The organism is Rhodovastum atsumiense, assembly GCF_937425535.1.
GTDB classification, from domain to species: domain Bacteria; phylum Pseudomonadota; class Alphaproteobacteria; order Acetobacterales; family Acetobacteraceae; genus Rhodovastum; species Rhodovastum atsumiense.
Genome location: NZ_OW485601.1, coordinates 4,924,538 through 5,039,880, shown reverse-complemented (window position 1 = coordinate 5,039,880; position 115,343 = coordinate 4,924,538). Strand labels below are relative to the sequence as shown.

Below are 115,343 nucleotides of genomic sequence, written 5' to 3'. Positions count from 1 at the left end.
CGACGCCACCCGCGCGCAGTCGCTCAGCGCCGCCGAGATCGTGCCGCTGATCTTCCCCAGCCTCGCCGACGAACACCAGCTCGGCTTCGCCTTCGGCGAGATCATGGCGCATGTGAACCACATGCTGTCGCTGGGCGAGCTGACGGCCGAAACCGACGAGGAAGGCGAGGTCCGCTTCCGCGCCGCCGGCTGAGCGCCCGCGGCGCCGCTACGCCGCCGCGACCGGCCGGCAGGCCAGCGCGGCCGCGACCTCGGCGATGACCGACTCCCAGTCCCCCGGCCGCGGCTGGCGGTAGATGCGCAGGCCGGGATACCAGGGGCTGTCGCGCCGCCCGTCCAGCCAGCGCCAGCAGGCGTCGAAACGGTCCAGCAGCCATACCGGCCGGCCCAGCGCCCCCGCCAGATGGGCCACCGCCGTATCGACCGAGATGACGAGATCAAGCGTGGCGACCAGCGCGGCGGTGTCGGCGAAATCCTCCATCTCCGCCATCAGGTTGGTCAGCGGCAACGCCGCGGGCGCCGCCGGACCGGTCTTCTGCAGGCTGAGGAAGTGCCATCCGGGCACCGCCAGCACCGGCGCCAGCAACTCCGGCGACAACGAGCGGCGGGCATCGACCGCGCTCAGCTCGGGGATGTGCGAACGGGGATTCCCCGCCCAGACCAGCCCGATGCCCGGGCCGCGCGCCATCGCGGCGAGGCGCCGCCGCCAGGCCGCGACCCGCTCCGGGTCGGCGCGCAGATACGATGCCGGCGCGGGAATGGTCGCGAGCGTGGTGCCGAGCGCCCGCGGCAGGCTGAGCATCGGGCAGTGCAGGTCGAATGGCGGCAGCGCCTCGTCCTGCGCCAGCACCGCCTCGACGCCGTCCACGCTGCGCAACAGCCGCAGCAGTGGCTTCGGTGCCGTCACCACCACCCGCGCCCCGCGTGCCGCCGCGAGCGGCACATAGCGGCAGAACTGCAGCGTGTCGCCGAGGCCCTGCTCGGCCCAGACCAGCAGCGTCCGGCCTGCCGCCGATTCGCCGGTCCACTGCGGCCGCGCGCCGTGGTGGCGCTTCCCGGCCTCGGCCTGCAGCGGCGTCCGCCAGCGCCATTCGTATTCGCCCCACCCCTCCGCCAGTTCGCCCAGCGCCAGCAGCGCCAGCGCCAGGTGGAAATGCGCGTACACATGCTCCGGCCGCAGGCCGATGGCGGCACGGAAGCAGGACTCCGCCTCGCGCAGCCGCCGCAGCCGGAGCAGCGCCGTGCCCAGATTGCTGAGCATGTCCGGGTCGTCCGGCCGCAACGTCAGCGCCCGGCAGAAACTGGCCACCGCTTCGTCCAGCCGCCCCTGTTCCTTCAGCGCGCTGCCCAGGTTGCCGAGCGCCTCGGGAAAGTCAGGTCGCAGCGCGAGGGCACGGCCATGGCAGTCGATCCCCTCCTCCAGCCGGCCCTGCGCGACCAGCACGGCCCCGAGATTGGTCAACGCGCCCGGGAAATCCGGACGCAACGCCAGCGCCCGGCGGTAACTGGCGGCCGCCTCCTCCCGCCGTCCCAGCCCGGCCAGCGCAATGCCCAGGTTGTTGTGGGCTTCCGGGAAGTCCGACCGGGCCGCGATGGCCTGCCGGCAACAGGCAATTCCTTCCTCCGGCCGCCCCTGCTCATGCAACGCGGCCCCGAGGTTGGTCAGCGTCTCCGGATCGCCGGGTCGCAGCGCCAGCGCCCGGCGATAGCTGGCGATCGCCTCCTCCCGCCGTCCCAGCCCGGCCAGCGCGATGCCCAGGCCGGCCTGCGTTTCGGGATCGTCCGGCCGCAGCGCCAGTGCCCGGTGGAAGCACGCCACCGCCTCGTCCTGCCGGCGCTCGTGGCTGAGCACACGGCCCAGGTTGCAATGATAGACGGGCGCACGCGGATTGATGGCGATCGCGGCGCGGATCAGTTCGATGGCGCGGCCGGGCCGGCCGGTCTGCCCGGCAAGCAGCCCCAGCAGGTGCAGCGTGTCGGCATGGCGCGGCGCCACCGCCAGCACCAGGCCATAGCACCGTTCCGCTTCCTCCAGGCGTCCGGCCTGGTGATGCCGCAGCGCCTCGGCGAAGGCCGCCGGTCCGGCCGGGGCGGCGGGCCGCGCCATGGCCGCCCCTTTTCGTTGCATCCGGCTTCGTCGATCGTCCATGCCAGCGTACTTTTCGCCACCGTATTTCGCAAAGCTGGAAAGGCCGGTTCCAACGGCTCCATCCAGCCGGTTTCGCGTGGCCATACCAAAGAAAACAGCCGATTCCCGGCATGGCCGCAAATCGGTTCTAGCAAACGAACGGATCGGTCCAGTAGGGAAATCCGCCATGCATTTTCGCAATAAGGCGGGTTACGGAAGATGTGTTGCACGCGCGCCGCAAGGCGACGCGCGACCCGCCCTTCGCCGGTCCCGGTTCAGCCGTCGGCGCGAGGCACCCAGGGGATGCGGGCGACCTCGATGCCTTCCTCGGCCAGCGCCTCGGCATCGGACGGGCTCGCCTCGCCATAGATGCCGCGGCGGTCGCTCTCGCCCCGGTGCATGCGGCGCGCCTCATCGGCGAAGGCGGGGCCGACATAGTCGCAATTCTTCTCAACCTCGGCGCGCAGCCGCTGCAGCGTCGCCCGCACGTGGTCGGGGATGTGCCCGGCCGCCGTCATCTGCCCGGACGGGCCGGAGGCGGGGGCCGGCGGCTCCTTCGCGGACACCGGCGGCGGGGCCGGCGGCGGCTCGGTCCGGGCATTGCCCTTGCGCGGCAGCGACGGCGCCATCAGGGCCCGATCCACTTTCACGCTGCCGCAGACCGGACATTCCAGCAGGCCATGCTGCGCCTGCTTCTCGAACGACGCACTGTCCTTGAACCAGCCATCGAAGCCGTGGCCGTCGCTGCACTGCAGTTGATAGTGGATCATGTGATTACTTTGGTAAACGCGCCCTGACGTTGCATCGAGACGGTCCAGTTTGGCACTCCCTGCCAGGGATTGCCAATGGTCCGGATCCGAGTTGTCCCCAGCCGTGTCGGATCGGCATCACCTTGTGATCCGACCGAAGGCTCCGGCCCTGGAGTCCGTCAGGCCGCCAGCAGCGGATCCAGCTTGCCGGCCCGGTCGAGCGCCATCAGGTCGTCGCAGCCGCCGACATGCTGGCCGCCGATGAAGATCTGCGGCACCGTCGCCCGCCCGCCGGACCGGCGCACTGCTTCCTCGCGGGCCGGCGAGCCGCGCGGCGCGTCGATCTCGCGGAAGGCAACCCCCTTCTGCGTCAGCAACTGCATGGCCCGGGCGCAATAGGGGCATCCGGGCTGGGTATAGATCTCGATATCCGGCATTCTGGTCTCCTCAATCATCCCGCACATGGCCCTATCGCCGGCCTAACGCAACCGCGGGTCAGGCACGCGCGCGGCCACCAGCACATCCACCCCGGCGGCACCGGACGCCAGCAGCACCCGGGTGCAGGCGCCACAGGTCGCCCCGGACGTCAGCACGTCATCCACCAGCAGCACGCGCCGCCCGGCGATGCGGGACAGCCGGCGCTGCCGCACCGTGAAAACCCCTTCCACCACGGCCGCCCGCTCCGCCGCCCCGAGATCGCCGAGCGACGGGGTCGCATGGCGCCGCCGCAGCGCATCGAGGCAGGCCGGGACGCCGGACAGGCGTGACAGCGCGCGGGCCAGCAGCGCCGCCTGGTTGTAGCGACGAACCAGCAGCCGCCAGCGATGCAGCGGCACCGGCACGATTACCTCCGCCTCGCGCAGCAGCGCGCCGCCCGCCCGCGCCATCAGCGGCGCCAGCGCCGCCGCCGTCTCGGTGCGGTCGCCATGCTTGAAGGGCAGCAGCACGCGCCGGGCCAGGGCATCGTAGCGCAGCGCCGCACGGGCGCGGTCCCAGGGCGGCGGGTGGTCACGGCAGGCGGGGCAAAGCGACTCCGCCCCACCCTGCCCGGCATCGGTGAACGGCACGCCGCACCGCTGGCAGCAGGGGGCGCCGATCAGCCCGAGCTGGCGGAAGCAGTCCGGGCAGAACCCGCCGGAAACCAGGATGGGCGCGTCGCAGGTCAGGCAATGCGGCGGCAGCAGCAGGTCAAGCGTCGCCTGCCCCGCCCGGGCCAGCAGCGCCAGCACCCCGGACCGGCCCGCGTCGTCGTCGACCACCATGGTCAGAACGCCATCCGGTTCTGGCGCAGCCGCGCCGACAGGTCGATCGCCACCGCCAGCTTGCCGAAGCGGTCGATTCCCCGCGCCTCCAGCCGCTCGAACTGGCGCACCAGGATGGCCGCAGCGGTCAGCGAATCCGCCAGCGCGGTGTGCCGGCCGATCACCTCGAAGCCCATGCGCGCGCAGATGCCGTCGAGGGAATGGTCGTCCTCCTCGGGATCGAGCCAGGCCGAGATCAGCAGCGTGTCCAGCACCGGGTTGTCGAAGCGCAGGCCGCAGGCATCGGCGCCACGGCCGATCGCCATCATGTCGAAGGCGGCGTTGTGGGCGACCAGCACGGCATCGCCGGCGAAGCGGCGGAACTGCGGCAGCACCACCGCCAGCGGCGGCTTGTCCGCCACGTCCGCATCGGTCACGCCGTGGAACCGCACCGAGTCCGGCGGGATCGGCCGGCCGGGATTGACGATGCGCTCGAAGGTTTCCAAGGGCAGCACCCGCCCGTTGACCACGCGCACGGCGCCGATCGACACCACCTCGTCGCCCTTCGACAAGGCCAGCCCGGTGGTTTCGACATCGAACACGACATAGCTCAGCTCCCGCAGCCGCCGCTCGCGCAGGGCATCGGTCACCGCCGGCCGTCCGGCAAGGTCGAAATCGTAGAATTCCGGACGCATCGCCCGCGGACGGCGCGGCACGAGCCCCGGTTCGGCGGCCGAGGGCAGCGGGATGCGGATCAGCGCCTCGCCCGGCCCGGCCGGCTGGCTCCAGCAATCGGTGGCGTGCCGCTCCAGCACCGCCCGCGCGGTGGTGGCGGCGTCGCCGAAGGGAATGTCGAGCCAGGCTTCCAGCAGCCCGGCCGGGACCGGCGCGCCGGACCACACCAGATCGAGGCACACCCGCCCATGCTCGCGCGCCACCGCCGCGGTCAGGTAGTCGACGCCGCATTCCCGGGCCAGCAGGGCGGCGAGGTGTTCCAGCAGATCGGCCAGCGCGAGGCTGTCGGCCAACACCCAGTCCGGCAGCCCGGCCGGCACCACCCGGACCGGCGGCGCCGCCTGCGCCATGCGGCGGGCCAGCAGCGCGAACAGATCGGCGGTGCCGATCTCCGCCATCGGCCAGCTCCGCCCACCCAGCTCCTCCAGCGCCGTCGCCAGCGCCGCGTTCTGCTCGCTGAGCTGCAGGCTGTCCTCCAGCAGCACCCGCTCGAAGGCATGGCGCTGCCCGGCCTCCAGTTCCGGCACCTCGGCGAGCGTCTCGACCGCGGCGCGCAAGCTGGCCAGCAGGCCGTTCTGCCGTTCGAGCCCGGCCCGCAGCGTCCGCTCCAGCCGCGCCGCCCGGTCGATCTCCGCCCCGGTGTCGCTGAGCGTCAGCACGTAGCCGGTCGGGGCACCGGCGGCATCGGTGGTCAGCGCCATGCGCGCCTGCAGCAGCCGCGCCGCGCCCTGGGTGGCGCAGACGAAGCGCTCGGCCCGGCCCGCCTCCGGCCGCCGCTCCAGCCGTTCCAGGTGGTGGTCGAGCGGGGCGCGCGACAGCACCTCGGTGACCGGGCGGCCCAGGCCCAAAGACTGCGAGGCATCGACCAGCTCGGCCGCGACCTGATTATACAGCAACACCTGATGGTCGCGGGCACAGACAACCACGCCTTCGGAGAGGTCGAGGAGAATCGCCTCCAGCCGGCGCTTCTGCTCCTCGACGCGGGCGGTGGCGGCGGCCAGCGCCGCCTCGCGGGCCGCCTCGGCGGCAGCGAGCCGGGCCTGCAGCGCCGCCGTGGCCTCGCCCAGCCGCGCCGCCAAGCGGCCGGCGGACGGCGGGGCGTGCCGGGGATCGTCGCGGGCGGCGACCAGCAAAGCCCGCGCCAGCCGGTCGAGCGGGCGGCCGAGCCAGAGTTCCAGCGCCAGCCAGGCCAGCAGCACGCAACCGGCGGCGGCGGCGGCGACGGCTTCCGGCGGTGCGCCCCAGCGCCCCGCGAAGCCGGCGGCACCCGCGCAGCAGGCCAGCGGGATCAGGACACGCCGCAGCGAGGCGGCCACTCCGGCCGGATGGCGCGCCATCAGCCGGCGAGCAGGGCCTTCACCCGCTCCACCACCTCGCGGGTGGAGAAGGGCTTGGTGATGTAGGCATCGGCCCCCAGCGCCAGCCCCTTGGCGCGCTCCACCCCCTGCCCCTTGGCGGTGAGCATGATCACGCGGATGCCGGCCCAGGCGGGATGGGCGCGGATGGTCTGGCAGAGATCATAGCCGCTGCGGCGGGGCATCATCAGGTCGAGCAGGATCAGGTCCGGCGGCTCCTGGTCCAGCGCAGCGAGCACCTCGTCCCCGTCGCGCGCAACCCGCACGCGATAGCCGGCGCGCTTCATCAGGAATTCCAGCGACAGGACGATGTTCGGATCGTCGTCCGCGACCAGTACGGATGCGGCCAACGCCGTTTCCTCCCAGTTCCGTTGCGCCCCAGGCTAGCATCGCGGCCATCTTCATCAAACCCTCCGCGAGGGACCGTCGCCTGAAGGCGACGGAAAGACAGGGGGCTGCGCGACAGCGCGGAGCACTTGCGTCCACATCGGACACCTTCCATACTTGAAGATATGAAGTTGGTTGCCGCCGTGAAGCTCGTGCCGACGCCAGAACAGGCTGCATGCCTGTCAGAGACGTTGACGCGCTGCAATGCGGCATGCTCGTGGCTTGCCGCCCTGGGCTTCGCGACGAAAACCTTTCGGCAATACAATCTGCACAAGGCCGCCTATGCCGATCTGCGCAGCCGCTTCGACCTGACCGCGCAGGCCGCCGTGCGTTGCATCGCCAAGGTCGCCGATGCCTTCAAGGTCAACCGCGAGGTCGCGCCCACTTTCCGCCCCGACGCCGCGCAGCCCTACGACGATCGGATCATCCGGTTCGTCAAGGCTGGCGCCGCCGTCAGCATCTGGACCGTCCAGGGGCGCATGGTGATCCCCGTGGTGATGGGCGAGCACCAGCGGCGCCTGATGGTCTATCGCAAGGGCGAGGTCGACCTGTGCTGCGTGCGCGGAAAGTGGATGCTTGCCGCGACCTGCGACATCCCCGAGACGGATGACTTCCAGGCCGATGACTGGCTTGGCGTTGATCTTGGCATCGTTGCCCTGGCAACCGACAGCGATGGCAAGATTTACAGCGGCGCTGAGGTCGAGAAGGTGCGCCAGCACCTCGCGCGTCGTCGCAGGGGCCTGCAGACGTGCGGCACCAGGGCCGCGAAGCGACGACTGAAGAAATTGGCCGGGAAGCAGCGAAGATTCCAGGCACATACCAATCACTGCATCTCGAAGGCGCTTGTTGGAGACGCTGAACGCACCGGCCGCGGCATTGCCCTGGAAGACCTGAAGGGCATTCGCAGCCGGGTTACGGCTCGCGGCGACCAGCGAGCGAGGCTTGGCAACTGGGCGTTTGCCCAGCTTGGCGGCTTCGTCGTTTACAAGGCAGGATGCGCCGGAGTTCCGGTCTGTTTCGTTGATCCTCGCAACACGTCGCGCGCGTGCCGTGCCTGCGGGTGCATCGATAAACGGAACCGGCCCACCCAGGCCACCTTCAAGTGCGTCTCGTGCGGCCATGAAGCGGCTGCCGACCACAACGCGGCGCTCAACATCCGGCAACGGGTGTTGAGCGTCAGGGGCGATGTAGTGCGCCCTGAAGTGCTCGCAGCTTAACCCGCTGCAGGGCAAAGCCGCCTGCTTTAGCTGGTGGTACATTACATCACGTGGTTCTTTTGGAATCCGGCGCCGCCTCATCCCGTCCGGGCCGACGCGTGCTCCATCGCCGCGGCGGCGCGGCGCAAGGTGGGGTCGAAGGGGTTGACCCGGGCACTGATCTCGGCCGCCTCGCGCTTCAGCAGCATCGCCATCACCGCCCGGCGCTCCGGGGTCAGGCGGTCGGTGGTGGTGCCGACACTCAGCGCCGCCACCACGCGGCCGCCACGGTCGCGGATGGGAACCCCGACCCCGGCCATGCCCGGGATCAGCCCGGCCGCGCCCTCGGCATGGCCGTCCTGCTGCACGCGGGCCAACTCGGCGCGCAGGCTCGCCTCGTCGAAGCTGCCGTACTGCTGCATGCGGGGCAGGTTGTAGCGGATGATCTCGTCCTGCTCGGGGCCGGGCAGAAACGCCAGGATCGCCGCCGCGCCCTGGCCGATGCCCAGCGGCACCCGCCCGCCGATGTCGCCGGTAAAGGAGCGGATCGGCAAGGGGCCGGCGCTGCGGTCGATGCAGACCGCGTCATAGCCATTGTGGACCAGCAGAAACAGCGTCTCGCCGAGCGAGGCGGTCAGGCGCAGCAGCACCGGCCGGGCGATCTCCCGCAGGCCGAGCGGCGAGCCGGCGCGCGACGCCAGCACGAACAACTCGATGCCGAGCGTGTAGACCTTGCCGAGCGGATCGTAGTCCACCGCCCCCTCGGCGACGAGCGCGCGCAGCAGACGATGCGCGCTCGGCCGGGGCAGCCCGGCCGCGTCGGCGAGCGTGGACAGGCGCGCCCCGCCCGGCCCGGCCTGGGCCACCTGGCGCAGCAACGCGAAGGGACGGGCGAGTCCACCCGAGGTTTCGTTCATCATGACATACTTCCATGTGACGGACGCCTGTGGCGTCTCTTTTCTGAAAAATTCCGTCAAACGGAATTTTATCCAAATTTATGCCGCTGAATGAAAATCTCGCTTGTCTCCCCAGGAGGCGCAACAAATAGTTGAGCCCTCCGCCGCATCCATTCCCAAAGGGGGGATCAAAAGCATGGCGCGTTGGCGTGTGGGCGTCGATTCGGGTGGCACGTTCACCGATGTCTGCCTGTTCGATGCAGACGAAGGTCGCGTCGAGGTCTGGAAAGTGTCCTCCACGCCCGACGATCCCTCCCGCGGCATCGCCCAGGGCGTCGAGGAAGGCATGCGCCGCGTCGCCCCCGAGGCGGGCGAACTTCCGGCCGCGCCGGTCACCTATTTCGGCCACGGCACCACGGTCGCGACCAACGCGCTGATCCAGCACCGCGGCGTGCGCACCGGGCTGGTTACCACCGACGGCTTCCGCGACCTGCTGGAAATCGGCCGGCAGAAGCGCCCCGACCTGTATGACATGCAGGCCGACAAGCCGCCCACGCTGGTGGCACGCGACCTGCGCCTGGAAGTGCCGGAACGGGTGACCCACACCGGCACGGTGGAAACCCCGCTCGACGAGCCGCGCATGCGCGCGGCCGCACAGGCGCTGAAGGCAGCCGGGGTGAAGGCGATCGCCGTTTCCTTCCTGTACGGCTTCATCCGCCCCGAACACGAGCAACGCGCCGTCGAGATCCTGCGCGAGGAGATGCCCGACGTCTTCATCTGCGCCGGCCACGAGATCGCCCCCGAGTTCCGCGAGTTCGAGCGGCTCTCGACCGTGGTGCTGAACGCCTATCTCGGCCCGGTGATGCGCAGCTACATCGAGCGCCTGACGCCGCGGCTGCAGGCGCTGGGAATGAAGGCGACGCCGCACCTGACCCAGTCCAACGGCGGCGTCATCGGCTTCTCCACCGCCGCCGAGATGCCGGTGCGCACGGTGCTGTCCGGCCCCTCCACCGGCGTGGTCGGCGCGCAGGCGATCGGCCGGCTCGCCGGGTTCGAGGACCTGATCACCTTCGACATGGGCGGCACCTCGACCGACGTGGCGCTGCTGCAAGGCGGCGCCTGCAAGCTCACCGGCGAGGCGGTGGTGCACGGCTATCCGATCAAGGCGCCGATGCTCGACATCCACACCGTGGGCGCCGGCGGCGGCTCGATCGCCTATATCGATGCCGGCGGATTGCTGAAGGTGGGGCCGCGCAGTTGCGGCGCCGATCCCGGCCCGGTCTGCTACGATCGCGGCAACACCGAACCTGCCACCACCGACGCCAACGTGGTGCTGCAGACGCTCAATCCCGAATACCTGCTCGGCGGGCGCATGAAGGTGCGCCAGGATCTCGCGCGGGCGGCGATCGGGCGGCTGGCCGAGCGGCTGGGCCTGGGCGTGATGGAAACCGCGCAGGGGATTCTGTCGGTCGTCACCGCCAACATGGCGCGGGCGATCCGGGTGATCTCGATCCAGCGCGGCCATGATCCGCGCGACTACACGCTGATGGCCTTCGGCGGCGCCGGCCCGCTGCATGCGGCGCGGCTGGCGCGCGAGCTGGAGATGAAGCGGGTGCTGGTGCCACGCAATCCCGGCATCCTCTGCGCCATGGGGCTGCTGCTGACGGATCTGCGCGCCGACTTCGCCGCGACCCGCCTGCTGCCGGCCAGCGCCGAGGTGGTACCAGACGTGGCCGAAGCCTTCGCCGCCCTGGAAGCGCGCGCCGCCGCGTGGTTCGAGCACGAGGAGATCGCCCCCGAGGCGCGGCGCCTGACCCGCACCGCCGACATGCGCTATGCCGGCCAGAACTACGAGCTCGCGGTACCGCTGCCGGACGGCCCCGTCTCCGCCGACACCATCGCCGCGCTGCAGGCGGGCTTCGCCGAAGCGCATCGCCAGCGTTACGGCTTCGTCGCCGAGGGCGAACCGGTGCAACTGGTGACGCTGCGCCTGGAAGCGACCGGGCTGGTGCCCAAGGCGGAGCTGCACGCCTATCCGGACGCCGGGCCGGACGCCTCGGGCGCGATCACCGGCAAGCGGCAGGTGTGGTTCCCGGAAGCCGGCAACTTCGTGGCAACGCCGATCTACAGCCGCGACGACCTGCGCCCCGGCAACCGCTTCGCCGGTCCCGCCATCGTCGAGCAGATGGACACCACCACGGTGGTGCCGCCCGGCATGACCGCGCGGGTCGATGCCTATCTCAACCTGATCCTGGAGGTGCCGGCATGAGCCAGAGCCAGACCCTGCCGGGCGCGGCCGCCGCGCTCGATCCGATCACCGTCGAGGTGATCGGGGCGGCGCTGTCCTCGATCGTGGAAGAGACCGGGGAAGCGCTGATCCGCGCGTCCTATTCCACCAACATCAAGGAACGCCGCGACTGCTCGACGGCGCTGTTCGACGCCGCCGGGCGCACGCTGTGCCAGGCCGAGCACATCCCGATCCACCTGGGCAGCTTCATCGGCATCGTGCCGCACATCGCCCGGCTGCACCCGATCGAGGACATGCGGCCCGGCGACGTGTTCATCGGCAACGACGCCTATGCCGGCGGCGGCACCCACCTGCCCGACATCGTGCTGGCCGAGCCGATCTTCGTCGAAGGCAGGCTGGTCGCCTGGACGGTAAATCTCGCGCACCATTCCGACTTCGCCGATCGCGGCCATGCGCATATCTACCAGGAAGGACTGCGCATCCCGCCGGTGCGGCTGTATCGCGCCGGGGTGCTGCAGGAGGACGTGCAGGAGCTGATCCTGCTGAACTGCCAGGTGCCGCGCGAACGGCTGTCCGACCTGCGCGCGCAGATGGCGGCGAACCGGGTGGGCGTGCAGCGCTTCCGCGCGCTCTGCGCCAAGTACGGCACCGCCACCGTGCTCGCCGCCGGCGAGGCGCTGCTCGACTACGCCGAACGCAAGATGCGCGCCGGCATCGCCGCGATGCCCGACGGCACCTGGCGCTTCGAGGACGTGTTCGACAATACCGAGATCCCGCAAACGCTGCGGCTCGCGGTGGAGGTGACGGTCAAGGGCGACAGCATGTCGCTGCATTTCGACGCGCCCGACCAGGTACGTGCCGGTATCAACATGACCTACACGGCGCTGCTGGCCACCACCTACTACATCGTGAAATCAGTGGTCGATCCGACCATCCTGCCCAATGCCGGCCTGGCACGACCGCTGAGCGTCACCGCGCGCGAGGGCAGCGTGCTGAACTGCGTGCATCCGGCGGCGGTGAACGGCCGGGTGCAGACCTGCCAGCGCGTCTCCGACCTGATCCTCGGCGCGCTCGCCCAGGCGGTGCCGGAGCGGGTCACCGCCTGTTCCAACTCCACCTGCACCGTGGCCACCTTCATCGGCCAGCGCCCCGATGACGGCTCGCTGTGGGTCTACCTGGAGACGATGGGCGGCGGCGGCGGCGCGCGGGCCGGCAAGGACGGGCTCGACGGCATCCATGTCCACGTCACCAACACCTCCAACCTGCCGGTGGAAGCGCTGGAGCTGGAATATCCGCTGACGCTGCTGCGCTACGAGCTGGTGGCGGAGTCCGGCGGGGTCGGCCGCACCCGCGGCGGCATGGGGCTGCGGCGGGTGTACCGGGCCGATGCGGATTGCCTGGTGCGGGTCGATGCCTCGCGGCTGCGCTCGCAGAGCTGGGGCCTGTTCGGCGGCGGCCCCGGGGGGCATGGCGGCATCGAATGCGGCCCCGGCGTGGAATTCCACGATGACCGCGCCGCCCTGAAGGCCGGCCAGTGGTTCGCGGTGATCAGCCCCGGTGGCGGCGGCTACGGCCCGCCCGCCGAGCGCGCCCCGGAAGCAGTGGCGCGCGACCGCGCCGAGGGCGTGATCGGCGCCGACACCGCCCAAGCCACCTACGGCCTGACCGCCTGAGCCTTTGCCGCGCAACCGCATCGGGAGAGAGTTCCGCATGGCCATGTCCCTGCCCCGCCGCGCCGTCCTGGCCGGTGCCGCCGCGACCCTGCCTTTCCTGCGCGTGCCCGGCGCGCGCGCCCGCACGCCGGGGGTGCTGACCTTCGGCCTGTCCAGCTACCCGCCGACCATCCAGCCCTGGGCCAACAGCGGCACCGCCGCCGGCACCATCAAGCTGATGATCTATCGCGGCCTGCTCTCCTACGGCCCCGACGGCAACCTGCGTGCGGAACTGGCGGAATCCTGGACGCACGAAGGCGACAGCACCTGGGTGTTCAAGCTGCGCCCGGCCACCTTCCACAACGGCGAGAAGGTGACGTCCGCCGATGTGAAATGGACGCTCGAGCAGGTCGGCGGGGCGCAGTCGACCGCCTATTTCCGCGCCGAGATGCAAACGATCGAGCGCATCGAGACACCGGACGAGCGCACCGTGCGCATCGTCACCCGCACGCCGGTGGCGACCCTGCCGACCTGGATGGCGAGCTACCACATGCCGATCATCTCCCGCGCCTCGCCGCGCGGGCAGTTCATCGGCGCGGGGCCGTTCACGCTGACTGCGCAGGAACGCGGCGTCTCGCTCGACCTCACGGCCTTCCCCGGCTTCTACCGGCCGGGCCTGCCGAAGCTGAAGGGCGTGCGCGTCGTCACCTATGCCGACGAGAACCTGCGCGTCGCCGCCTTGCAATCCGGCGATGTCGACCTGATCGAGTACGTGCCCTGGCAGGCGATGGACGCGATCAGCGCCAATCCGGCGCTGCGGCTGGATACCATCGACGGGCCGTTCATGTTCCTGACCTTCAACGGCACCCGCCCGCCCTTCAACGACGCCCGCGTGCGCCGGGCGGTGGCGCACGCCATCCGTCGCGACGAACTGGTGAAGGCCGCCTTCTTCGGCCGCGGCGCGCCGCTCGCGCACCTGCCGATCCCGGCCAACAGCCCGTTCTACAATCCCGAGTTCAAGGATGCCTGGGCCTACGATCCCGACCTGTCGCGCCGGCTGCTGAAGGAAGCCGGCTACGGCGGCGGGATTTCCTGCGGCCTGCTCGCCACCGCGCAGTACAGCATGCACAAGGACACCGCCGAGGTGGTGCAGCAGCACCTGGCCGCGGTCGGCATCAATGCGCAGCTCAACCTGCCGGACTGGGCGACGCGCGTTGCCATCGGCAATCGCGGGCAGTACGACATCGCCGTCCAGGGCACCGCCGCCGACAGCAACGACGCCGACGGCATCGCCAGCTTCATCGATGGCAGCCTTTCGCCGGCCTATGTGCGCAGCTTCGGGCTGAAGACGCCGCGCGTCACCGAGCTGCTCGCCGCCGGCCGCGCCGAGTTCGACGAGGCGAAGCGGCGCGACATCTATCGCGAGATGGAGCGGGTGGCGATCGAGGACGTGCCGATCGCCAGCCTGACCTGGCGCAGCCAGGGCTACGCCATGCGCCGCGAGGTGACGGGCTTCACCAACCTGCCGGGGGCGCTGACCTTCTATTCCGGCCTGACCTTCGAGACGACCGCGGTGGGCTGACCCCATGCTGGCCTTCGCCGCCCGCCGCCTGCTGGTGTCGCTGGCCCTGGTCTGGGTGGTGGCGACGCTGGTGTTCCTGGTGATCCACCTGATCCCGGGCGATCCGGCCGAGCTGCTGCTGGCGCAGGGCGGCGTCGCGCCCGATCCGGGCATGGTCGCCGACCTGCGCCAGCGCCTGGGCCTCGACCAGCCGCTGCTCACGCAATACGCCGCCTATCTGGGCGGCGTGCTGCAGGGCGATTTCGGCACCTCGCTGATCGACGAGCACCCGGTGGCCGAGGAAATCGCGCTGCGGCTGCCGCGCACGCTGGAACTGGTGGGGATGGCCGGGCTGCTGGCCGTGCTCGGCGGGCTGCCGCTGGGCGTGCTGGCGGCGGTGCGGGCGGGCAGCGCGATCGACCGCGCACTGGCGGGGCTCGCGGCGTTGTCGTTGTCGCTGCCGGTCTTCGTGGTCGGCACGCTGGCGCTGCTGGTGCTGGCGCAGATGCTGCGGCTGGTGCCGGCGGGCGGCTACGTGCCCTTCGCCACCGATCCCTGGCGGCATCTCGGCCTGCTGCTGCTGCCGGCCGGCACGATCGCGGTCGGGCTCGGCGGGGTGGTGCTGCGCGTCACCCGCAGCGCGGTGCTGGAAGTGGTGCGGCGCGAGCATGTGCGGGCGGCGCAGGCGCGCGGGGTGGCGCCGGGGCGGATCCTGCGCCGGCATGTGCTGCGCAACGCGCTGACGCCGGTGGTCACGGTGCTGGCGCTGCACCTGGGGGGGCTGCTCGGCGGCACGGTGCTGGTGGAATACGTGTTCAACTGGCCGGGCCTGTCCGGCTACCTGGTGCGGGCGGTGGAAGCACGCGACTACCCCGAGGTGGTCGGCATCGTGCTGGTGATCTCGGCGCTGTTCGTGGCGCTGAATTTCGTGGTGGACCTGCTCTATGCGGTGATCGACCCGCGGGTGAGGGCCGGCTGATGCGTACTGCGTCCTGGTACCGCCTGGGATTGCCCGCCCTGCTGCTGGGGGTGGTGCTGCTGCTCGCCCTCGCTGCCCCGCTGCTGCCGCTGGCCGATCCGGTGCGCCAGGACGTGGCCGGACGGCTGGCCGGGCCTTCGGCGGCGCATTGGCTCGGCCAGGACGAGTACGGCCGCGACGTGCTGGCGCGCATCGTCTGGGGGGCGCGGGTCTCGCTGGGTGTGGCCTTCACCGTGGCGCTGATCGCAGGCGCGGCCGGCACGGCGCTGGGCGTGCTCGGCGGCTACTGGCGCGGCGCGGTGGAGCTGGCCACGGTGCGGCTGGCCGAGGTGGTGCTGTGCTTCCCGCCGATGCTGCTGGCGCTGCTGGTGGTGACGCTGCTCGGCCCCGGCGCGGGCACGCTGGCGGTGTCGCTGTCGGTGCTGTTCGCCCCCGGCTTCGCCCGCGTCGCCTATGCCGAAACGCTCTCGGTGCGCGCGCTGGATTACGTGACGGCGCAGCAATCGCTGGGCGCGCGGGCCGGGCGCATCCTGCTGCGCACGCTGCTGCCGAATATCCTGCCGCCGCTGATCGTGCAGGTGTCGCTGACCGTCGCCGCGGCGATGGTGCTGGAAAGCGGCCTGTCCTTCCTCGGCCTGGGGGTGACGCCGCCCTCGCCCTCCTGGGGGCTGATGATCCGCAGCGCCCGCGCCACCATGGAACAGGCGCCGGCCCTTCTGCTGTGGCCCTGCCTCGCGCTCGGCGGCACGGTGCTGCTGCTGAACCTGCTGTGCGACCGGCTGCGCGACCTGCTCGACCCGCGCGCCGCCGAGATCGGCCGGCCGGGCTTCCTGCGCCGCGTCGCCGCGCTGCCGCCGCGCGCCACCCAAGCCGCCCCGGCGGAGACGCCCTGCCTGCTGGAGCTGCGCGAGCTGACGCTGGAGATCGCCGGCCGCGCCGGGCGGGTACCGGTGGTGCGCAACCTCAGCCTGACGGTGGCGCCGGGCGAGACGCTGGCGCTGGTGGGCGAAAGCGGCTCGGGCAAGACGCTGACCAGCCTCGCGGTGATGGGGCTGCTGCCGCCGGCGGTGCGGGTGGCAGCGGGACAGATCCTCTACACCGGCCATGACGGCCGGACCGTGGACCTGCTGCGGCTGCCGGAACCGGAGCTGCGGCGCCTGCGCGGCCACGAGATCGCCATGGTGTTCCAGGATCCGGCCAGCAGCCTCAACCCGCTGCTGCGCGTCGGCACCCAGGTGGCCGAGGCGGTGCGCGGCACCGGCACGCAGGTGGTGGAGCTGCTGCGCGCGGTCGGCCTGCCCGATCCGGCGCGCCGCGCCCGCGCCTTCCCGCACGAGCTGTCCGGCGGGCAGCGCCAGCGGGTGATGATCGCCGCCGCCATCGCCAACCATCCGCGGCTGTTGCTGGCCGACGAGCCCACCACCGCGCTGGACGTCACCGTGCAGGCACAGATCCTGGACCTGCTGCAGGCGCTGCAGCAGGCCGAACGCGGACTCGGGCTGGTGTTCGTCACCCACAACCTCGCCGTAGTATCCGAGATCGCGCACCGCGTCGCGGTGATGTACGCGGGCGAGCTGGTGGAGGAAGGCCCGGTGGCGAAGGTGTTCGCCGCCCCGCGCCACCCCTATACCGCGGCGCTGATCGCCTCCACGCCGGAGGGCGATGCCGAGCGGCTCTCCGCCATTCCCGGCACGGTGCCGCTGGCCTGGGAGATGCCGCCGGGCTGCCGCTTCGCGCCACGCTGCGAGCATGCGCGCCCGAACTGCACGTCCACACCGCCGGTGCTGGAACATGCCGCGCCGGACCATCTCACGCGCTGCCTGCGCTGGAAGGAGCTGGCATGACTGCCGCCGTCCTCCGGCGCCCGCCACTGCTGGTGCGGGCCGAAGGTCTGAGCCGTGCCTTTGCCGCCCGCACGCTGTTCCGTCGCGCCGCGCCAGTGCTGGCGGTGCGCGAGGTCGAACTGGACCTGCTGCGCGGCGAGGCTCTGGGCGTGGTGGGGGAATCGGGTTGCGGCAAGAGCACGCTCGGCCGGCTGCTGCTGGGGCTGCTGCCGCCGACCGCGGGACAGGTGATGTTCGACGGCGAGGATCTTGCCGCCGTGCCGCCGGGGCGGCTGCGCCGGTTGCGGCGGCGGATGCAGATGGTGTTCCAGGACCCCTATGGCAGCCTGGATCCGCGCCGCCCGGTGGGGGCGCAGATCGCCGACGGCATGCTGATCCACCGCCTGGAGACGCCGGCCGGCGCCGTCGCGCGCACCGCCGCGCTGCTGCGCCAGGTCGGGCTGGATCCGCGGCATGCGGCGCGGCTGCCGCACGAGTTTTCCGGCGGGCAACGCCAGCGCATCGCCATCGCCCGGGCGCTGGCCACCGGCCCGGATTTCGTGGTGGCGGACGAGCCGGTCTCGGCGCTGGACGTTTCGATCCAGGCACAGATCGTCAACCTGCTGGCGGATCTGCGCAGCGAGCTCGGGCTGGCGCTGGTGTTCATCAGCCATGACCTGCACGTGGTGAAGCATCTCTGCGACCGGGTGATGGTGATGTATCTCGGGAGGGTGGTGGAGCAGGGTCCGGCAGCCTCGGTGTTCGCTGCCCCGGCGCATCCCTATTCCCAGGCCTTGCTGGCGGCCACGCCGTCGATGCACCGGCGTGGCACCCGCCCGCCGGCGCTGATGGGCGAGGTACCAAGCCCGGCCGCGCCGCCGAGTGGCTGTGGCTTCCGCACCCGCTGTCGCTGGGCCCGCCCGGACTGTGCCGCCGAGGTGCCGCCGCTGGCGCCGCATCCGCGCGAGCCCGGCCGCCTGGTGGCATGCTGGCGAGCCGAGGAAGTCGCAACATGAATGGGATCCAAGGGCTTTGCCCTTGGTGGAGGTCCAGGAGGCAAAGCCTCCTGGTGGGTGCGGGGCAACGCCCCGCCCGCGACGAGGAGTGATCGTGAAACTGCAACGCCTGCGCGATGCCGACCGGCCGCGCCTGACCCTGATTTTCGAAGGAACGCCCCTGACGGCCTGCCAGGGCGACACGCTGATGACGGCGTTGCTCGCCGGTGGCGCCGGTCACCTGCGCCGCAGCGAGTTCGACGCCGAGGGCAAGCGGGCCGGGTTTTGCCTGATGGGGGCCTGCCAGGATTGCTGGGTGGTGGTGGAAGGCCGTGGCCGGGTCCGGTCCTGTGCCACCCTGGCGGAAGACGGCATGGTGGTGCGGCGCGGATGAGGATTGCCGTGGTTGGCGCGGGCCCTGCCGGGGTGCGCGCGGTGGAACGGCTGGTGGCCGCGGGCCATCGTCCGATCTGGATCGACGAGGCCGCGGATGGCGGCGGGCGCATCTACCAGCGCCCGCCAGTGCCGTTCGGGCGTGATCCGCGCAAGCTGTACGGCTTCGAGGCGAAGCCGGCCGCGGCGGTGCATGCCGCCTTCGACCGGCTGGCACCGCTGGTGGACTGGCGGCCGGAGACGCTGGTCTGGCACATCCGGCCGGAAGCGCGCCGGCTGGCGACGATCTCGCGCGGCGTGGCGGGCGAGGTGGAGTACGACGCGGCGGTGCTTTGCACCGGGGCGATGGACCGGGTGATTCCGGTGCCGGGCTGGACCCGGCCAGGCGTCACCACGCTCGGGGGCGCGCAGATTGCGTTGAAGGCGCAGGGTTGCGCCATCGGGCGGAAGGTGGCGTTCCTCGGCACCGGCCCGCTGCTGTGGCTGGTCGCCTATCAGTATGCCAAGGCTGGGGCAGAGGTGGCAGCGGTGCTCGACACCACGCCCTTCGCCACCAAGCTCGCGGCGATGCCAGGGTTGTTGCGCGGGACCGCCACCTTCGCCAAGGGGCTTTACTACACCGGCTGGCTGCGCGCGCAGGGCATCCCGATCACCGAGGGCGTCACGCCGCTTCGTATCGATGGCGACGCGGACGGTGTCAGCGGTCTTGTCTGGCGCGACGCCGCCGGGCGCGAGCACCGCACCGACTGCGACGCGGTGGGCATCGGCTGGGGGCTGCGGCCGGAAGCGCAGCTCGCTGACCTTGCCGGCGTGCCGTTCCGGTTCGACGACTTGCAGCACAACTGGGTGCCGGAGCGTGACCTCGCCGGGCGCACCCCGGTCGCGGGGCATTACCTCGCCGGCGACGGCGCCGGCATCGGCGGTGCCGCGGTGGCGGAGCTGGCCGGGGCGCGGGCGGCGCTGGCGCTGCTGCAGGATGCCGGGGAAGCGGTGGACACGGCCGAAGCGGCGCGGCTCGACCGGGCGCTGCAAGGCCAGCAGGGCTTCCGCGCCGCGCTGGAGCGGGCCTTTCCCTTCCCGGCCGGGCTGGCGGCGGCGCTGCCCGACGACACCATCCTGTGCCGGTGCGAGGGGCTGACCGCGGGCGAGCTGCGCGCCGCCGGCAGCGAAAACCCGCACGGGCCGGCGCCGGAGATGAACCGGGCCAAGGCGTTCACGCGGGTCGGCATGGGCCGCTGCCAGGGCCGCGTCTGCGGCGCGGCCGCGGCGGAGATCCTGGCGGCGGCGCAGCAGCGCCCGGTGGCGGAGATCGGCCGGCTGCGTGGCCAGCCGCCGGTCAAGCCCTTCCCCATTCCCGCGCCGGCACCGGAGGCGAGATCGTGACGACGACAACATCCGAGGTGCTGGTGCTGGGCGGCGGCGGGGCCGGCTGCTCGGCGGCGCTGCACCTGGCGCAGCGCGGCGTGCGCGTGATGCTGCTGGAACGCGGCCTGGTCGGCGGCCAGGCCTCCGGCGTGAACTATGGCGGGGTGCGCCAGCAGGGCCGGCACCCGGCCGAGCTGCCGATCGCCCGGCGCTCCCACGAACTATGGAAGCGGCTGCCGGAACTGGTGCGCACCGACGCCGAGTTCACCGTCACCGGCCACCTGAAGCTGGCGCGCAACGCCGAGGAGGAAGCCGCGCTGGTCGCCTATCTCGATGTTGCCCGCGCCAACGACCTGGAACTGCGGCTGGTCGGGCGCAATGCCCTGCACCAGGAATACCCCTGGCTCGGCCCGAGCGTGGTCGCCGGCTCCTTCGCGCCGGAAGACGGCTCGGCCAATCCGCGGCTGCTGGCGCCGGCGCTGGCCCATGCCGCCCGCGCCGCCGGGGCGGACATCCGCGAGCACACGCGGGTGGTGGACCTCGCGCATGACAGCTCCGGCTTCACCCTGCGCAGCGAGGCCGACGAGAGCTTCCACGCGCCGGTGCTGCTGAACATGGCCGGGTTCTGGGGCGGCGCGGTGGCGGCGCGCTTCGGCGAGGCGGTGCCGATCCGGCCGCTGTCGCCGAACATGGCCGTCACCGAGCCGGTGCCCTATTTCATCACACCCAACCTGGGGGTGGTCGGCGGCAACATCTATCTGCGCCAGATCCCGCGCGGCAACGTGGTGCTGGGCGGCGGCCAGGGCGAGTGCGACCCCGACCGCCCCTGGTCGCGGCCACTGCCGGAAGTGACGCTGCGGGCGCTGGCACTGGCGGCGCAACTGGTGCCGGCCCTGGCCGGGGTGCAGGTGATCCGGAGCTGGAGCGGCATCGACGGGACCATGCCAGACGAGATCCCGGTGATCGGGCCGAGCCTGACCACCCCGGGTTTGTTCCATGCCTTCGGCTTCTCCGGCCATGGGTTCCAGCTTGGGCCGGCCATCGGCGCGATCATGACGGAACTGGTGCTGGACGGGCGCACCGACGTGCCACTGGCGCCGTTCCGGATCGACCGGTTCGGCACGGCGTGAGTTTCCGGGGCGTTGCCCCGGACCCTACCAGGAGGCTTCGCCTCCTGGACCTCCACCAAGGGCGTTGCCCTTGGAACCCTTTTCCTGCCGCGCAGCGCTATCGGGGTGCAGGGGCCTTGTGGCCCCTGCCGGGTCAAGGGCAGAGCCCTTGCCTTCCTTCCTGCGCCCCATCCACTTCTCGATCTCCACCGCGACGAACACGACGCAGGACGCGAGCCCGCACACCGCCCACTCCTCCGCCGTCAGCGGCGCGGTCCCGAACAGCGGATTGAGCGGCGGCAGCATGACCACCGCCACCTGCAGCAGGCAGGTCAGCGTCACCGCGCCGAGCAGCGGCCGGTTGCTGCGCAGCCCGAGGCGGAACAGTGACTCCCGCTCCGAGCGGATCGCCAGCACGTGGCCCATCTGCGACAGCGTCAGCACGGTGAAGACCATGGTCTGCCAGTGCGGATTTCCCTCCTGCACGCCCCAGGCCTGGATCGCCAGCACGACCGCCGCCATCAGCAGCCCGACCCAGATCACGTGCCGCCCCAGCCCCTGCGCGAACACGCTTTCCTCCGGCGGGCGCGGCCGGCGCTGCATGACCCCGGCCTCGGCCGGCTCGGCCGCGAGCGCGAGGCCGGGCAGCCCGTCGGTGACCAGGTTGATCCACAGGATCTGGATCGGCAGCAGCGGCACCGGCAGGCCGAGGAACGGGGCAAGGAAGATCGTCCAGATCTCCGCCGAGTTGCAGGTGACGGCGTAGCGCACGAACTTGCGGATGTTGTCGAAGATGCGCCGCCCCTCGCGCACCGCGCCAACGATGGTGGCGAAGTTGTCGTCGAGCAGCACCAGCCCGGCCGCCTCGCGGGCGACATCGGTGCCGCCGCGGCCCATGGCAACGCCGATCTCCGCGCGTGCCAGGGCGGGTGCGTCGTTCACCCCGTCGCCGGTCATCGCCACCACCTCGCCGCGCGCTTGCAGGGCGGCGACGATGCGGAGCTTCTGCGCCGGATCGACCCGCGCGAACACCCGTGTCCCGGCCAGCTGCGCCTGCAGCTCCGCGTCGGAGAGCATGGCAAGCTCGCGCCCGGTGAGGGCGTCTTCCTCCGCCGTGGCGATGCCGACCTGCCGGGCGAGGGTTAGCGCGGTCGCCGGATGGTCGCCGGTAATCATGATCGGGGTGATGCCGGCCGCCCGGCAGGTGGCGACGGCGGCCCGTGCCTCCGGCCGCGCCGGATCGAACAGCCCGACGAAGCCCAGCAGCGTCAGGTCGCGCTCCAGGGCTGCCTCGCTCTGCGGCAGCGGCACCGGGCAGCGCCGCCAGGCCAAAGCGAGCACGCGCAGCCCTTCCGAGGCCATGCGCTCCAGCGCCTGCGCCAGCACCGGCCGGTTGAGCGAGGCCTCCCCCCGCCCGGCCGCGATCGCGCGGCAGAGCGGCAGCACGCTTTCCGGCGCGCCCTTGACGTAGAGGTCGCAGCCCTCGCCGCCGCGATGCAGCGTGGCCATGCGCCGGCGCCCGGAATCGAAGGGGATCTCACCGAGGCGCGGGGCCGTCCGTTCCAGCGCCGCCTTGTCGACGCCGTGCGCCGCGGCCAGCCGCCACAGCGCGATCTCGGTGGGCTCGCCCCGGGGCTGGCCGGCGGCGTCTGGCACCACCTCGTTGCACAGCGCCAGCGCCGACAGCAGGCGCCGGCCCGCGGGATCGGTCACGTCCAGCGCCGCCACCGGCAGCTTTCCCTCCGCCGTCCACAAGGCGGTGGCCTGCATCTCGTTGCGAGTGAGCGTGCCGGTTTTGTCGGTGCCGATCACCGTCACCGAGCCCAGCGTCTCCACCGCCGAGAGGCGCCGGATCAGCGCGTTCTCCGCGGCCATGCGCCGGGCCCCGAGCGCCAGCAGCACCGTCACCACCGCCGGCAGCGCCTCCGGGATCGCCGCCACCGCCAGGCTGAGCGCGGTCAGCAGCATCAGCAGCGGCGGCTCGCCACGCGCGATCCCGAGACCGAGGATGATCGCGCAGAGCAGCAGCGCCGCCGCGGTGATCTGACGGCCGAACCGGGTCAGGCGCCGCTGCAGCGGCGTGCGCGTGGCCTCGACGGTGTCGAGCATGCCGGCGATCCCGCCCAGCGCGGTGGCCATGCCGGTCGCCACCACCACGCCGCGGCCGCGCCCGTCCAGCACCGCGGTGCCCTTGAACGCCATGTTGCGGCGATCGGCGAGCGGCAGGGCGGGATCGGGAATCGCCGCGGTGCCCTTCTCCACCGGCAGCGATTCGCCGGTCAGCGCCGCCTCGCCGAGTTGCAGCCCGTGCGCCTCGATCAGCCGCAGGTCGGCCGGCACGGCGCGGCCGGCTTCCAGCAGCACGATATCGCCCGGCACCAGGTCCTCGGCGGGGATGGTGGCGGCGGCGCCGTCGCGCAGCACCGCGGCGGTGCCAGCATCGAGCCGGCGCAGCGCCGCCAGCGCCCGTTCCGCCCGCAGCTCCTGCACCGCACCGATGGCACCGTTGAGCAGGATGATGGCGAGAATGACCAGCGTGTCCCCGGCGTCGCCGATGACACCCGACACCACCGCCGCCCCGATCAGCACCAGGATCATCAGGTCGGCGAACTGCCCGAGCACGATGCGGACGGCACCGCGCCGCCGCGCCGGGCGGATCGCGTTCGCCCCGCACTGCGCGCGCCGCTCCGCTACCTCAGGGGTGGAGAGCCCGCCGCATGCCTCGACGCCGAGTTGTTCGAGCACCGTGGCGGGGTCGAGCCCATGCCAGGGGGACGGATCGATGCGGCCGTGCGCCTCTGTCACCGGGACCTCCCGTCATGCCCGAGGAATCGATCGGGGACGGCATCTTCGGGACAGCCGGCGGGGTCGGCAAGCCGGCGGATTCCGCGGCGCAGCGCGGTCTCACCCGTGCCGTGGGCGGCGCCGCGCCAGCTTACGCGATGATGGAGAAACCCGGCCCCGCGCCCGTGCTCAGGCGGCGAGCGAGGCGCCGTCGCGGGGGGCAGCGGGCAGGTCGTGCAGCACCAGGCCACTGCCCCAGACGGTCCCCACCAGGTCGGGGGCACCGCGAGCGGCCAGCTTCTTGCGCAGCTTGCAGACGATCACGTCCAGGCTGCGCACCGCCGGACCGTCGACGGCGCCGTAAACCTGGTCGACGATGCTCGCCTTGGACAGCACCATGCCCTTGCGCAGGAACAGCGGCTCCAGGATCGCGTATTCCTTGGGCGTCAGCGTCAGCGCCTGCCCATGCACCACCAGTTCCATCCGCCCCAGCCGCAGCGTCGCCGCGCCGGCATGCAGGTCCGAACTGGCCTGGGCCGCGCTGCGCCGCAGCAGCGCGCGCAGCCGTGCGGTCAACTCCACCGCGCTGCAGCCCGGCGCGACCACGTCGTCCGCGCCCAGGTCAAGCAGCGTCGCCCGTCCCTTGCCGTCCATCTCGCCCAGCACCAGCACCGGCAGCATCATGTTGCCCCGTCGCAGCCGGCGCAGCAGCGGCGCCATGCAGGATCCGGCCAGCACGACGACATCATAGGCGTAGGCTTCGAGATAAGCCTGCACTTCCTCCGCCGGCACGCTGTCGCAGAAGATCCCCGTCGCCGCCTCCCGCGTCGCGAGCGCGCCGATCGAGGCCCCCGGTTCGATGGCAAGCAGAATCCGCATGGCCCCGCCTAAGCCCTGATCGGGCAATGGGCCCGCGCGCAGGCGCGAAGCCATTTTGGCCACGGAATGGCCTGGAATAGGTCTGTCAGTCCGGAGCAGTCATCCCGCAGGTCTCGCGATGTCATCTCGTGCCAGCGCCGATGAACCTTTTGGTTGGTGAACTCTGTGAGAATATCACGTTGTCGTTTCGATCGCCACGCCAAGCGCAGCGGTAACCCGATGCTCAAGGAAGATTGTACCCCCTCGGGAAGGAATGCCAATGTCTGATCACCGGTCCGGCCGCATCGTCGCATGGGCCGTCCTTCCCCCTGCCCTCGCACCGCGACCCGGACGATAATCACGCGCGAAGATGCAAGCCAGGACAAGGAAAGCGGATGCGTGATTCCGACCGTCTCGCCCGGTTGCGCACGGCTTTCGCCGCATTGCGGGAAGGCCGCTTCGCTGCGGCGCGCGAGGTGCTGGCGCCGCTGGCGGAAACCGGCGCGGAGGATGTCGAGACCGGGCTGCTGTACGGCCTCGCTTTGGCCGGGACCGACGCGCCCGAGGCGGCGGCTGCCCGGCTGGTCCGCATCGCGGCGCTGCGCCCCGGCCATGCCCATCCGCTGTCGGACCTGATCGGCCTGCTCACCGCGCAGGGACGCGCCGAGGCGGCGGAACCCTGCCTGCGCGCCGCCCTGGCGCTGACGCCGCACGATCCGCGCCTGCTCGGCATCGCCACGGGCTTCCTGCTCGAGGCCGGCCGGGCCGGGGAAGCCCTGGATTTGCTGCGCGGCGTGCCGGCCGGGCGCCTTAGCCCCAACCTGCTCGGGATCGCGCTGGCGGCGGTCGGCGACACCGCGGCCGCAGCCGCGCAATTCCACGCGGCGACGCGCGCCAATGCCCAGGACGCCGTCGCCTGGGCCAATCTCGGCAAGGCGCTGTCCTCGCTTGGCCGCGTGGAGGAAGCGCTCGCCGCCTTCGACACCGCGCTGCGGCTGCGCCCGGCGGATGTGCAGATCGGCATCAACCGCGCCCTGGCGCTGCTGCGCTTCGGCCGGTTCCGGGAAGGATGGGAGGCGTATGAATGGCGCCTGCGCCTGCCCGGCCATGCGACCCTGCCCCTGGCGCAGCGCCTGGAGGCGGCCGACCTGCAGGCGGGGCTTGCCGGAAAATCAGTGCTGCTGACGCACGAGGAAGGCTTCGGCGACACGCTGCAATTCGTCCGCTACGCCCGGAAGCTGGCCCACGCCGGCGCCGAGGTCAGCCTGCTGGTGCCGCCGGAGCTCGCACGGCTGGGCGGCGGCATCGCCGGCGTCACCCGTGTCGGCAGCGATCCGCGCGCCCTGCCCCGCTTTGACCGGCACTGCCCGATGCTGAGCCTGCCACGCGTGTTCGCCACCACGATCGAAACGATTCCGGCGGAAGGCCACTACATTACCGCGGCGGCGCCCGACCTCGCCCGCTGGGGCGCACACCTCGCCGCCTTGCCCGGGCTGCGGATCGGGCTGGCCTGGGCCGGCGGATCGCGGCCGACTGTGCCGGCGGCCCGGCTGATCGACCGGATGCGCAGCATTCCCCCCGCCATGCTGGCGCCCCTGGCCGGGCTGGCCGATGTCAGCCTGGTCAGCCTGCAGCTTCCCGCCACGGCGCAACCGGACCTGCCGGGGCTGTGCGACCCGATGCCGCAGGTGCGTGACTTCGCCGACACCGCCGCCATCATCGCCCATCTGGACCTGGTGGTCAGCGTCGATACCGCGGTCGCGCATCTTGCCGGCGCGATGGGCAAAAAGGTGTTCCTGCTGGATCGTTTCGATCCGTGCTGGCGCTGGCTGCGCGGACGCGAGGACAGCCCCTGGTATCCCACGCTGCGCATCTTCCGCCAGGCCCGGCCGCAGGACTGGGCAGACGTGATCGCCCGCATCGCCACGGCGATTCGCGGATTTTCCAGGCAGAATCTGGCGGAAACGCCACGCGCCTGACGCCGCCGCCCGGCCCGGGCCACGGAAACCGGCATTGGCGATTTAGGGTAGAATACCCGCTTGACAGCAAACCGGAAAGTGTCAGACTGCCATCTAATCGCTGATATATTAGCGATTAGATACTGAACGCAGCGGCCGGCAGAGGGGCCGCCGGCGGGCAGCATGAACCAGAAATCCAATGAGTGAGGAGAAGCGCAGATGAAGACAGTTCGCGGCATTTGCCCGGCGATGCTGACGGTGTGGGGCAAGGACGAGGCGTTCAACCCGAAGGGACAGGAAGCCTATATCCGCTGGCTGCTCGACAATGGCGTCGAGGCGCTCGCGGTGGCCGGCAGCACTGGCGAGATGACGGCGATGATGAACGAGGAGCAGGAAGCCGTCATCGACCATGCCGTGCGCTTCGTCGCCGGTCAGGTGCCGGTGCTGGCGAGCGTCGGCAAGTACAGCACGGTCGAGACCCTGCGCCTGGCGCGCAGCGCCGCGAAATCCGGCGCCGACGGACTGATGGTGATCCTGCCCTACTACTACAAGCCGTACAAGGAAGCGGCGATCCGGCACCTGAAGACCATCCGCAAGGAAGTCGGCCTGCCGATCTGCCTTTACAACAACCCGCATTTTGCCGGCTACGAGATGACGCCGCGCGACATCGTCAGCCTGTACCAGGACGACGTGGTGTTCTCGGTGAAGGCGGCGCATGGCGATGCCAACCGGGTCGCGGACCTGCGCACGCTGAGCGACATCACCATCTTCTACGGGCACGACTACGCGCCGCTCGCGGCCTATGCCTCGGGCGCGGATGGCTGGCTGTCGGGCCTGCCCGCGGCGTTCCCGAAGCAGTGCCGGGCCATGCAGGACGCGGTGCGCGACGAGAAGAACCTCGACAAGGGCCGGGCGCTCTGGAAGAAGTTCCAGCCCTTCATTGAGTTCTTCATGGATCCCGCGGTCAACGCGGAGATGCACTGGCTGGAGATGCTCAAGCACTGCGTCGCCTACCAGGGCGTCGATGTCGGCCGCCCGCGCAGCCCGCTCGTCGCCCTGCCCGAGCCGTTCAAGGCGCGCCTGAACCCGCTGATCGACACGCTGGTGTCCTGAGGATCGGGCCGGTCCGGGCGAGCTTCTCGCCCGGACCGGCCGGCGCGGGGCGGCGTCCCCACTTCATTTCATACGATAAAGGATCGCCGCGGATCGGACGCGGACCAAAAATGGAAACGTGTGGAGAAAACACATGTCAGGCGGCACTTCACGCAGCGGCTTGAACAAGCGCATCGTCGTGGCCAGCACGCTCGGCACCGTTGTCGAGTACTACGACTTCACGTTGTATGCGACGTCATCGGCCCTGGTTTTCAACAAGATCTTTTTCCCCTCGTTTGACCCCTTCGTCGGGCTGCTGGCGTCCTTCTCGACCTTCTTCGTCGGCTACTGCGCCCGCCCGCTCGGCGGCATCCTGTTCGGCCATTTCGGCGACCGGACCGGGCGCAAGACCATGCTGATGCTGACCATGCTCATCATGGGCCTGGGCACCTTCGCGATCGGGCTGATCCCCGACTACAACACGATCGGCATCGCCGCCCCGATCCTGCTGGTGGTGCTGCGCGCGTTGCAGGGCATCGGCATCGGCGGCGAATACGGCGGCGGCGTGCTGATGACGATCGAGCATTCCGCCGAGCGCTCGCGCGGCCTGGCCGGCAGCCTGGTGCATATCGGCGTGCCGGCCGGCTTCCTGTTGCCGATCTTCCTGCTCGGCCTGCTCTCCGGACTTTCGGAAGAGGCGTTCCTGAGCTGGGGCTGGCGCGTGCCCTTCCTGCTCAGCCTGCTGCTGGTCGCAGTCGGGCTCTATATCCGATCGAGCGTGGAAGAGAGCCCCGATTTCGAGGCACAGCGCCAGGCACAGATGGAGAAGAAGAAAACCGCCCTGCCGAGCTCCGAGGTGCTGCGCCATCACTGGCGCGAGGTGCTGCTGGCCATCGGCGCCAAGATCGCCGAGAGCGGCCTGTTCAACATCTACGCCGTGTTCCTGATCTCCTACGCGGTGACCCGGCTCGGCATGGCGCGCCAGCAGGCGCTGGACGTGGTGCTGATCGCCTGCCTGGTCGAATGCTTCACCCTGCCCTTCTTCGGCTGGCTGTCCGACCGCATCGGCCGTCCTTTGGTCTATGTCTCGGGGGCGATCTTCCAGGCGATGCTCGCCGTGGTGTTCTTCCAGATCGCCGACTGGAACGGCGTGCTTGGCCTGGGGCTGGCCGCGGCGGCCGGGATCGGGCTCGGGCATGGCAGCATGTATGGCGCCCAGGCCGCCTTCTTCGCCGGGTTGTTCCCCACCCGGATCCGCTACAGCGGCCTGTCGTTGATCCAGCAGGTCGGCCCCATCCTCGGCGGCGGGCTCTCGCCGCTGATCGGGGCGGCGCTGCTGGCGCGGGGCGGCGGCGATCCGACGCAGGTGACGGTGTACATGATCGGCATCGCCACCTTCTCCGCCGCATGCGCCATCGCGCTGGCGGTTCTCTCGACGCAGCGGGCCCGGGCGGTGGATCCCGCCACTGTCAGTGGCTGAACCCGGCGCCCCGACATCGCGCCGGCCACGCAGGTGCCGCCGCTGAGCAGCCGGCACCCGGGGGACCCATGCGGCGGCATGGGTCCCCTGCCCTCGCGAGGCCGCGAGGGCCGCGTCCGGTGGCCTGCCCGGCGGCTTGTCCCTATCCTGATTGCTCCGGAGATGAGAGCCATGGCAATAACCCGTTCCCCGCCCGTTCGCATCCCCTTCCTTCGGCGCCCCATCCTTCGGCGCGTGGCCAGAGAAGCCCCCTTATGACACAGGACGTTTTCGCCTCCGGGCCCGACATGATCGCACCCCGCCCGGATCCCGGCACCGCCCGGCCGGCCTTCGTGGGCGAGCTGATTTCCGACCAGCTCCACCGCATCCTCGTCGAGCGCATCGTCACCGGCGCGATGCGTCCGGGACAGCGCGTGGATCCGGGAGCCATCGCCGAGGAATTCGGCGTCTCGCGCGCGCCGGTGCGCGACGCGCTCAAGCGTCTCGAATTCGAGCAACTGGTGGAAACGAAGGCCCGCAGCGGCACCGCCGTCACCATCCCCAGCATCGCCGACGTGCGGGAAGTGTGCCAGTTGCGCAAGGGCATCGAATGGGTCGCGACCGGCCTGGCCACGCCGCTCATGTCCGAGGCGCAACTGCGCGAACTGCGCCACGAGATCGAGGCCGCCCAGAAGGCCGCGGACCGGGGCGAGTACGAACCGTTCTTCCAGAGCGACGCAAGGCTGCACAAGAGCATCGTCGCCGCCTCCGGCAACGAGCGGCTGATCGCCGTGCAGACCTCGTTCGAGCCGTATGTGAGCTGGCTGCGCGTGCTCGGGGCGACGGGGGTGCACCGGATCGCCGGCTCGACCGCGCATCACCTGCGCATCATCGATGCGATGCTCGCGCGCGACGCCGTCGCGGCGCAGGCGGCGGCCGCGCGTCATCTCGACGATGTCGAGAGATGTACGGTCGAGGATTTCGGCGAGGCCCTGGCCCGGTGCTCGCCGCGCGCCTGAGCGGCACCGCCGCGGCGATGGCGGACGATACCCCGGCCGCGGCGGCAATACAGCAAATCTGACATTATTATTTGGAACGACTCATTTTTTTCCATCGTTCCTGGCAAAGCATTACGTAAGTAGGTATTTTACCCAAGCTATTCGATGGCAAACCCAGGCATTTACTCTAAGGCACCCTTCATCCAGGGCGGTGTGACCGACGTGCCCCAGCTGGATACGAGCCTTGGTAGCGCTATCGTCACGGCGATGCGGATCGCGCGCGGCCGGCATGCCGGATTTGTCTCTCAGTGAAGATGAAAGAGTGCCGTTGATGTCGATCTGCGCAGAAGCCGCCTCACGCCCCCGGCCATCCGCCGCGCCCCTGTCCGCGGATGAACTGGAGCTGATGCATGCCTGGTGGCGCGCCGCCAACTACCTGTCAGTCGGCCAGATCTACCTGCTCGACAACCCGCTGTTGCGGCGCAAGCTGGAACGATCCGACATCAAGCCGCGCCTGCTCGGCCACTGGGGCACGACGCCGGGACTGAACTTCATCTACGTGCACCTGAACCGGGTGATCAAGGCGCTCGACCTCGACATGATCTACATCGCCGGGCCCGGCCATGGCGGCCCCGGCGTCGTCGCCAACACGTATCTTGAAGGTACCTACAGCGAAGTCTACCCGAACGTCTCCCAGGACGCGGACGGGATGCGGGCGCTGTTCAAGCAGTTCTCCTTCCCGCACGGCATCCCGAGCCATGTCGCGCCGGAAACCCCGGGCTCGATCCATGAAGGCGGCGAGCTGGGCTATTCGCTCTCGCATGCCTATGGCGCGGTGTTCGACAATCCCGACCTGATCGCCGCCTGCGTCGTCGGTGACGGCGAGGCGGAAACCGGGCCGCTTGCCACCGCGTGGCACGGCAACAAGTTCCTCGACCCGGTGACCGATGGCGCGGTGCTGCCGATCCTGCACCTGAACGGCTACAAGATCGCCAACCCGACCGTGCTCGCCCGCATCCCGCATGCGGAACTGGACAGCCTGCTGGTCGGCTGCGGCTACAAGCCCTATTACGTCGAGGGCAGCGATCCGGCGCAGATGCACCAGGCCATGGCCGCGGTGCTCGATACCGTGGTCGCCGAGATCCGCGCGATCCAGGCGGCGGCGCGCCAGGGCAAGGCAACGGAGCGCCCGGCCTGGCCGATGATCGTGCTGCGCTCACCCAAGGGCTGGACCGGGCCGGCCACGGTGGACGGGCTGCAGACCGAGGATTCCTGGCGCTCCCACCAGGTGCCCTTCGCCGACATGAGCGCGGCCAGCGGCCATGTGCAGTTGCTGGAATCCTGGCTGCAAAGTTATCGGCCTGAGGAGCTGTTCGACGACACCGGCCGGCTGCGCGCCGACATCGCCGCCCTTGCGCCCACGGGCCAGCGGCGCATGAGCGCCAATCCGCACGCCAATGGCGGCGTACTGATGCGCGACCTCAACCTGCCCGACTTCAGCAGCTTCGCCGTCGCTGTGCCCGCGCCGGGCGCGGCGACCGCCGAGGCCACGCGCGTGCTCGGCACCTATCTGCGCGAGGTGCTGCGCCGCAGTGAAACCGGCCGCAACTTCCGCATCTTCGGGCCGGATGAGACCGCCTCCAACCGGCTGAACGCGGTATTCGACGTCACCGCGCGCGCCTGGAACGCCGAGTACCTGCCGGCGGACGACCATCTCGCCCGCGGCGGGCGGGTGATGGAGATCCTCAGCGAGCATACCTGCCAGGGCTGGCTGGAAGGCTACCTGCTGACCGGGCGGCACGGGCTGTTCTCCTCCTACGAGGCGTTCATCCACATCGTCGATTCGATGTTCAACCAGCACGCCAAGTGGCTGAAGACCTGCCGCGAGATTGCGTGGCGCCGGCCGATCCCGTCGCTGAACTACCTGCTGACCTCGCATACCTGGCGCCAGGACCATAACGGCTTCAGCCACCAGGATCCCGGCTTCATCGACCACGTGGTCAACAAGAAAGCCGAGATCATCCGCGTCTTCCTGCCGCCCGATGCCAACACGCTGCTGCACGTCACCGACCAGTGCCTGCGCTCGCGCGACCGCATCAACGTCATCGTCGCCGGCAAGCAGCCCGCGCCGCAATGGCTGAGCATGGATGCGGCCATCCGCCACTGCAACGCCGGCATCGGCATCTGGGACTGGGCCAGCAACGACCAGGGCGGCGAGCCCGACGTGGTCATGGCCTGCGCCGGCGACGTGCCGACGCTGGAGACGCTGGCCGCGGTCGACTACCTGCGCCAGACCGTGCCCGACCTGAAACTGCGCGTGGTCAACGTCGTCGACCTGATGACGCTGCAGCCGCCCGAGGAACACCCGCACGGCCTGTCCGACCGCGCCTTCGACGCCATCTTCACCACCGACAAGCCGATCATCTTCGCCTATCACGGCTATCCGTGGCTGATCCACCGGCTGGCGTACCGGCGCACCAACCATCCCAACCTGCACGTGCGCGGCTACAAGGAAGAAGGGACGACCACCACGCCCTTCGACATGGTGGTGCGCAACGACCTCGACCGCTTCCACCTCGCCGGGGACGTGATCGACCGCGTGCCCGCGCTGCGCGCTTCCGCCGCCTATCTGCAGCAGGCGATCCGTGACAAGCTGACCGAGCACCGCCGTTACATCTCCGTGCATGGCGAGGACATGCCGGAGATCCGCGACTGGTGCTGGCGCGGGCCACACGCCGGCTGATCCGCCGGGTCCGGGGCGGCGGGCAGGTCCCCCCGCCCCGGCAACCAGGGAAAGGCTCCCATGGAACAGGACATCCGCCCCCACCGCACCACCGCCACGCAGGCGCCACTGGTCGTGTTCGGCAGCGTCAACATCGACATCGTCGCCTACACCGAACACCTGCCGCACCCCGGCGAGACGATCCACGCCGATCGCTCCGCCACCACGCTGGGCGGCAAGGGCGCCAACCAGGCCGCCGCCATCGCCCGGCTCGGCGGACGCGTGGTGCTGGCGGGCCGCACCGGCACCGACGCCTTCGCCACCCTGGCCCGCGACCGGCTTGCCGCCTTCGGGGTCGGGCTCGGGCATCTCGCCGCCGATCCCGACCGGGCCACCGGCCTCGCCCTGATCGGGGTAAGCCGGGACGGCCAGAACAGCATCACCGTGATCGGCGGCGCCAACCTGGGCATCGACACCGCCGACGCGGCGGCCCTGCAACCGGTGCTGGCCGCCGCCCCGGTGCTGCTGCTGCAACTGGAAATCCCGCTGCCGGCGGTACTGGCCGCCGCCGCCACGGCGCGGGAGGGTGGCGCCACGGTCATCCTCGACCCCGCCCCCGCGCCCGCCGGCGGGCTGCCCGAGGCGGCGTTCCAGGTCGCGCACATCCTGACGCCAAACGAAACCGAGACGGAACTGCTGGTGGGGATGCGGCCGACCGGCCCGGACGACGCCGCCCTCGCCGCCGGAAAGCTGCTCGACCGCGGCCTTGCCACCGCCATCATCAAGCTCGGCAGCCGGGGGGTCTACTACCGTAGCCGCACCGCAGCGGGCTTCGTGCCACCCTTCGCCGTCACCGCCATCGACAGCGTGGCCGCGGGCGACAGCTTCAACGCCGGCCTCGCGGTGGCGCTTGCGCGCGGCGACACCCTGGCCGAGGCGGTGCGCTTCGCCGCCGCCGGCGGGGCCCTGGCGACCACCCGCCCCGGCGCCTCCGAGGCGGCCCCCACCCTGGCCGAGGTCGAGAACCTGCTGCGCCGGCAGCCACCCGCCGCCTGATCAGGCGCGCAGCGGCACGGCTGGATCGAAGCCGCCGGGGGCCACGCCGTGCCAGACCACCGGCACCGCCCCCCCGGCCGGACGGCGCAGCCCCAGCGCCGCCACGAAGGCCCCCTCCACCACGGCTTGCTCGAACTGCCAGTCCGAGTCGCGCTCCGGCAGGTCCGGGGCGAAGGCGATCGCCGGGGGATGCACCCGAAACCAGAAGCTGGACAGGTCCTGGGTCAGCCCCTTGCCGGTCGCCTTGACGAAGGCTTCCTTCAGGGTCCACAGGCGAAAAAATCCCTCACCCTGCTCCGCCTCCGGTAGCGCTTCCAGCCACTCCGCCTCGGTCGCGGTGAAGAAGCGGCGCGCTACCTCAAGCGGCGCCCGCCGCGCCCGCGGCTCCAGGTCGAAGCCCAGCGCCAGCCCCGCCACCGGCGCCAGGGCGATGCCGACCAGCCCGGTCGTGTGTGACAGGTTGAACGAAACCGCCACCGGACGCCCCCCGATCCAGGCCGAGGGCTTGCCGTGCCGGTCGGCGAGGAAGGCGAAGGCGGACGGCGGCACACCGGCCGCCCCGGCCAGCGCCGCCCGCGCCAGCGCATGCGCGGCGATGTAGGTGACGCGCCCGGCCGGAAAGGCGAACCGGTCGGCACGGGCGCGCTCGGCGGCGTCCAGACTCGCCCGCCACGGCGCCACCGCCGCCTCGTCCAGCCCCGCGGTGGACATGGTCCAGACATGCACCCGCGGGGCGGCCTGCAGGACGTCCGGTTCGTTGCCGACATTGCCGTGTGCGCTCATCGGGCCAAGATTAGAACCATGCGATCCCAGCGAGAACAGGACCGCGGGTCCTGCCGGGGCGCGCGATGAGATTGTTGGCCATCAGCGACCTGCACCTCGCCGTCGCCTCCAACCGCGAGGCGCTGCGCGCGCTGCCCTCGTACCCCGCCGACTGGCTGCTGCTTGCCGGCGATGTCTGCGAAAAAAGCGACCTGTTCGAGGAGGCGCTGGCCTTCCTCGCCGGCCGCTTCGCCCGCGTCGTGTGGACCCCCGGCAACCACGAGTTGTGGCTGACCGAGCGCCCCGGCCCCGGCAGCAGCCCCGCCAAATACCAGGCCCTGGTGGCGGCAGCGCGGCGCTGCGGCGTCGCCACCCCCGAAGATCCCTACCTGCCCTGGCCCCCCACCGGCGAAGTGGTGGTGCCGCTGTTCACCGGCTTCGACTACAGCTTCCGCCCCGCCGACGTGTCCCGCGCCGGCGTGGTCCGCTGGGCCGCCGAACGCCATTGCGTCAGCGCCGACGAACACCTGATCCGCACCACGCCCTATGCCGGCATGGAGGAATGGTGCGCCACCCTGTGCGACGCCGCCGAAGCCCGCATGCGCAAGGAAATCCCCCCGGCCGCACGCACCATCCTGGTCGGGCACTACCCGCTGCGGCAGGAGCTGGTGCACATCCCTCGCATCCCACGCTTCACCCCCTGGTGCGGCACCATCCGCACCGCCGACTGGCACCGCCGCTTCCGCGCCCGCGGCGTGGTCAGCGGCCACCTGCACACCCGCCGCACCGACTGGCACGACGGCGTGCGGTTCGATGAAGTCTCGCTCGGCTACGCACGGCAATGGGACGCCAGCCGGGGCATGGCCGCATACCTCTGCGACGTGACGCCACGCCAAAACACGGCGGCCTGAAGCCCTTGGGGCGTTGCCCCAAACCCCACCAGGAGGCTTCGCCTCCTGGACCTCCACCAAGGGCCAAAGGCCCTTGGATCCCACTCATTCAACCCGCAGCACACGATGGCTGGTTACGAACGGCGCCAGCCGGCCCGGGTCCAGCTCGAACCCCAGCCCCGGCCCCTGCGGCACCGCAACCGCCCCATCCGCCCCCAACTCCGGGCGGCCAAGCAACGAAAGCAGCGGATTCGGGCCGACATCGTACTCCAGCATCGGCAACGCCACCGGGCCACCCCAGCGCCCGACCGGCAACGTCGCGGCCAGATGCAGCGCCGCATGGAAATTCACCAGGCTGCCCCAGACATGCGGCACCACCGCAAGCTGGTGCAGCTCCGCCAGCATCACCACCCGGCGCACCCCCTCGAACCCGCCACAGACCGCCAGATCGGGCTGCAGCACGTCCATGACCCCCTGACCCAGGAACGGGAGGAACGCCGCCGCCCCCTCGAAGGTCTCGCCGCCGGCAATCGCCGGTCGCACATGACCGGCAGCCAGGCGATAACCCGCGAGATCCCCCGGTGCGGCGGGCTCCTCGATCCAGCCGAGCTCCGCCGCCTCCATGCGCCGCGCCGCCTCGATCGCGGCGCGCGGCGTGTAGGACTGGTTGAAATCCACCATCAGCCCCCGCTCCGGCCCGAGCAAGGCCCGCACGGCCTGCGCCACCGCGCCGTCCTCCGCCGGCGCCAGACCGCAGCGCAGCTTGATGGCGCGGAACCCGGCCCGCAGATAGCCCTCGCACTCCCGCTGGTAATGCCGGTACGGGTGCCCGCCCGGCGCGAAGAACGGTCCACTGGCATAGGCCGGCACCCGCTCCCGCACCGCACCACCCAGCAGGGTGGCAACCGGCACGCCACGCTGGCGCGCCGCCAGATCGTGCAGCGCCATGTCCACCGCGGCGACCGCCATGCCGGTCAGCCCCTGGCCATGCGGCCCGCAGGCCGCGCCACAGGCCCGCCATAGCCGCCCCAGCGCCTGCGGATCCTGCCCCAGCACGCACGGCGCCAGATGCCGGGCGATCAGCGCCGCCACCGTCTCCGGCGCCGTCCAGCTCTCGCCCCAGCCGGCAGTCCCGGCCGCATCGGTCAGCCGCACCAGCAGCGTCTCGCGGCGGTCGAAGGTGACCAGGGCATTGCCGATCGGTTCCGCGAGCGGCGCCGTCAGATGGAACAGCTCGAGCGCGACCGTCTTCACGCTTCGATCTCCGTGGCGCGGGCAACAGCCGCCGGCCGGGCCAGCAACGGGCGCATGCTGCGGCCGAGCACCAGCAGCGCCACCGCCGTCACCGTCATCACCCCCGCCAGGAACAGCAGCGATCCCGCGAACCCGCCGGTGGCGTCGCGCACCCAGCCGATGATGGTGGGGCCGAAGAACCCGCCGGTGCTGCCGACCGAATTGATCAGCGCGATCCCCGCCGCCGCGGCCGTGCCGGTCAGCAGCGTGGTCGGGAAGATCCAGATGTTCGGCGAGGCGCCGCCGATCCCCGCCGCGCCGATGGTCAGTCCGATCAGCCCGACCACCGGCGAGGTCGAAACCGCCGCCAGCAGGAACCCGGCGGCGCTGACCAGGAACGGGCCGGCGGCATGCCACACGCGCTCGCCGCTGCGGTCGGCGCTGCGCCCGACCACGATCATGGCGACGGCCATGAAGGCGGCGGGAATCGCGGTCACGAAGGAGGATTGCAGGTTGCTCAACCCGAACGCCCTGACGAATTGCGGCATCCACACCGCAATGCCGGTGGTGCCGATCACCAGCCCCACCGCGATCAGGCACATCAGCAGCACCCGCGGCTCGGTCAGCGCGCGCCCCACGGAAAAGCGCCCCGCCGCTTCCTGCTCGGCCTGCTCCTGGCGCAGCCGGGCCACCAGCCACGCCCGCTCCGTCCCGGTCAGCAGGGTGCTGGTTTCCGGACGGTCCGGCAGCCGGACCAGCACCACCAGCCCCATGATCACCGCCGGCATGCCTTCCAGCAGGAACATCCACTGCCAGCCATGCAGCCCGGCCAGCCCGTCCGCGCCCCCGAGCAGCAGGCCCGAGATCGGCGCGCCGATCATCGAGGAGAGCGGGACGGCGATGTTGAAGGTGGCGAACATGCGGGCGCGGTAGGCACGCGGGAACCACAGCGTCATGTAGAAGATCATGCCGGGGAAGAACCCGGCCTCGGCCGCGCCGAGCAGCACCCGCACGACATAGAGGCTGGGCGCGTTCCACACGAAGGCGGTGGCCGCCGACAGCAGGCCCCAACTGATCAGGATGCGCGCGATCCACCGCCGCGCGCCGACCCGCGCCAGGATCAGGTTGCTCGGCACCTCGCAGAGCACATAGCCGAGAAAGAAGATGCCGGCGCCGAAGCCGAAGGCCGAGGCCGAAAGCCCCAGGTCCTGGTTCATGGTGAGGGCGGCGAAGCCGATGTTCACCCGATCGAGGAAGGCCGCGAAGTAGCAGACCATCAGGATCGGCAGGATGCGCCGCGCCACCTTGGCGACGACGTGGGGGGCCATGCCGTCGGGGGCGATGATGTCCGGCCGGGTTTCCATGCTGTTCCCTTCTCCCGTTCCGCCGCTGTTGAGAGTGCGGCGTTAGCTGTTGCCCTGGAACGGTCAGACATTTGACATTCAAAGACAAATTGGTTTTATCCGCGAACCGGTATTGGAAAAACTGATGACCCGGCTGACCCTCGCGCAGTTCGAGGCGTTCTATTGGACGGCGCATTTCGGCTCGGCGCAGCGGGCGGCCGACCATCTGCACATCGCCCAGCCGACGATCTCCTTGCGGCTGAAGGATCTGCGCGACGCGATGGGGGTCGAGCTGATCCAGCGCCACGGCAACGGGCTGCGGCTGACCCAGGAGGGACAGGCGCTGCTGCGGCAGGTAACGTCGATCCTCGAGGAGGTGCGCCGCATCCGGTCCGGCCGGGACGAGGCCGAGATCGCGGGGCCGATCCGTTTCGGCCTCGCCGAGGGGTTCGCGGCGACCTGCCTGCCGCCGCTGGTCGAGGCGCTGGGCCTGCGCTTCCCGGCGTTGCAGCCGGAATGGGTCGTGAACATCAACACCTTCCTCGAAGCCGCGCTGCTCAATGGCGGGCTCGACATGGCGGTGCTGGTGCATCCGCTGGGCGACGAGCGCCTGCGCCTGTTGCCGCTGGGCAGTCAGCCGACCAGTTGGGTGGTGCCGGCCGCCTGGGACCTTCCCGTCCCGTTGCGCCCACGGGATTTGTGGTCACGCCCGATCCTGTCGAATCCCCCACCGTCGGCGATGTATCGCCAGATCATGGGCTGGTTCGCGGCCGAAGGTGTGGAACCGGTGCGGATCAGTCGTTGTTCCAGCGTGGCGGTGATCGCCGAGCTGGTCGCCGGGGGCATCGGTGCCGGCGTGTTGCCGATCCCGATGGTCCGGCGCCATGTCGCCAGCGGCAGCATGCGCATGGTGACGGCTTCGCCCCCGGTGGAAAACGGACGTGTGTTCGTCGGCCACCATGTCGGTGCGACGGATCACCGCATTGCCGCGGTGATCCGTGTGCTCACCGGGGTGCTGGAGGAAATCGATTATTTCGCCAGGGGTGGCTGACGTCCGGATGGGTTCCAGGATGGCGGATTGCGCTGCGCTTATCCGCCCTACACCTGCTGTGCCGCGCAGCGCGAATGGGATCCAAGGGCCTTGTGGCCCTTGGCAGGTCCAGGGCGGAGCCCTGGCCTTCCTTCCCTCACGCGCCTCACCCGACGAGTGCTGCCGCGACCCATTGCGCCCAGATCAGGGCCGCCCGGTCCTCTCCTCGCCGGGCGATGATCTGCACCCCCAGCGGCGCCCCGCCGGGTCCGGTGCCGGCCGGCACGGTCACGCAGGGCACGTGCAACGAGGTCCAGATATAGTTGAACACCGGGTCCCCGGTCGCATCGAGCCCGACCGGCGCCTCGCCCGGCGCGGAAGGTGTCAGCAGCACGTCCACGCCTTCCATCGTCGCCGGGAAGGCGGCCTGCAGCCGGCCGAAGGTGGCGCGGGCCTCGTCGAGCTTCGCCGGCCCCTGGGCCGCGCCCCATTCGAGGCGTTCGCGCAGCCGGCCGCTGAGCAGGTCGCGCTGCTCCAGCATTTCCCAGCCCATGGAGCGGGCGGATTCGCCGTGCATGACCAGCGGATGCGCCTGTTCCAGCGCGCGGAAGGCGTCGGGCAGTTCGCGCGGGGTGACGTAGGCCCCGGCGCGCGCGAGGGTGGCGGCGGCGCGGTCGAACAGTGCCACCGTCTCCGCCGCTGCCTTCGGCCAGGAGGGCGAGCGGCACAGGCCGATGCGCGGCGGGCGATCGGGTCGGGTGTCGGGATCGCCGAGGTCGCGCCCGGTCAGCGCCCCGGCGAACAGCGCGCAGTCGGCGACCGAGCGGGCGATCACGCCGATGGTGTCGAGGCTGTCGGACATCACCTTCAGCCCCAGGCGCGGGATCATGCCGAAGCTGGGCTTGTAGCCGACCACGCCGCAGAAGGCGGCGGGGCGGATGATGCTGCCGGCGGTCTGGGTGGCGAAGGCGACCGGCGTCATGAAATCGGCAACGGCGGCGGCGCTGCCGGAGGACGAGCCGCCGGGCGTGCGCTTCGGGTCGAGCGGGTTGACGGTGGCGCCGGGGCGCATCATGGCGAATTCGGTGGTGACGGTCTTGCCGAGCACCACCGCGCCGGCCGCGCGCGCCCAGGCGACGGCGGCGGCATCGGCGTGCGGGCGATGGCCGTCCCAGATCGGCGAGCCGTACCCGGCCGGCATGCCGGCGACGTCGAGCACGTCCTTCACCGCCACCGGCAGGCCCTGCAACGGCCCGGACGGGGCCCGCGCCAGCGCCGCGCGCGCCGCCGCGGCGTCGACATGGGTGAAGGCGTGCACCGCCGGGTCGCGCGCGGCGATGCGCTCGAGGCAGGACTCCAACAGGTCCTCGGCGCGCAGCGTGCCGGCGCGGATGCGGCGCAGCGCCTCGGAGGCGGTCAGGCGATGGGGTGCGGGTGGCTTCGACTCAGACATCGAGGTCCCGCGTTGGATGCTCGGGCATGGGTCACTCCTGGAATGCGGCCGAAAAGGTGGCGCGATCCGGCGCCGCGGTCCATCCTGCGATCATGCAGGGAAACGCACACGCGCCGATCCGGGTGACTGCGACGGAAAACGGAACCGTGACCTATCTGGTGGACCTGGCGCCGGAAGCGCTGCCGCCGGTGCGGCTGCGCGACATCGCGGCGGCCTGGGACGCGGCGCGGGCAGCGGCCTCTGCGGGCGTGTGGGGCAACGCGCGCATGTTCCGGTTCCGCCGGGGCGACGGCAGCGCCACCGACCTTGCCCTGGCCGATCCCGATGCCTGTTGCTGGGCCGGGGCGATCGACGGGCTGCTCGGCATGCACACGAGCTACGGCCTGTCCGCCTGCCTGCGCCTGCTGGCGCTGGTGGAACTGCTCGCACGCGCGCGCTGGGCGGCCCCGCTGCTGCGGATGACGCGCGGCGGCGCCGAGCTTGACCGTGCCCTGCTGCACACCGCCGCGACCACGCCGCTGACCCGCGAGGCGCGCTTCGATGAAACCCCCTTTCGCGCACTGGTCCCGGCCCGGCTGGCCGGCCCCACCGAGTCGCGCCTTGCCTCAGGAGCCTGCGCATGACTGCCGCTTCGTCTGCCCCTTGGGGCCTTCTCTCCGCCACCGCGCTGCTGCTGGCGCTGGGCGGGTGCGGCCACCCGGTCGGCACCACCTCCAACCGCGCCGGCGTGTCGGCGCAGACCATGGCGGCCTGCCGGCAGCGCGCCGACCAGGTGTTCGAGCGGCAGAACCGCGGCGATATCTATCGCAGCGACATGTTCGCCGGCGGCCAGCGCGACGCGCCGTTCGGCTCGACCTCGCTGGTCGGATCGAACCCGAGCGCCGGGCTGTCGTCGCGTTTCGCGCGCGAGACCATGGTCGATGATTGCGTGAACGCGGTGGCCGGCAATATCGGCACCTCCCCCGAGGCGCCGCCTCCCGAGGAAATCGGCGCCGGCGGCACGACGGCCGCGGCGGGTTCGGCCTCCCTGCCGGTGCCGCCGCGCCCACCGCGGCGCTGAGCGCCCGGATCGTCGCCGCCCGGGATTGTTCCCGCCTTCTTGCACGACCTTGCCGGGGCATGGCTCCAACCCGGCTTTCCTTGCCTGCGTTGCACCGCAACACGATGGCGGGCGCTCCGCCGGGCACAGGGAAGGAACACCATGCCCCTCTTCGCGACCAAGACTCCGGCCCGGCCAGGCCGGGGCCCCCTGCTGGCCGGCGTCGCGGCGCTGGCCGCGCTCGCCGTGGCCAACCATTTCCTGACGCGCCGGGCGGAGCGGCGGCATCCTCCCGAGGGGGCGTTCGTCGAAGTCGACGGGGTCCGGCTGCACTACAGCGACCGCGGCACCGGCAGCCCGGTGGTGCTGATCCACGGCAATGCCGTGACCGGGGATGACTGGAACACCAGCGGGCTCGCCCAAAGGTTGCTGCCGCATCACCGGGTGATCATCTTCGACCGCCCCGGCTACGGCTACAGCGACCGCCCGCGCGGGCGGCTATGGACCGCAAGCGAGCAGGCCGACCTGATCCATGCGGCATTGCGCCGGCTCGGCGTCGTGCGGCCGGTGGTGGTAGGGCATTCGTGGGGCACGCTGCCGGCGGTCGCCCTCGCGGTGCGCCATCAGGCCGACGTCGCCGGACTGGTGCTGCTCTCCGGCTACTATTTCTGGACGCTGCGCCCCGACGTGCTGCTGGTGGCGGCCGGCGCCCTGCCGGTGATCGGCGACCTGCTGAGCCACACCCTTTCGCCGTTGCTGGGCTGGCTGCAGATGCCGCTGCTGAAATGGGCGATGTTCTCGCCGACCCCGGTGCCGTCGCGGTTCCAGGCCGAATACTCGTCCGCGATGACGCTGCGCCCATCACAGATCCGGGCGATGTCGATGGACGGCGTGCTGATGATCCCAGGCGCGATCGGCCTGCGCCGGCACTATCGCAACCTCGACCTGCCGGTGGCCATCCTCGCCGGCGTGGGCGACCGGGTGGTGTTCCGGCGCCGGGCCGAAGGATTGCAGCAGGAGATCCGGGGCAGCACGCTGCAGATCCTGCCGGAGGTGGGGCACATGGTGCATTACGCGGCCCCCGGAGAAGTGGCCCAGGCGATCGAGCGGGTCGCGGCGGCCGCGACCGTGCCGTCACCAGACCAGGATCGGGGCGGCGCCGGGCCGGCGCCGCGTGAGCTCGTCGACGCCTCCTAATGGTCAAAACCTGACGGACCGTGCCCCGTGCCAGAAGCCGCCATGGATGGGGAGCCGACCTCGGCAAGACTTATTGATCAAAGTGCTGTATCCCGTCGCCCTGAGGTCGAGCACCTCCTGGGCGTAGAGCACCAGGATCGTCAGGCCGCCAGCCGAAACCGCATTGATCGCCCCCAGCATAACGGCGAGCCGCAAGATCGCCGGGTTCTGCCGCATCCAACCGAAGCCCTCCCGCAGGGCAGGCCAGAACCGCTTGTGCGCGCCCGGCGTCCGAGCCGGCAGGGTGATGAACCAGATGAGGCCGATCGTCAGTGCCAGGGTGGCGGCGGTAAAGCCGAACGGCACGACGATCCCGGCCGCGATGAGAGCACCGGCCAGAGGTGGGCCGACGAACCCGCCGATGACCTGCTCGGCGCTCCAGATCTGACCATTCGCGCGTTCGAGGTCGTTGCGGCCGACAATCGACGGCAACAGCGTCTGAGCGGCGTTGCCGCGCACGACCGCCGCGGTGCCGAGCAGGAAGGTGATGGCGGTCAGCATGATCACCAACCCCGATCGATCGGGGCCGGAGGCCATCGCAGTGGGAAGGGACAGGGTCATCGCGACCAGGCAAAGGGCCAGCGCCAGCCGCACGCAATCGGCCCGGATGATCAGGAGACGGCGATCCGCGCGGTCGGTCAGGACGCCGGCAGGCAGGGCGAACAGGAACCACGGCAGGAACCTGGCCATCGCCACGGCCGAAATCATCAGAGGATCGCGCGTGAGCAGCGTCGCGAGCCAGGGCATGGCAACGGCCGCGACACCACCGCCGAGGTTGGTCACTGCACTGCCGGACAGGAGGAGGCGGTAGTTTCGGTTCGACCACAACAGGCCGTAGCTCATGGCCCCTTCCATGATCCGGTCGAACATCTCCGTCGCAGGCTATACAGCGGCCCAACCTCGTTCAAGCTGCAGCCCGCCAGGGGGCGGGTCCAGCCACTCGCAATGGCCAGGCAAGACCGACGGGACCCGCACCGCCGGTACGGGTCCCGTCCACATCACGGTGGTCAGTCCGCGACGGCGGCGCGCAGCTCCGCGCCATGCACCGCGCGGTGCCGCACCACCAGGATCGCCACGATGGTCATGGCGCAACAGGCCATCAGGAACATCACCACCAGGTTCGGGCTACCGCCGGCGGCGGCGACCAGGGCCGAGGCGATGAACGGCGTCGGGCCAGCGATCAGCAGGCCGTTCAGCTCGCGCACCAGTGCGATGCCGGAAAAGCGCGTACGCGTCGCGAACAGATTGGCGAGGAACGCCCCCTGCGCCCCGGCGAGGCCACTGAAGCCGATGCCATAGCCGATGGACATCGCCAGCACGACGATCGCCGGGTCGCGGGTGCCGAGCAGGTGGAACAGCGGAAAGGCGTACAGGAAGGTGAACGCCGCGCCGAAGATGTAGACCTTGGCATAACCCACGCGGTCCGAGATCAGGCCCATGAGTGGCGTCGCCCGCACCCCCACGAAGGATAGAGACGATGACCGCGAGCATCGCCGTCGCGCGCGGGATGCCGAGGGTGGTGGTCATGTAGCTGAGCGTGAAGGTGGCCATGATATTCTTCCGGCTGGCCAAGGAAGACCTGGCGCGCGTCTCCTTTCTCTCGGCCGACAAGGTCAGGGAGGCCCAGGTCGTGCGCGAAGCGCTGGAGATCACCGCGTTCGGCGAGGTGGCGCGGAAATGGGACGGCGACGACCCGCGGTTCCAGCGGGCGAACGCCGACATCCTCGCCTGCATCGCCGCCCAGAAGGAAGCCGGCTGATGTCGATCGTCGACGACATGCGCGTGCATCTCAAGCGGCTGCGCTATCTCGAACTGCAGGAAGCGCATCACGAGGCCGAGGCGATCGTGCATCACGAGGACATCCTCGCAGCGCTGCAGGCCAGGGACGTGCGCGGCACCACCAGCCGGCTGCGCGCCCACCTGAAGATGCTGGAGGAATTCCGTGAGCGGCTGTTCCGGGCCCACGGCGACGTCTTCGCCTGATCCCCCGGGGACGCGGGAGCGATCCCCCGTCCCTGCCCGTCCGCCCGCTCAGGCGGCCTGGCGACCCCCGCCGATGGCGACGATGACGCGGTCGATGCGGGCCAGCGATTCGGCGTCCTGGCGGAACAGCAGCGCCATGCCCCCCTCGCCGGCGCGCACCACGCGCGCGATGATCGGCCCGCCGGCGGCGGGGAATGCGAGGCTGACCTCGGCGCCGGGCGGCAACCGCCAGTCGCAGGCCAGGGCGATGCCGCTGCGGGAGATGTCATGCACCTCGACAGAGGCGGGGCCGCGGCCATTCGCCGAGAGCGTGGTGGTGGTGCCGTTGCCGGAGATGCGCTCGTAGCGGCGGCGGGTGCCGCTGTCGTCGCGCACCGCGGCGAGGAACTGGTCGACTTCCGAGCGCAGCCGGGCCGCTTCCTCGCCGATTCCCTGGGCCGCCTGCAGCACCTCGTGGCTGACCGCGCCGGCCTGGTCGGACACGCCGACCATCTTGCGCATCGCCGCGGACGCCTGGGTGCCGGCCGCCGAGACGGTCTGCAGGTTGGTGGCGATCGCGCGCGCGGTGGCGTTCTGCTGCTCGACGGCGGTGGCGATATGCGCCGAGATCTGGTCCAGCCGGCCGATGATCTGGGCGATGTCGGCCATCGCCGCCACCGATTCGCCGGTGGCCGCGCGCACCGCCCCGATCTGCCCGCCGATCTCCGAGGTGGCCCGGCCGGTCTGGCCCGCGAGCTTCTTCACCTCGCCCGCCACCACGGCGAAGCCCTTGCCGGCCTCGCCGGCGCGCGCCGCCTCGATCGTGGCGTTCAGCGCGAGCAGGTTGGTCTGGCCGGCGATGTCCTCGATCAGTTGCACCACGCCGCCGATGCGCGTGGTGGTGTCGGCCAGCCCCTGCATCTTGGCCTGGCTCGCATCCGCCCGCTGCACCGCCTCGCGCGCCACCTGGGAGGCGGTGGTAACCTGGCGCGAGATCTCGCCGACGCTGCTGGTCAGCTCGTCGATGGCGGCGGCCACCGAGGTCAGCTGCTGGGAGGTGTGCTCGGCGCCACGGGCGGTGGAGCTGGCTTCCTCGTGCACGCTGCCGGCGGCCTCCGCCATGGTCTGCGCGGCCTTGCGCATGCTGTCGGCCGAGGAGGCGAGCGAGGCCATCACCCCGGAAATCGAGGTGCCGAAATCCTCGGTGTAGCGGTCCATGGCGGCCTGGCGCCGCTCCTTGGCCGCGCGCTCGGCCTCCTGTTCGGCGGCGAGCCGGTCGGCCTGCAGCATGTTGTCCTTGAACACCTGCACCGCCCCGGCGATCGCGCCCATCTCGTCGCCGCGTCCGGTGCCGGGGATCGGCACGTCCATCTCCCGCCGGGCCAGCCGCCGCATCGCCTCGGTCAGCAGGCGCACCGGCCCGGCAATGCCGCGATCGATGAACAGCCCGATGCCCAGGCATAACAGCAGGGTCAGGCCCAGGGCGATCTCGATGCCCAGGCCGGCCGAATCACCGGTCGTGTCCGCGGTCGCGATGGCGCGGGCGCCATCGGTAACCTGGAAAGCGAGGTCGCCATCGATGGCACGGCGCAGCGCATCCATCGGTGCGACCATCTCGCCGAGCAGGGAGCGGCGGGCCTCCGCCGGATCACGGGTCGCGGTGAAACGGTCGGACAGGGTGGCATAGCGCGTCCAGGATGCCTCGATCTCCGTCCACAGGCGCTGCTCCTCGCCGCCGGAGACCAGGGGGGCATAGGTTCGCAGGGCCTCCGTCAGCTCGGCCCGCACCTTCGCGGTCATCTGCGTGCGGGCGGGCCGTTCGGCCGTATCGACCAGCAGTTCAAAGGACTGGTAAAAGCGCAGCCGCTCGATGAGCTGAGCGATGCGGCCGAGCGCGCGCGCGCTGGGCAGCGCGTTGGTCGCGAGCTCCCGGCTGACGGAATTGACCCGGCCGATGCCGTCAAGCGCGAGCCAGCCCTGGGCCGCGGCGCACAGCAGCACGGCGGTGAAGGCAATGATGACCTTGGTGCGAAGACCGAGGTGATGCAGGAAATACGACATGACAGGTCCGGCAACGTCGCTGTGGTTGAACAGGCAATCACTTGCAGGACGCAGTGCGTTGTGCTCCCGCCACGCAAACTGGCGCGGGGTTAGCTTTAATCTCCTTTAATTACAACTATAATTTGAGTATTTCACTATATATATTTAATATTTTTATCAATTTCGATTGGTTTATTTGGCAAAATACACCAGAGACCCCACCGGATGGTCTCTGATGGCGCCACAGAATATTTGAAGAAAAATAAATATATAATTACAATTTCACTTGTCAGAAGAAATGCAGACGCTGGCAGCCCCGACACGACCGCCCAATACGCCAGCCAATATACCAGGCTGGGATACTGCCCCCGCCTGATCCCGCCCCCAGGGTGCCCTGCCCCCGGCCTGCTTGCCGGGCGCGCGAGCGCGGCCTACCAAGCCGCGCTCACCGCAACCAGGGGAGGCCCCATGAGCAAGATCATCCGCACCGAGCCGAACGCGATCCTGGCGAAGGCCGTCGAGTATCACGGCTTCGTCTTCCTGCAGGGCTGCGTCGCCCGCGACCTTGAGAAAGACGTCCGCGGCCAGACCGAGGAAGTGCTGGCGCAGATCGACGAACTGCTGGAGACGCACGGCACCGACAAGACCCGGCTGCTGCAGGCCCAGATCTGGCTGAAGAACATCGGCGACCGGCAGGTGATGAACGAGGTCTGGTCGGCCTGGCTGCCCCGGGACGGCGCACCGGCGCGGGCCTGCGTACAGGCCGAAATGGCCGATCCGCGGTATCTGGTGGAGATCATGGTGACAGCCTGTAAATAGTCTTTAATCGTATCGATCCGCTTGCGTGTGGCACCTGCAGTTGCCAAACAGCCACACGCAAGCAACTCTTTTGCAACAGCGACTTCAAATGCTTGTTATTAGGAGAATATTCCTTATTTCGAAACTTATCCACAGGGGGGTTTCGGCAATCTGCACATGTGACGTTCACGACTGCCGCTAGCCGGTTGTCAAAGTTAGAAACATCGCGTTACCGCCATGCTCGTCAGTCAGGGTTCAGGAGGATTTGCAGCATGCGGCACGCGCCAGACACACTCCCCCGTACCCGGTTCGGGTTCGGTCGACAGTTGTTGCTGAGTACCGCCCTCGCCGCTTCGCTTGTCCTGCTCAGCCAGCCCGCCACCGCGCGCCCGGCGCAGAAGGCGCATGAGTCCACCGCGGCCAACCGGGGCAGCGCCCGCGTCGTGCCGGCCCGCAGCACCGCCACCAACGCCCAGAACCTGCACCGGGCGAAGTTCATCCGCCAGGCCGCCGCTGCCCCCGCGCCCCGCCGCAACGCCGGCTCCAAGCTGACCAAGACCGCCAAGGTCCGCTACGTCGCGGGCCCCGCCTCCATCGGCGGCGTCACCGCGCTGCAGTGCGTGCCCTATGCCCGCGCCGTCTCCGGCATCGCGATCACCGGCAATGCCGTGACCTGGTGGGACCAGGCGGCCGGCGTCTATGAACGCGGCCACCGCCCCGAGCCCGGCGCCGTCCTGAACTTCCGCGCCAACAGCAACATGCGGCTCGGCCATGTCGCGGTGGTCCGCCGGGTGGTGAACAACCGCCAGATCGAGATCGACCACGCCAACTGGACCTGGTCGGGCAAGGGCAACATCACCCGTGGCGTGCAGGTGATCGACGTCTCCGGCCGCAACGACTGGTCGGCGGTGCGGGTGGAACTCGGCCAGTCCTCCGGCAATTTCGGCGCGATCTACGCCACCTACGGCTTCATCTACGACCGCCCCGACCGCGGCATGATGGTGGCCAACACCCCCGCCCAGCAGGGCACCCGCCACGTGCGCTACGACGAGGTCGCCGAGGCCCCCGACCGCTCGCTGCGCTGAGACCCCCAGATCGTCTCCCTCGCCGCTGACATCGCCGCTGCGCCGGCCCAGGCCGGCGCCAGCCTTGGCCGCCAGGCCACGACGGGCGGCGCGTCAAGGCCGCGCGGCCAGCCATGACAGACCAGCCAATTTCACCGTATTCAATAATTAAAAAAGCAAAAATACTCAATCGAACGTACATCAACGTGAACATGTCGGCGTTGTAGATGCTTTCCTCCGGGTGCAACCTGAGCAAACCCGGCATGGAGATGAAGCATCGCCGCGCCGCATCGGTTGCCGATGCGCCTATTCTTCATCACGACGCCATGACCAAGCGGGGCGAACGTGAATCCGCGATGGCACCAAGACGAACCTGACCCTGCGCGCGTCATCGCCGAAGACGTACAAACGCAACTCTGCGGCAGAATCGCGGAGAGCGGGGAACAGCAGCGGGCCGGGGAACCGGCCCGGCCGCCCGCGACGGAGGCACCCGGCGCCATGGCCCGCGCCGTGGCGCACGAGTTCAACAACATCCTCTCGGTGATCATCACCTGCCTGGAGCTGCTGGAACTTGACAACCAGCCCGACGCCGTGCGGCGCGAGGTGCTGACCCAGGCCCGCGAGGCGGCCCTGCTCGGGGCCGGGCTGGTGCAGCGCCTGCAGGCCGGCTCCGCCCCGCCGCAGCGCGGAGAGCGGCCGACCACCGCCACGGTACTGGCATCGACCGGACAGCGGCTCAGGGGGGCGCTTGGAGAGCATATCCGGCTGGTCACCGAGATCGCCCCCGACCTCTGGCCGATCAGCGCCGACCGGGCGAAGCTGGAAACCTGCCTGCGCCATCTCGCCGCCAATGCCCGCGCGGCGATGCCGACGGGCGGCACCCTGCTGCTGACCGCCGACAACATTTCGGTCCGCGAGCCCGCGGCATCCCCGCCCGAGTGCCAGCCCCCCACGGGAGACTACGTCGCCATCGCCGTCACCGACACCGGGAGGGGCATGGGCGGCACGGTCATGGCGCAGGCCCTCGCACCATGTGGCGGGACCCGGCCCCCCGACCGCGACGGCGGGCTTGGCGTGGTGTTCGACTTCGTCCGGCAATCGGGCGGCCATGTCCGGGCGGAGACCATGCCCGGAGAAGGCACCACGATCGAGCTGCTGCTGCCACGCTGCCAGGAGCGGGCGTCGGCGGACGGGGCCGCCACGGCGAGATAGGGCCGCCGGCAGGGCCGCGCCCGGCGCGCAGATCGAGCGACGGCATCGCAAAAAGCCCAGTTTCCATAACGGGATTTTGCGTTGCTGCCGTCGCGGCGTCGACGGAACGTGCCCCCCGCGCGTTCCGATCGCACCGCTTCCGCCCGTCCGGGCTGATGACGGAGAGACCCATGGACCCGATGCCCACCGGGGGAACTCATGAGTCCGCCCCGCACATTTCTCCCCGCTCCCCCCATGCCATGCCCGCCTGCGCAGGCTGCGTGCCCCTCGTGCTGCTCGCCTGTTCGGCGCTGCTGCGTCCGGGAACGGCGCGCGCGGTGCCGAGCTTTGCCCAGCAGACCGGACAACCCTGCGCCACCTGCCATGTCGGCGCCTTCGGCCCGCAACTGACCCCGTTCGGGCGCGCGTTCAAGATCGGCGGCTACACGATGGCCGGCGGCACGGGACCGGGGTCCCGGCTGCCGCTGGCCGCCATGCTGCAGACCTCCTTCACCCATACAGGGCGCGCCCAGCCGGAGCCGCCCGAGCCACGCACCGGCCGCAACAACAATGCCGTGCTCGACCAGATCAGCCTGTTCTACGCGGGGCGGATCACCGACTGGTCCGGCGCCTTCGTCCAGGGCACCTATGACGGCATCGCCAGAAGCCTCGCCCTCGACAACACCGATATCCGGCCATTCACCACGGTGATCAGCCTCGGCGACACCGACCTGCGCGTCGGCACCACGGTCAACAATGGCCCGACCGTGCAGGACCCCTACAATTCCATCGCCTGGGGCTACCCGTTCTTCTCCTCGTCACTGGCGCCGACGCCGGCGGCGAAGACCCTGCTCGGCGGCGGCAACATGATCGGCAACGCGGTCGGCGTCACCGCCTATGGCTGGTACGGCGAGCATCTTTACGCCGAGTTCGGCGGCTACGGCACGTACGGCCCAAGCCTGCTGCGCGCGACCGGGACGACCTACGGCCCCGGCAGCACGGTCAACCTCGCCCCCTACGCGCGGCTGGCCTATGAGTGGGACTGGAACGGCCAGGCCGCGCATATCGGCGGGATGCTGCTGCACGCCAGCTTCAACCCGACCACAGGCAGCTACAGCACGGACGGCTCAGCGGGGCACGACAGCTACACCGACTGGGCCCTGGATGCCGGCTACCAGTTCATCGGCACCGGCGAGCACATCGTCTCCGCCTATGGCATCTTCATCGGCGAAAGCCAGGACCTCGCGGGCGCCACGGCAGCGGGCACGTCCAGCCAGCCGCACAACACCCTTTCGCAGGTCAACGCCAACCTGACCTACTACTACCGCAACACCTACGGGCTCACCGTGGGATGGCAGACCATCTGGGGCAAGGCCAATCCCGCCCTCTATGCGCCGGCCCCGGTCAGCGGCAGCGCCAACGGCAAGCCGAACAGCAACGCCTTCATCCTCGAAGCCGACTGGGTGCCGTTCGGCAAGGCCGATTCCTGGGGCGCGCCCTGGGTCAACATGAAGCTGGGGGTGCAGTACACGCTCTATACGCACTTCAACGGCGGCACCCGCAACTACGACGGCTCCGGGCGCAAGGCCGCCGACAACAACACCGTGTTCGCCTTCGCCTGGCTCGCCTTCTGAGCCGGCGCGCCGCGCCCTGCATCAGAAATCGATGGTCAACCGACCGGCGAAGACGAAGGCATTCTTCAGCCGGGCGTCGGCATTGGGGTGAATGAAGTACTGCACCGCCGGTTCAATGGTCACGCCGGGATGAACCGGCATGATGTAGTCCAGTTCGATCGCGTATTCATTGTGCTGCGGATGCGCAGCCCCATTGGCCAGAGGCAGGCCGAGCGCCTGCTGCTGCAGTTGCAGGTCGCCGAGCTGGTGGCTGACCCCCCACCAGCCAACGGTCAGCATCACCGCGTCGTTCGGCCGTGACCGCCAGAATCCCTTGTCGTACAGCCCGCCCCACGCCGTCCGCCAGGTGATCGAGTTGCCGCCGGTGCTGTTGCCGTAATGCCCCACCAGCGTCAGCCCGGTGTCCGGTCCGGGGCCGTGGCGCAGCAGCATCTGGTCAGCGACCACCCAGAACTGCCGCCGCCCACTGGTCACCGCCGGCGTCTGCCCTGCCAGCAGCAGCGGGCCTCCCGAGGCATTGCGGTAGAGGCTGTCGAAGTCGGAGCTGTCATAGGCGAAGCCGACCTTGTAGTGGCCGGGCAGCTTCTCCGCGCCGAACGCCGGCTCCCAGGCGAATTCCACGGGGACGATCACCCCGGTGGCGGTGCCGGTGTCCCAGGACCAGCCGGTGCGGCCGCCGCCGGGAAACGGCTTCGATTCGTAGGCACCGAGCTGGACATAGGTCTCGGCGGAGGACGTCACGCGCACGCGCCCGCCCCAGGTCGATTGCGGCCAGGAAGTGAACTGCGCGTTGTTGCTCAGGGCCCGCGGATTGCCGCATCCCTGCAGCCCGATCGGAAAGCAGCCGAACGGTGAGGCCGCGAAATCCAGGGCGACCGGCATGCGCCCGACCGCCACATCGATCCGGTCATCGAGCAGCTTCTGCCGGGCGTAGAACGCGACGAGATGCAGCCCCATGTTGAAGCCGGCGCCATAGATCTCGGCCGACTGCATGTAATTGTCGCGCATGGCGAAGCGGCTGAGGTTGTTGCCCTGGCGGTTGACGATGGCGAAATGCGTGCTGAAGCCCGTGACATCGGCGAGCTTCCCCCAGTCGATGTCGGCGCTGAAGGCGATCTGCCCGGCATAGCCCGCGCCGGTGCGCTCGCCGGTGACGTTGCCGCCGAATTCGCCGATATAGCCGAGCCGAAGATCGACGCCCCGGTCCAGCAGGCGGGTGCGCAGGCCGCCCAGGTCGCCGAGCAACCGCGTCTGGGCAAAGGGCGATGGCGCGGCCGGCCGCGTCTCCTCCGCCGGCCGGCTTGCGCCGGGGCCACCCGGCAACGCGCCCGGACCACCGGCGCCACCGCTGCCTTGCGCGCCGACCGGCGCAGGTGCGGCCAGCCCCAGCAGCGCGATCGCCACCCCCGCCGCCATGCGTCGCGGCCCTGCCGCCCATTGCCGGGTCATTGTTTCCTCCCTTTCTTGCCTGCCATCGGCTGCGTCCCGAGGAGGAGCGGGTTCGACCGCGCAACGCGGCGGCGGCATCACTCCTGCGAGATTCCCGTTGCCACGGAGCGGTTTGACACCATGACGATACCGTTATATTCCGAAAATATATAACGCTTGCACGAGGGACCAGGATGACACTGGGCAGACGCGTCATGCTCGCCGCGATGGGAGCGGCCTTGCTGGGTGCGGCCGTGCCTGCACGCGCCACCGGAAATCGGGTCGTCGTCATGACGGCCTACCCGGATCCGCTGGTGAGCCTGTTCGAAGCCGCGTTCATCCGGGCGCATCCGGACATCGCCGTGCAGATCGTCGGGAAGTCCTCGCGCGAAGCGGCGGAGATCCTGCGCAGTCCCGACCAGGGCGGCATCGACGTCTACTGGGCACCCTCCCTCGCCACCTTCCATGCGCTGCACGGGGCCGGGGTCTTCCATCCGCTCGGGGTCGACCGCGCCGTCCTGCCCGGCCAGATCGGCGCCCAGCGCATCTCCCCGCCCGACGGCATGTTCGAGGCATTCGAGGTGGCCGGCTACGGCATCGTCGCCAATCCGGCGACGCTCGCCCGGCTCGGGCTGCCGGTGCCGCGCGACTGGCGTGACCTCGCCGATGCCCGCTGGGCCGGACAGGTAGTGCTGCCGGATGCCGGGCATGTCGGCTTCTCCCCGGCCATGTACGACATCATCCTGCAGGCCGAGGGCTGGGAGCATGGCTGGGCGCTGATCAGCGAGATCGCCGGCAATGCGCGGCTGGAACCGGTCGGGCCGCTGGTCGCGCACACGGTGGCCGAGGGCGCGGCGGCCGGGCTGACCATCGACATGCCGGTACGCAGCGCGATCGCCCGGGGCAGCGCGGTGACGCTGACCTATCCGGCAGAGACCGCCTTCCTGCCGGCCCACCTGGCCATCACCGCGAAGGCACCGCATCCCGAGGCGGCGCGGATCTTCGTCGATTTCCTGCTGGGGCCGCAGGGCCAGGCGCTGCTGTTCCGGCCCGAGGCGCTGCGCTATCCGGTGCGGCCGGACGCCTATGCGGCCGCACCGGACGGCACGGTAAATCCCTTCGCCCGCCCGGAGGCCGCGCGCTTCGCCTATCGCCCGGGCCTCGGCATCGCCCGCGCCGGGCTGGTCACGGCGCTGTTCGAGCACATGATCGCCCGGCCGCATGCGCGGCTGGTGGCGCTGTGGGCCGACCTGCACCGCGCCGAGGCCGCGCTGGCACGGGCGCCGGATGTCGGCCTCGCCGCCACGCTGGCCGAGGCCCGCGCGCGCCTGACCGCGGTGCCGGTGAGTGCCACGGAAGCCGTGGACGCCACCACGCTGCTGGCCTTCCGCCAGCGCGGCTCGGCGCATGACGGCAAGGTGGTCGAGACCGACATCGAGCAAGGCTGGGACGCGGCACGCGCGCGCAGCCTGGACGAGGCCGCCGCGCTGGTCGCGCGCGTGCTGGCGGCGCGGCCCGCCGCCCCCTGACCGGGTGGGGCGGACGGGTGGCCCGCGCCGCCTGATCCGCCCGCCCTCCTTTCCCCCTTCCCGACCCGACCGACCCGAAAGCCGATCCGGCTTCCGGCAAGCCAGGACCATGCCATGCGCCGTATGCGATCCGATACAACGACATCCCCCCTGGCCCTGCTCGCCGCCCCGCTATTGGCAGCCCCCCTGCTCGCCGGACCGCGCCCGGCGCTCGCCGAGGAGCCATCGGAAGTGTTCCGCCTCGGCCAGATCAACGTCACCGCGCAGGGCGTCGACCCGAGCCCGGTGGGGGGCAGCACGCTGCCGCAGGAAGAGATGTGGAAGTTCAACCGCAATACCCTGACCGATGCGGTGAACCTGATCCCCGGCGTGGTGTCCTCGACCACCGGCGGGCCGCGCAGCGAGGGGCTGATCACGGTGCGCGGCTTCGACCGCAACCAGGTGCCGCTGTCGATCGACGGCGTGCGCGTCTACCTGCCCGCCGACGCGCGGCTGGACTTCAACCGCTTCCTGACCCCCGACGTCTCCGAGATCCAGGTCGCCAAGGGCTATGTCTCGGTGATCGATGGCCCCGGCGGCATGGGCGGCGCCATCAACCTGGTGACCCGCACGCCCACGAAGCCGTTCGAGGCCGAGTTCCGCAGCGGGCTCGGCTTCGACAACAACGCCTCGCTGACCGGCTATGACGGCTACGGCATGGTCGGCTCGCGGCAGGAAAAATACTACCTGCAGCTCAGCGCGACCGGGCTCACCCAGTCGCATTTCCGCCTCTCCGACGATTTCCAGCCGGGCCGCTACGAGAACGGCGGCAACCGTGACCACTCCGGTCGCGGCGACTGGCGCGTCAACGCCAAGGTCGGGGTGACGCCGAACGCCACCGACGAATACTCGCTGAACTTCACCCGGCAATCCGGGTCGAAGGAAGCGCCGCTCGCGCCGAACGCCACCGGCTCGATGCTGCGCTACTGGGACTGGCCGTACTGGGACGTGCAGAGCCTGTACTGGCTGTCGAAAACCCAGATCGGCGACGCCACCGCGCTCAAGCTGAAAGCTTACTACAACACCTTCAGCAACGGGCTCTATTCCTACGACGACGCCAGCTACACCACGCAGACCACGTCGAAGGCGTTCCGCTCGTTCTACGACGACAAGGCCTACGGCACCTCGCTGGAGATGGACACCGACAAGCTGCCGATGAACACGCTGAAGGCAGCCTTCTTCTTCCGCCGCGACGTGCACAGCGAATGGCAGGACCTGTACACGCCGCGCCCCTATACCGAGCCGCGCCAGACCTCGATCGAGGACACCTGGTCGGTCGCACTGGAGAACACCTTCCACGCCACCGACACGGTCGATGTGGTGGGCGGCATCAGCTATGACTGGCGCGACCTCGACCAGGCGCGCGACTGGGACACCACCACCCGCAGCATCGTCAACTACCCGCTCACCGGCACCGACGCCGTCAACTGGCAGGGGGCGGTGATCTGGCGCTATTCGGAGACGGGCAAGGCCCACGCCAGCGTCTCCTCGCGCACCCGCTTCCCCACCCTGTTCGAGCGCTTCAGCTCGCGCTTCGGCGGCGCCACCTCCAACCCCGGCCTGAAGCCCGAGCGCGCCATCAACAGCGAGATCGGCATCACCCAGCAGGTGGCCGGCACCACCCGCATCGACGCCACCGTCTTCTACAGCCACGTGAAGGACGTGATCGAGACGGTGCCGATCCTCTACCAGGGCCAGAGCCTGACGCAGAGCCAGAATGTCGGCTCGGGCGATTTCTACGGCTTCGAGCTCGGCGCGGCGAGCCGCCCCGTCTCCTGGCTGGAGGTCGGCGGCAACTACACGCTGATCCAGCGCCAGCTCAGCAATCCGGTGAGCCCCGACTTCCACCTCACCGACGTGCCGATGCACAAGGTGTTCGGCTACGTCACCTGGGAACCGCTGCCGGGGCTGGGCCTCACCCCCAACCTGGAAGCCACGACGGCGCGCTGGGCGATCAGCAATGCCGGCACCACGTATTTCAAGACCGGCGCCTATGTGCTGGCCAATTTCCAGGCCAACTGGCAGGTCACGCGCAACGTGGAGCTGGGGGCCGGCGTGCGCAACATCTTCGACCTGAACTACTCGCTGACTGATAGCTGGCTGGAATCCGGGCGCACCTACTACGTGAAGGGACGGGTGACGTTCTGACCGTGGTGCCGGCGCCGGGAGCGATCCTCCGCTCCCTGCTCGGCCACCTCGTCGCGATCGGCCTGCTGCTGGGGCTGAGATCCCCCCCACCGCCCGCGCCCATGCCCCTGGTCGAGGTCGAGCTGCTCACCCTTGGCCAGGACGCGGCGGGGGGCGATGATAACGAGGCGGCGGCGGCACCCGTCGACGCCCCGATTGCCCCGGCCAGCGCCGCGCCGCTGGCGGCAGCGGTCGCGGAGCCCGAACCTCCCCCAGAGCCTCCACCAGCACCGGCGCCAGAGCCGGTGCCACCGCCTGTGCCGGTGCCACCGCCCCCGCCCGCGCCGGTCACGCATCCCCGCCCCCCACCGCGGCCGCTGCCACCGCCCCGCCCCGCCGCCTTGCGCAGCGGACCACGCCAGCCGGCCGCCACGGCCCCCGCCGCGCCGCCCGTAGGCGGAGCAGGCCCCACCGGCACCGGCGCCGGTGCCGGCGAAGCCGCACCCCCCGCCACCGCCACGGGCCCCGGCCCGCAGGGGGCCACCTCCGCGGCCGATCTCGGCGCCTATCTCGCGGCGGTGCGGCGACGGCTGCAGGCCCACCTGCTCTATCCCGAGGACGCCAGGCGGCTGCGGCTCGGCGGCAGCGTGATCGTGCGGTTCCGCATCCGCGCCGACGGCACGCTCGACGACGCCGCGCTCGCCGTGGCGGGGCATGCCGCGGCACCGGGACTGGACGAAGGCGCGCTCGGCACCGTCCGGCGGGCGGCACCGTTCCCGCCCCCGCCCGCCGGCGGCATCGCGGTCGAGCTGCCAGTCGTGTTCGCGATCCGATAGGACGTGCAGGGCAGATCAGCGCAACGCCATCCGCCATCACCACCGCCCGCAAGGTGGTCGGCTTGCGTTGGCGGATTGCATCCGCCCTACATGCTCCCAGCCGTCACCCAACGCCGGCGAGGCGCTGGCGCTCGGAGATGTCGTGCACGATGGCCAGCACGAAAGGCGGCTGCTCGTCACGGAAATGCTGCAGGCACACCTCCACCGGGTAGTCCCGGCCGCCGCTGGAGCGCAGCACCGCCTCGAACACCACGTCACGCCGCTCGCCGCTGAGCAGCGGCGCGATCAGGTGGTGCATCCGCTCCGGCGCGATGCCCGGCATCAGGTCGGTGATCGCGGTCTGGCGCAGTTGCATCAGGGAGTAGCCGAGCTTCTCCTCGGCGCCGTGATTGACCAGGGTGAAGCGCAGCGTCTTCGGGTCGAGGAAATACACCTCGTTGAGCGACTGGCCGATGATGCGGCCGAGATGGCGGATGTAGTCCTCGTTGCGCATCGCCTCGGTCACGTCCTCCATGACCAGCACCACGCCTTCAGGCGCGCGTTCCTCGCGCAGCAGCGGCAGGATACGCACGCGGACATGGATCGGCCGGCCGCGGCGGTCGGTGGCGCGCAGCTCGCGCAGGGTCTGCGGCTCCTCGCTCAGCAGCACGCGGTGCAGGTCCTGGTGCAGCCGCTGCACCGGCAGGCCGATGTCGAGCGGCAGGAAATCATGGCCGATCACCTCTTCGGCGCGCAGCCCCCAGGTATTTTCGCTCCAACGGTTCCAGGACCGCACCCGCAGGTCGCGGTCGAGCACCACGATGCCCGCCCCCATGCTGCGCAGGATCGCATCGGTGTAGCGGCGGAAATCGGCCGCCTCCTCGGACTGGCGCCGCAGCTCGGCGTTGGCGACCTCCAGCTCCTCGTTGGTGGAGCGCAGTTCCTCGTTGGTGGTCTCCAGTTCCTCGTTGGTGCTCTGCAGCTCCTCGTTGGTGGTCTCCAGCTCCTCGCGGGTGCTCTGCAGCTCCTCGTTGGTGGTCTCCAGCTCCTCGTTGGCGGATTGCAGTTCCTCGATATGGGTCTCCAGCCCCTCCTGCACGCCCTGCAACTCCTGGGCGAGCATGAAGGCGTGGGTCGTGTCGGTGAAGCCGAGCAAGGTCACGAATTGCTGCCCGTCCTGGCCGAACAGCGGCGTCACCTCGATGGTCAGCCGCAGCGGGTCGGCGCCGGCGCGATGGAACTCCAGGTTCTCCAGCCGCACCATGCGGCCTTTCTGCTGCGCCTCCTCGATGCGGCTGCGCAGTTCGGTGGGGCGGTAGGAAATAGACAGGTCCTGGAACGGGCGGCCGATATCCGCCTCCCCCAGTTCCAGCAGCCGCCGCGCCGCCGGATTGGCGAAGGCCAGTTGCCCCTCCATGTCCACGGCGAGATAGGCGATGGCCGAGCCGTCGACGATGGCGCTCTGCAGCCGCGCCGGCGGCACGGCGACACGCTCGATCCCGGCGCCGCGCAGCAGGGAGATGCTGCCGCCGATGGAGCGGTGGCGTTCCGGGCTGCCGGTCTTGCGGAAGATGCGGTGGCGCAGGTCCAGCGGCTCGAACAGGCGGGAGCGGGCAAGCTGGGTTTCCGCCTTGCCCAGGCACAGATAGCCGCCGTCCACCAGGGCGTAGTGCAGCCGCGCAAGCACCTCTTCCTGCGTGGACGCCTCCAGGTAAATGAGCAGGTTGCGGCAGACGATCAGGTTGACATGGCCGATCGGCGCGTCGTGGACGATGTTGTGGCGGCCGAAGATGACGCAGCGCCGCAGGTCGCGGATCAGCGTGGAACGGCCGTTGCTGGCCTCGAAATAGCGCTGCCGCAGATCCGGCGGCACGCTGTCCATCTCGGCTTCGGTATAGGTGGCCTGGCGGGCGAGCTGCAGCGACGGCTCGTCGAGGTCGGTGGCGTAGATCTTGGCCGCCCGGCAGAAGGCCTCCGGCCCTCCCAGCGCCTCGGCGAACAGCATGGCCAGGCTGTACGGTTCCTGCCCGCTGGCGCAACCGGCGCTCCAGACGCGGATGCCGGTGCCGCTGGTACGGTGCCATTCGACGATGCGCGGCACCACCTCCCGCTGCAGCACCGCCCAGGTCTCCGGATCGCGGAAGAAGGCGGTGACGTTGATCAGCACCGTGTTGAGGAGTTCGGCGAATTCCTCCGGATTTGCCTCCAGCAGCGCGTGGTAGGTGGCGAAGTCCTCGACGTTGATCTGTTCCATCCGCCGGATGATCCGCCGGCGCAGGCTGGTGCGCTTGTAGCCATGGAAATCGATTCCACGCTGCTCCTGGATGTAGTCGATCAGGTCCTTGAAGTCGGGCTCCGGGCCGTCGGTGCCGCTCATCCGTCCACCCATGGTCATGGCTGGGTGTGCTTACCACGCCCGGCGACTGGCAAGGAGAAGCGTCCACGCCGGATCAGGCCGTCACGCATGCTTCCGACAGGATGCGGGGCAAGGCCGGCCACCGCAAGGGGCGGGCCGGTCAGCCCCGCGCGGGGGAAACGGCGAAATCGCCTTCCCCGCCGTCATCCGAAGGTCGTTTCCAGCCCTGCTCGTTGAAGCGGCGCAGCACCGTGGCACGCTGCGTCGATTCCCGCATCGCCGCCTCCCAGTGCCGGACCGCCACGGCCTGGCCCCGGCCCCGTGCCGCCTCGGCCAGCCCCCGGCACAGTTCGGCCCGCTCGTTGAGCACCCGCAGCGCCACGTCCAGCGCCTGCTCCAACTGGTCGAACTGTGCCTCGTCCATGTTCCGGGCGGCGAAGCGGTGGCCGATGTGGCACTCGAAATAGGGCAGGCTGTCGACCAGCGTCTGGGTGAGGGCTCCTCCGCAGTTGGGACAGGTGAGCGCCACCGGCCGCTTCAGCTTGTACTCCCTTGCCATGTCTGCAGTTTCCTCCATGCCTGTGGCAGACATTCCAGCCGGATCGCCGAACATGGCGGTGGCGGGCCCTGGGCCGCAGACCCGGACCAGCAGGCCGGCGATGGCGGCGACCGGCAGGCAATGGCCGACCGTGACATGCCGCAGGGCCGCGCGGGGCATCTGGGGATAGGCCGCCTCGCGCGGATCCTGCACGATCGTCAGGCCGCCATGCCGCCCGATCTCGGCCAGCCCCGCCGTGCCGTCGCCCTGCATGCCCGAGAGCACCACCCCGGCGAGACGGCGGCCACAGGCACGGGCGGCGGAGCGGAACAGCGGGTCGATGGCGGGGCGGGTGCGGTTCTCGCGCGGGCCGCGGGACAGTTTCAGGGTGTCGCCCCGCGCCGCCACCAGCAGATGCCGGTCGGGAGGCGCGATCCGGATGCGCCCGGGGCGGATCTTCTCGCCGTCCTCCGCCCAGGCCGCGCGCAGCCGGCCCGCGCGGTCGAGCACCGCGGGCAGATGGCTCCGCCGGGACCCGATATGCAGCACCACCAGCAGGGCGGCCGGAAAGCCGCCCGGCAGGCCGCCGACGAGGGCCAGCAACGCTTCCACCCCGCCCGCCGAGGCCCCGATCACGACAATATCCCGCCCCGCTGCATCCTCGCCCATGGATCCCGAACGGCCGCCCCCCTCCGGCGCCGGATCCACACAGGGAGTTGAAGATCCGGACTGCAGCCGGGCGGCGTGCTAAAGAATCCCTGCTTTCGTGGCGGAACCGGTTGGCCGATGCTCCCTCGCCCGGTTGCCGCAGGAAGCGTGGGCATGCCGCGCCACTGCCAGCCTGCCCTCCCGGCGAATGCCAATGTCGCAACGGAGTGGACCGATTTGGACCAGGCCGGAGACAAGCGACCGAGTTCCATCCAGGCTCGCATCCAGATCGAGCGCCTGCTGCGGCAGACGCAGGCCCTGGTGCAGCAATCCCGGCACGCCGTGCAGGTCTCCCAGCGCACCATCATGGCGAGCGAGGCGATGATCCACCGCACGCGCGCGCTGTGCCTGCATCCCCCCGGGAAAGCACCTTCCGTCCCGCCGCAGCACGCCGCCCCGGCGGCGCCGTCCGGAGGATCGAAGGGGGAAAGCGCGCAAGCGGGGCAGGATGACGCGGCCGGACAGACACGGTGACGACGCGCCCCTCCCGTCCCGGGCCGCAGCGGTACAAGCTTCGTGGCACGGCCGCCAGGCTGCCGCTCGTGCCGGCATGGCCCCTGCCCGCCGCATCCGGCACGCCTTCCCCCCCGGTCCTGCGCGAGCCCGGGCACGAGCGGAGGATCGGCCGATGACCGACACGCGGGAACACGGCATCATCGTGATCGGTGCCTCGGCGGGCGGCGTGGAAGCGCTGCAACGCCTGGCGGCCTGCCTGCCGCCCACCCTGCCCGCTGCCGTGTTCGTGGTCCTGCACATCGGACCACGCTTCAGCGCGCTGCCCGAGATCCTCAGCCGGGCCGGCACCCTGCCTGCCTGCCACGCAGTGGATGGCGCGCCGATCCGGCCTGGCCGCATCTATGTCGCGCCGCCTGATCATCACCTGCTGATCACGCCAGGCCAGATGCGGCTGTCGCGCGGCCCGCGCGAGAACCGGGCCCGTCCGGCCATCGACGTCCTGTTCCGCTCGGCCGCCCAGGCCTACGGCCCCCAGGTCGTCGGCGTCGTCCTCACCGGCGGCCTGAACGACGGCACGGCCGGCCTGGTCGCGATCAAGGCGGGCGGCGGCATCACCGTCGTGCAGGAACCGGACGAAGCGAAATGTCCCGGCATGCCGCTGAGCGCGTTGCGCCATGCCACGATCGACCACCGGCTGAAGCTGGACGACATTCCCGGCCTGCTCGCACGGCTGGCCGGACCGGTGCCCGCGCCGGATCCGGGGATGCTGCCCCCTGAACAATCCTGGACCGATCTGGAGGCCGGCTTGAACGAAGGATATGATCTCGCACGGCCGCTGGCGCTGACCTGCCCGACCTGCGGCGGAGCCCTGGCGGAGACGCAGGATAGCGCCCTGCCCTGCTTCACCTGCCATATCGGCCACCGCTTCGTCGCCGCCGACATGGACGAGGCCCAGTTCCAGGCCATGGAACGGGTGCTGGAAATGGCGCTGCGGGTGCTGAATGAACGGGCGGCCCTCTGCGAGCGCATGGCCGGGACCTGGCACGGCAAAGGATTCGACGAACTGGCCTGGCGATGGCGCGCGGCGCGCGACGAGGCCCGGGAAAAGGCGGAGGTGCTGCGCGGCTTCATCGAAAATGGCTGGCTGCGCCCCGACCCCGATGGGGAGACCGGCGATGCCTGAGCTCCCGGCGCCCCAACTCAGGCACGGACACCGCCCAGGAGATATGCCCATGAATGATTCGGCCGAAGAGCACCTCGCCCAGGCCGTGCGCCATGTGCGGGAAGGCGAGCAGCGGATTGCCCGCCAGATGATGATCGTCGACACGCTGGAGAAGGACGACCACCCGAAAGCAGCGGAACAGGCGAAGCAGGTGCTGGACGTGCTGCGCCGCAGCCTCGAACTCGCCCGCGAGCATTTGCGCATCGAACAGGATATGCACGGCACGCCGTCTGCTCCCCGGCCTGCCGAACCGGCACGTGACGCCGTGCCGGAGGAACAGGGGTCCCGGCCACGGGACCACCCCACCGCATGACGGCGACACAGCCGGTCCAGCATGGCGTGCCGTCCGGAACCCCATCGGCCCGGTCGCGGCGATCCGGATCTGTTTTAACGGTTAAACGGTTTCCTCGCTCCGGGCTGCTCGCAGGCGGCCTGCCGCCATCGGCCGGGCGCGACACCTGCCGCCCGGGACCGGCATGAGGGAACGAACATGCCGGATCCCCTCGACGATACAGGGCCTTGAAGACATGCTCCCGGCGACGGAGACGCCGATTCCGACCGCCCTGCGGTTGGACCCCACAGATCTGTGTGCCGGTACGGCGCTCTTCAAAGAACTGTGTCGGGTGCTGGCGCGTCTGGGATGGCAGGAAGAACGCCGCCGCACGAGACGAGGAAGCCGTGGCCAAGGATGACGACCCCATCGCGCTGCGCGCCGAGATCGCCCGTCTGCGCGACGAGCTGGAACAGGCCCATACCGCAGCCGAGGACGCCGCCGAGGAAGCCGCCCGCACCGCCAGGGATCTGGAACGGGCGGAACGCGAACTGGCCAGGCACACCCACACCGGCCGGGAGATGGAGCAGGCCATGGCGCAGCTGCACGACCAGCTGCGGCATTCGGCGGCGGTGCAGCTCGAACTGCAGACCGACCAGGCCCGCAGCCTCACTGTCGAGGAGGAGCTGAACATCACCCTTGAGGAGATGCAGCTCGTCATCGCGGAGCTGGAGGCCGCCAACATCGCCTTGCGGGATGCGAACGCGCGGCTGGAGCGGCGGGTGACGGAACGCACCACCGCGCTGGCCACGGCCAATGCCGGGCTGGTGGAGGCACAGGCGCGGCTGTCGCTGGCGCTGCGGGCGGCCGAGGCGGGCATCTGGGACTGGAACATCGCCACTGGCCACATGATGTGGTCCGACGAGTACTGGAAACTGCACGGGTTGATGCCGGGCGAGGTCATACCCTCGCGCGAGAGTTGGCTCGCCACCATCCTGCCGGAAGACCGGGTGCTGGTGGAAGCAACGCTGCAGACCTGCCTGGAGCGTCACGTCCTCGACTTCACCATGGAATACCGCATCCGCCATCCCGGCACAGGGGTGCGCTGGCTGGCCGCGCGGGGCCGCTTCCTGTTCGACGAAACCGGGCAGCCGAGGCGGATGATCGGGCTGAGCATCGACACCACCGAGCGCAAGGAAGCGCTGCAGGTGCTGGATGCGCTGAACCACGAGCTGGCCGCCCGGGTGGAAGCCGAGGTGGCCGGCCGCGAAGCGGCGCAGCGTACCATGTTCGAGACCCAGAAGCTGGAGGCGCTGGGGCAGCTGACCGGCGGCGTGGCGCATGACTTCAACAACCTGATGACGGTGGTGATCAGCGCGCTGCACCTGCTCGGGCGCGAGCCGTTGAACGAGCGGCAGCAGCGGCTGCTGAGGCGCATCCAGCAGGCGAGCGCGCAAGGCGCGGAGCTGACGCGGCGGCTGCTGGCGTTCGGGCGCGGGCAGGACCTGCGGCCGGTGACGATCCCCCTGCCGACACACATGCAGGAGCTGCGGGAACTGCTTGTGCATTCCTTGCGCGAAAATATCGAGATTGCGGTGATCTGCCCGGAGGAAACCTGGCCGGTGCGCGCCGACCGCGGCGCGCTGGAACTGGCGTTGCTGAACCTCGCCGTGAACGCGCGCGACGCCATGCCGCAAGGGGGCAGCCTGACCCTCTCGGCGACCAACCGGCAGGTGCCGGCGGCGGAGGCGAAGCTGCTGGGCGTTCCGACGGGAGACTATGTCGAGCTGCGCATCACCGATACCGGGACCGGCATGCCGGAGGGGGTGCGTCAGCACGCCTTCGAACCTTTCTTCACCACCAAGGAACCCGGCAAGGGCACCGGGCTGGGGCTGGCGCAGGTCTACGGCTTCGCCCGGCAATCGGGCGGGCTGGCCCGCATCGAGACGCGGCCGGACGAAGGCACCTCGGTGATCCTGCTGCTGCCGCGCGCCACCGACCCGGCGCTGACCGAGGCATCGGCCGCGCCGGGGGGGGAGCCGGTGCTGGAGCCGGTCTCGGTGCTGGTGGTGGAGGACAATGCGGCGGTCGCCGAGAGCGTTACCGACATGCTGGGCGGCATGGGCCACAAGGTCGCCCGGGCCAGCGGCATGGAGCCGGCGCTGGAGATCCTGGCCTCGGAAGCGCCGATCGACGTGGTGCTGACCGACATCCTGCTGCCGAGCGGACGCAGCGGCGCCGACGTGGTGCGTGCGGTGCGGCGGTATCGCCCGCAGGTGCCGGTGGTGCTGACCACCGGCTATGGCGGCGAGGCCATCTCCGATCCCGACCTGATCGGCCTGCCAGTGGTGTGGAAGCCGTACGAGCCGAAGACGCTGGCGACGATGCTGGCCCGGGCGCTGCGGTCCCATCCGGCCGAGATCCAGGCCGCCGTGTCCAACGCCCCTCCCTGGGAAGCGCCGGTGGCCTGAGCGTTGTCGGGGGCTGCCCCCTATTGCTGCCCTTGCAGCTTGCGCTGCTGCGCTTCCCATTGCTGGCGCCGCCAGGCCGCGTCGTTCTGCTGCACCTGCTGGTGATAGCGCGCCAGGTTCTGGTCGTAGATCGCCTGGTTGCGCTGCACCTGTTCGCGGTAGCGCGCGGCATTTTCCTGCACCTGGCGCTGATACGCCGCCTGGTTTTGCTGCACCTGCTGGTTGTAGCGGGCCTGGTTCTGGTCGTAGGTCGTCTGGTTGCGCTGCAACTGTTGCTGATACTGGAAGCGGTTCTGCTCGACCTGCTGGCGGTATTGCTGGTCGGCGGGACCGCGTTGCCAGGCATTGCCTTCCCCGCCGCGATAGCGCCCGTACGGGGTGGGTTCGTACGCATAGGGCGGATAGGGACGGTAGCCACCGCCACCCACCGGACCGGTCCAATAGCCGCCGCCCCCGCCGTAAGGCACCGATTCCTGGTAGACATAGGGATAGGACTGACCCGTGTAGGCCGGGGCGCTTCCATAGTCACCCCAGGCAGCCACGGGGCCTGATGCCGGCAAATCCGCGCAGGCCCCCACGCCAACCGCAACAAAAGCCAACAACAGAGCGCGTCCGAGACTCATGACATCCTCCCATGCATCGCGGTGCATGGTTATTCTTGCACTTGATGACGGCGAATACGTGGCGACATCCACCACATTCATCAATAAATCGATATCGGGGACGCCGATGCAAAACCGCCATGGTTCGGCGGGCCGCTGGCCATCGGGTGCGACCGGGCGAATGGGCACGGGTTGACGCGCCCGCGTGGCAATGCCACCCAGCCGGACATGAACATCGCGCGGCGTTCCCTGCTCGGCGGGCTGCTGGCGGCCCCACTGTTTCCCCGTCCCCCGCTGGCGGCACCGCCGCTGTGGTTCAGCCAGATCGTCGAATTGTCCGGCCCCGCGGCCCGGATCGGCGATTCCTGGCGCAACGGCGTCGAGATGGCGGTGCAGGAGATCAACGCCGCCGGCGGCCTGCTCGGCCGCCCCCTGCAAATGAGCACCTTCGACAGCAGCGTCGGCCGCCCCGCGGTGCGGCGCGCGCTGGAAGGCGAGCCCCTGGCGTTGCTCGGGCCGGTGACACCGGAGGCGGTGGGATTGGCGGTGCCGATGGCCCGCGCGGCGGGGATCACGCATATCGTCGGCAGCGACAGCCCCGATCCGGCCGCGCCGGCGGGTGCGACCGTGGCAAGCAATACAGCGGTCGCGACCGCGACGGTCGCCACGGTGCCGGCGAGCAACGCGGCCCTGGGCGGCGGCATGCCGTTCCGCACCGCGCCGGGGACGGCGCTGCGCATGCGGCGGCTGGCGCGATGGCTGGCCGAGGACGCCGGCGTGCGACGGGTGGCGCTGGTCTGGAGCAACGGCTGGACCGGCCGCCACCGCCACGACGTGCTGCTGCGCGAATTGCGGGCCAACGGGATCGAGATCGCCTCCGACCAGGGCGTGGCGCCAGCCCCGACGGGGTTCGCCACGGAAACCGCCACGCTGGCGCGCAGCCCGGCCGAGGCCGCGGTGGTCCTGCTGCCCGAGGCCGAATGCGTGCGCTTCCTCAAGGAGGCAAGGCGCCAGGGGTTGCGCCTGCCCCTGGTCGGCGACACGACGTTGGCCGCCCCCCGCGTGCTGGCGCAGGCCGGGGCGGCGGCCGAGGGCGTGCGCTGCCACGTCACCTTCACGCCGGAAGCCTCCGAACTGGCGGCCTTCCGCGGGCGCTTCCTGGACCTGTTCAAGGAAGAGCCGGACGCGGTCGCGGCGAAGGGCTACACGGCGATAGGCTTGCTGGCGGCCGGTACCATGCGGCTGGGACGGGTGGACCGGTCCGGCCTGGCGGCGGCGCTGCGCGGCTTGTCGGTGCCGGCGGGAGCCGCGGCGATGATGCTCGATTCGCGCTGGAACGCGATGGGGGAAATGGACCGGGCCAGCTTCCTGGTGGAAGTGCGGCAGGGACGGCCCGTGGTGCTGCGGAGCTTTGCACCGGAGTGACGACGACAGCCTGACGAGCTGACCGGTCTGGGGGCCTGGCGGTCCGACGCGACAGGACGCAATCGCCCCTGGGGCGGGACGCACCATGGCACAACCACATGCAGAAACGATCCAGGCAGATCATTTGAATTCACTAAAAACGATATAAAAAATGAAAGCATAAGCATTATACGCGAACATGATCAGCACAAATTCAAACTGAAAAGAAATTCCTTCTTATTTTTGCGCACATATATTGTCGCGCATGATTTAACATTATAGTTTCGACCAAGAATCTCTCTCAACTATTTGTTTGAGATTATTTTTTCAGTGATATTCTACCTATGGTTAATATTATGCCTGTGCCTGTCATAAATAAATAGCAATTCTCACCCAATCCGCGCTTTTGGGCAGCGTTATCCTGACATTCGCAACTTTCCGTCCACCCCGGCCCCGACCATCCTTCGGGATGGCCCGTTCCACGCAAGGCGAGAAAGCCATGTCGGATCTTTCAACCGTAGCCCCATCAGCACCGGGCATTGCGACCATCGCCGCCCCCAGGCCGGACCTGGATCGCAGGCTGCATGGCTCGACTCCGTTCATCTTCGGGCTGCTGCTGGTCAGCGGCATCGGCTACGCCGTGTACGGCCTGATCAGCGACATGAACAATGTCGGCCAGGAGCCGCTCGCCATCGGCGCCTTCGTGCTGCTGGGCATCGCCCTGCTGATCGCGCTCGGCTTCGAGTTCGTGAACGGCTTCCACGATACCGCCAATGCCGTCGCCACGGTGATCTACACCCACTCCATGCCACCGGTGGTCGCGGTGATCTGGTCGGGGTGCTTCAACTTCCTCGGCGTGATCCTCTCCAGCGGCGCGGTCGCCTACAGCATGGTCACGCTGCTGCCGGTGGAACTGATCCTGCAGGTCGGCAGCGAGGCCGGGTACTCGATGATCTTCGCCCTGCTGCTCGCGGCGATCATCTGGAATCTCGGCACCTGGGCGATGGGAATCCCGAACAGTTCGTCGCATGCCCTGATCGGGTCGATCATCGGCGTCGGCCTCGCCAACCAGATGATGGCGCCCGCCGACCAGGCAACCTCCGGCGTCGACTGGGCCCAGGCCACCGGCGTGTTCAAGGCCCTGGCCTTCAGCCCGCTCTGCGGCTTTGTCGTCGCCGCCCTGCTGCTGCTGGTGATGAAGCTGGTGGTGCGCAACCGCAAGCTCTACCAGGCCCCGGAAGACAACCGCCCGCCACCGCTGTGGATCCGCTCCCTGCTGATCCTGACCTGCACCAGCGTTTCCTTCGCTCATGGCGGCAATGACGGTCAGAAGGGCATGGGCCTGATCATGCTGATCCTGATCGGCGCCGTGCCCACCGCCTTCGCGCTCAACCGCACCATGCCGGACAGTTCCACGCCGACCTATATCCAGATCTCGCACGAGGCGCAGGCGATCTTCCAGGCCCGCGCCGCCACCCTCACGCCGCCGCCGGCCGACACGGCCCGCAGGGTCGTGGGCGACGCGCTGAAGGCACGCCGGCTCAACCAACCGGAGGTGTTCGCGGCCCTCGCCGCCCTGTCGGGCGACATCGCCGAGAACGTGCGGAACTACGGGGCGATCCGGCACGTGTCGGCGGCAGCCACGCCGAACATGCGCAACGACATGTACCTCGTGGCCGATGCGGTGCGGCTGCTGCCCAAGGAAGACGTGACGCTCTCCGCCGCGGAAGCAGGGACGCTGAACGCGTATCGCACCGCGCTGAACGAAGGCACGCGCTTCATCCCGGGCTGGGTGAAGGTCTCGGTGGCCATCGCGCTCGGGCTCGGCACCATGGTCGGCTGGAAGCGCATCGTCGTCACCGTGGGCGAACGGATCGGCAAGCAGCATTTGACCTACGCCCAGGGCGCCTCGGCCGAGCTGGTCGCGGCCGGGACCATCGGCATGGCCGAGGTCTGGGGGCTGCCAGTCTCGACCACCCACATCCTCTCCAGCGGCGTCGCCGGCACCATGGCGGCGAACGGCTCCGGGCTGCAGATGGCGACCGTGCGCAACATCGCCGCGGCCTGGGTGCTGACGCTGCCGGCGGCCATGGCCCTGGCCGGCGGACTCTACGTCATCCTGCGCAACGTCTTCTGAGCCTGGGGCCGCGCTGGCGGGGTTTCACCCCGCACCCGACGAGGGCTTCGCCCTGGACCGACCAAGGGCTTCGCCCTTGGAACCCATGACTCTTGTGCCGCGCAGCGCGAATGGGCTTGGGCCGCGAAGCGGACCAAGGGGCCGGCCCTTGGTGGGTCAAGGGCGAAGCCCTTGTCTTCCCTATGACCTCGCCTTACTTCGCCTCGACCTTGTTCTTGATCGCCGGCACCGCGTTGTTCACCGCCCGCAGCAGCGCATTGTACGCCTGCCCGTTCGCGTCGATGAAAGCGGTGCTGGCCACGAACACCGCGTCGACGGCGATGGTATCGACGCTGCTGCCGAACATCGACGACGGCTGCAGCCCGCCGGGATAGGTGCCGCCCGGGATGGTGGCCTTGCTGTAGATCTGCCGCCCCTTGGGGTCCTTGAGCTTCGGCAGGTCGCTGTCATCGGCGGCGATCAGCACCAGCTTCCCCTTGCTGTTCAGCGCCACCTGGTTCGCTTCATTGATCTGCGGGCTCTTGAGGCCGGTGACGAACAACAGGCAGGCCGCCTGGGAACCTTCCTGCACCATGTTGACGGCGCGCAGCCCGCCCACTGGCAGCGTCGGGATCGGGTCATAGCGCTTCGGGTCGGCGAGCCGGAAGCTCTCCCATGTGGTGGAAGTGCCGCCGCCGAGCGGGCCGATGAGGATGGTGTGCTGCCGGGTCAGTTGCGTGATCTTGGACAGGCCCGCCTGGGAATTGCAGATGAAATGCAGGTATTCCTGATAGAGAACCCGGCTTTTCTCGATGTTCAGCGCCGAGCGGGAATTCTGCTTGAGATAGACCCCATAGGCATCGCTCTGCACGATGGCGGCGTCGCATTCCCCTTTGTCGAGCCGGGCGAGATTGTCCAGCGATCCCTGGGTCTGCACCAGCGTGACGTTCAGCACGCCCTTTGCCTGCTGCGCGATCTGGATGCCGGAGAAATCATAGTTTCCGTCCTGCGGCCCCGTGCACAATTTGACGCTGGGCAGCGCCGCTTCCGGCTTCTGCGCCAGGGCCAGCGACGGCAGGCTTGCCAGCACGGCGAGGATCCCAAGCAGACTGACGCGGCGGGTCATGCGTTCGTTCTCCGGCAGCTTCGATGGGGCGGTCTAACACGCGCGCGCCCCATGCAACCGGCATCTCCGCACTCATGTGCGTGAGCTGACCGTTTTCTGAACGACCCTATGCCATGGGGTTTCTTACCTTACCCGATCTTCAGGTTGCGGATCGCCGTCTCCAGTTCCTGGAAGCTCGGCATATGCTCGTTCGGGGCCATCTTCCGTCCGGTCTCGACACTGACCTGCGGCACGTTGCCATGCAGATGCGCGACCAGGACGGCCCGGATCACCTCGAAGAACTTGCTTTCTTCCTCCACCACGCCCTTCAGCCGGCTGGCGCAGGGGCCGGCCAGGCCATAGGACAACAGCACGCCCAGGAACGTGCCCACCAGCGCACCGCCGATCATCGCGCCCAGCACCGCCGGCGGCTCGTTGATGTGCGACATCGTCTTGATCACGCCCAGCACCGCGGCGACGATCCCAAGCGCCGGCAGCGCATCGGCTACGATCTGGATGGCATGCGCCGGATGCAGTTCCTCCTGCAGCTGCTTCTTCAGCTCGCGCGCCATCACGTCCTCGATCTGGTGCGGGTCGTCGACATTCATACCGATCATGCGCAGATAATCGCAGATGATCGAGCAGACCTGGGAGTTCGCCAGGATGCGGGGGAAGTGCCGGAACGCGGCACTCTCCGCGGGCTTTTCGATATGCGGCTCCAGCGCGATCGCACCCTTGGTGTTGGCCAGCCGGGTGAAGAAGAACAGCAGGCTCAGCAGATCGATGTAATCGGATTTCCGGTAGGCCGCCCCTTTCACCACCCGGCCGAGGCCGGACAGGGTGTGCCGCACATGGTGGAGGCTGTTGGCCATCAGGAAGGTTGCGATGGCCGCGCCACCGATGGTCAGCATCTCGAACGGAAGCGCCTCGAGCAATGGCCCCAGGGTACCGCCGGCGGCCAGATAGCCGCCGAACACGCTCATGAGCAGGAAAACGAGACCACCGATCGTCAGCATGAGTTTGCCTGTAAACTGAAGTCAGTATTTCGGCGTACCGCGCAGCACCACGATGGCGATGCGACGATTGGCGGCGGCGTGGGGATTGGCCGGCAGCAGCGGATCACGATCGGCATTGCCGGTGACGCTGCGGAACCGCGTGTCCTGCAGCCCGGCTTCCACCAGCAGCCGGCGCGTCGCATTGGCGCGGTCCGCCGAGAGCTCCCAGTTGCTGCGATCGCCGCCACGATAGGGCGTGGCATCGGTGTGGCCCGCCAGCGAAATCGGTTCCGGCAACCGCGCCAGCACCGGCACGACCTTCTCGAGCAGCCGCCGGGCGCGTTCGTTCAGCACCGCCGAGCCGGTAGCGAACATCGGCAGGCGATCCTCGTCGAGGATCTGAATGCGCAGCCCTTCCGGGGTTTCATCAATGGCGATCTGGCGCGCCAGCTCGTTCAGCGCCGGATCGGAGCGAACGGCGGCACGGATCTGCTCGGCCGCCCGAGCGAAGGTGTCACGCTCGCGCATCGCCTGTTCGCGCATCGCTTGTTCGCGTGCTGTCTGCTCGCGGGGGTCCTGTTCGGCACGCCCCGCTTCGGCCGGCAGCAACATCGCCTGCAGCGGAACCGGCTCCCGCGCCAGGGCACGCCCGGACGCATCGAACCTGGCCGGTGCCGCATCGCTCGCACCCGGCCCCGCGACCTTGCCAGGGCCGCTGCCGGCGTCGGCCGTGCGCCGCAGAGTGCGGGATTGCTGCGAGGACTCGGCGTCCTCTTCCTCCTCGGGCTCGGGTGGCGCGATGGCATCGGCCGGCATGATGCTCATGGTGCCGCGGTCGGAGACCAGTTCCCCCTCGTCGTACGGGGTCTTGCCACCGAGCGGCATGTCCTTGCCGGACTTCATGCTGCCAATCGTGGAACTGGCCGAGAAATAATCGGCAAGTCCACGCTTCTGTTCCTCGGACGTGGAGTTCAGCAGCCACATCAGCAGGAAGAAGACCATCATGGCCGTGACGAAGTCGGCATAGGCAACCTTCCAGGCCCCGCCGTGATGCGCCTCGCCGCCACTCTCCTCGTGCCGAATCACGATCCTGGCGGATTTCTCGCCTGATCGCTTGCCCCTGGCAATCATCTCGCCACCGTCCGAATGCAGGAAAGCAAATATGTCGGAAACGTATTAATATCTGGTAAAAATCAGCGATGGGACCACCGCAGCAACACGCGCTCTGATCGAAGCGGGCCACGGCCCACGCTGTCAGCCTCGCCTGTCGGCGGAAGTGTCAGGCAAGGACACCGGGTGACCACAGGTGGCGAGGACGAATTCCCAGGCGGCCCGGTTGCCCTGGCAGCATCCGGATGATCATTCCAGCATCGGCACGGTATCCGACACTCATCAGCGCTTGCGCCTGCCCGTCACGCAACGGCGCAAGGAGCACAGACCGTTCAGGCCCGGTCCGGACACAATCCCGGACACCATCCCCCACACACACGTTATGGCGCCGCGGACAGCAATGCCCAGCGGAGCCCGTGCCGAAGTCCTGTGCGGAAGCCGGAGCGGCCGGGGGGAAACTCTAGTCCCGGGTCACCGGCGCGGCCTGAACCGGCGCGGCTTTGGCGGTGTGTGCCTGGCGCCGCACATCCGCCGCGCGGTTGCCGATCACGGTGCGCAGGGTCAGCCCAAGCAGGAAATCGGCGAGGCCGAAGACCGCGCCGATGATGCGGGGATGTCGATTTCGGCCGATCAGGACAACCTCGTAGAGGACATACAGAAGATAAGCCGCGAAGGCGGTGCCGACCAATCGGATTGTCAGGATCAGGATCGCGCTGGTACCGGCATCGAGGTTGAGGGTATGGAGAAAGTGCTGCGCCGACGTAAGAAATCCATTCATAGGCTTCTCCGCCTCGGATTGAGATCGGTCGGAGATGCCGCGCGGCCATGCCCTCGGCACCGGCGCCATCGACAACCTTATTGCCCTAAGCTCTCGCGTGCCGGGTTCGTTCCCGCCGTCCGGCTTCCATCACGCCGTATTGGCCGCCACCGCCCCTTGCGAACGGCGCCATCACGGGCAAATAACGGCGGCCATCTCCGGCGGCAGGCAGGCCCGTTCGCCTTGCCGGGACAGGACATCCCACCACCAGCTCGGAACAGGAACGGGCCGATACGACAACGCCTTGATGACGGCGCGCACGCATCCATCTGCCTGTGCGATGCCGACCACGCCACCGCGTGGCAGGCGGAAGGCACCTGTGCCGTGCCAACAGGATGGAGGAAGCCAATGACGCTGCAAGGCAAGACCGTGCTGGTGACCGGGGCGACGTCCGGCATTGGGCGCTGGACCGTGCTGGGACTGGCGCAGGCAGGGGCGCGGGTACTGGCGCATGGACGTGATCCGGCCCGCGGCGAGGCCCTGCGGCGCTTCGTCACCGCCCAGGTGCCGGCGGCCCGGTTGGACCTGCTGCAGGCCGACCTGTCCTTGCTGTCGGAGGTGCGGCGCCTCGCCGACGAAGCGCGCGCGCTGGCGCCGGCGCTCGACATCCTGGTCAACAACGCCGGGGCAATGACGAAGACGCGCGAAGTCACCGCCGAGGGACACGAGCGCATCCTCGCGGTCAACCACCTCGCTCCCTTCGTGCTCACCCAGGCCCTGCTGCCGGCGCTGGAGGCGGCGGCGCCGGGGGCGCGCATCGTCAATGTCGGCTCGGCCGCTTCCGACAACGCGACGATCCGGCCGGACGACCTGGAATCCACGCGTGCCTGGCGGCTCATGCCGGTGTACGGGCAGTCCAAACTGGCGCTGATGATCTGCAGCTTCGAACTGGCGCGGCGGCTGGGCGGACGCGGCATCACCGTCAACGTGGTGCATCCCGGCGTGGTGGCCACGCGCATCGGCGACCTGGGCGGCGGCTTCGGGCTGCTGTGGGGCCTGGCCAAGCCGTTCCTGCTGAGCGAGGAACGCGGGGCGGAAACGACGTTGCGCGTCGCCATCGATCCGAAACTTGCCGATGTGACCGGCCGGTTCTTCAAGAAGGGCGTGCCGGTCGCGCCGAACCGGCTGGCGCTGGACCAGACCCTCGCCGGCCGGGTCTGGACGGCAACCGAGCGACTGGTCAGCCCACCGGCCTGATCCCCCCTCGCCCTCCGGCATGTCCGGCCGTCACGGGACCATCGCCCCACACGCGACATCGCAGGGGTTCTTTCGCGCCGGCACCGCATGGTACTTTCACGCCATGGACCTGCCCGAGCCGACCATTCCGTTGCCCTTCGAAACCGGCCCCTACCGCATGCAGATGGGCCTGCAGGCACGCGCCCCCGCCGAGATGATCGAGATCGACGCCCTCTATCCCGGGCAGATGGCGGAGCGCCGGGAGCTGCTGACGCGCCGCCACGCCGAGGTGTTCGCCGCCTGCCCCGGCTCCGAGGCAGCCCGGGCAGAGGTGCTGGAGCGGCTGGCCGGGCTGTTGCCGGCACGCTTTCCCGACTGGTTCGAACAGAGCGGCAGCGTGCTGCGCAACCAACTAACCGGCGAGGCATGGGACCTCAACCGGCTGCCGCACGACCCGCTGGAGGTGGCGGGACGGCTGGTGCAGGAGGATCTGTGCGTGCTGCAGCCCGGCCCGGAAGGACCGGTCCTGGCAGCCGCCGTGCTGTGCTTCCCGACCGGCTGGCGCCTCGCCGACAAGATCGGGCGCCCCCTGCGCGAGGTGCACGCGCCGGTGCCGCTCTATGCCGAGCGGCTGGGACAGCCGGTTGACCGCCTGTTGGCTCAGTTGCGCTCCGGCCACCTGGTGGAGCGGCTGAACTGGTCGGTGGTGGACGATCCCGCCCTGTTCCAGCCCGGCGGCAAGGCGCAGGAGAACAGCGCCCCCTGGATCACGGCGGCCAATGCCGGGGCGGCGCTGTGGCTGCGCACGGAACGGCAGACGCTCTCGGCGCTGCCACGCAGCGGCGGGGTGCTGTTCACCATCCGCGTGCGCGTGCACCCGCTGGCACGGATCTGCTCCCGGCCGGAGATCGCGGCCCGCCTGGGCGATGCGGTGCGGGCGCTGCCCGAGGAGATGCAACACTACAAGAAGCTGGTGCCATTCCGCGACGCGCTGCTCGGCTATCTCGACGCCCGCAGCCACTGAGGCGGGAAACCGCCGCAGGACCGCGGCGTTGCCGGCCGGCGGCATGGATGTCCCGGCATGACCTATGCGCAATTCTGGCACCGCTACCTGTGCGCACACAGCCGGCCGCTCACGCGCCGGCTGCACTACCTGGGCACCGCCCTCGCCCTGCTCTGCCTGCTGGCCTTCGCCGCCACTCTGGACTGGCCCTGGCTGGTGGCAGCGCCCCTGATCGGGTACGGCTTCGCCTGGAGTTCACACGCTCTGGTCGAGGGCAACCGGCCGGAAACCTTCGGCCACCCGGTCTGGTCGCTGGCCAGCGATGTCCGCATGCTGGCGCTCGCCCTGGGCGGGCGGTTGCGGCCGCACCTGGACGCCGCTGGCGTGGAATGATCCGGGGCGCTGCCCCGGATCATTCCACGCCAGGAGGCTCCGCCTCCTGGACCTCCGCCAAGGGCCGGAGGCCCTTGGATCCCAGGAACCAAACGAATGGGGTGCAGGGGCCTTGTGGCCCCTGCCGGGTCCAGGGCAGAGCCCTGGCAGGGCCGGGGCAGGGCCGGGGCAGCGCCCCGGATCACACCACGGCCGTCGGCGGCTCCCGCCCCGCGAAGTAGGCGGCGAGATTGGCAAGCACCAGTTCCCCCATGGCGAACCGTGTCTCCACGGTGGCGCTGGCACGGTGCGGCTGCAGCACCACGTTGTCCATGCGCCAGAGCACTTCCGGCACGCGGGGTTCATCGGCGAACACGTCGAGGCCGGCGCCGCCGAGCCGGCCTTCGGCCAGGGCCGCGACCAGCGCGGGTTCGTCCACCACGCTGCCGCGGGCGATATTGACCAGCGTGCCGTCCGGGCCGAGCGCGTTCAGCACCGCCTCGTTCACCAGGCCGCGCGACTGCGGTCCGCCGGCGGCGGCGATCAGCAGCACGTCGGAGGCGGCGGCGAGCGCCTGCGGCGTCGGCTCGAAGCGGTACGGCACGTCGTCGAAGGCGCGCAGGTCAGTATAGGCGATGCTCATGCCGAACGCCTCGGCGCGGCGGGCGACGGCGCGGCCGATCCGCCCGAGCCCGATGATGCCGAGCCGCTTGCCGCTGACGCGGCGGGCGAGCGGCAGCTTGCCGCCCAACCACTTACCCGCGCGCACGAAGCGGTCGCCGGTAGCGATCTGGCGCAGGGAAGTGATCATCAGGCCGATCGCCATATCGGCGACGTCGTCGGTCAGCACGTCGGGCGTGGTGGTGACGCGGATGCCACGGCTGCGGGCGTGATCGAGATCGACCGCGTCGGTGCCGATGCCGTTGATGGCGATGATGCCGAGCTGCGGCAGCAGATCCACGGTTTCGCGGCTGATGCCGCTGCCGCCGCCGGTGACGACGGCGCGGATGACGGGGGCGATGGCGGCGACGAAGCCCGCCTTGTCCTGGGCCTGGTACAGCCGGTGCACCTGGAAGGCCTCGTCAAGCCGGGCCTCGATGGACGCCATCATCGGTTCGATCAGCAGGAGGTCGGGCTTCACGGATTCTCTCCTTTCGGTACGACGGGCGCGGCGGCCCCGGCCCCAGGTGGACACGCCGCGGGGCCGTTGCGCCATCCGTGACAACGCAGATGCCCGTGCCGCGGCTGCCGGGCGGGCGCGGTGCCAACGCGGCCGATCCTCCGTGCGTTGTGCGTGCGGCCGCGCAACAGGCCGGCCATGCCTGCCCGCAGAAGGGCGGGACCGTGAAACACAGGGAGAGGACGCCATGCCGCAACCGAAGCTGCTTGCCGCCGCCATCGCCGCGACGCTGCTGTGTGCCGGCGCGCAGGCCGAGACGATCCGCTTCAACACCACCATGAATGGCCAGGCCGAGGTGCCGCCCAAGGCCGGCAGCGGTGCCGGAACGGTGCAGGCCACCCTGGATACCGCGACCCACCGGCTCGACTACACGGCGACGTGGTCCGGCCTGTCCGGGCCGGCGACCGCGGCGCATTTCCATGGCCCGGCCGGGCCCGAGGCGAATGCGGGAGTTGTGGTGCCCTGGGGGGCCAATCCGACCAGCCCCTTCACCGGCAACGCGACCCTGACCGAGCCGCAACAGGCGGACCTGCTGGCGGGACGGTGGTACGCCAATGTCCACACCGCGCAGAACCCGGCCGGTGAAATCCGTGGCCAGATGACGCGGCAGTAGCACGGCATCCCCGCGGGGATGATATCGCCCGGCGAAAGGTCCGACTTTCGCCGGGCATCGGCTCAGGCGGCGCCGCGCCGCAGGGCGCCGTGCACGGCCTGTCCCTGCCTCCCCCTGATGGCATCGAGGCTCCAGGCGCCGGCGCCGGCCACGCTCAGGTAGAGGAACACGAAGCAGTAGAGGATCGCCGCGTCGCCCCCGTTCAGCGCGGGGAAGAGGCTCTTCGGCGCATGCACGAGGAAATAGGCGACGGCCATCTGCCCGGAGAGCAGGAAGGCCACGGGACGGGTGAACAGCCCGGCCAGCAGCAGCAGACCGCCACCCAGCTCCAGCACCCCGGCGAACCAGAACAGCGAGAACAGCTCCGGCCCCGCGCCGCCGGCGCGCGCGGGGAAGCCGAACAGTTTCTGCGTGCCGTGCTCGAGGAAGATCAGCGCCGCGACGATGCGGAGCACGCCGAGCAGGCGCGGCCCCCAGGTGAGGGCGAAGGTCCGGGTTTCAGGCATCATATTTCCCCTTGGGGCTGGTTGAACGGGTGTGCCGGAACCTCCGCCGCGTCCTGGAAGCCGTAGACATCCATCCGCAGCACGCCATGGGTGGTGCTGGCGTGCAGGTGCCGCGCACGGGCCGCTTCCCCGGCGGCGCCGAGCGCCACGAACAGCGGCAACAGGTGTTCCTCGGTGGGATGGTTGCGTTCGGCGAAGGGAGCAAGCCGCCGGTAGGCCAGCAGGTCGTCGGTCCGCCCCTCGGCCAGCGCGGCGGCGCACCAGTCGGCGAAGGCGTCCACCCAGGCCGGCGCCGGGTCGTCGAGGCCATGGCCGCGCAACGCGCCGAGGTTATGGGTGAGGCTGCCGCTGCCGATGACGAGAACGCCCTCCGCGCGCAACGGTGCCAGGGCCTGGCCGAGCCGCAGGTGATGCACCGGACCGAGTTGCGGCTGCACCGAAACCTGCAGCACCGGAATGTCGGCCAGCGGATACATCAGCAGCAGCGGCACCCAGGCGCCGTGATCGAGCCCACGGCCGGTGTCGATGTCGGTGGCAAAGCCGGCGCCGCGCAGCCGCGCCGCGACCTGCCCGGCGAGCTCCGGGGCGCCGGGGGCGGGATAGCGCAGCTCGTAAAGTGCCGGCGGGAAGCCGAAGAAATCGTGGATCGTGGCGTTGGCGGCGACGGCGTTGACGGCCGGCCGGGCGGTCTCCCAGTGCGCCGAGGCGACCAGGATGGCCCGCGGCCGCTCCAGCCCGGCGCCGAGCTGCTGCAGGAAACCGCGTGCCGGCGCCGTGGTCAGCGGCAACATCGGCGAACCGTGCGAGAGGAACAGGCTGGGCAGCATGGCAGGGCTCCGGGCAGCGCCGGGGCGGAAAGCCGCCCCCGGTCTTCGCCTGAAATGGGGGCAAGCCTGGTTGAAACCATGCGGCTTTCGTCGGAGGCTTCGATACCAAAGGTATCGGAGCCAGCATGGATCGGTTCGCCGAACTGTCCGCTTTCGTGCGCACCGTCGAGCGCGGCAGCCAGACCGCGGCCGCGCGGGACCTCGGCGTCACCCCCGCGATGGTCGGCCGCTACGTGCAGTCGCTGGAGGACCGGCTCGGCACGAGGCTGCTGCACCGCACGACCCAGCGGCAAAGCCTGACCGAGGCGGGGATGGCGTTCTACCCGCGCGCCCTCGCCGTGCTGGAGCAGTTGGAGGCGGCGGAGCAGGTGGCGGCGGCCGGACAGGCCGAGCCGCGTGGGGTGCTGCGGGTGAACGGCCCGATGGCCTTCGGCGTCCGCCATCTCGCCGCCGCGGTGGCGGCGTTCTGCGAACTGCATCCACAGCTCTCCGTCGATCTGGCCCTGAACGACCGCGTCGTCGACCTGGTCGAGGAAGGCTTCGACGTGGCGCTGCGCATCGGCCGGCTGGCGGACTCAAGCCTGGTCGCCCGGCGGCTGGCGGCCTGCCGGGTCCTGGCCTGCGCCGCGCCCGCCTACCTGGCGCGGCACGGCACGCCGCGGCGGCCGGAGGACCTGCGCGGGCACAACTGCCTGATCTACGCCTATGCGCGCCACGGCCGCGTCCGGGTGTTCCATGGCCCGCACGGCGCGGTGGAGCTGCGGCTGTCCGGCAGCATCACCGCCAACAGCGGCGAGGCCCTGCTCGCCGCCGCGCTGGCGGGGCACGGCATCGTCATCGAGCCGACCTTCATCGTCGGCGAGGCCCTGCGCGAGGGGCGGCTGGTGCGGCTGCTGCCCGACTGGCGGTTCGAGGAGCTGGCGCTGCACGCCGTCTATCCCTCGGCGCGCCACCTCTCGCCGAAGGTGCGCAGCTTCGTCGATTTCCTGGTGGCCCGCTTCCGTGACCCGCCGCCCTGGGAGCGCGACCTCGAATGATCGCCCCCCCTGGCCCGTGGCGGCGCTCAGTCAGGGGCGCGGAGCGAAGCCCTGACCCGGTCGGCGAGTTCGTCGAGGGTCTCGTCCGGCAGGGCGCCGGCAACAGCGTAGCCGAGGCCGCTTTCGATCCAGGCGCAGACGCTGACCCGTCCGCTCCGGTCCTCCCGCGGGGGAGCGCGAAGTTCGGGCGCCATTGGCCGCAGCAGCACCGAGGCACGCTGCCCCTGCCTGTCGGCATAGACGAACAGCGCCGCCGCGCCGCCGCGCTCCGTCGCCAGCAGGCGGCCGCCCAGCAACGCATAGCCGGCCGCCATCAGGTCCGGGACCGCCAGGGGACGCTTCAGCCGGTTCGACAGCCACTGCGCCAGGTCGTCACGCGCATCGGCGTCGAGCTCGACAGGGCGCCGTGGATCGACCGCATAGACGGCGTGACTGGCGAGCGCCTGCTCGGTCAGCAGGATCATGGCGCGGTCGGTGCGGCTGACCGGCGGACCACCGCGCGCCAACCAGCCGGCCGCGCCGCCGACGCCCAGGCTGAGCAGGATCGCCGCCGCGGTGCGCCACAGGGTCCGGCGCCGTGTCATGCGGGCTTCCAGCAGACGCAGCAGGTTCAGCCGCGGGGGCAATGGCGCCGTGCCGCCGGGCGCAAACGCCGTCCGCAGCGCCTGCCGCTGGGCCGCATAGTCCCTCATCCGTGCCGCCACCTCGGCATGCCCGGCCAGGTAGCGCGCGACATCTTCCCGACGGGCCGGGTCGAGCGCGTCATCGACATAGGCCTGCAGGTCGTCCTCGGTCACCGGGCGGCTCACTTGACCCTCCTCAGCGCCGAAGGCGGTTCGCTTCCGGTCATCTGGCGGAGCTGTTCGCGCCCGCGCGACAGGCGCGACATCACGGTGCCGATGGGAATGCCGAGTACCGTCGCGGTTTCCGCGTAGCTGAGATCCTCGACGGAGACGAGATACAGCACCTGTCGCTGTTCCAGGGGCAGGCGTTCGAAGGCGCGCATGGTCTCCTTGCAGTGCAGGTCGGTCTCCTGCGTCGGCTGGCTGCCTGGCTGCACGTCGTCGGCCTGCTCCGCCGGCACGATGTTGCCGCGTACCCTGGCCCGGCGCAGCCAGCTGACATGGAGGTTGTGCATGATGGTAAACAGCCAGGGGCGGATCGGCACATCGGCACGCAGTCCGTGCATATGGTCCAGCGCGCGCACCAGCACGTCGTGCACCAGGTCGTCTGCGTCCTGGGAATTGCGCAGCAGCGCGCGCGCGTAACGGCGCAGGGCGGGAATCGATGCCTCGATGCTGGCGAGCAGGTCCGGCATGCGGATCAGCCTCCCCGGGGCGGTCGCGTCGCGCCCATTGCCGTTTGCTGCCGGGACCCGGCCCGCGACGTCAGGCGTAGGGCGACATGCCGTGGCCCGGCATGGGCGGCGGCCGACCCAGCGGCGAGAGGCTGCCGAACAGGCCATGCGCCTCGTCCTGCACGCCCGCCGTGAAATAGACCTTGCCCGGATCGCCGCCGTTGCCGCCGTTGCCGTTGGTCAACGCCCAGAGGTCGCCGATGACCAGGGGGCGTCCGTCGGTCCCCAGCAACCGGCCGATGAAATGGTCGGTCCCGAGGTCGAAGGCATCGATCGTCCCGTCGCCGAAATTGCCGACCAGCAGGTCGCCGCCGACGCTGCCGAAGCCGGCGGGGGCGATATCGAGTCCCCATGGCGAATTCAGCGGGCCGCCCGAGGCGATGCGCCGCACCATGTGGCCACTTGTGTCGAATTCGTCGACATAGCCGTGTCCCGCGCCGGCCACGTCGTCCTTGCGGTCGGCATCCTGCAGGGCGAAGGTCACGAACACCCGCCCGCCGAGGGCCTGCACGTTGAAGGGCGCATAGCCTTTCGGCAGCGACGGATCCGTGAAGCTGCCGACGTGGGCGAAGCGGGAATCGAAGATGTCCACCCGGCTGTTGCGGAAGTCCGCCGCGTAGAGCCGCGGCCGGCCGTTCACCTGCGCCATTGCCAGGCCCTTGTAGACGGCGCCGTGGCCGGATCCGTCCACGGCCAGCACCGATCGTCCGGCGTCGACACGCGGGTTCCAGCCGGAGATGGTTCCGTCCTCGGTGGCGAAGAGGAACACCGATGCGGCGGATTTGCCGCCTGCGGTGATCCCGAAGCCGCTGCCTGTGCTGTTGAAGACCTGCCCGGTCGGCGTCGCGGGATCGTGCGATCCGCGAGCGGCAGCGATGGTGATCGCCGCATGCCCGCCGAGCGGCAGCGTCCGTCCCGTGCCGTCATGGATCGTAGCCACGCCGCTGCCGTTGTCGGAGATCCAGAACGGCCCACCCGGAGCGAAGGAGACACCCCAGGGATTGATCAGGTGGCCGTCCGTGTGCGCGGCGCGGACGAAGCCGTCGGAGACCAGGTTGGCCTGCGTGACCTCCCGCCCCCGCTCCGGCCGGGATGCGTCGACACCGCCGCCCCGTCCCGCGGGCCGGATGAAACCCATGGTCTGTCCACCCGGCACCGTGGTGTCCCAGGTGATGCCGCCATATCCGCCATCGTCCATGTTTGTCATTCGTTGCCTCCCCGCATGGGCGCAGATTCATCGGCGCCGCAATCAGCACCGACGCCCGCGGGGGAGGCGTTATTTCGGCACAGCTGCGTGAGTGGCACCTGCGCCGGCCATCGCATGGCCGGCGGGGATGCCGCCCAGCGGCCCACAGAGTCGCAGTATCAATTCAGTTATTTTCCAAGATTTGCTTATATTATTGAAAATAATCTATAATAACATCAATAAACACCTTATTTCACATTGGTTTTTGCTACGGCCCGTCTGCGCCATCCGTTATATCACGGCGTCGTGACCGCCCTCCCCGAGGAGCTCCACCTTCCATGCCCGCCGCCATTCCGGACCAGAGACTGCGCTTTCCCTCGCTGCGCCTGCTTCTGATCGGCATCACCGCAGCACTCGCCGTCGCCTCCATCCTGCCGCTGGCGCATGGGCTGGTGGACAGCCTGCAGGCGCGGCAGGTCGCAGCCCGGGTGGTGGAAGCCGACCATGGCGGGTCCCGGCTGATCGTCGCCATCCAGAACCTTGTCCTGGAACGGCTGCACACCAACAACGCCCTGATCGCCCCCGGCACCGCCGGGGCGCAGGAACGCACGCTGATCGCCACCCACCGCGCGGCGGCGGAAGCAGCCTTTGCCGATGCGGTGCCGCTGCTCGACCACCAGGATTTCCCCGGCCGCAAGGAACTGATGGGGGCCGTCACGGAGGCACTGCGCACGGCGGCGGATCTGCGGCAACGGGCCGACCAGGCGATCGGCCAGGCGCAAAACGCCCGCGACCCGGCGCTGGTGAAAGGCTTCATGCCCGGAATGACCGCCCTGGTGAATGCCTCGGTCCGGGCCTGGGTCGAAGCCCTGCACGCCGCGAGCCCGGCCGATCCGGCGATCGCCCGCTACGCCGTGGTGAAGGAACTCGGCTGGATCATGCGCGAGCAATCCGGCTTCGAACGCGCCGCCATTGCCACCGCGATGTCGTCGAAGCAGGCGTTCTCCCAGCCGGCGCTGCTGCAGATGGCGGGGTTCCGGGCCCAGGTCGCCGGCGCCTGGCGCGTCACCCAGGGCCTGCTGGATGACGACCCCGCCTTCGCCCCCGCGGTCGCCGCGGCGAAGACAGCCTATTTCGGCGGGTTCGAGCCATTGGCCGACCGCATGCGCGGCCTGATCCTGCAGGGCGAGCCACTGCCGATGGGCACGGCCGAGTGGATCTCCACCACCAACCCGCAGATCGATGCGCTGCTCGGTCTGTCCAAGGCCGCCGGGGAAGCAAGCGCGCGCGTCGCCGCCCGGCTCGCGCAGGCGGCCGGGCGCAGCCTGCTGCTGCACGGGCTGGGGCTCGCGCTGGTGACGGCGATGGCGCTGCTGTGCGTGGCCACCATCTCGCAGCGGGTGGCGCGGCCGCTGGCGGGAATCACCGAAGCGATGCACGGCCTGGCCGCCGGCAGCACCGATATCGCCATCCCCGGCAACGGCCGCGGCGACGAGATCGGCCGGATGGCGGGTGCGCTCGAGGTGTTCCACCGGGCCGTCCTGGAGAACCGGCGGCTCGCCGCGGAGCAGGAGCAGATCCGGCAGAAGGCCGAGGCGGAACGCTATGCCAGCCTGCGCGCCATGGCCGATACGGTGGAGCACGACACCGCACGGCATGTCGAACACCTGACGGAAGAAGCAACCCGCATCGGCACGGCGGTCGACCGCCTGGCCGGCAGCGCCGACCGGACCTGCGGCAATGCCGCGGCCGCCAGCACCGCGGCGAACCATGCGCGGGACTGTGCCCATGCGGTGGACGGGGCAGTCGGGCAACTCGCCGGCTCGATCCGCGACATCGCCGGGCAGATCGACCGCTCGGCCAGCACCACCCGCCATGCCCTGGCAAAGGGCCAGGATGCCCGTGCATCCGTCGAGGCACTGAACACGCAGGTGACGCAGATCGGCGATGTCGTCGCCATGATCGCCGATATCGCCGCCAAGACCAACCTGCTGGCGCTGAACGCCACCATCGAGGCCGCCCGCGCCGGGGAGGCCGGGCGCGGCTTCGCGGTGGTCGCCTCCGAGGTCAAGGGGCTGGCGACCCAGACGGCGCGCTCGACCGAGGAGATCACGCGCCAGATCGCCGCGGTCCGCCTTGCCACCGAGGCGGCGGTGCGGGTGGTGGGCGAAATCGGCAGCGCGATCGGCGAGGTGGACGCCACCGCGACCACGATCGCCGCGGCCATCGCCCGGCAGAGCACCGCGACCCAGGACATCGCCCGCAACGTCGCCGATGCCGCCACCGCGGCGCGCGAGGCGGATACGAGTATCTCGGCGGTCAGCGACGACGCCGAAATCGCCAGGAAGGCGGCGGCCGAGGTGCAGGCCGATGTCGTCGGCCTCGCCGAGGATGTCACCAAACTCCGCCGCAGCGTGGTGCGCGCCGTGCGCGAATCCTCCCCCGCGGTGAACCGCCGCCTGAGCGCGCGCATCCTCGTCGATCGCCCCGGTCGCCTCGCCCGCGGCGGAGAGGGCACGCCCCATCCGGTCACCGTGGCCGACCTCTCGCAGGGCGGTGCCCGGCTGCAAAGCGCGCCGGCAATGCAACCCGGGGAGCGGGGCATCCTGCATATCGACGGCGTGGCTCAGGCCCTGCCCTTCACCGTCAGGAACGTGGAAACGGAAGACGGCCAGACCGGGCTGAACATCGCCTTCCAACTCGACGCCGCGACCGCCGCGGCCTTCGCCGGCGTGCCCGAGCGCCTGCAGGGCGTGCGCCGGTCCGCAGCCTGAGCGCCGGCGCCAGGGCAGAGCGGCGGCGGCGCGCCCTCAGGCGACGAGATCGGGCGCGACGCGGCGCAGCAGCGCCTCCACCGCCGTAGCCGCGCGCTCGTCGAAGGCGACATGCAGCGCGTCCTTGCTGCAATTCTGCACGACGAAATCCAGCGTCCCCCCGGCCTCGGCGAGCGACAGCCGGCCGCGCGCCCCGGCCGCCGCCTCCGCCACCCCGACGAGGCGGGCCCCGCTGCGGGAGAGATCGACCAGGCGGCCGGTCTGCTCCGGGCCGGTGCCGAGCGCGACCCGGCAGGCGAGGTTCACCGGCAGCCGCGTCTCGCGCCGGCGGTCGACCTCGGACGTCGCGGTGCGCACGACCCGCACCACCGACTGCGTCAGCTCCGCCACCGAGCGGGCCAGTCCCTGCGTCCCTTCGTCCAGCCCCGTGGCATGGCCGCCGGTCGCATCGGCCTCACTGACCAGGTCGGTGCCACGCTGGCTCATCTGCCGCGCCACCGCCGCCGTCTCGGCGATGGTGCGCGCGATCGCCGCCGTCGCCGCCCCCTGCTGCTCGACCGCCGCGGTGATGGCACCGGCCGAATCGGCCATCGCGCTGATGGTGGCATCGATCCGCGCCACCGCCGCCACCGAGGCGCTGGTGCCCTGCCGCACATCGGCGATGCTGCGCGTGATCTCCTCGGTGGCCCGCGCGGTCTGCGCCGCCAGGCTCTTCACCTCGCTCGCCACCACCGCGAAGCCGCGCCCGGCCTCCCCGGCCCGCGCCGCCTCGATGGTGGCATTGAGCGCGAGCAGGTTGGTGCGGGCGGCGATGTCGTGGATCAGGTCGGCGGCGGCACCGATCCGGGCCACCTGCCCGTTCAGCGTCTCGATGGTCGTGCGGGTCTCGTTGCCCGCGGTCACCGCCTCGGTGGCCATCCCGGCCGAACGCCCCACCTGCGCCGAGATCTCGCGGATCGAAGCCGCGAGCTGGTCGGCGGCCTCGGCCACCGTCTGCACGTTCTGCATCGTCCGGGTGGCCAACGAACCGGCATCCCCCGCGGCGCTGCTGGTGCGGCCGGCCGATTCCGCCATGCGGTGCGCGAGCCCGGCCAGTTCGGTACTGCGGGCGCCGATCGCCTCCAGCGCCGAGCGGGTCTCGTGCTCGATGGTGTCGGCCATGCGCCGCAACGCCACGCGCTTGCCGGCCTCGCCCTCCGCCCGCACCGCCTCCTGCTCTGCCGTGAGCCGCGCCGTCGCCGCCATGGCGTCGCGGAACACCAGCATGGCCCGGGCCATGGCACCGATCTCGTCGGCGCGCTGCGTGGCCGGCACCTCGAAGCGCGTGTCCCCCGCCTGCAACCGTCCCATCAGCCCGGTCATGCGGCGGACCGGCCGGGCGATCAGGCGGATCAGCAGCCAGCCGAGCCCGGCGCACAACGCCGCCATCGCAGCCAGGCCGGCGAGGGTGCCGGCATGCGCCGAACGCCCGAGCGCCTCGCCGTCCCGCTTCGCCTGCTCGGCCTGGCGCAGCTCCTCAGCCGCCAGCTTCGCCACCGCATCCTGCAGCCGGTGCGAGGTCGCCCGCATCTCGCCGCGATAGAAGGCCACCGCTTCGGCCAGGGCCCCCTGCCCGAGCGCGAGGAAACGCTCGTGCGCGCGCTGATACTCCTCCCAGGCCTGCTGCACGGCCGCCACGAGCTGCCGCTCCTGCGGGGCGGTCGCGTACGGGGCATAGTCCGACAGCAGCGTGGTGACCTCCTGGCGCACGGACAGGAGGCTGTTCCCCTCACCCGGGCGGGCCGCTTCCGGCGCCAGCAGATAGGCCGCCTGCAACTGGCGGAACCGCATCACCGCATAGGAAAGCCGCCCGAGCAGCCGCGCGCTCGGCACCTGGTCGGCGGACAGCATCGCATTGGCCGCGGTGATCCGGTCGACGCGGTCAAGCGTGAACAGGCCCATGCCGATGGCGCAGCAAAGCAGAACCGTAAAGGCAACAACCAGCTTCCGGCCAATGCTCATGGACATGCGGCTTTCCGAGGCACCAAAATTGCCGCGGGCATAACTCATCGCATGTAAAATATTCAAAGAAAATATCACGGTAATTTTATCAGAATTCGATATGAATGCGAGTTGCCAACCAGTCGCGATCCCATCGGCACCGCCCGCCCTTTCTATTCCTCCACCTGCTCCGTCACTCTCCAGCCGTCATTGAACCGCACGGCGACGAGGGTCCGCTCCACCCAGTTATAGACGCCGAACCGGTTCTGCACCGGGGATCCGCCAGCCAGCCGGACCGGTCTGAAAACAACCCTGACGGTCAGGCGTGCGACCACACGGCCCAGCCCGTCAGTGGCCGGCCCGGTCCAGCGGGTGACGTCCTCGACATCGCTGTCTGTCTCGATGCAGAACCCCTCGCCCGCCTGCCACGCCCCGAGCGCGCGCCCCCTGTCGGTGAGGTCGACCAGCGCGCCCCGGGTGGCGATGGCATCGACGACCTCCTGCACCTCCGTGAAACTTTGCGGCGCATCTGCTCGCCGGTCGGGTCCGGCGCCTTATTGCCGGGCGGTCCACACCTCGACACGGCGGTTGCGCTGCCGGCCAAGGTCACTGTCGTTGCAGGCGACGGGCAGCAGGAAGGCATGCGCCGAGGCCACCACCGGCCCGACCTGGCGCGACCGCAGCACCTGCGCCACCGCATCGGCCCGTGAGCGCGCGAGCGCGAGATTGTCCTCCCACGTGCCCACATTGTCGGTGAATCCCATCAGGTAGATCGTGCCGGTGCCGAGATGCCCGGCGGCGCGCTCGGCCACCAGCCGCTCGATGTCGTCGGTGGCACGGCTGTCGAGTTCCGCCGAGCCGGTGCGGAAACGCAGCGTCACCGACAGCCGCTGCGCTGCCCGTGCCGTGCGCTCATAGACGGTGAAGGCCGGCCGGGTCACCGGCAGGCCCGGCTTGTCGGCGATGGCGCGATTGGCCGCGTAGCCCGGCTCGGCCGGGGCGACATCGAGATTGATGAAGCCGCTCTCGCGCACCGCCTGCTGCGCCAGGGCGTCGGTCGAGGCAAATTTCAGGAATTGCTGCACCAGCAGCGTCTGCCGTGAGGCCGGGGCATAGAGGAACAACCGGCGCGACAGCGGGTATTCCTCGGTCTTGACGGTGAACTCCGAGGCCGTGGTGGCGAGGCCGCAGACGCCGGCAATATCCAGTGCCTTGGCGCTGCGCCGGTAGGCGAAGCCGGCGAAGCCGATGCCGTTGGCATCGGCCGCCACCGCGTCCGAGAGATCCTCCGATGAGGTGAAGGTCTGGGCCGTGGCGACGAAGCGGTTGTCGCCGCGGCACCCCTGCATGACGAGGTTGCAGAAGGTGTCGGTGGTACCCGAGGCATCGTCGCGCCGGTAGACCTGGATCCGTCCCGGCCGTCCCCCCACCTGGGCCCAGTCGGTCACCCGGCCGGCGAAGATGTCGGCGATCTGCTCCTGGGTCAGGCGATTGAGCGGGTTCTGCCCGCTCACCAGCACCAGCACGCCGTCAAGGCCGATCACACGCTCCCCCTGCGCGTTGCGCAGCGGCTCGCGGACGGTCTCGGTCTCTTCCTGGTCGGTGACCGGGCGGGAGGCCATGGCGATCTCGGCACGGCGCCCGGCGAGCGCCTGGAAGCCGGTGCCGGTGCCGCGGCTTTCGATCAGCACCTCCAGTTGCGACGGGGCCTCGGGCTTGCTGAAGGTGAAACGGCGTTGCTGCGGCTCCGGACTGACCGCGACGCGCTCGTTGACCAGGCCGAGGCGGGAGGTGGCGAAGCTGCGCACCAGCGCCGGCCCCAGCTCCTCGCCGATCGTGTTCGACCCGGCGAGCCGCAGCGTATCGCCGGCCGGCTGCGCCCGCGCCGGTGCGGCGGGGAACAGCAGCGCGCACAGCGCCGCGCCCAGGGCGCACCGCCGCCAGACACGGTCGAAGGGAACGCGGGCGGAGGAGAAGTTGGCGGCGGGCATGGTGCGGGGCCTCCGGGCGGTGCCGATACGGGGGATCGGAAGGGGGGATCAGAAACGGATGCGGATGAAGCGCTGCCCGCGCTCGAGCCGGGCACCGCAGCGCACGGCCTCGAGCTTCATGCTCTGCCGCCGCATCGTCCCGTGGTCGAGCATCACCACGTCGAACTGCGGCGCGGCGCGGGCATCGTCGCCGCACCAGGGCGCCGCCGCGACGTCGCCGCGGGAGCGGAACTCGACATGCACGCTGTAGAGCGCGTGGGGATCGTGGCTGCGGCCGGGCAGCACGAAGATCTGCTCGCGCCAGCCCGAGGGCGGCGCGCCGGCATCGAGGAAGCGGCCGCTGTTCGCGCCGGGATCGCTGCGCGCGAAGACATCGCCATGGCCGCCCAGCGTGCCGCCGGGGGCGACCACGTGCAGGTCGAGCTGCGCCTCGCCCAGCCAGCGCAATGCCACCAGCAGCGTGTCGTCGAGGCCGTTCATCCGCACGTCAAGCGGCTGCGGCGCGCGCATGTTGAGATCGAGGCTCACCGTGGCGACGGGGACCGGCACAGCGACGAAGCGCGTCGTCCGCCCGGCCTCGTCGAAGACGCTGACGTACTCGCGATCCTCGTAGGCCAGGGTCGCGGTCTGTCCGGCGCGACAGGGATTGTCCAGCGTGACCACCAGCACGCCGCCCGCGGATGCCGTTTCAAGATGGTCACGACATTGGGCAAGGGCGGGACGCGACAATAGCCACGAGATCAGGACGGCACTGATCACAAGAATGGGAAGCCGAAGCTGCAACGTCCGATCCTATCCTGAAACGACAGAATATTAACCGCTGAATCTCCAATCGCAACAGGCGGATTATGTCAGAATTGTTACAGCCTCAGGAACGTTCTCAGCTTGTGATTACGATACCGGCTTGTGGCGTCACGGCCATCGTTATTAAATGGCAACGCTCCTGGTGGCTGCCGACGAGGGCGATCGCGTCATGGCCGGTGTCCGTTTCCTGCTTGGCGTCGATCTGACCGACGCGGTGCTGCTGTCGCTCGACGGCCCTCCGGCGTTGCTGCGCTACGCCGACCTCGAGGCCTTGTTGCAGGCGCGGGCGCCGATCGCCGCGGGCCTCTTCGCCGAACCCACGCTCGACGCGGTCGATGGCGGCGCCCCCACCCGGGTGTCCTGGTATGGCGCGGCCCCCGGCGCGCCGGCGCTGTTCGGGACGCTGCCGCCCGATGTGCGCCTGATCGCCGAGCAGGCGCTGCGCGAGCGCCTGGCCGCGGTGGCCCCGTTGCTCGACGATCCCGCCATCGCGCCGCTGCTGCGCGCCGCGCTCACCACGCTGCGGCCGGGCGACGTGATGTGGACCGGCGCCGCGCCGGTGGTGGTCAACTGGGGAATGGCGCCGGCGGCGGTCGGCACCTCGGCGGCGGCCCTGGCGGCGCATGTGCAGGACGGGCTGGCCAAATACATGCCGGGCGAACGCAATCCCTGGCGCGACGCGCCGGCGCGCGCGGCTCCCCCGGCCGGTGCCGCGGCGCTGGTGCCCCCCTTCCCCGCCGCGGGGCCGGGTGCCGCGGCAGCCGCCCCCGCCGTGACACCCGGCCGGCGCGGCGTCATCGTGGCGGCGGGCACCGCGGTTGCGCTGGTGCTGCTGGTGGCAGCGCTGGCGCTCGCCGCCGGCTATGCCTGGGGCTGGCGCACCCTGGCGCAGGGGCTGCAGGAAGGGGCGCGTGCGGCCCCCGGCCCCGGCCCGGAGCGCGAAAGCGAGATGATGCGAGTGCAGGAATCCATCAACGATGGCCTGCGCCAGCGCATCGCCGAACTCGAACGCACGCTCGGCGGCGATGTCTGCACCCCCGGCGGCGCCGTCCCGGCCGGCATGACACCGATGCCGGCGGGCCCGCTCGCGCCCCCGCCCGAGCTGCAGCCGGTGCCACGCCCACCCGCCCCCCAGGGCAACACGCCCCAGGGCAATGGCACAGGCCAGAACGCCGCCACGGGCCAGGCACCACCGGGCGGCTCACCGGCGATGCTCGCCGACATCCTGGAGGATGCGGTGGTGATCGTAGTCGCCGAGGCCGGCGAGCACAGCGCCATGGGCAGCGGCTTCGCCATCGCGCCCACGCTGGTGGTCACCAACCGGCACGTCATCGCCGGCGCCACCCCCGGCCATGTGCGGGTGCTGAGCCGGCGGCTCGGCCGCGCGGTGCCGGCCGAGGTGATCGCCCAGACCCCGGGCGATGAGATCGGCCAGCCCGATTTCGCCCTGCTGCGCCTCGGCGAGGGCCAGCTCTCGCCGCTGCCGCTCGCCACCGCCGCCGACCGCATGCTCGACGTGGTGGCGGTTGGCTTCCCCGGCTTCGCGCTCAACCTCGACGCCGACGTGGCCCGCGCCCTGCGCGGCGCACCGCCGCAGCCGCTGTTCACGCCGGGCTTCCTCAGCGCGGCGCAGGAGATCGGCGGCCAACGCATCCTCGTGCACACCGCGAGCATCGACCATGGCAGCTCCGGCGGGCCGCTCGCCGATCGCTGCGGGCGGGTGGTCGGGGTGAACACCTTCGGCCGCACCGATGGCCAAACCGCCTATCGGCTCGACTACGCCCTCTCGGCGCCGATGCTGATCACCTTCCTGCAGGCCCACGGCGTGCGCCCCGACGTGCGCGAGGACACCTGTCATCCGGCGGCGGCGGCAGCCGCCCCGCCGCGCTGACGGCGGGGGGCCACGCATGCGCCTCATCCTGCGGACACCGCACGGCGACCGCGTACCGGTTCCCGTGCTGGACGGCACCGTGCTCGACTATGTCGAGCCGATCCAGGAATACCTCCGTACCACCTGCTCGGAACGGCACGCGCGGCTGCTGGCGCGGCCGAGCCGCCGGCGCGAGGGCATCGACTGGCTGACCGACCTCCCTGGCACGGTGTGCCGGCTCGACGAACTCGATGCGGCGGCGCAGCAGGCCGGCGCGGCGACGACCGCCGCGCTGCTGCGTGACATCGCGGCGGCGGCGGCACGGCTGCGCGCGCAGCCGCGGGCACAGGACACCATGGCGCGGCTGCTCGATGCCGCCATCGCCGGCGTGACCCCGGGCGACATCCACTTCGTCGGCGACCAGCCGGTGCTGGCCGGCTGGGGGCTGCGGGCGGCCCGGCTCGGCGCGGTCGAGGCAAGCGCGAATCACGAGCTGCTCGGCGAACTCGACCGGCTCGCGCAGCCGCCGGCGGAACCACCCCCCGCCACACCGGCACAGCCGCCGGTGGCACCCGTGGCGCCCCTCCCCAAGCCACCCCCCGTGGCATCCCTTCGAATGCCGCCCCCCGCCGTAGCACCACCGACGGCACCCGTGGCCGCGATCCGCGGCCCGGCCCCGTCTGCGCGGCTGGTGGTGCCGGTGTTGCTGGCCCTGCTGCTGCTGGCGGCGGCGGCGTGGCTGCTGCCGGGGCCACTCGCGGCGGCGGTCGCGGCGCTGCGCCCGCCACCGCTCGCCTGCCCGGCACCGCCACAGGGCGCCCCCGGCCTGGCCGCCGCGCGCGAGCAGGAAACCGCCTTGCGCACCCGGCTGCTGCAGCTTGAGCAGATGATCGGGGCGCGGGTGCTGCAATGCCGCCTGCCGCCCGTCCCTGCCGCGGCGGCGCCCCGCCCCGCGACGGCACCGCCGGCGGCGGCGATCGACCAGCGCCTCATCCGCAACAACGCGCGGCAGGGCCGGGCACAGGTCACGCTCGCCTGGAACGGTCGTGCCGACCTCGATCTCTATGTGCGCTGCCCGAACGGCGAGGTCATTTCCTTCGGCAAGCGCCAGGGCGGCGGCGGCGAACTGGACGTCGACATGAACTTCGGCACCCAACACTCCGACGAGCCCGTCGAGCACGTCACCTGGGCGCAGGACCCGCCCGCCGGCACCTATACCGTGCTGGTCACCTATCCGGACGCCCGGCAGGCGGGCACGGGGACCGTGCCGCCGGTGCCGTTCACGGTGCGCATCGACATCGGCGAAACCAGCCACACCGAGCAGGGCACGGCGCGCGAGTACGGCCCGCTGCGCGTCACCAGCTTCCACGTGCCATGAGCGCCCCTGCCCCCCGTGGACGCTTCCTGCGCGCCCTCGCCCTCGCGGCGCTGGCCGTGGGCGTGCCGCTCGCGCTCGCCGCGTTCTGGTTCGGCGCGACCACCGGCGGGCGGATCTCGCCGGCCCGCACGCCGCTCGAAGCCTGGTGCCCGGGCTTCGGCCTCGCCCGCGCCGAGGCCGAGACGATGGATCTGCGCCGGCAGCTCGCCGCGCTGGAAAGCGCGCTGGCACGCCGCCGCCCGCTCTGCCCGATCTGCCCGGCCGGGGCGGCCGAGGCCGCGCCGGAAATCGCCGTCGTCGTCGATACCTCGCCCTCCATGCGCTGGCCGGCGCGGCTGGATGCCGCGGGCGAGGCCGAGCAGACCCGCCGGATCGAACGCGAATCGGGGTCGATCGACCAGCCGGACGGCGCCGCCGCCCTGAACGCCGTCTGGGCGCGGACACCGCCGGGCGAGGCCCGCCTCGACGCGGCGCGCGCCGCCGCCCGCGCCGCGATCACGGCGATGCCGCCGGAAAGCCGCGTCCACCTGCTCACCTTCACCCCCGCCGGCGGCCAGCCGGAGACGGCGAAATGCAGCGTCTCCGGCCGCGGCAGCTTCGGCGCCGCCGATACCGCGAGTATCGACCAGGTGCTCGCGGCGCTGCAGCCGGATTCCAGCGGCACGCCGCTGGCCGAATCGCTGCGCAGCGCCGCGGCCGCGCTCGCCGGCCGCGCCCCCGCGCCGGACGGCCGGCCGCGGCTCGGCCTGGTGGTCGTCGTCACCGACGGGGCCGAAAGCTGCGGCGGCGATCCCTGCGCCGCCGCCGCCGAGCTGCGCGCCCGCGACCCCGCGCTCTCGGTCACGCTGGTCGACATCGCCCACAACCGGGCGGCCGCCTGCCTTGCCAGCGGCACGCTCGGCCAGGTCGTGCAGCCCGAGGACGCGGCGGCGGTAGGACGGGCGGTGACGGCGCTGCTGGCGCAGCCGCGGCAGTCGGGCTGCATCGCCGCGCCGGCGGCCAGCCGCTGATCGGACCAGAATGACCGGAACCAAGCCATGATCCGCCCCGCCGCCGAGCTGCCGCCGCTCAATGCCGACGTCACCGTCCCGCTCGTGCCCAATTCCGGCGTGCAGTTCCTCGACATCCCGCTTGCGCTCGACCTGCGGCTCGGCCGTGACTGGTTCGAGGCGCCAGCGGGCGAGGGCATCGGCGCGCTGAAGCCGCTGCGCCGCGAGGACGACCTGTACGCCTACACCGACGCGGCCGGCCAGACCTTCTACGTCCGTCCCGACGACGAGGGCTTCATCGGGCTCGACGGCGCCGCCGCGCTCAGGCCGTTCCTGGGCAAGTGGGTGCCGCTGCCGCTGCTGCAGATCCACACCGACGACGTGCCCGGCCGGCGCCGGCTGGAGGCCGGCCCCGAGAACTGGGCAAGGCTGCGCATCGTCGAGCTGGACCGGCCCGAGCCCGGCGGCTTGCGCCACCGCGCCGTGCTGGCGATCGACACGCGCTGCGAGCCACGCGGCGACGGGACCCCCTTCCTCGCCCCCTGGGCCGAGGTGCCGGCCCGCTTCGCCGTCGGCACCCGGCCCGAGGAACTGGCGTGGCTGCTCGACCGCGAATGGATGGGCACATGGCTCGCGGAGATGTACCGCGAGCGCGACGTGAACGGGGACAGCCACGAACCGGATGCCCGCATCGGCTGCCGCCACTACGCCGCCTACCTGACCCTGCTCGCCCTGCTGGAAGCCAGCCGGGCCCTGCCGGTCATCCGGCTGCTCGACCTGGCGGCGGCCGAGAAGCAGAACGCGGTGATCGACGTCGACCTGGTGCTCGATATCGGCAACAGCCGCAGCTGCGGCTTCCTGGTCGAGCGCGTGCCCGGCCGCCCCGCCGGCCTCGCCGAGAGCTACCGGCGGCTGGTGCTGCGCGACCTGACCGCCTGCGAGGAAACCGCCGACCGGCCGTTCGAGAGCCGGGTCGAGTTCGCCCCGGCCGGCTTCGGGCGCGACGAGCTGTCGCTGGCCGCGGGCAGCCCGAACGCCTTCGACTGGCCGAGCCCGGTGCGCATCGGCCCGGAGGCGGTACGGCTCTCGGCGCTCAATCCGGGCAATCTCGGCCAGACCGGGATTTCCAGTCCCAAGCGCTACCTTTGGGACGACCGGCCGGCGATGTCGCCGTGGCGGTCGAACCAGTCGGGCGGCAGCGACGGCGCGATCCGCGGCGGCTACCTGAAATTCCTCTCCGAGGACGGCTCGGTGAAGTCGCTGCGCAACCGGCCGGGCATCGCGCTGCGGCCGATGTTCAGCCGCGCCAGCCTCTACACGCTGTTCCTGCTTGAGGTGCTGCTGCACGCGCGCGCCCAGGTGAACAGCTACGCCGCCCGCTACGGCCGCCAGTACCTCGACGCGCCGCGCCGGCTCGCGCGGCTGATCCTGACGCTGCCGGCGGCGATGCCGCTGGAGGAAGTGCGCTGCGTCGAGGAACGGGCGCGGGCGGCGGCCTACCTGTTCGGCGACGTCACCGGCCAGCCCGCCGCCGGCACGCCCGGGCAGCGGCCGCGCGCCCCGATCGAGGTGGAGGCACGGCTCGACGAGGCGACGGCGACCCAGATCGTCTACCTCTACGACCAGATCAATCACGCCTATCGCGACGCGCCGGCCTATTTCGAGCTGGTCGGCCGCGCCCGGCCGCGCCCGCCCGCCCGCGCCACGGCGGCCGACGCGCCCGCCTCCCCGGCCCCCGATGGCGCCGGCCCGCTGCCCTCGCTGCGCATCGCCTCGATCGACGTGGGCGGCGGCACCACCGATCTCGCGATCTACACCTATTTCCTCGACGACCGCGTCGTGGTGCCGCACGAGACCTTCCGCGAGGGCTTCCGCCTCGCCGGCGACGACGTGCTGGAAACCGTGGTGATGCGCCACGTCCTGCCCGCGGTGCGCCACGCCCTGGCCGAGGCCGGGCTGGGCGCGGCGCGCGCCGAGCAGTTCCTGCTCGCGACCTTCCGGGTGCCGCCGGCCAACGAGCCCGAGCGGCAGGCGCGCCGGCTCGTGCTCAACCACGTGCTGGTGCCGGCGGCGCTGGCCTTGCTGGGCGAGTACGAGGGATGGAATCCGATGGCCGGCGGCGGCACCGCCACGCGCTGCATCGGCGAGATGATCGCCCCGGTCGCGGCCGGGCTGCAGGCGGTGCGTCCCCCCGGCACCCGCGCCGAACCGCCCGGCGCGCGCGCCGCCGACTGGTTCGAGCGCCGCGCCCGCGACGCCGGCGCCGGCGGCTTCCGCCTCGCCGAGGTCGCCCTGCCGCTCGACTTCCCCGCCCTGCACGCCACGGTGCGGCAGACCCTGCGCAACGCGCTCGATCCGCTGCTCGAACTGGTCAACCGCTTCGATTGCGACGTGCTGCTGCTCTCGGGCCGGGCGGCGCGCTGGCCGGCGCTGACAGACATGGTGGTGGCCTCGCTCGCCATCGAGCCGAACCGGGTGCAGCCGATGCACCGCTACCGGGTGGGGGCGTGGTATCCCTACGCCGATCCGCTCGGCCGCATCGAGGACCCGAAGACGACGGTGGCGGTGGGCGCCATGATCTGCCGGCTGCTGCAGGGCGGGCAGCTCGACAATCTCGCGCTGGTCGACGTGTTCCGCGTCCGCTCCACCGCGCGCTTCGTCGGGCTGATGGACGGCGAGCGCATCCGCGAGGAGCGGCTGCTGTTCACCGACATCGACGTCGATGCCCTGCCCGCGGATGCCGAGCCGCTGCTGCGCACGCTGTCCTTCTCCGGCCGCAGCTTCCTTGGCTTCAAGCAGTTCCGCGCCGCACGCTGGCCGGCGAGCCCGCTGTACCGCATCGAGTTCGCCTCGCCCGAGGCGGCGAGCGGCATGAGCCTGCCGCTGCGCCTGCAGGTGCAGAGCCGGGTGCGCGAGGAAGGCGATTCCGGCCGTGCCGGCCCGGTCGCGCCGGTGCGGCGCTGGATGGAATTCGCCATCCAGCCGCGCGGCATCGTCCAGGCGAACGGCAATCCGGTGCGCGAGGGATCGGTCGCGCAGGCGCTGCAGACCGCACGCAACGACGAAGGCAGCCACTGGCTCGACACCGGCTGCCTGGAAACGCTCGACGCCGTGCTGTCGGCGGTCGCCGAACGGCGCTGAGGAGGCGCAGCATGTCCGATACAGGCATCTCCCCGCTCGCGGCGCGCTGTGCCCGGGTCGAACGCGCCGCGCAGGAAACCCTGCACTGGATCGCCGCCTATCCGGACCGGGTGGGCGCGCAGCGCCCGGCGCTGGAGAAGCTGTTCCGCCTCGCCGCGGTGGAGGCGCGCAAGCTGCAGGCGGCGACCACCCGCCCGACCGCGATCGGCGTCTACGGGCTCTCGCAGGCCGGCAAGTCCTACCTGATCTCCACCCTCGCCCGCCCGCCGGGCCGCCAGCTCGTGGTCGAGCTGGACCGGCCGCGCCCCTTCCTCGCCGAGATCAACCCCGAGAGCCAGAAAGAGGCGACCGGGCTGGTCACCCGCTTCACCATGCGCCGCGAGCGTGGCCCCGAGGGCTTCCCGGTGCGGCTGCGCCTGCTCGGCGAGACCGAGCTGGTGATGATCCTGGCCAATTCCTGGTACTGCGACGCGCGCGATCCGCAGGCGGCGAACACGCTCGGCCCCGACGACATCGCCGCCGCCCTCGACGCCGCCGAGGCCGAAGCCGGCCGCGCGGGCGGGGAGGTCACGGCCGAGGACATCTGGGAACTGGAAACCTATTTCCGCAACGAGTTCCGCCGCTTCGGGGCGGATCGCAGCTTCTCCGACCAGTTCTGGAACCGCGCCGCCGCGGTGCTGCCCTGCCTGCCGCTGGAGCGGCGGGTGGCGTTCTACGCGCTGCTGTGGAACCGCTACGCGCCCTTCACCGAGGTGCTGCTCCGCCTCGCCCGGCACCTGCAGGCGCTGCAGTTCGACCGCGTCGCCTGGGCCCCGATCGAGGCCCTGGTGCCGAAGACCGACAGCGTGCTGCGGGTCGACACGCTGGAGCGGCTGGAGGCGACGGACGGGCCGCGCATCGAGCTGGTGAGCGGGCGCGGCGGACGCTGCCGGCTGCTCCGCCCCGAGCTGACGGCGATGATCGCCGAGCTGGAGCTGCCGATGTCGGAACGGCCCTGGCCGCTGCTGCAGGAGGCCGACCTGCTGGACTTCCCCGGCGCGCGCGAGCGCAAGGGCATGGACATCGCCGCCGAGGTCGCGGCCTATCCGGCCCGGCTCGGCGAGTTCTTCCTGCGCGGCAAGGTGGCGTTCCTGTTCGAGCGCTACGCCGCCGAACGCGAGCTGAACGCGCTGCTGCTGTGTATCAAGGAAAGCAACAACCCCTACGACGCGACCATCCGCCAGGCGCTGCGCAACTGGATCGCCCGCACCCATGGCGAGCGGCCGGAGGATCGGGCCAGGGTGGCGACCTCGCTGTTCGTCGTGCTCACCCGCATGGACGTGCATTTCGACCGCACCGGCGGGCGCGACCCAAGGGCGCCGAGCGGCGACCTGTGGGAGGCGCGCATCAAGGCGAGCCTGCAGCAGCCGCTGCAGGAATCGGATGGCTGGCTCGATGCCTGGCATCCCGGCCGCGCCTTCGACAACGTGCTGCTCGCGCGCAACCCGACGCGGTCGCAATCGCTCTCGACGCTGGACGAGGCCGAGCGGGAAGTGGCGTTCCTGCCCGGCGTCGAGGAGCGCATCGCCCGCTGGGGCGCCGAGTTCGCCGCGCACCCCGATGTGCGTCGCTATGTCCGCGAGCCGCTGCGCTGCTGGCAGGAGGTGTTCCGGCTGGAGGATGCCGGCATGTCCTACCTGATCGAACGGCTGGAGCCGGTGTGCAACGGCGCGCTCAAGCTGGCGCAGATCGAGAACCAGCTGGCGCTGCTGCAGGAGGCGATGCGGCGCCGGATCGCCGAATGGTACGTCTCCGGCGACATGCAGACGCAGTACGCCCGGCGCAAGGCGGCGCTGCAGCCGGCGCTGGAGGCGCTGGTGGAGCTGGGCAACGCCGAGCGCTTCGGGCTGCTGCTGACGCAGTTCCACCTCGAGCCCGACGAGGCGCGCGAGGTGCTGCTGCGCGTCGGCGCCGATCCGGAGCCGGCGCTCGGCACCGACCGGCAGCGCGGCGGCGCGGTGAGCGGCATCCTCGCCCTGATCGAGGACGACGACACGCTGCAGCCGATCATCCAGCGCCGCGACCCGGCCAGGGAGCGCGCGGAAGCGCTGTTCGGCGCCTGGGTGGCCAAGGTGCGCCGCTTCGCCGCCGAGGAGACCCTGCGCGCCTGGTTCGGCTTCACCGCCCCGGAAGCCGATGCGGTGGTGGCCGAGCTGGTCGCCGCGGCGCTGCGCGGCGGCGTGGTGGCGCGGCTCGCGCTGGCGCTGCGCGGCCGCGGGCGCATCGAGCGCTTCGACCTCGCGGCGCGGGGGCACGCCATGGCGGCCGCGCAGGTGATCAACGAGCACGTCAATTTCGTCGGTTTCCGGACGGACGGAAAGCCGGCGCCCGACCGGCCGTCCCTGGGCAAGGGCGCGGGGCCGGTGTTCGCCGCCCCACCACCGATCGCCGAGCTGCGCGAGATCGACGAGGAACCGCCGCCTTATGGCCCGCTGTTCTGCATCTCCTGGATCAAGGCGCTGGCCGAGGCGACCCGACGCAACGTCTTCGACCGCGGCGACGGCACCCTGCTCGACCAGGCACAGAACGAGGCCGTGGGCAAGATCCTGGAGCTGATCCGTGATGAATGACCTGCCAGCCCCCGCGCCCTCCCCCACGCGGAGCGACCGCCGATGACCGGCTTCGCCATCCGCCCGCTCGCCGATCCGGGCGACCGCGAAATCAGCGGGGCGCTGGTGTTCTCGCCGGCGCCGGAGATCACCGGCCCGGTGCGGTTCTCGATCGAGCGTTTCAACTGCGACCTCACCGTCCTTGGTGCCGAAGGGTGGATGGCCGGCGCGCCGGTGGCGCTGCAGCCGCGGCGGGTGGAGCGCCGCGGCGACGCGCTCTGGGTGCTGTTCGGCCGGGACGTCTCGAACTGGGTGATCCCGCACGAACCGGTGCGGGTGCGCCTGCTCGGCACGGAGATCATGGGCGAGGACATCTGGCCGGCGATCGCGCGCGGCACCGGCAAGGGCGCGCCGCCGCCACCGACCACGACGCGGGAAGCACCCGTCGTGCCACCGCGAAACGACCCGCCCACCGCCGCACCGCGGCAAGCGGACGGGGAGACTGGACGGACACGGCCGGCGCAGGAGCGTGGCGCCGCGCCGGCGACGGACGCCCCCCGGCCGCCGGTCGATCCGCCGCCCACCGCTTCCCCCTGGCCGCAGGTCGGGCCCCGCCCTGTCGTCACTCCTCCCGCCGATCAACTGCCTCGCGTCACTGCACCATCCGGTCTGCGAGGCTCCCTCTGGTGGCTGGTGCCGGGAGCCACCCTGCCGGTGCTCGTGGCCATCACGATCGCCGTCAGGGCCTGGTACCCACGCGAGCCCGGCCCGGTGTTGCAGGCCGCAAACGGGCCGCAGGCCAGTGCCGGGATCCCGGCGCCGCCCCCGCCCGTCCGGGCCCCGGAGACGTTCGATGCCTGCGTGACCGCGGAAACGCGCAGGCTGAGCGCCGGCTGTCCGGAGGAATACCTCCGTGAATTGCCGGCGGAGCGCCTGACGCGGATTGCCCTGCAGCTTGCGGCTTCGGGCGATGCGGACGCACGGGCGACCGCCTTCCGCGCCCTGGTCGGCATCACCGGCCGGACCAGCTTCGGGCCGGCCGAGCTGGCGCTCGCGCGGATGTACGACCCGGCGAGCTTCGCCGCCAACCCGGCCCTGCGCGCGCCCAACCCGCAGATCGCGCTCTGCCTCTACAGGAACGCCGCCTCCGGGCAGGCGCCGGGCGCCGAGGCGGCCCGGCAGGCCCTGGTGACGCGGCTGCGCACCACCGCCGCGTCCGGCGGACCGGAGGCCACGACGGCACAGGCCGCGTTGCAGAACGCCTGCGCCCGGTAGGGCGTATCCGCAAAGGGGGGGCACCTCCCTCCTTTGCAGGCACGCCCCTGGCTGGCGTGCGATAATTTTCCTTCGAAATGATATGGCAAAACGTGAGCCAGGCGACGCGCTGCCGTAACGGCGGCTGGCGCAGGCGACCGGCTCGATTTCGTTCCAAAATCGCGACTATATTGTTTCGATTGAGGTGGGGTTTCGTTCCGTAACTTGACTGGGTTGGGCTGGTCTGTATTCTGGTCAGACCAAGGTTTGACAAGATGCCCGACCAACCAGAGATCACGCGCCAAGCGGATGGGGCCAAAGGGGATGGACGCGGTTTCGAGAAGGTTTTCGCCTTCCTGCGCGAACGTCTGCTCACCGGCACGCTGCGTCCGGGAGACCGGCTGACCCCTGAGCGCGAGCTCGCGGCCCAGCTTGGTGTCAGCCGGCCAATCCTGCGGGAAGCGCTGCGGGCGCTGACGGCGCTCGGCATCGTCGAGATCCGCGATCGCGTCGGCACCGTCGTTCGCCGCCCGGACCTGTCCGTGCTGAACGACTTCTTCACCTTCGCCCTGGCACAGCAGGGCGATGCGGTCGATGACGTGATGGAGGCGCGCATCGCCATCGAATGCCAGGCCATCCGCCTCGCCGCCCGGCGCGCCACGCTCTCCGACCTGGCCCGGCTGCAACAGGCGCTCGCACGCATCAGCGAAACCATCGGCGACCCGCGGGTCGGCAGCGAGGCGGATTACGACTTCCATCGCGCCATCGTCGCCGCCGCAAGGTCCGAGGCGCTGAGCCTGCTGCACGAAGCGTTGACGCCGCTGCTGCGGCGCTCGCACTTCATCCGCCGCGAGGAAATCAAGGTGGTCGAGCAGATGCAGCCTTACCTGATCGATGATCACCGCCGCATCTTCGAGGCCATCGCCGCGCGCGACCCCGAAGCCGCCGACCGCATTCTGCGCGAACATTTCGCCATCGGTGACGAATATCGCCGTCGCGCCATCATCAGCAGGTGAGCCGCGACGACGCCCCCCTTCAGGTCATTCAGCCGGACGGAAAGGCAACGACCATGGAACGCAACACGAGCAAAGGGTCTGTCGGGTTCATCGGCATCGGCACGATGGGCCGTGAAATGGCGCTCAATCTGCTGAAAGCGGGTCACGTGGTGCGCGCGTACGACCTCAACGCGGAAGCGCTCGCGGCCCTGGCCGGACATGGCGCCCTCCCCGCCGCGAGCCCGGCGGAGGCGGCGCGCGAGAGCGACATCGCCATCACCATGCTGCCCGACACGCCGCAGGTGGAAGACGTGATCTACGGCGCCGGCGGCTTGCTGGAAACGCCCCCCGCCGGCCGGCTGGTGATCGACATGAGCACGATCTCCCCGGTCGCGGTGCGGCGCATCCAGGCCGATCTGGCGGCCCGGCAGGTCGGCTTCGTCGATGCACCGGTCTCGGGTGGCCCGATCGGCGCGCGCAATGCCACGCTCTCGATCATGGCCGGCGGCGAGGCCGCGGACTTCGCCCGCGCCGAGCCCTATTTCCGCGCCATGGGCACCACCATCACCCATGTCGGCGGGCCCGGCGCCGGGCAGACGGTGAAGCTGTGCAACCAGTTGGTCTGCGCGCTGAACCTGCAGGCCATCAGCGAAGCGCTGGCGCTCGGCCGCGCCGCCGGGGTGGACCTGGCGCAACTGCGCCAGGTGCTGCTCGGCGGCTCGGCCGCCTCCTGGATGCTCGACAAGCTGGGGCCGGCAATGATCGCGGGGGATGCCTCGGCCGGGTTCCGCATCGACCTGATGTTCAAGGACCTGCGCCTGGTGCAGGAACAGGCGCAGGCGCTGTCGGTGCCGCTGCCCGGCACCGCCCTGGTCACCACCCAGTACATCGACGCCCGCGCCCATGGCGAAGGCGGCAACGGCAACCAGGCGCTGTTCCGCGTCTATGACCGCATGAGCAACCAGTCCCGCGGCTGAGCCCGCCCAGGAGCGGCAGCGATGGCGTTGCATCTCGATTTCTCCGTCGTGCTGGAGCGCTGGCCGGGCTTCCTGTCCGGCGCGGTGCTGACCCTGGAGCTGACCCTGGTGGCGGTCAGCCTCGGCACCGTCATAGGCACGCTCGGCGCGATCGGCCGTGGCAGCCGCAACGGCGTGGTCCGGCGGATCAGCGGGATCTATGTCGAGGCCGTGCGCAACACGCCGCTGCTGGTGCAGGTGTTCCTGGTCTATTTCGGCCTGGCCAGCCTCGGGCTGAAATTCTCCGCCGTCACCGTCGCCATCGTGGCGCTGACCATCAATGTCGGTGCCTACACGACGGAAATCATGCGTGCCGGCTTCGAGGCGGTCCCGCGCGGCCAGATCGAGGCTGCCGCGGGGCTCGCGCTGTCACGGGCGCAGATCACCTGGCACGTCGTGCTGCTGCCGGCGATCGAGAAGGTCTGGCCGGCGCTCACCAGCCAGTTCGTGCTGCTGATGCTGGCCACCTCCATCTGCTCGCAGATCTCTGCGGAAGAACTGACGGCGGTGGCCAACTACGTCCAGTCCGACACCTACCGCGCCTTCGAGACCTACATCGTCGTCGCGGTGCTTTATGTCGCGCTGTCGCTGGTCATGCGCGCGCTGTTCTGGGGGCTTGGACTGGTGCTGTTTCCCCGTCGCCGCCGCCTCGGCACGCCGCTCTAGGAGAAGCAAACCATGGGCGGCCAACTGAATGCGAACCATCTGCTGTTCCTCGGCGAAGGGGTGCTCTGGACCATCGGCCTGTCGCTGATCGCGGTGGTCGGCGGCAGCATCGGCGGCGCGGTGGTGGCGCTCGGCCGCATCTCGCCGTCGGTGGCGGTGCGCCTGCCCGCGGCGCTGTTCGTGCAACTGGTGCAGGGCACGCCGCTGCTGGTGATCATGTTCCTGACCTATTTCGGCCTCGCCGCGATCGGGCTGGACATCTCGCCGCTGCTCGCCGCCGGCGCGTCGCTGACCATCTATACCAGCGCCTATCTGGGCGAGATCTGGCGTGGCTGCATCGAATCCGTGCCGCGCCCGCAATGGGAAGCAGCGGAGGGGCTGGCGCTCAGCCGCACGCAGCGGATGGTGAAGGTGATCCTGCCGCAGGCCGTGCGCATCGCCACCCCGCCCTCGGTCGGCTTCCTGGTGCAGATCATCAAGAACACCTCGCTTGCCTCGGTGGTCGGCTTCGTCGAGCTGATGCGGTCCGGCCAGATCATCAACAACTCCCTGTTCGAGCCTTTCCTGATCTACGCCATCATCGCCGTCGTCTACTTCGCGCTCTGCTACCCGCTGTCGCTGCTCAGCCGCCGCCTCGAGAGCCGCAACGCGCCGGTGCGCAAGGACCTGGTGCCGGCATGACGCGGGAGCAAACCATGGACGGAATCATGGCGGCGGACGACACCACCGAAGTTGTCCGCGTGCGGGACGTGCACAAGAGCTTCGGCACGCTGAAGGTGCTGAACGGCGTCAGCTTCGCCGTCGACCGCGGCCAGGTGGTCGCGCTGATCGGGCGCAGCGGATCGGGCAAGAGCACCGCGCTGCGCTGCATCGACCGCTTCGAGACGATCGACAGCGGCGAGATCACCGTCTGCGGCCACCGCGTCGACGCCCCCGGCCTCGACCTGCGGGCACTGCGGCAGGATGTCGGCATCGTGTTCCAGAGCTACAACCTGTTCCCGCACCTGACGCTGGAGGAGAACATCATCCTCGCCCCCTGCGCGGTGAAGCGCATGCCGCGCCAGGCGGCGCGGGAGCTCGCGCGGCGCGTGGTGGCCGAGGTCGGGCTCGAGGACAAGCTGCAATCCTATCCCGAGCAACTCTCCGGCGGGCAGCAGCAGCGCGGCGCCATCGCGCGCTCGCTGGCCATGCAGCCCAAGGTGATGCTGTTCGATGAAGTCACCTCGGCGCTCGACCCGCAACTGACCGGCGAGGTGCTGAAGGTGATCGAGAAGCTCGCCGCCGGCGGCATGACCATGGTGATGGTGACGCACGAAATGAGCTTCGCGCGCGGCATCGCCGACCAGATCGTGTTCATGCATGCCGGCCGCGCCCACGAGACCGGGCCGGCCGGCATCCTCTCCGCCCCCCGTACCGAGGAACTCGCGCAGTTCCTCGGCAACGGACTTTAAGGCCCATCCCGTGGACGGCGTCCACACAACGCAAGACCCGGAGTGACAACGACCATGTTCAGACGTTCCCTGCTGACTGCCGCCGCGGCCACCGCCGGCTTCGCCGCCCTCGGCGTGACGCCCGCCCGGGCCGACCAGTACGACGACATCATGAAGGCGAAGAAGATCCGCATCGCCACCGACCTCGCCATTCCGCCCTCGGGCATGATCGACGCCAGCATGCAGCCCACCGGCTCGGACGTGGAGACGGCGCGGCTGCTCGCGCAGGACTGGGGCCTGCAACTGGAATTCGTCCAGACCACCGGCGCCACCCGCATCCCCAACGTGCTGACCGGCAAGGCCGACATCATCATCTCGACGCTGTCGGTGACGGCCGAGCGCGCCAAGGTGATCGACTTCACCCGCGCCTATGCCGCGCTGGAATCGGTGGTCGGCGGGCTGAAGTCGCTGCAGGTGAAAAGCTGGGAAGATTTGCGCGGCAAGACCATCGCCGTCTCGCGCGGCACCACGCAGGACACCACGCTGACCAACATGAAGGACCGCGACCTGCGCATCGCCCGCTACGACGACGACGCGACCATGGTGACCGCCGCCGTCACCGGCCAGGCCGATTTCGTTGCAACATCCGCAACGATCGTCAATCAGATCGGCGTGAAGAACCCGGCGCGGCCCTTCGAGCCGAAGGTGCTGATCACCACCTTCGACCTCGCCATCGGCCTGCGCAAAGGCGAGCCGCAACTGCGCGAGAAGCTGGATGCGTGGATCGCCACCAATCTCAAGAACGGCAAGCTCAATGCCATCTACAAGAAATTCCATGGCAGCGAGCTGCCGGCAGCGATGCGCGGCTGACCCTCGGCCCGCGACAACGGAAGGAACCTGACGGAATGCGTCTCGTGATCGGATCGGACCACGCGGGCTGGATCCTGAAGCAGACGGTGATCGAACATCTGGGCGCGCTCGGCCACGAGATCATCGATGTCGGGTCCCACGACGACAGGCCGGTCGACTTCCCCGACATCGCCCGCGCGCTCGTGGGCAAGATCACCGGCGGGGAAGCCGAACGCGGCATCATGGTCTGCGGCACCGGGGTCGGCGCCTCGATCGCCGCCAACAAGATGCCGGGCATCCGCGCCGCGGTGTGCCACGACGTGCATTCGGCGCACCAGAGCGTGGAACATGACGACGTCAACGTCATGTGCATCGGCGCGCAGATCGTCGGTCCCTGGCTCGCCAGGGACCTGATCTCCGCCTACCTGGCCGCCGAGTTCTCGACCGACGAGGACATGCGCCGCCGGGTCGCCAAGCTGCACGACATGGACCGGCAGAGTCAGGCGTAACGATGATCCTGGTCTTCGGCTCGATCAACATGGACCTGGTGGCGCGGGTGGCCGCGATCCCGCACGCCGGAGAAACGGCCCTGGCGCCGGGCTACGCGACGCTCTGCGGCGGCAAGGGGGCCAACCAGGCCGTCGCCGCCGCGCGCGTCGCCACCCCCGGCCGCGTCGCCATGGCGGGACGGGTCGGAGCCGACGGGCTCGGCCGCGTGGCCCGCGACAACCTGCAGGCCAACGGCGTGGACGTCTCGCTGGTCGCGGTCGGGGTCGAACCCACCGGCTGTGCCTTCATCACCGTGGATGCGCAGGGAGAGAACGCGATCACGGTCGCCAGCGGCGCCAACGGCGCGGCGACGGCGGCGCTGGTGCCGGATGCGGCCATCACCGCCGACACCGTGCTGGTGCTGCAGATGGAGGTGCCCACGACCGAGGCACTCGCGCTGGCCCGCCGCGTGCGGGACGCGGGCGGGCGCGTGGTCTGGAACCTCGCCCCGGTGCCGCCGGACCTGACCACCAGCCTGCTGCGCGAGGTGCTCGCGGTGAGCGACGTCTTCATCGCCAACGAGCACGAGGCGGTCGCCGCCGCCTCGATCATCGGCGGCCCGTCGACCGGGTGGAGCGCCTGCGGCGGCTTCCTCGCCCGGTTCGGCAGCACGGTCTGCATCATCACCGCAGGGGCCAAGGGAGCCGTCGCGTTCACACCGGAAGGCGAGCTGGTGCAGGCCGCGGCGCCGGCAATCCATCCGGTGGACACCACGGGGGCCGGCGATACCTTCGTCGGCATCCTCACCGTCGGGCTGGACGAGGGGCGTTCGCTGCCGGAAAGCCTGGAACGGGCCTGCCGGGGGGCGGCTCTGGCCTGCCTCGCGCCGGGGGCGCAGGGGGGGATGCCGCGGCGCGCGGACCTGGAGGTGCCGGCATTCATTTGACAAACGCCAGTTGGGCGCAACGTTTCCTGCGCGGTTGGCGCCACCCTGCGTTGCGCAGCGGCGGAACGGTCTTCAGTCCGCGTCGGTCTGCCCGGCCCCAACCCGGAGACGGTGAAGCAGGGCCGGGATCCCGGAGGCGGGACAAGGCCGGCTGAAGAGAAAGCCCTGGACCTCACGGCACCCCCTGGCGGTGAGTTCCTCGAGCTGCTCCTCTGTCTCCACGCCCTCCGCGGTCGCCCCCATTTCCAGTCCGGCACAAAGATCCACCACCGCGCCGACGATCGCCCCGCTCGCCCGGGTCTGGCCGAGGTTGCGGATGAAGCTGCGGTCGATCTTCACCTTGTCGAAGGGGAAGCGCTGCAGATAGCTCAGGCTGGAATAGCCGGTGCCGAAATCGTCCATCGCCAGCCGCACCCCGATCGCCTTCAGCCGGTGCAGCATCGCGAGCGTCGCCTCTGAATCCTTCAGCATCACCCGCTCGGTGATCTCAAGCTCCAGCCGGTGCGGGGCCAGCCCCGAGGCCGCCAGCGCCCCGGTGATCGCCTCCAGCAGACCGCTTCTGGCGAACTGCGCCGGCGACAGGTTCACCGCCACATGCAGCCGCTCCGGCCAGCGCATCGCCTCGGCGCAGGCCGCCCGCAGTACCCACTCCCCGATCGGCACGATCAGCCCGGTCTCCTCGGCCAGCGGAATGAAGCGGTCAGGCGGCATCAGCCCACGCTCCGGATGGCGCCAGCGCAGCAGCGCCTCGAAGCTGGTCACGCTGCGACTGCCGACATCGAGGATCGGCTGGTAGAACAGCTCGAATTCCCCCACCGCCAACGCCCGCCGCAGGTCGCTCTCCAGCCCCCGCCGCAACTGCATCCTCGCGTCCATCTCCGGCTCGAAGAAGCGGAAGCAATTGCGGCCGTCGCCCTTGGCCCGGTAGAGCGCCATGTCGGCCGATTTCATCAGTTGCTCCGCTACCGCCCCGTCGGGCGACGCGATCGCGATGCCGATCGAGGTGCCGATGACCACGTGATGGCCTTCCAGCTCATAGGGCGCCGCCACCGACTCCACCAGCCGCTGCGCCAGGGCCGTCGCGTCCTGCGGGGCCCGCACCTGGTCCTCGATGATGGCGAACTCGTCGCCGCCGAGGCGAGCAATGGTGTCGGTGTCGCGCACCGCCGCCTGCAGCCGCTCCGTCACCTGGCGCAGCAGCAGGTCGCCGGCCGGATGGCCCAGCGTGTCGTTGACCTCCTTGAAGCGGTCAAGGTCGAGGTAGAGCAAGGCGAAGCCATGGCCACGCCGGGCCCGGGCGATGGCTTCGTCGAGCTTGATCCGGAACAAGGCACGGTTGGGCAGGTTGGTGAGCGCGTCGTGATGGGCAAGGTGGATGATCTTCGCCTCCGCCGCCCGCCGCTCGGTCACGTCCTCAAAGGTGACCAGCCAGCCCCCGTCCGCGGTCGGCGTGAAGCATTCGGAGATGCTCCGCCCGTCCGGCAGCTCGCGGATCACGGACGACACCTCGCCCGCGCCGTGCAACGCCAGGGTGCGCGCCTTGATGGCCTCGGCCTCGGCGTGGCTGAGCCGTCCGGCCTCGGCCTGCCGGTCCAGCATCGCCTCGAAGGCAATGCCCGGCACCAGGCAGTCCGGCGGCACGTCGAACATCCCGGCGAAGCTCCGGTTGGCGACGACCAGGCGGCGGTCGGCGGCGAACATGCACAGGCCCTGGGTCATGCTGCCGACGGCGGCGGCGAACTGCGCCTGCTTCTGCCGCCGCTCCTCCGCCAGCGCCGCCTCCGCCTCGGCCGCCTTCCGCGCCGCGACCGCAGCCGCGATCAGGGAACGCTGCCGCAATTGGCGCCGGGCCAGGAAGGCCGCCCCCAGCAGCACCGGCTCCAGCACGGCGAGCACGACCAGCGCGGTGCGCCGCTGCGCACGCCATTCGGCCAGCACCGCATCTGTCCGGCGGGAGACCGAGATGGAGATGGGGACGTTCGGGACCGGGCTGCGGGCGATGAGCCGCATCTGCTGGTCCAACGGGCTCTGGTCGATGAAAACCTCGCTGTCACCGGCGCGCAGGCCGCCGACCGGCAGCACGTTCGGAACAACCTTGCCGATGGCCGACTCTATTCTGGGATGGCGCAGGATGAGGATGCCGTCATCCTTCAACAGCGCCACCGCACCGCCGTCGCCAAGTTCGATGTTCTCGTAGAATGCCTCGAAGGCCCGATGCTTGACCGAGGCGCTGAGGATGCCAAGGAACGTTCCGTCCGCCGCCCGCAGCCGGGTCGAGATGTAGAAGATCCATTCCCCGGTCGCGGGCGACTTGCTCGGTCCGCTGATGAAGGTCTGCAGCGCGGGATCGGCCCGCATCACCTTCAGGGCCACCGCTTCCGGAAAGCGCGCCCCTTGCACCGGCCAGGCGGCGGAGCGCATCAGCAGCAACCCCTCCGGATCAAGGACCGAGAGAACGTTGATCTGGGGCATGGCCGCGACCCGGGCGCGCAGTTCCCTGTGAACGTCGTAGCCGGAAACACGCTCCGCGAAGCTGGCCGGACTGGTCAGGATGCCTTCCGAGGCCAGCCACTTGATGATGCCCTCCTGCAGGATCGTATGATTGCTGAAGCTGTTCGCGGTATGGCTGGCGAGGACGACAGACAGGTTCCGCAATTCCCGCGTCGCCTCGACCACCGCGCGCTCACGCTGATGGGCCAGCCACAGGAACATGATCAGCGCCGCCCCCAGGGCAAGCAGCAGGGCAGCCGGCAGCAGGAGCCGCTGGCCCAGATATCCCCTGCGCCGCAGTTTCCATCTTGCCCCGCAAAAGGCCCGTAAGCGATGCATGCAACAAGCCACGCATTACAGTTCACACTCAAAATAGATTTCACTAAACAGAAACACAACAATAAATTAATTTATATTTGACAATGAATCGAATCTCCTGAGACGTATTTCATGGAACTGGGCCACGCCTTGCAGCCCCGGTCGGCTCCACTTGATTAAAAGGCGAGGGCTCCGCCCTCGACCCGGCAGGGGCCACACGGCCCCTGCACCCCATTCGCGCTGCGCGGCACAGAATGGGATCCAAGGGCTTCGCCCTTGGCGGAGGTCCAGGAGGCGGAGCCTCGTCGCGCGCAGGCGCGCATTCGCACGACGTAGGGTTTGGGGCAACGCCCCAAGCAACGGTCAGTTGGTCGGCCGAAACCGTGCCCGCAACAGTGCCGCGGTAAACGCCTTCACCAGGATGGCTCGCTGCGTATCGGGTCGGAACAGCAACAGGGCCTTGAAGTCGATGGCCGGCTCGAAGGGCCGGAACACCAGCCCGCGCTCGGCGAAGCCATCGGTCGCCATGGGATTGACCAGCCCGATCCCCACCCCTTCCAGCGCCAGGGCGCAGACGGTGGCCGAATTGGGTGTCTCCACGACGATATCGGGACGCACGCCCGCGTCCTCGAAGGCCCGGTTCATGCGCGCCCGTGCCCGGTCTTCCGGGGCGAGCGCGACGAAGGGCCGGCCGTGCAGATCCTTCGCCTCGATCACTTTGCGCCGCGCCAGTTCGTGTCCCGGCGGCAGCGCGCAGACCGCGCGGAAGCTGCCGAAGGCGCGGTGATCGACGCCGAACCGGTCCACCTCGTCCGCGGCCAGGCCGATGTCGAACTGGCCGCTGACCACCAGGTCGCGGACGATGGCGGAGGAGGCAATGTGCAGGGTGATGGCGATGCCGGGATGGGCGTCGCGGAAGCGGCGGATGGCCCGGGGCACCAGGGTGGAGCCGAGGGCGGCGAGGCTGGCGACGCGGATCGTGCCGGAGCCGAAATCACGGATGCGCGCCGCCGCCGCCCGCAGCCGGTCGAGCCCGGCGAAATTGGCGCCGACATCGGTGAAGAACATCTGCCCTTCCGGCGTCGGCACCAGCCGTCCGCGCACCCGGTCGAACAGGGCGAACCCGACTTCCTGCTCGAGATCCGCGAGCGCGCGACTGACGGCGGGCTGGCTGACCTGCAGCAGCTCCGCCGCGCGGGAAGCGGAGCCGCTGGTCATGATGGCGTGGAAGGCTTCGAGCTGACGGAAAGTAAGGGCCACCCTGCCTCGATCGGTTGCCGCGGCCATCCGCGCGCGGGGACCGCTCAGCGCAGCGGTGGAGCGTAGCCCAGCCCGCCCTGGTCGGACAACGCGTTACGGCCGCGCGCGAGGCCGAGCGGAGCGAAGTTGCGGTCCCAGACCTCTGCGGCGTTGCCGACCTGGCGGATGACCGCGTAGGCCCATCTCCGGTCGACGCCGAGCGCGCGGCCGAGCTCGCCGTCGAGGCCGAGCAGGCGCCGGATATCGGGGTTGGTGCTGGCCTGGAACCCGTCCACGTTGGCGCTGGTGATGCCGAATTCCTCGGCGGCGAGCATGGCGAACTGGGTCCAGCGCAGCAGGTCGAACCATTTGTCGTCGCCCTTGCGCACCGCCGGCGCCAGCGGCTCCTTGCTGATGGTCTCCGGCAGCAGCGTGACGTTGCCGCGCTTGTCGCCGAGGGAATGGCGGAAGCCGGCGAGCGAGGAGGTGTCGGTGGCATAGGCGTCGCACCGCCCCGCCATGAAGGCGGCGCGCAGTTCGTTGGTGCTGTCGATCAGCACCGGGGTGAAGCTCATCTTCTGCAGGCGGAACCAGTCGGCCAGCACCAGCTCCGTGCTGGTGCCCGGCAGCACGCATATGGTGGCACCGTTCAGCTCCTTCACCGATGTCACGCCGGCGGCGGCCTTCACCATGAAGCCGGTGCCGTCATAGAAATTGACGTTGCCGAACAGCAGCCCCAGGCTCGCTTCCCGCCCGAGCGTCCAGGAGACGGTGCGCGCCAGCAGGTCCACCTCCCCCGATTGCAGCGCCACGAAGCGGTTGACGGAGGTTAACAGCACGAACCGCACCCGGTTGGCGTCACCGAGCGCCGCCGCTGCGACCGCGCGGCAGATATCGGCATCGCCGCCGCGGATGACGCCGCGGCTGTCGGGAAAGGAGAAGCCCGGGGTGGTGCCGGAGACGCCGCAGAGCAGTTCCCCCCTCGCCCGCACGGCATCCAGCGTGGGCGAGCCGGAACCTTCGGCGTGGGCGGGGGATACGGCGAGGGACGCCAGCAGGGTGAGCATGGCGAGGCAGCGGAACGGACCGGACATGGTCGCTTCCCTTCCTTCGTTCACAGAGAGTGAGGAACGGCCCGGCCGATCAGCCGGGCAGCGCGGCGCCCAGGGCCTCGAACAGCGTAGCCAGGTCGTCCCAGAGCTCGTCCGGGTCCTCAAGCCCGATGCTGAGGCGCAGGATGGTGCCTGCCTCGGTCCAAGGCACGGCGCTGCGGTCGGCGGCCACCGTCATCGGCGCGACCAGGCTGCGCGTGCCGCCCCAGGAGGCGCCGATCGCGAACAGGCGCATGGCGGAGAGCGCCGGGCCGAGCACCGGCTCCACCTCGGGCGGCAGCACGACGCTGAACACGCCGCTCGCGCCCTTGAAGTCGCGCGACCAGACTGCGTGGCCGGGACAGGCGGGCAGCGCCGGATGCAGCACCCGGCGCGCTGCCGGAAAGGCTTCCAGGCGGCGCGCGAAATCGAGCGCGACCCGCCCGACATGCGCGAGCCGTACCCCCATCGTCTCCAGCCCGCGCAGTGCCAGCGCCGCCTCGTCCGGCGAGATGCCGATGCCGAGCATGCGCATCGTGTCCTTCAGCGTCTGCCGCAGCCCCAGGTCGCGCACGCTGACCGAGCCGAGCAGCAGGTCCGAATGGCCGCCGACATACTTGGTCAGCGCCTCCATGGCGAAGTCGGCGCCGTGGTCGAGCGGCTTGAACAGCAGCGGCGTGGCCCAGGTGTTGTCGCAGCCGACCAGCGCGCCACCTGCGTGGGCGGCGGTGGCGATGGCGCGGAAATCCTGCACCTCCATGGTGGTGGAGCCGGGGGATTCCAACCAGACCAGCTTCGTCCGCGGGGTCATCAGCCTGGCGATCCCGGCGCCGATCATCGGGTCATAGGCGGCGAAGTCGATGCCGCGCGGGCGGAGGTAGTTCTGGCAGAAGCCACGCACCGGCGGATAGGCGGTGTCGGGAATCAGCACCCTGTCGCCGGGCAGCAGCACGGAGAGCAGCACCACGGTGATCGCCGCCTGGCCCGAAGGCAGCAGCACGGTGCGCTCCGCCCCGTGGAGGGCCGAGAGCTGCGCTTCCAGCGTACGCGTTGTCGGCGTGCCGTGCAGGCCGTAGCTGTAGCCGTCGGGACCACGGTATTTGCGGTTGGCGTAGGCCTCGGCATCGGGGAAGACGATGGTCGAGGCCCGGCAGGTCGGCACCGCCAGGCTGGCGAACCCCTCCTGGGAGACGGCGGGATGGTGGACGCAGCGGGAGAGATCGCGCATGAAGAATGATCCGTCGGCAGGTTCCACCTCCGAGCATGTGGCGGCGGGCCCATGCGGACAATTGCCCTTGGCATCTGACTCCATGCGACAATGTTATGGGTTTCGAGCCGGGGATGGCGCACCGCCCCCCCGTCCGCCGGACGGTGGCCAGCCAGGATGGCTTGCACCACCGGCACCGTGCATAACGATTCGCAATTACAACGATAAATATGATTTAAGATGCGGACCGAGCTTGGCCGGTGCTTTCCTGTCCGGGGCGAGGACGGCTGATCCGACATGCTGCCAGGGGACAATTCCAGACGGATGCTTGCACATCCTCCCGATATTCCCACGATGCTGGGAGCAATCATCCTGACCAGCCTCGCGCTGGCAGTGTCGCTGGGATGGACCGCGCGCGACAACCGGGACGGCCTGAGAACCTGGACGCAGGCCTTGTGCCTCACGGCGGGCGGCTGCCTGATGCATGCGCTGCGCGGAACGATCCCGGACTGGGCCCCCATCCTCCTCGGCAACGCGCTGCTGTCGCTGTCACTGTCCCTGGGACTGCGCGCCGCCTGCCGCTTTCATGGCGTACAAGAGAATCCCTGGGCCGCCTTCCTGCCCCCCTGCATCCTCGTCGTGGGGCTGGCGCTGCTGATGGACGATTTCCGCTACCGGGTCGTGCTGGCCAGCCTGGTCAACCTGGTGCAGGTGGGGCTGATCGCCCGGCAATTATTGCTTGGTCGCTACGATTTTCCAACCCGCGGGCGCAACATGTTGCTGGCGAGCGGTGCCTTCGACATCCTGCTGGCAGTGGGCCGCTGCTGGGGCGCGATCTTCCTGCCGCATGACTTCCAGACCTTCTTCCAGCCCTCCCCGCTGCAGCTGGCCGCGTATTTCTCGGCCTTCCTCCTGCTCATCATGGCCACGAACGGGTTCATGATGATGGCCAAGGATCGTTCCGACGCGCGGCTGCGGCAGTTGGCGATGCGGGACCGGCTGACCGGCTGCTGGAACCGCGTGCGCATCGAGGAGGCCGCCGGGCAGGAGATGGACCG

General features: G+C 70.4%; 95 protein-coding genes and 1 pseudogene (2 of these 96 running past the window's edge). 58 read left to right on the top strand and 38 right to left on the bottom strand.

What is annotated here, in order from left to right:
* Positions 1-193 carry the 3' portion of an MBL fold metallo-hydrolase gene (locus NBY65_RS22695; RefSeq protein WP_150041560.1) on the top strand. Its footprint begins 857 nt before the window's first position, so 193 of the gene's 1,050 nt are visible here — the last part of the coding sequence; its start codon lies off the left edge, out of view; the stop codon is at positions 191-193.
* A gap of 15 nt (positions 194-208) precedes the next feature.
* Here NBY65_RS22695 and NBY65_RS22690 read toward each other — a convergent pair whose 3' ends face one another.
* The 6 genes from NBY65_RS22690 to NBY65_RS22665 form a co-directional block, all read right to left on the bottom strand.
* Positions 209-2,107: a tetratricopeptide repeat protein gene (locus NBY65_RS22690; RefSeq protein ID WP_162530601.1), complete on the bottom strand. Its 1,899-nt coding sequence runs from the start codon at positions 2,105-2,107 to the stop codon at positions 209-211.
* A gap of 296 nt (positions 2,108-2,403) precedes the next feature.
* A complete protein-coding gene (locus tag NBY65_RS22685) occupies positions 2,404-2,898 on the bottom strand; it encodes a DUF1178 family protein (RefSeq protein WP_150041562.1) in 495 nt (164 codons plus the stop codon).
* 158 nt (positions 2,899-3,056) lie between these two features.
* A complete protein-coding gene (gene grxC, locus NBY65_RS22680) occupies positions 3,057-3,314 on the bottom strand; it encodes a glutaredoxin 3 (RefSeq protein WP_150041563.1) in 258 nt (85 codons plus the stop codon).
* A 42-nt stretch (positions 3,315-3,356) separates the two neighbouring features.
* The gene (locus tag NBY65_RS22675; protein ID WP_150041564.1) at positions 3,357-4,139 is read right to left on the bottom strand and encodes a ComF family protein; all 783 of its coding nucleotides are present in this window, start codon (positions 4,137-4,139) and stop codon (positions 3,357-3,359) included.
* Between the two features lie 2 nt (positions 4,140-4,141).
* Positions 4,142-6,190 carry an exonuclease domain-containing protein gene (locus tag NBY65_RS22670; RefSeq protein ID WP_150041565.1) on the bottom strand — a complete coding sequence of 683 codons (2,049 nt, stop codon included), beginning with the start codon at positions 6,188-6,190 and terminating at the stop codon, positions 4,142-4,144.
* Positions 6,190-6,558, bottom strand: a complete 369-nt coding sequence (locus tag NBY65_RS22665; protein ID WP_150041566.1) for a response regulator transcription factor — start codon at positions 6,556-6,558, stop codon at positions 6,190-6,192. Before NBY65_RS22665 ends, NBY65_RS22670 begins: the two co-directional genes overlap by 1 nt.
* Positions 6,559-6,720: 162 nt before the next feature.
* Between NBY65_RS22665 and NBY65_RS22660 the strand changes: the two genes are divergently transcribed.
* Positions 6,721-7,812, top strand: coding sequence for an RNA-guided endonuclease InsQ/TnpB family protein (locus NBY65_RS22660; RefSeq protein WP_150041567.1), 1,092 nt, complete (start codon positions 6,721-6,723; stop codon positions 7,810-7,812).
* 77 nt (positions 7,813-7,889) lie between these two features.
* Here the strand turns inward: NBY65_RS22660 and NBY65_RS22655 are convergent, their stop codons facing one another.
* Positions 7,890-8,711 (bottom strand): IclR family transcriptional regulator, encoded by an 822-nt coding sequence (locus NBY65_RS22655; RefSeq protein ID WP_239002833.1) that lies wholly within the window; start codon positions 8,709-8,711, stop codon positions 7,890-7,892.
* Between the two features lie 172 nt (positions 8,712-8,883).
* Here NBY65_RS22655 and NBY65_RS22650 point away from each other — a divergent pair, with 172 nt between their 5' ends.
* From NBY65_RS22650 to NBY65_RS22610, 9 genes are all read left to right on the top strand, one after another.
* Positions 8,884-10,956, top strand: a complete 2,073-nt coding sequence (locus tag NBY65_RS22650; protein WP_150041568.1) for a hydantoinase/oxoprolinase family protein — start codon at positions 8,884-8,886, stop codon at positions 10,954-10,956.
* Positions 10,953-12,608, top strand: coding sequence for a hydantoinase B/oxoprolinase family protein (locus NBY65_RS22645; protein ID WP_150041569.1), 1,656 nt, complete (start codon positions 10,953-10,955; stop codon positions 12,606-12,608). Before NBY65_RS22650 ends, NBY65_RS22645 begins: the two co-directional genes overlap by 4 nt.
* 37 nt (positions 12,609-12,645) lie before the next feature.
* Positions 12,646-14,169 carry an ABC transporter substrate-binding protein gene (locus NBY65_RS22640; RefSeq protein WP_150041570.1) on the top strand — a complete coding sequence of 508 codons (1,524 nt, stop codon included), beginning with the start codon at positions 12,646-12,648 and terminating at the stop codon, positions 14,167-14,169.
* A gap of 4 nt (positions 14,170-14,173) precedes the next feature.
* Entirely contained in the window at positions 14,174-15,127 is a 954-nt protein-coding gene (locus NBY65_RS22635; protein WP_150041571.1) for an ABC transporter permease, read from the top strand.
* Positions 15,127-16,971, top strand: a complete 1,845-nt coding sequence (locus tag NBY65_RS22630; protein WP_150041572.1) for a dipeptide/oligopeptide/nickel ABC transporter permease/ATP-binding protein — start codon at positions 15,127-15,129, stop codon at positions 16,969-16,971. The genes NBY65_RS22635 and NBY65_RS22630 overlap by 1 nt, the downstream gene beginning before the upstream one ends.
* Positions 16,968-17,966, top strand: coding sequence for an ABC transporter ATP-binding protein (locus NBY65_RS22625; RefSeq protein ID WP_150041573.1), 999 nt, complete (start codon positions 16,968-16,970; stop codon positions 17,964-17,966). Before NBY65_RS22630 ends, NBY65_RS22625 begins: the two co-directional genes overlap by 4 nt.
* 94 nt (positions 17,967-18,060) lie before the next feature.
* On the top strand, positions 18,061-18,339 hold the full coding sequence (locus tag NBY65_RS22620) for a (2Fe-2S)-binding protein (RefSeq protein WP_203330520.1): 279 nt from the start codon (positions 18,061-18,063) through the stop codon (positions 18,337-18,339).
* Positions 18,340-18,347: 8 nt separating this feature from the next.
* Entirely contained in the window at positions 18,348-19,721 is a 1,374-nt protein-coding gene (locus NBY65_RS22615) for an FAD/NAD(P)-dependent oxidoreductase (RefSeq protein WP_338110418.1), read from the top strand.
* Positions 19,718-20,833: an NAD(P)/FAD-dependent oxidoreductase gene (locus tag NBY65_RS22610; RefSeq protein WP_150041575.1), complete on the top strand. Its 1,116-nt coding sequence runs from the start codon at positions 19,718-19,720 to the stop codon at positions 20,831-20,833. Before NBY65_RS22615 ends, NBY65_RS22610 begins: the two co-directional genes overlap by 4 nt.
* A 24-nt stretch (positions 20,834-20,857) precedes the next feature.
* Here NBY65_RS22610 and NBY65_RS22605 read toward each other — a convergent pair whose 3' ends face one another.
* The gene (locus NBY65_RS22605; RefSeq protein WP_150041576.1) at positions 20,858-23,617 is read right to left on the bottom strand and encodes a cation-translocating P-type ATPase; all 2,760 of its coding nucleotides are present in this window, start codon (positions 23,615-23,617) and stop codon (positions 20,858-20,860) included.
* Between the two features lie 168 nt (positions 23,618-23,785).
* Positions 23,786-24,475 carry a response regulator transcription factor gene (locus tag NBY65_RS22600; RefSeq protein WP_162530602.1) on the bottom strand — a complete coding sequence of 230 codons (690 nt, stop codon included), beginning with the start codon at positions 24,473-24,475 and terminating at the stop codon, positions 23,786-23,788.
* A gap of 374 nt (positions 24,476-24,849) precedes the next feature.
* Here NBY65_RS22600 and NBY65_RS22595 point away from each other — a divergent pair, with 374 nt between their 5' ends.
* The 6 genes from NBY65_RS22595 (at position 24,850) to NBY65_RS22570 (ending at position 33,739) form a co-directional block, all read left to right on the top strand.
* A complete protein-coding gene (locus tag NBY65_RS22595; protein WP_150041578.1) occupies positions 24,850-26,433 on the top strand; it encodes a tetratricopeptide repeat protein in 1,584 nt (527 codons plus the stop codon).
* A 198-nt stretch (positions 26,434-26,631) separates the two neighbouring features.
* Positions 26,632-27,525, top strand: a complete 894-nt coding sequence (locus tag NBY65_RS22590) for a dihydrodipicolinate synthase family protein (protein WP_150041579.1) — start codon at positions 26,632-26,634, stop codon at positions 27,523-27,525.
* A 133-nt stretch (positions 27,526-27,658) separates the two neighbouring features.
* Positions 27,659-28,984, top strand: coding sequence for an MFS transporter (locus tag NBY65_RS22585; RefSeq protein WP_250265729.1), 1,326 nt, complete (start codon positions 27,659-27,661; stop codon positions 28,982-28,984).
* Between the two features lie 254 nt (positions 28,985-29,238).
* The gene (locus NBY65_RS22580) at positions 29,239-29,982 is read left to right on the top strand and encodes a GntR family transcriptional regulator (RefSeq protein ID WP_203330521.1); all 744 of its coding nucleotides are present in this window, start codon (positions 29,239-29,241) and stop codon (positions 29,980-29,982) included.
* Between the two features lie 310 nt (positions 29,983-30,292).
* Positions 30,293-32,704: a phosphoketolase family protein gene (locus NBY65_RS22575; RefSeq protein WP_150041581.1), complete on the top strand. Its 2,412-nt coding sequence runs from the start codon at positions 30,293-30,295 to the stop codon at positions 32,702-32,704.
* A gap of 60 nt (positions 32,705-32,764) precedes the next feature.
* Positions 32,765-33,739 carry a ribokinase gene (locus tag NBY65_RS22570; protein WP_150041582.1) on the top strand — a complete coding sequence of 325 codons (975 nt, stop codon included), beginning with the start codon at positions 32,765-32,767 and terminating at the stop codon, positions 33,737-33,739.
* Here the strand turns inward: NBY65_RS22570 and NBY65_RS22565 are convergent, their stop codons facing one another.
* Positions 33,740-34,522 (bottom strand): 4'-phosphopantetheinyl transferase family protein, encoded by a 783-nt coding sequence (locus NBY65_RS22565; protein ID WP_150041583.1) that lies wholly within the window; start codon positions 34,520-34,522, stop codon positions 33,740-33,742.
* A 65-nt stretch (positions 34,523-34,587) separates the two neighbouring features.
* Here NBY65_RS22565 and NBY65_RS22560 point away from each other — a divergent pair, with 65 nt between their 5' ends.
* Positions 34,588-35,412: a metallophosphoesterase family protein gene (locus tag NBY65_RS22560; RefSeq protein WP_150041584.1), complete on the top strand. Its 825-nt coding sequence runs from the start codon at positions 34,588-34,590 to the stop codon at positions 35,410-35,412.
* A gap of 84 nt (positions 35,413-35,496) precedes the next feature.
* Here NBY65_RS22560 and NBY65_RS22555 read toward each other — a convergent pair whose 3' ends face one another.
* Positions 35,497-36,645, bottom strand: coding sequence for a mandelate racemase/muconate lactonizing enzyme family protein (locus tag NBY65_RS22555; RefSeq protein ID WP_150041585.1), 1,149 nt, complete (start codon positions 36,643-36,645; stop codon positions 35,497-35,499).
* Positions 36,642-37,988 carry an MFS transporter gene (locus tag NBY65_RS22550; protein ID WP_239002834.1) on the bottom strand — a complete coding sequence of 449 codons (1,347 nt, stop codon included), beginning with the start codon at positions 37,986-37,988 and terminating at the stop codon, positions 36,642-36,644. The genes NBY65_RS22555 and NBY65_RS22550 overlap by 4 nt, the downstream gene beginning before the upstream one ends.
* A 124-nt stretch (positions 37,989-38,112) precedes the next feature.
* On the opposite strand from NBY65_RS22550, the gene NBY65_RS22545 reads away from it, so the two are divergent.
* Positions 38,113-39,018, top strand: coding sequence for a LysR family transcriptional regulator (locus NBY65_RS22545; protein WP_150041586.1), 906 nt, complete (start codon positions 38,113-38,115; stop codon positions 39,016-39,018).
* 145 nt (positions 39,019-39,163) lie between these two features.
* Here the strand turns inward: NBY65_RS22545 and NBY65_RS22540 are convergent, their stop codons facing one another.
* On the bottom strand, positions 39,164-40,450 hold the full coding sequence (locus NBY65_RS22540; RefSeq protein WP_150041587.1) for an amidase: 1,287 nt from the start codon (positions 40,448-40,450) through the stop codon (positions 39,164-39,166).
* A gap of 146 nt (positions 40,451-40,596) precedes the next feature.
* On the opposite strand from NBY65_RS22540, the gene NBY65_RS22535 reads away from it, so the two are divergent.
* The 3 genes from NBY65_RS22535 (at position 40,597) to NBY65_RS22525 (ending at position 42,686) form a co-directional block, all read left to right on the top strand.
* On the top strand, positions 40,597-41,073 hold the full coding sequence (locus tag NBY65_RS22535; RefSeq protein ID WP_239002835.1) for a hypothetical protein: 477 nt from the start codon (positions 40,597-40,599) through the stop codon (positions 41,071-41,073).
* Positions 41,070-41,510, top strand: a complete 441-nt coding sequence (locus NBY65_RS22530; RefSeq protein ID WP_150041588.1) for a hypothetical protein — start codon at positions 41,070-41,072, stop codon at positions 41,508-41,510. Before NBY65_RS22535 ends, NBY65_RS22530 begins: the two co-directional genes overlap by 4 nt.
* 141 nt (positions 41,511-41,651) lie before the next feature.
* Positions 41,652-42,686, top strand: coding sequence for an alpha/beta fold hydrolase (locus NBY65_RS22525; protein WP_150041589.1), 1,035 nt, complete (start codon positions 41,652-41,654; stop codon positions 42,684-42,686).
* A 3-nt stretch (positions 42,687-42,689) separates the two neighbouring features.
* Here NBY65_RS22525 and NBY65_RS22520 read toward each other — a convergent pair whose 3' ends face one another.
* Both NBY65_RS22520 and NBY65_RS22515 read right to left on the bottom strand, forming a co-directional pair.
* Positions 42,690-43,568, bottom strand: a complete 879-nt coding sequence (locus tag NBY65_RS22520) for an MFS transporter (RefSeq protein ID WP_150041590.1) — start codon at positions 43,566-43,568, stop codon at positions 42,690-42,692.
* Between the two features lie 164 nt (positions 43,569-43,732).
* The gene (locus tag NBY65_RS22515) at positions 43,733-44,164 is read right to left on the bottom strand and encodes an MFS transporter (RefSeq protein WP_150041591.1); all 432 of its coding nucleotides are present in this window, start codon (positions 44,162-44,164) and stop codon (positions 43,733-43,735) included.
* Positions 44,165-44,268: 104 nt separating this feature from the next.
* Between NBY65_RS22515 and NBY65_RS22510 the strand changes: the two genes are divergently transcribed.
* Together NBY65_RS22510 and NBY65_RS22505 are read left to right on the top strand one after the other, a co-directional pair.
* The gene (locus NBY65_RS22510) at positions 44,269-44,484 is read left to right on the top strand and encodes a hypothetical protein (protein WP_162530603.1); all 216 of its coding nucleotides are present in this window, start codon (positions 44,269-44,271) and stop codon (positions 44,482-44,484) included.
* Complete coding sequence (locus NBY65_RS22505; protein ID WP_162530604.1) at positions 44,484-44,708, top strand: FCD domain-containing protein; 225 nt, start codon at positions 44,484-44,486, stop codon at positions 44,706-44,708. Before NBY65_RS22510 ends, NBY65_RS22505 begins: the two co-directional genes overlap by 1 nt.
* A gap of 48 nt (positions 44,709-44,756) precedes the next feature.
* Here the strand turns inward: NBY65_RS22505 and NBY65_RS22500 are convergent.
* Positions 44,757-46,709: pseudogene (locus NBY65_RS22500) on the bottom strand (methyl-accepting chemotaxis protein); the annotation flags it as partial.
* A gap of 486 nt (positions 46,710-47,195) precedes the next feature.
* Between NBY65_RS22500 and NBY65_RS22495 the strand changes: the two are divergent.
* The 4 genes from NBY65_RS22495 to NBY65_RS22480 all read left to right on the top strand — a co-directional run bounded on the left by NBY65_RS22495 (position 47,196) and on the right by NBY65_RS22480 (position 51,414).
* Positions 47,196-47,546, top strand: coding sequence for a RidA family protein (locus NBY65_RS22495; protein WP_150041594.1), 351 nt, complete (start codon positions 47,196-47,198; stop codon positions 47,544-47,546).
* Between the two features lie 251 nt (positions 47,547-47,797).
* Complete coding sequence (locus tag NBY65_RS22490; RefSeq protein ID WP_150041595.1) at positions 47,798-48,610, top strand: CHAP domain-containing protein; 813 nt, start codon at positions 47,798-47,800, stop codon at positions 48,608-48,610.
* A 477-nt stretch (positions 48,611-49,087) separates the two neighbouring features.
* Complete coding sequence (locus tag NBY65_RS22485; RefSeq protein WP_150041596.1) at positions 49,088-49,801, top strand: ATP-binding protein; 714 nt, start codon at positions 49,088-49,090, stop codon at positions 49,799-49,801.
* Positions 49,802-50,061: 260 nt separating this feature from the next.
* Positions 50,062-51,414 (top strand): cytochrome C, encoded by a 1,353-nt coding sequence (locus NBY65_RS22480; RefSeq protein WP_150041597.1) that lies wholly within the window; start codon positions 50,062-50,064, stop codon positions 51,412-51,414.
* A 21-nt stretch (positions 51,415-51,435) separates the two neighbouring features.
* Here the strand turns inward: NBY65_RS22480 and NBY65_RS22475 are convergent, their stop codons facing one another.
* Positions 51,436-52,863 carry a carbohydrate porin gene (locus tag NBY65_RS22475; RefSeq protein WP_162530606.1) on the bottom strand — a complete coding sequence of 476 codons (1,428 nt, stop codon included), beginning with the start codon at positions 52,861-52,863 and terminating at the stop codon, positions 51,436-51,438.
* A 173-nt stretch (positions 52,864-53,036) separates the two neighbouring features.
* Between NBY65_RS22475 and NBY65_RS22470 the strand changes: the two genes are divergently transcribed.
* The 3 genes from NBY65_RS22470 to NBY65_RS22460 all read left to right on the top strand — a co-directional run bounded on the left by NBY65_RS22470 (position 53,037) and on the right by NBY65_RS22460 (position 57,373).
* Complete coding sequence (locus NBY65_RS22470) at positions 53,037-54,371, top strand: ABC transporter substrate-binding protein (protein WP_150041599.1); 1,335 nt, start codon at positions 53,037-53,039, stop codon at positions 54,369-54,371.
* Between the two features lie 114 nt (positions 54,372-54,485).
* On the top strand, positions 54,486-56,558 hold the full coding sequence (locus NBY65_RS22465) for a TonB-dependent receptor plug domain-containing protein (protein WP_203330522.1): 2,073 nt from the start codon (positions 54,486-54,488) through the stop codon (positions 56,556-56,558).
* A gap of 2 nt (positions 56,559-56,560) precedes the next feature.
* A complete protein-coding gene (locus NBY65_RS22460) occupies positions 56,561-57,373 on the top strand; it encodes a TonB family protein (RefSeq protein WP_150041600.1) in 813 nt (270 codons plus the stop codon).
* 103 nt (positions 57,374-57,476) lie between these two features.
* Here NBY65_RS22460 and NBY65_RS22455 read toward each other — a convergent pair whose 3' ends face one another.
* Both NBY65_RS22455 and NBY65_RS22450 read right to left on the bottom strand, forming a co-directional pair.
* Complete coding sequence (locus NBY65_RS22455; protein WP_239002836.1) at positions 57,477-59,747, bottom strand: CheR family methyltransferase; 2,271 nt, start codon at positions 59,745-59,747, stop codon at positions 57,477-57,479.
* A 121-nt stretch (positions 59,748-59,868) separates the two neighbouring features.
* Positions 59,869-60,882, bottom strand: coding sequence for a chemotaxis protein CheB (locus tag NBY65_RS22450; RefSeq protein ID WP_239002837.1), 1,014 nt, complete (start codon positions 60,880-60,882; stop codon positions 59,869-59,871).
* Positions 60,883-61,068: 186 nt separating this feature from the next.
* Here NBY65_RS22450 and NBY65_RS22445 point away from each other — a divergent pair, with 186 nt between their 5' ends.
* The 4 genes from NBY65_RS22445 (at position 61,069) to NBY65_RS22430 (ending at position 65,374) form a co-directional block, all read left to right on the top strand.
* Positions 61,069-61,428, top strand: coding sequence for a hypothetical protein (locus NBY65_RS22445; RefSeq protein WP_150041602.1), 360 nt, complete (start codon positions 61,069-61,071; stop codon positions 61,426-61,428).
* 154 nt (positions 61,429-61,582) lie between these two features.
* Entirely contained in the window at positions 61,583-62,593 is a 1,011-nt protein-coding gene (locus NBY65_RS22440; RefSeq protein WP_150041603.1) for a chemotaxis protein CheB, read from the top strand.
* A gap of 49 nt (positions 62,594-62,642) precedes the next feature.
* On the top strand, positions 62,643-62,945 hold the full coding sequence (locus NBY65_RS22435) for a hypothetical protein (protein ID WP_150041604.1): 303 nt from the start codon (positions 62,643-62,645) through the stop codon (positions 62,943-62,945).
* 365 nt (positions 62,946-63,310) lie between these two features.
* Positions 63,311-65,374, top strand: a complete 2,064-nt coding sequence (locus tag NBY65_RS22430; RefSeq protein ID WP_150041605.1) for a hybrid sensor histidine kinase/response regulator — start codon at positions 63,311-63,313, stop codon at positions 65,372-65,374.
* A gap of 20 nt (positions 65,375-65,394) precedes the next feature.
* On the opposite strand, the gene NBY65_RS22425 is transcribed toward NBY65_RS22430, so the two are convergent.
* Complete coding sequence (locus tag NBY65_RS22425) at positions 65,395-65,916, bottom strand: hypothetical protein (RefSeq protein ID WP_150041606.1); 522 nt, start codon at positions 65,914-65,916, stop codon at positions 65,395-65,397.
* A gap of 252 nt (positions 65,917-66,168) precedes the next feature.
* On the opposite strand from NBY65_RS22425, the gene NBY65_RS22420 reads away from it, so the two are divergent.
* Positions 66,169-67,401 (top strand): ABC transporter substrate-binding protein, encoded by a 1,233-nt coding sequence (locus NBY65_RS22420; RefSeq protein WP_150041607.1) that lies wholly within the window; start codon positions 66,169-66,171, stop codon positions 67,399-67,401.
* Between the two features lie 478 nt (positions 67,402-67,879).
* Positions 67,880-69,517, top strand: a complete 1,638-nt coding sequence (locus NBY65_RS22415; protein ID WP_150041608.1) for an inorganic phosphate transporter — start codon at positions 67,880-67,882, stop codon at positions 69,515-69,517.
* Positions 69,518-69,710: 193 nt separating this feature from the next.
* On the opposite strand, the gene NBY65_RS22410 is transcribed toward NBY65_RS22415, so the two are convergent.
* The 4 genes from NBY65_RS22410 to NBY65_RS22395 all read right to left on the bottom strand — a co-directional run bounded on the left by NBY65_RS22410 (position 69,711) and on the right by NBY65_RS22395 (position 73,553).
* On the bottom strand, positions 69,711-70,622 hold the full coding sequence (locus NBY65_RS22410; RefSeq protein ID WP_150041609.1) for a TAXI family TRAP transporter solute-binding subunit: 912 nt from the start codon (positions 70,620-70,622) through the stop codon (positions 69,711-69,713).
* A 128-nt stretch (positions 70,623-70,750) separates the two neighbouring features.
* The gene (gene motA / locus NBY65_RS22405; protein WP_150041610.1) at positions 70,751-71,617 is read right to left on the bottom strand and encodes a flagellar motor stator protein MotA; all 867 of its coding nucleotides are present in this window, start codon (positions 71,615-71,617) and stop codon (positions 70,751-70,753) included.
* 21 nt (positions 71,618-71,638) lie between these two features.
* Positions 71,639-72,682: a flagellar motor protein MotB gene (locus NBY65_RS22400; RefSeq protein WP_162530607.1), complete on the bottom strand. Its 1,044-nt coding sequence runs from the start codon at positions 72,680-72,682 to the stop codon at positions 71,639-71,641.
* A gap of 484 nt (positions 72,683-73,166) precedes the next feature.
* On the bottom strand, positions 73,167-73,553 hold the full coding sequence (locus tag NBY65_RS22395) for a hypothetical protein (protein ID WP_162530608.1): 387 nt from the start codon (positions 73,551-73,553) through the stop codon (positions 73,167-73,169).
* Between the two features lie 318 nt (positions 73,554-73,871).
* On the opposite strand from NBY65_RS22395, the gene NBY65_RS22390 reads away from it, so the two are divergent.
* The 3 genes from NBY65_RS22390 to NBY65_RS22380 all read left to right on the top strand — a co-directional run bounded on the left by NBY65_RS22390 (position 73,872) and on the right by NBY65_RS22380 (position 76,095).
* Positions 73,872-74,720 (top strand): SDR family NAD(P)-dependent oxidoreductase, encoded by an 849-nt coding sequence (locus tag NBY65_RS22390; protein WP_162530609.1) that lies wholly within the window; start codon positions 73,872-73,874, stop codon positions 74,718-74,720.
* Between the two features lie 103 nt (positions 74,721-74,823).
* Entirely contained in the window at positions 74,824-75,723 is a 900-nt protein-coding gene (locus tag NBY65_RS22385) for a heme-dependent oxidative N-demethylase family protein (protein WP_239002838.1), read from the top strand.
* Positions 75,724-75,780: 57 nt separating this feature from the next.
* Positions 75,781-76,095 (top strand): DUF962 domain-containing protein, encoded by a 315-nt coding sequence (locus tag NBY65_RS22380; protein ID WP_250265728.1) that lies wholly within the window; start codon positions 75,781-75,783, stop codon positions 76,093-76,095.
* Positions 76,096-76,276: 181 nt separating this feature from the next.
* Here NBY65_RS22380 and NBY65_RS22375 read toward each other — a convergent pair whose 3' ends face one another.
* Entirely contained in the window at positions 76,277-77,215 is a 939-nt protein-coding gene (locus NBY65_RS22375; protein WP_150043675.1) for a 2-hydroxyacid dehydrogenase, read from the bottom strand.
* A 226-nt stretch (positions 77,216-77,441) separates the two neighbouring features.
* Between NBY65_RS22375 and NBY65_RS22370 the strand changes: the two genes are divergently transcribed.
* Positions 77,442-77,867 carry a CHRD domain-containing protein gene (locus tag NBY65_RS22370; protein WP_150043673.1) on the top strand — a complete coding sequence of 142 codons (426 nt, stop codon included), beginning with the start codon at positions 77,442-77,444 and terminating at the stop codon, positions 77,865-77,867.
* Between the two features lie 62 nt (positions 77,868-77,929).
* Here the strand turns inward: NBY65_RS22370 and NBY65_RS22365 are convergent, their stop codons facing one another.
* Together NBY65_RS22365 and NBY65_RS22360 are read right to left on the bottom strand one after the other, a co-directional pair.
* On the bottom strand, positions 77,930-78,373 hold the full coding sequence (locus tag NBY65_RS22365; protein WP_150043671.1) for a DoxX family protein: 444 nt from the start codon (positions 78,371-78,373) through the stop codon (positions 77,930-77,932).
* The gene (locus NBY65_RS22360; RefSeq protein WP_150043669.1) at positions 78,373-79,200 is read right to left on the bottom strand and encodes a dioxygenase family protein; all 828 of its coding nucleotides are present in this window, start codon (positions 79,198-79,200) and stop codon (positions 78,373-78,375) included. Before NBY65_RS22360 ends, NBY65_RS22365 begins: the two co-directional genes overlap by 1 nt.
* 125 nt (positions 79,201-79,325) lie before the next feature.
* Between NBY65_RS22360 and NBY65_RS22355 the strand changes: the two genes are divergently transcribed.
* The gene (locus tag NBY65_RS22355) at positions 79,326-80,237 is read left to right on the top strand and encodes a LysR family transcriptional regulator (RefSeq protein WP_150043667.1); all 912 of its coding nucleotides are present in this window, start codon (positions 79,326-79,328) and stop codon (positions 80,235-80,237) included.
* Between the two features lie 26 nt (positions 80,238-80,263).
* Here NBY65_RS22355 and NBY65_RS22350 read toward each other — a convergent pair whose 3' ends face one another.
* The 3 genes from NBY65_RS22350 to NBY65_RS22340 all read right to left on the bottom strand — a co-directional run bounded on the left by NBY65_RS22350 (position 80,264) and on the right by NBY65_RS22340 (position 82,801).
* Positions 80,264-81,046, bottom strand: a complete 783-nt coding sequence (locus NBY65_RS22350) for an anti-sigma factor family protein (protein ID WP_150043665.1) — start codon at positions 81,044-81,046, stop codon at positions 80,264-80,266.
* A complete protein-coding gene (locus tag NBY65_RS22345; RefSeq protein WP_150043663.1) occupies positions 81,043-81,555 on the bottom strand; it encodes a sigma-70 family RNA polymerase sigma factor in 513 nt (170 codons plus the stop codon). The genes NBY65_RS22350 and NBY65_RS22345 overlap by 4 nt, the downstream gene beginning before the upstream one ends.
* A gap of 70 nt (positions 81,556-81,625) precedes the next feature.
* Positions 81,626-82,801 (bottom strand): TIGR03118 family protein, encoded by a 1,176-nt coding sequence (locus NBY65_RS22340; RefSeq protein ID WP_203330647.1) that lies wholly within the window; start codon positions 82,799-82,801, stop codon positions 81,626-81,628.
* Positions 82,802-83,118: 317 nt separating this feature from the next.
* Here NBY65_RS22340 and NBY65_RS22335 point away from each other — a divergent pair, with 317 nt between their 5' ends.
* Positions 83,119-85,554, top strand: coding sequence for a methyl-accepting chemotaxis protein (locus tag NBY65_RS22335; protein ID WP_150043661.1), 2,436 nt, complete (start codon positions 83,119-83,121; stop codon positions 85,552-85,554).
* Positions 85,555-85,590: 36 nt separating this feature from the next.
* Here the strand turns inward: NBY65_RS22335 and NBY65_RS22330 are convergent, their stop codons facing one another.
* From NBY65_RS22330 to NBY65_RS22315, 4 genes are all read right to left on the bottom strand, one after another.
* On the bottom strand, positions 85,591-87,561 hold the full coding sequence (locus NBY65_RS22330) for a methyl-accepting chemotaxis protein (RefSeq protein ID WP_162530782.1): 1,971 nt from the start codon (positions 87,559-87,561) through the stop codon (positions 85,591-85,593).
* 146 nt (positions 87,562-87,707) lie between these two features.
* On the bottom strand, positions 87,708-88,040 hold the full coding sequence (locus NBY65_RS22325; protein WP_150043657.1) for a hypothetical protein: 333 nt from the start codon (positions 88,038-88,040) through the stop codon (positions 87,708-87,710).
* A 48-nt stretch (positions 88,041-88,088) separates the two neighbouring features.
* Complete coding sequence (locus NBY65_RS22320) at positions 88,089-89,525, bottom strand: substrate-binding domain-containing protein (protein ID WP_150043655.1); 1,437 nt, start codon at positions 89,523-89,525, stop codon at positions 88,089-88,091.
* A gap of 48 nt (positions 89,526-89,573) precedes the next feature.
* Entirely contained in the window at positions 89,574-90,308 is a 735-nt protein-coding gene (locus tag NBY65_RS22315; protein ID WP_150043653.1) for a hypothetical protein, read from the bottom strand.
* 148 nt (positions 90,309-90,456) lie between these two features.
* Here NBY65_RS22315 and NBY65_RS22310 point away from each other — a divergent pair, with 148 nt between their 5' ends.
* The 14 genes from NBY65_RS22310 to NBY65_RS22245 all read left to right on the top strand — a co-directional run bounded on the left by NBY65_RS22310 (position 90,457) and on the right by NBY65_RS22245 (position 107,940).
* Positions 90,457-92,220, top strand: coding sequence for a S1 family peptidase (locus NBY65_RS22310; protein WP_150043651.1), 1,764 nt, complete (start codon positions 90,457-90,459; stop codon positions 92,218-92,220).
* 16 nt (positions 92,221-92,236) lie between these two features.
* Entirely contained in the window at positions 92,237-93,577 is a 1,341-nt protein-coding gene (locus tag NBY65_RS22305; RefSeq protein ID WP_162530781.1) for a hypothetical protein, read from the top strand.
* Complete coding sequence (locus tag NBY65_RS22300) at positions 93,574-94,587, top strand: vWA domain-containing protein (protein ID WP_162530780.1); 1,014 nt, start codon at positions 93,574-93,576, stop codon at positions 94,585-94,587. The genes NBY65_RS22305 and NBY65_RS22300 overlap by 4 nt, the downstream gene beginning before the upstream one ends.
* Positions 94,588-94,614: 27 nt before the next feature.
* Entirely contained in the window at positions 94,615-97,707 is a 3,093-nt protein-coding gene (locus NBY65_RS22295) for a virulence factor SrfB (protein WP_150043649.1), read from the top strand.
* Between the two features lie 11 nt (positions 97,708-97,718).
* Positions 97,719-100,316 carry a virulence factor SrfC family protein gene (locus tag NBY65_RS22290; RefSeq protein ID WP_150043647.1) on the top strand — a complete coding sequence of 866 codons (2,598 nt, stop codon included), beginning with the start codon at positions 97,719-97,721 and terminating at the stop codon, positions 100,314-100,316.
* A 42-nt stretch (positions 100,317-100,358) separates the two neighbouring features.
* Complete coding sequence (locus NBY65_RS22285; RefSeq protein ID WP_150043645.1) at positions 100,359-101,570, top strand: hypothetical protein; 1,212 nt, start codon at positions 100,359-100,361, stop codon at positions 101,568-101,570.
* 254 nt (positions 101,571-101,824) lie between these two features.
* Entirely contained in the window at positions 101,825-102,565 is a 741-nt protein-coding gene (locus NBY65_RS22280; protein WP_150043643.1) for a FadR/GntR family transcriptional regulator, read from the top strand.
* Complete coding sequence (locus NBY65_RS22275) at positions 102,562-103,521, top strand: NAD(P)-dependent oxidoreductase (RefSeq protein WP_338110434.1); 960 nt, start codon at positions 102,562-102,564, stop codon at positions 103,519-103,521. Before NBY65_RS22280 ends, NBY65_RS22275 begins: the two co-directional genes overlap by 4 nt.
* A 21-nt stretch (positions 103,522-103,542) precedes the next feature.
* Positions 103,543-104,226: an amino acid ABC transporter permease gene (locus NBY65_RS22270; RefSeq protein ID WP_150043639.1), complete on the top strand. Its 684-nt coding sequence runs from the start codon at positions 103,543-103,545 to the stop codon at positions 104,224-104,226.
* A 12-nt stretch (positions 104,227-104,238) separates the two neighbouring features.
* Complete coding sequence (locus tag NBY65_RS22265; protein WP_150043637.1) at positions 104,239-104,907, top strand: amino acid ABC transporter permease; 669 nt, start codon at positions 104,239-104,241, stop codon at positions 104,905-104,907.
* Between the two features lie 14 nt (positions 104,908-104,921).
* Complete coding sequence (locus NBY65_RS22260) at positions 104,922-105,677, top strand: amino acid ABC transporter ATP-binding protein (RefSeq protein ID WP_239003019.1); 756 nt, start codon at positions 104,922-104,924, stop codon at positions 105,675-105,677.
* Between the two features lie 54 nt (positions 105,678-105,731).
* A complete protein-coding gene (locus NBY65_RS22255; RefSeq protein WP_150043635.1) occupies positions 105,732-106,526 on the top strand; it encodes a transporter substrate-binding domain-containing protein in 795 nt (264 codons plus the stop codon).
* Positions 106,527-106,561: 35 nt separating this feature from the next.
* Positions 106,562-107,014: a ribose 5-phosphate isomerase B gene (gene rpiB / locus NBY65_RS22250; RefSeq protein ID WP_150043632.1), complete on the top strand. Its 453-nt coding sequence runs from the start codon at positions 106,562-106,564 to the stop codon at positions 107,012-107,014.
* A gap of 2 nt (positions 107,015-107,016) precedes the next feature.
* Positions 107,017-107,940 carry a ribokinase gene (locus tag NBY65_RS22245; RefSeq protein WP_150043630.1) on the top strand — a complete coding sequence of 308 codons (924 nt, stop codon included), beginning with the start codon at positions 107,017-107,019 and terminating at the stop codon, positions 107,938-107,940.
* Between the two features lie 72 nt (positions 107,941-108,012).
* Here the strand turns inward: NBY65_RS22245 and NBY65_RS22240 are convergent, their stop codons facing one another.
* The 4 genes from NBY65_RS22240 to NBY65_RS22225 all read right to left on the bottom strand — a co-directional run bounded on the left by NBY65_RS22240 (position 108,013) and on the right by NBY65_RS22225 (position 114,306).
* Positions 108,013-110,769, bottom strand: coding sequence for a bifunctional diguanylate cyclase/phosphodiesterase (locus NBY65_RS22240; RefSeq protein ID WP_150043628.1), 2,757 nt, complete (start codon positions 110,767-110,769; stop codon positions 108,013-108,015).
* Between the two features lie 342 nt (positions 110,770-111,111).
* Positions 111,112-112,008 carry a LysR substrate-binding domain-containing protein gene (locus tag NBY65_RS22235; protein ID WP_203330646.1) on the bottom strand — a complete coding sequence of 299 codons (897 nt, stop codon included), beginning with the start codon at positions 112,006-112,008 and terminating at the stop codon, positions 111,112-111,114.
* 44 nt (positions 112,009-112,052) lie between these two features.
* Positions 112,053-113,081, bottom strand: coding sequence for an amino acid ABC transporter substrate-binding protein (locus tag NBY65_RS22230; protein ID WP_203330645.1), 1,029 nt, complete (start codon positions 113,079-113,081; stop codon positions 112,053-112,055).
* 49 nt (positions 113,082-113,130) lie between these two features.
* A complete protein-coding gene (locus tag NBY65_RS22225) occupies positions 113,131-114,306 on the bottom strand; it encodes a trans-sulfuration enzyme family protein (RefSeq protein WP_150043624.1) in 1,176 nt (391 codons plus the stop codon).
* A 303-nt stretch (positions 114,307-114,609) separates the two neighbouring features.
* On the opposite strand from NBY65_RS22225, the gene NBY65_RS22220 reads away from it, so the two are divergent.
* On the top strand, positions 114,610-115,343 hold the beginning of the coding sequence (locus tag NBY65_RS22220) for a diguanylate cyclase (protein ID WP_250265727.1). 895 nt of this gene lie beyond the right edge of the window; 734 of the gene's 1,629 nt are visible here — the first part of the coding sequence; it begins with the start codon at positions 114,610-114,612; the stop codon falls past the right edge of the window.

Excerpts from the sequence above, each read along its gene's own strand:
- NBY65_RS22485 (WP_150041596.1), top strand. The coding sequence starts at position 49,088 with ATGGCCCGCGCCGTGGCGCACGAGTTCAACAACATCCTCTCGGTGATC.
- NBY65_RS22355 (WP_150043667.1), top strand. The coding sequence starts at position 79,326 with ATGGATCGGTTCGCCGAACTGTCCGCTTTCGTGCGCACCGTCGAGCGC.
- NBY65_RS22240 (WP_150043628.1), bottom strand. The coding sequence starts at position 110,769 with ATGCATCGCTTACGGGCCTTTTGCGGGGCAAGATGGAAACTGCGGCGC.
- NBY65_RS22475 (WP_162530606.1), bottom strand. The coding sequence starts at position 52,863 with ATGACCCGGCAATGGGCGGCAGGGCCGCGACGCATGGCGGCGGGGGTG.
- NBY65_RS22335 (WP_150043661.1), top strand. The coding sequence starts at position 83,119 with ATGCCCGCCGCCATTCCGGACCAGAGACTGCGCTTTCCCTCGCTGCGC.
- NBY65_RS22410 (WP_150041609.1), bottom strand. The coding sequence starts at position 70,622 with ATGACCCGCCGCGTCAGTCTGCTTGGGATCCTCGCCGTGCTGGCAAGC.
- NBY65_RS22505 (WP_162530604.1), top strand. The coding sequence starts at position 44,484 with ATGTCGATCGTCGACGACATGCGCGTGCATCTCAAGCGGCTGCGCTAT.
- NBY65_RS22690 (WP_162530601.1), bottom strand. The coding sequence starts at position 2,107 with ATGGCGCGGCCCGCCGCCCCGGCCGGACCGGCGGCCTTCGCCGAGGCG.
- NBY65_RS22285 (WP_150043645.1), top strand. The coding sequence starts at position 100,359 with ATGACCGGCTTCGCCATCCGCCCGCTCGCCGATCCGGGCGACCGCGAA.
- NBY65_RS22440 (WP_150041603.1), top strand. The coding sequence starts at position 61,583 with ATGACCGACACGCGGGAACACGGCATCATCGTGATCGGTGCCTCGGCG.
- NBY65_RS22580 (WP_203330521.1), top strand. The coding sequence starts at position 29,239 with ATGACACAGGACGTTTTCGCCTCCGGGCCCGACATGATCGCACCCCGC.
- NBY65_RS22550 (WP_239002834.1), bottom strand. The coding sequence starts at position 37,988 with ATGGAAACCCGGCCGGACATCATCGCCCCCGACGGCATGGCCCCCCAC.
- NBY65_RS22590 (WP_150041579.1), top strand. The coding sequence starts at position 26,632 with ATGAAGACAGTTCGCGGCATTTGCCCGGCGATGCTGACGGTGTGGGGC.
- NBY65_RS22625 (WP_150041573.1), top strand. The coding sequence starts at position 16,968 with ATGACTGCCGCCGTCCTCCGGCGCCCGCCACTGCTGGTGCGGGCCGAA.
- NBY65_RS22545 (WP_150041586.1), top strand. The coding sequence starts at position 38,113 with ATGACCCGGCTGACCCTCGCGCAGTTCGAGGCGTTCTATTGGACGGCG.
- NBY65_RS22565 (WP_150041583.1), bottom strand. The coding sequence starts at position 34,522 with ATGAGCGCACACGGCAATGTCGGCAACGAACCGGACGTCCTGCAGGCC.
- NBY65_RS22685 (WP_150041562.1), bottom strand. The coding sequence starts at position 2,898 with ATGATCCACTATCAACTGCAGTGCAGCGACGGCCACGGCTTCGATGGC.
- NBY65_RS22575 (WP_150041581.1), top strand. The coding sequence starts at position 30,293 with ATGTCGATCTGCGCAGAAGCCGCCTCACGCCCCCGGCCATCCGCCGCG.
- NBY65_RS22415 (WP_150041608.1), top strand. The coding sequence starts at position 67,880 with ATGTCGGATCTTTCAACCGTAGCCCCATCAGCACCGGGCATTGCGACC.
- NBY65_RS22515 (WP_150041591.1), bottom strand. The coding sequence starts at position 44,164 with ATGGGCCTGATCTCGGACCGCGTGGGTTATGCCAAGGTCTACATCTTC.
- NBY65_RS22585 (WP_250265729.1), top strand. The coding sequence starts at position 27,659 with ATGTCAGGCGGCACTTCACGCAGCGGCTTGAACAAGCGCATCGTCGTG.
- NBY65_RS22435 (WP_150041604.1), top strand. The coding sequence starts at position 62,643 with ATGAATGATTCGGCCGAAGAGCACCTCGCCCAGGCCGTGCGCCATGTG.
- NBY65_RS22540 (WP_150041587.1), bottom strand. The coding sequence starts at position 40,450 with ATGTCTGAGTCGAAGCCACCCGCACCCCATCGCCTGACCGCCTCCGAG.
- NBY65_RS22260 (WP_239003019.1), top strand. The coding sequence starts at position 104,922 with ATGGACGGAATCATGGCGGCGGACGACACCACCGAAGTTGTCCGCGTG.
- NBY65_RS22635 (WP_150041571.1), top strand. The coding sequence starts at position 14,174 with ATGCTGGCCTTCGCCGCCCGCCGCCTGCTGGTGTCGCTGGCCCTGGTC.
- NBY65_RS22495 (WP_150041594.1), top strand. The coding sequence starts at position 47,196 with ATGAGCAAGATCATCCGCACCGAGCCGAACGCGATCCTGGCGAAGGCC.
- NBY65_RS22295 (WP_150043649.1), top strand. The coding sequence starts at position 94,615 with ATGATCCGCCCCGCCGCCGAGCTGCCGCCGCTCAATGCCGACGTCACC.
- NBY65_RS22490 (WP_150041595.1), top strand. The coding sequence starts at position 47,798 with ATGCGGCACGCGCCAGACACACTCCCCCGTACCCGGTTCGGGTTCGGT.
- NBY65_RS22660 (WP_150041567.1), top strand. The coding sequence starts at position 6,721 with ATGAAGTTGGTTGCCGCCGTGAAGCTCGTGCCGACGCCAGAACAGGCT.
- rpiB (WP_150043632.1), top strand. The coding sequence starts at position 106,562 with ATGCGTCTCGTGATCGGATCGGACCACGCGGGCTGGATCCTGAAGCAG.
- NBY65_RS22330 (WP_162530782.1), bottom strand. The coding sequence starts at position 87,561 with ATGTCCATGAGCATTGGCCGGAAGCTGGTTGTTGCCTTTACGGTTCTG.
- NBY65_RS22370 (WP_150043673.1), top strand. The coding sequence starts at position 77,442 with ATGCCGCAACCGAAGCTGCTTGCCGCCGCCATCGCCGCGACGCTGCTG.
- NBY65_RS22560 (WP_150041584.1), top strand. The coding sequence starts at position 34,588 with ATGAGATTGTTGGCCATCAGCGACCTGCACCTCGCCGTCGCCTCCAAC.
- NBY65_RS22280 (WP_150043643.1), top strand. The coding sequence starts at position 101,825 with ATGCCCGACCAACCAGAGATCACGCGCCAAGCGGATGGGGCCAAAGGG.
- NBY65_RS22390 (WP_162530609.1), top strand. The coding sequence starts at position 73,872 with ATGACGCTGCAAGGCAAGACCGTGCTGGTGACCGGGGCGACGTCCGGC.
- NBY65_RS22265 (WP_150043637.1), top strand. The coding sequence starts at position 104,239 with ATGGGCGGCCAACTGAATGCGAACCATCTGCTGTTCCTCGGCGAAGGG.
- NBY65_RS22305 (WP_162530781.1), top strand. The coding sequence starts at position 92,237 with ATGCGCCTCATCCTGCGGACACCGCACGGCGACCGCGTACCGGTTCCC.
- NBY65_RS22675 (WP_150041564.1), bottom strand. The coding sequence starts at position 4,139 with ATGGTGGTCGACGACGACGCGGGCCGGTCCGGGGTGCTGGCGCTGCTG.
- NBY65_RS22640 (WP_150041570.1), top strand. The coding sequence starts at position 12,646 with ATGGCCATGTCCCTGCCCCGCCGCGCCGTCCTGGCCGGTGCCGCCGCG.
- NBY65_RS22530 (WP_150041588.1), top strand. The coding sequence starts at position 41,070 with ATGACTGCCGCTTCGTCTGCCCCTTGGGGCCTTCTCTCCGCCACCGCG.
- NBY65_RS22225 (WP_150043624.1), bottom strand. The coding sequence starts at position 114,306 with ATGCGCGATCTCTCCCGCTGCGTCCACCATCCCGCCGTCTCCCAGGAG.
- NBY65_RS22255 (WP_150043635.1), top strand. The coding sequence starts at position 105,732 with ATGTTCAGACGTTCCCTGCTGACTGCCGCCGCGGCCACCGCCGGCTTC.
- NBY65_RS22380 (WP_250265728.1), top strand. The coding sequence starts at position 75,781 with ATGACCTATGCGCAATTCTGGCACCGCTACCTGTGCGCACACAGCCGG.
- NBY65_RS22345 (WP_150043663.1), bottom strand. The coding sequence starts at position 81,555 with ATGCCGGACCTGCTCGCCAGCATCGAGGCATCGATTCCCGCCCTGCGC.
- NBY65_RS22655 (WP_239002833.1), bottom strand. The coding sequence starts at position 8,711 with ATGATGAACGAAACCTCGGGTGGACTCGCCCGTCCCTTCGCGTTGCTG.
- NBY65_RS22595 (WP_150041578.1), top strand. The coding sequence starts at position 24,850 with ATGCGTGATTCCGACCGTCTCGCCCGGTTGCGCACGGCTTTCGCCGCA.
- NBY65_RS22230 (WP_203330645.1), bottom strand. The coding sequence starts at position 113,081 with ATGTCCGGTCCGTTCCGCTGCCTCGCCATGCTCACCCTGCTGGCGTCC.
- motA (WP_150041610.1), bottom strand. The coding sequence starts at position 71,617 with ATGCTGACGATCGGTGGTCTCGTTTTCCTGCTCATGAGCGTGTTCGGC.
- NBY65_RS22320 (WP_150043655.1), bottom strand. The coding sequence starts at position 89,525 with ATGCCCGCCGCCAACTTCTCCTCCGCCCGCGTTCCCTTCGACCGTGTC.
- NBY65_RS22360 (WP_150043669.1), bottom strand. The coding sequence starts at position 79,200 with ATGCTGCCCAGCCTGTTCCTCTCGCACGGTTCGCCGATGTTGCCGCTG.
- NBY65_RS22300 (WP_162530780.1), top strand. The coding sequence starts at position 93,574 with ATGAGCGCCCCTGCCCCCCGTGGACGCTTCCTGCGCGCCCTCGCCCTC.
- NBY65_RS22310 (WP_150043651.1), top strand. The coding sequence starts at position 90,457 with ATGGCAACGCTCCTGGTGGCTGCCGACGAGGGCGATCGCGTCATGGCC.
- NBY65_RS22270 (WP_150043639.1), top strand. The coding sequence starts at position 103,543 with ATGGCGTTGCATCTCGATTTCTCCGTCGTGCTGGAGCGCTGGCCGGGC.
- NBY65_RS22290 (WP_150043647.1), top strand. The coding sequence starts at position 97,719 with ATGTCCGATACAGGCATCTCCCCGCTCGCGGCGCGCTGTGCCCGGGTC.
- NBY65_RS22395 (WP_162530608.1), bottom strand. The coding sequence starts at position 73,553 with ATGGCGCCGGTGCCGAGGGCATGGCCGCGCGGCATCTCCGACCGATCT.
- NBY65_RS22455 (WP_239002836.1), bottom strand. The coding sequence starts at position 59,747 with ATGACCATGGGTGGACGGATGAGCGGCACCGACGGCCCGGAGCCCGAC.
- NBY65_RS22340 (WP_203330647.1), bottom strand. The coding sequence starts at position 82,801 with ATGACAAACATGGACGATGGCGGATATGGCGGCATCACCTGGGACACC.
- NBY65_RS22470 (WP_150041599.1), top strand. The coding sequence starts at position 53,037 with ATGACACTGGGCAGACGCGTCATGCTCGCCGCGATGGGAGCGGCCTTG.
- NBY65_RS22445 (WP_150041602.1), top strand. The coding sequence starts at position 61,069 with ATGCCGCGCCACTGCCAGCCTGCCCTCCCGGCGAATGCCAATGTCGCA.
- NBY65_RS22465 (WP_203330522.1), top strand. The coding sequence starts at position 54,486 with ATGCGCCGTATGCGATCCGATACAACGACATCCCCCCTGGCCCTGCTC.
- NBY65_RS22630 (WP_150041572.1), top strand. The coding sequence starts at position 15,127 with ATGCGTACTGCGTCCTGGTACCGCCTGGGATTGCCCGCCCTGCTGCTG.
- NBY65_RS22645 (WP_150041569.1), top strand. The coding sequence starts at position 10,953 with ATGAGCCAGAGCCAGACCCTGCCGGGCGCGGCCGCCGCGCTCGATCCG.
- NBY65_RS22365 (WP_150043671.1), bottom strand. The coding sequence starts at position 78,373 with ATGCCTGAAACCCGGACCTTCGCCCTCACCTGGGGGCCGCGCCTGCTC.
- NBY65_RS22245 (WP_150043630.1), top strand. The coding sequence starts at position 107,017 with ATGATCCTGGTCTTCGGCTCGATCAACATGGACCTGGTGGCGCGGGTG.
- NBY65_RS22600 (WP_162530602.1), bottom strand. The coding sequence starts at position 24,475 with ATGCGGATTCTGCTTGCCATCGAACCGGGGGCCTCGATCGGCGCGCTC.
- NBY65_RS22570 (WP_150041582.1), top strand. The coding sequence starts at position 32,765 with ATGGAACAGGACATCCGCCCCCACCGCACCACCGCCACGCAGGCGCCA.
- NBY65_RS22650 (WP_150041568.1), top strand. The coding sequence starts at position 8,884 with ATGGCGCGTTGGCGTGTGGGCGTCGATTCGGGTGGCACGTTCACCGAT.
- NBY65_RS22525 (WP_150041589.1), top strand. The coding sequence starts at position 41,652 with ATGCCCCTCTTCGCGACCAAGACTCCGGCCCGGCCAGGCCGGGGCCCC.
- NBY65_RS22670 (WP_150041565.1), bottom strand. The coding sequence starts at position 6,190 with ATGGCGCGCCATCCGGCCGGAGTGGCCGCCTCGCTGCGGCGTGTCCTG.
- grxC (WP_150041563.1), bottom strand. The coding sequence starts at position 3,314 with ATGCCGGATATCGAGATCTATACCCAGCCCGGATGCCCCTATTGCGCC.
- NBY65_RS22520 (WP_150041590.1), bottom strand. The coding sequence starts at position 43,568 with ATGAGCTACGGCCTGTTGTGGTCGAACCGAAACTACCGCCTCCTCCTG.
- NBY65_RS22385 (WP_239002838.1), top strand. The coding sequence starts at position 74,824 with ATGGACCTGCCCGAGCCGACCATTCCGTTGCCCTTCGAAACCGGCCCC.